This is a genomic window from Methanolobus chelungpuianus, from assembly GCF_024500045.1.
GTDB lineage: Archaea > Halobacteriota > Methanosarcinia > Methanosarcinales > Methanosarcinaceae > Methanolobus > Methanolobus chelungpuianus.
In genome coordinates, this window is sequence record NZ_JTEO01000004.1 from 623816 (window position 1) to 738601 (window position 114786).

Annotated in this window: 125 protein-coding genes, 1 tRNA gene and 1 pseudogene (2 of these 127 only partly in view); 64 read left to right on the forward strand and 63 right to left on the reverse strand. The window is 47.9% G+C overall.

Going from position 1 to position 114786, the window contains the following annotated elements:
- The 8 genes from PV02_RS07715 to PV02_RS07750 all read left to right on the forward strand — a co-directional run.
- On the forward strand, positions 1-80 hold the end of the coding sequence (locus tag PV02_RS07715; RefSeq protein WP_256622798.1) for a chemotaxis protein CheC. It extends 535 nt beyond the left edge of the window; only the last 80 of its 615 coding nucleotides appear in the window; its start codon lies beyond the left edge, outside the window; the stop codon is at positions 78-80.
- Positions 81-95: 15 nt separating this feature from the next.
- Positions 96-707, forward strand: a complete 612-nt coding sequence (locus PV02_RS07720) for a chemotaxis protein CheC (protein WP_256622799.1) — start codon at positions 96-98, stop codon at positions 705-707.
- 7 nt (positions 708-714) lie between these two features.
- A complete protein-coding gene (locus PV02_RS07725; protein ID WP_256622800.1) occupies positions 715-1188 on the forward strand; it encodes a chemotaxis protein CheD in 474 nt (157 codons plus the stop codon).
- A 55-nt stretch (positions 1189-1243) separates the two neighbouring features.
- Positions 1244-2467, forward strand: a complete 1224-nt coding sequence (locus PV02_RS07730) for a DUF3795 domain-containing protein (protein WP_256622801.1) — start codon at positions 1244-1246, stop codon at positions 2465-2467.
- Positions 2468-2497: 30 nt separating this feature from the next.
- Positions 2498-3121, forward strand: a complete 624-nt coding sequence (locus PV02_RS07735; RefSeq protein ID WP_256622802.1) for a chemotaxis protein CheC — start codon at positions 2498-2500, stop codon at positions 3119-3121.
- Between the two features lie 45 nt (positions 3122-3166).
- Positions 3167-3709: a hypothetical protein gene (locus PV02_RS07740; RefSeq protein WP_256622803.1), complete on the forward strand. Its 543-nt coding sequence runs from the start codon at positions 3167-3169 to the stop codon at positions 3707-3709.
- 121 nt (positions 3710-3830) lie between these two features.
- Complete coding sequence (locus tag PV02_RS07745) at positions 3831-4457, forward strand: hypothetical protein (protein ID WP_256622804.1); 627 nt, start codon at positions 3831-3833, stop codon at positions 4455-4457.
- Between the two features lie 10 nt (positions 4458-4467).
- The gene (locus PV02_RS07750; RefSeq protein ID WP_256622805.1) at positions 4468-5085 is read left to right on the forward strand and encodes a hypothetical protein; all 618 of its coding nucleotides are present in this window, start codon (positions 4468-4470) and stop codon (positions 5083-5085) included.
- An 81-nt stretch (positions 5086-5166) separates the two neighbouring features.
- Here the strand turns inward: PV02_RS07750 and PV02_RS07755 are convergent, their stop codons facing one another.
- A complete protein-coding gene (locus PV02_RS07755) occupies positions 5167-5325 on the reverse strand; it encodes a hypothetical protein (RefSeq protein ID WP_256622806.1) in 159 nt (52 codons plus the stop codon).
- Positions 5326-5429: 104 nt separating this feature from the next.
- On the opposite strand from PV02_RS07755, the gene PV02_RS07760 reads away from it, so the two are divergent.
- A complete protein-coding gene (locus tag PV02_RS07760) occupies positions 5430-6734 on the forward strand; it encodes a GntP family permease (protein WP_256622807.1) in 1305 nt (434 codons plus the stop codon).
- Between the two features lie 207 nt (positions 6735-6941).
- On the opposite strand, the gene PV02_RS13285 is transcribed toward PV02_RS07760, so the two are convergent.
- A complete protein-coding gene (locus tag PV02_RS13285) occupies positions 6942-8012 on the reverse strand; it encodes a PRC-barrel domain-containing protein (RefSeq protein ID WP_256622808.1) in 1071 nt (356 codons plus the stop codon).
- A 335-nt stretch (positions 8013-8347) separates the two neighbouring features.
- Between PV02_RS13285 and PV02_RS07770 the strand changes: the two genes are divergently transcribed.
- A complete protein-coding gene (locus PV02_RS07770; protein ID WP_256622809.1) occupies positions 8348-8536 on the forward strand; it encodes a DUF2795 domain-containing protein in 189 nt (62 codons plus the stop codon).
- A gap of 97 nt (positions 8537-8633) precedes the next feature.
- Here the strand turns inward: PV02_RS07770 and PV02_RS07775 are convergent, their stop codons facing one another.
- Positions 8634-9698: a PRC-barrel domain-containing protein gene (locus tag PV02_RS07775; protein ID WP_256622810.1), complete on the reverse strand. Its 1065-nt coding sequence runs from the start codon at positions 9696-9698 to the stop codon at positions 8634-8636.
- A 339-nt stretch (positions 9699-10037) separates the two neighbouring features.
- Between PV02_RS07775 and PV02_RS07780 the strand changes: the two genes are divergently transcribed.
- The 3 genes from PV02_RS07780 (at position 10038) to PV02_RS07790 (ending at position 11624) form a co-directional block, all read left to right on the forward strand.
- Positions 10038-10796, forward strand: coding sequence for a potassium channel family protein (locus tag PV02_RS07780; RefSeq protein WP_256622811.1), 759 nt, complete (start codon positions 10038-10040; stop codon positions 10794-10796).
- 124 nt (positions 10797-10920) lie between these two features.
- Positions 10921-11181 (forward strand): DUF2795 domain-containing protein, encoded by a 261-nt coding sequence (locus tag PV02_RS07785; RefSeq protein ID WP_256622812.1) that lies wholly within the window; start codon positions 10921-10923, stop codon positions 11179-11181.
- Between the two features lie 176 nt (positions 11182-11357).
- Positions 11358-11624, forward strand: coding sequence for a DUF2795 domain-containing protein (locus tag PV02_RS07790; RefSeq protein ID WP_256622813.1), 267 nt, complete (start codon positions 11358-11360; stop codon positions 11622-11624).
- Positions 11625-11928: 304 nt separating this feature from the next.
- On the opposite strand, the gene PV02_RS07795 is transcribed toward PV02_RS07790, so the two are convergent.
- From PV02_RS07795 to PV02_RS07875, 17 genes are all read right to left on the reverse strand, one after another.
- Positions 11929-12138, reverse strand: a complete 210-nt coding sequence (locus PV02_RS07795; RefSeq protein WP_256622814.1) for a DUF3784 domain-containing protein — start codon at positions 12136-12138, stop codon at positions 11929-11931.
- A gap of 63 nt (positions 12139-12201) precedes the next feature.
- On the reverse strand, positions 12202-12585 hold the full coding sequence (gene fpoO / locus PV02_RS07800; RefSeq protein WP_256622815.1) for a F420H2 dehydrogenase subunit FpoO: 384 nt from the start codon (positions 12583-12585) through the stop codon (positions 12202-12204).
- Entirely contained in the window at positions 12586-14037 is a 1452-nt protein-coding gene (gene fpoN, locus PV02_RS07805; protein ID WP_256622816.1) for a F(420)H(2) dehydrogenase subunit N, read from the reverse strand.
- A gap of 3 nt (positions 14038-14040) precedes the next feature.
- Positions 14041-15522 (reverse strand): F(420)H(2) dehydrogenase subunit M, encoded by a 1482-nt coding sequence (gene fpoM / locus PV02_RS07810; RefSeq protein WP_256622817.1) that lies wholly within the window; start codon positions 15520-15522, stop codon positions 14041-14043.
- A complete protein-coding gene (gene fpoL / locus PV02_RS07815) occupies positions 15522-17534 on the reverse strand; it encodes a F420H2 dehydrogenase subunit FpoL (RefSeq protein WP_256622818.1) in 2013 nt (670 codons plus the stop codon). Before fpoL ends, fpoM begins: the two co-directional genes overlap by 1 nt.
- 3 nt (positions 17535-17537) lie before the next feature.
- Positions 17538-17840, reverse strand: coding sequence for a F420H2 dehydrogenase subunit FpoK (fpoK, locus tag PV02_RS07820; protein WP_256622819.1), 303 nt, complete (start codon positions 17838-17840; stop codon positions 17538-17540).
- A complete protein-coding gene (gene fpoJ, locus PV02_RS07825; RefSeq protein ID WP_256622820.1) occupies positions 17837-18139 on the reverse strand; it encodes a F420H2 dehydrogenase subunit FpoJ in 303 nt (100 codons plus the stop codon). Before fpoJ ends, fpoK begins: the two co-directional genes overlap by 4 nt.
- On the reverse strand, positions 18129-18407 hold the full coding sequence (locus PV02_RS07830; protein ID WP_256622821.1) for an NADH-quinone oxidoreductase subunit J: 279 nt from the start codon (positions 18405-18407) through the stop codon (positions 18129-18131). The genes fpoJ and PV02_RS07830 overlap by 11 nt, the downstream gene beginning before the upstream one ends.
- Positions 18392-18835: a F420H2 dehydrogenase subunit FpoI gene (gene fpoI / locus PV02_RS07835; protein ID WP_256622822.1), complete on the reverse strand. Its 444-nt coding sequence runs from the start codon at positions 18833-18835 to the stop codon at positions 18392-18394. Before fpoI ends, PV02_RS07830 begins: the two co-directional genes overlap by 16 nt.
- A gap of 6 nt (positions 18836-18841) precedes the next feature.
- Positions 18842-19864 (reverse strand): F420H2 dehydrogenase subunit FpoH, encoded by a 1023-nt coding sequence (fpoH, locus tag PV02_RS07840; protein WP_256622823.1) that lies wholly within the window; start codon positions 19862-19864, stop codon positions 18842-18844.
- Between the two features lie 4 nt (positions 19865-19868).
- Complete coding sequence (gene fpoD, locus PV02_RS07845; protein WP_256623077.1) at positions 19869-20993, reverse strand: F420H2 dehydrogenase subunit FpoD; 1125 nt, start codon at positions 20991-20993, stop codon at positions 19869-19871.
- Positions 20994-21005: 12 nt separating this feature from the next.
- The gene (gene fpoC / locus PV02_RS07850) at positions 21006-21482 is read right to left on the reverse strand and encodes a F420H2 dehydrogenase subunit FpoC (RefSeq protein ID WP_256622824.1); all 477 of its coding nucleotides are present in this window, start codon (positions 21480-21482) and stop codon (positions 21006-21008) included.
- A 10-nt stretch (positions 21483-21492) separates the two neighbouring features.
- Positions 21493-21975, reverse strand: coding sequence for an NADH-quinone oxidoreductase subunit B (locus PV02_RS07855; protein WP_256623078.1), 483 nt, complete (start codon positions 21973-21975; stop codon positions 21493-21495).
- Between the two features lie 35 nt (positions 21976-22010).
- Positions 22011-22400, reverse strand: a complete 390-nt coding sequence (fpoA, locus tag PV02_RS07860) for a F420H2 dehydrogenase subunit FpoA (RefSeq protein WP_256622825.1) — start codon at positions 22398-22400, stop codon at positions 22011-22013.
- A gap of 373 nt (positions 22401-22773) precedes the next feature.
- Positions 22774-23280 (reverse strand): hypothetical protein, encoded by a 507-nt coding sequence (locus PV02_RS07865; RefSeq protein ID WP_256622826.1) that lies wholly within the window; start codon positions 23278-23280, stop codon positions 22774-22776.
- Between the two features lie 13 nt (positions 23281-23293).
- Positions 23294-23719, reverse strand: coding sequence for a DUF22 domain-containing protein (locus PV02_RS07870; RefSeq protein ID WP_256622827.1), 426 nt, complete (start codon positions 23717-23719; stop codon positions 23294-23296).
- Positions 23720-23793: 74 nt separating this feature from the next.
- The gene (locus tag PV02_RS07875) at positions 23794-24255 is read right to left on the reverse strand and encodes an Lrp/AsnC family transcriptional regulator (protein WP_256622828.1); all 462 of its coding nucleotides are present in this window, start codon (positions 24253-24255) and stop codon (positions 23794-23796) included.
- Positions 24256-24470: 215 nt separating this feature from the next.
- Here PV02_RS07875 and PV02_RS07880 point away from each other — a divergent pair, with 215 nt between their 5' ends.
- From PV02_RS07880 to PV02_RS07915, 8 genes are all read left to right on the forward strand, one after another.
- Positions 24471-24626, forward strand: coding sequence for a 4Fe-4S binding protein (locus PV02_RS07880; RefSeq protein ID WP_256622829.1), 156 nt, complete (start codon positions 24471-24473; stop codon positions 24624-24626).
- Position 24627: 1 nt separating this feature from the next.
- Entirely contained in the window at positions 24628-25923 is a 1296-nt protein-coding gene (locus tag PV02_RS07885) for a phytoene desaturase family protein (protein ID WP_256622830.1), read from the forward strand.
- 82 nt (positions 25924-26005) lie between these two features.
- Positions 26006-26992 carry a 7,8-didemethyl-8-hydroxy-5-deazariboflavin synthase subunit CofG gene (cofG, locus tag PV02_RS07890; protein ID WP_256622831.1) on the forward strand — a complete coding sequence of 329 codons (987 nt, stop codon included), beginning with the start codon at positions 26006-26008 and terminating at the stop codon, positions 26990-26992.
- A gap of 89 nt (positions 26993-27081) precedes the next feature.
- A complete protein-coding gene (gene cofH / locus PV02_RS07895; protein WP_256622832.1) occupies positions 27082-28200 on the forward strand; it encodes a 5-amino-6-(D-ribitylamino)uracil--L-tyrosine 4-hydroxyphenyl transferase CofH in 1119 nt (372 codons plus the stop codon).
- Positions 28197-29276 (forward strand): 5-amino-6-(D-ribitylamino)uracil--L-tyrosine 4-hydroxyphenyl transferase CofH, encoded by a 1080-nt coding sequence (gene cofH / locus PV02_RS07900; protein WP_425438354.1) that lies wholly within the window; start codon positions 28197-28199, stop codon positions 29274-29276. Before cofH (PV02_RS07895) ends, cofH (PV02_RS07900) begins: the two co-directional genes overlap by 4 nt.
- Positions 29273-29905: a 2-phospho-L-lactate guanylyltransferase gene (gene cofC / locus PV02_RS07905; RefSeq protein ID WP_256622834.1), complete on the forward strand. Its 633-nt coding sequence runs from the start codon at positions 29273-29275 to the stop codon at positions 29903-29905. The genes cofH (PV02_RS07900) and cofC overlap by 4 nt, the downstream gene beginning before the upstream one ends.
- A 120-nt stretch (positions 29906-30025) precedes the next feature.
- Complete coding sequence (locus tag PV02_RS13290) at positions 30026-30199, forward strand: 4Fe-4S binding protein (RefSeq protein ID WP_256622835.1); 174 nt, start codon at positions 30026-30028, stop codon at positions 30197-30199.
- Positions 30196-31410, forward strand: a complete 1215-nt coding sequence (locus tag PV02_RS07915; RefSeq protein ID WP_256622836.1) for an NAD(P)/FAD-dependent oxidoreductase — start codon at positions 30196-30198, stop codon at positions 31408-31410. The genes PV02_RS13290 and PV02_RS07915 overlap by 4 nt, the downstream gene beginning before the upstream one ends.
- 75 nt (positions 31411-31485) lie before the next feature.
- On the opposite strand, the gene PV02_RS07920 is transcribed toward PV02_RS07915, so the two are convergent.
- From PV02_RS07920 to PV02_RS07950, 7 genes are all read right to left on the reverse strand, one after another.
- Complete coding sequence (locus tag PV02_RS07920; RefSeq protein ID WP_256622837.1) at positions 31486-32919, reverse strand: TrkH family potassium uptake protein; 1434 nt, start codon at positions 32917-32919, stop codon at positions 31486-31488.
- Positions 32920-33039: 120 nt separating this feature from the next.
- Positions 33040-34473, reverse strand: coding sequence for a TrkH family potassium uptake protein (locus PV02_RS07925; protein WP_256622838.1), 1434 nt, complete (start codon positions 34471-34473; stop codon positions 33040-33042).
- A gap of 19 nt (positions 34474-34492) precedes the next feature.
- Complete coding sequence (gene trkA / locus PV02_RS07930) at positions 34493-35827, reverse strand: Trk system potassium transporter TrkA (protein WP_256622839.1); 1335 nt, start codon at positions 35825-35827, stop codon at positions 34493-34495.
- A gap of 117 nt (positions 35828-35944) precedes the next feature.
- A complete protein-coding gene (gene dnaJ / locus PV02_RS07935) occupies positions 35945-37111 on the reverse strand; it encodes a molecular chaperone DnaJ (RefSeq protein ID WP_256622840.1) in 1167 nt (388 codons plus the stop codon).
- Positions 37112-37197: 86 nt separating this feature from the next.
- Positions 37198-39057: a molecular chaperone DnaK gene (dnaK, locus tag PV02_RS07940; RefSeq protein WP_256622841.1), complete on the reverse strand. Its 1860-nt coding sequence runs from the start codon at positions 39055-39057 to the stop codon at positions 37198-37200.
- A gap of 76 nt (positions 39058-39133) precedes the next feature.
- The gene (gene grpE / locus PV02_RS07945; RefSeq protein ID WP_256622842.1) at positions 39134-39649 is read right to left on the reverse strand and encodes a nucleotide exchange factor GrpE; all 516 of its coding nucleotides are present in this window, start codon (positions 39647-39649) and stop codon (positions 39134-39136) included.
- Positions 39650-39789: 140 nt separating this feature from the next.
- Positions 39790-40218 (reverse strand): heat-shock protein, encoded by a 429-nt coding sequence (locus PV02_RS07950; protein WP_256622843.1) that lies wholly within the window; start codon positions 40216-40218, stop codon positions 39790-39792.
- A 109-nt stretch (positions 40219-40327) separates the two neighbouring features.
- On the opposite strand from PV02_RS07950, the gene PV02_RS07955 reads away from it, so the two are divergent.
- From PV02_RS07955 to PV02_RS07995, 9 genes are all read left to right on the forward strand, one after another.
- Positions 40328-41248, forward strand: a complete 921-nt coding sequence (locus PV02_RS07955; RefSeq protein WP_256622844.1) for an ATP-grasp domain-containing protein — start codon at positions 40328-40330, stop codon at positions 41246-41248.
- Positions 41245-42237, forward strand: coding sequence for a hydantoinase/oxoprolinase family protein (locus PV02_RS07960; protein ID WP_256622845.1), 993 nt, complete (start codon positions 41245-41247; stop codon positions 42235-42237). Before PV02_RS07955 ends, PV02_RS07960 begins: the two co-directional genes overlap by 4 nt.
- A 9-nt stretch (positions 42238-42246) precedes the next feature.
- Positions 42247-42888 (forward strand): amino acid kinase family protein, encoded by a 642-nt coding sequence (locus PV02_RS07965; RefSeq protein WP_256622846.1) that lies wholly within the window; start codon positions 42247-42249, stop codon positions 42886-42888.
- A gap of 89 nt (positions 42889-42977) precedes the next feature.
- Positions 42978-43145 (forward strand): zinc finger domain-containing protein, encoded by a 168-nt coding sequence (locus tag PV02_RS07970; protein ID WP_256622847.1) that lies wholly within the window; start codon positions 42978-42980, stop codon positions 43143-43145.
- Between the two features lie 10 nt (positions 43146-43155).
- Positions 43156-43425, forward strand: coding sequence for an elongation factor 1-beta (locus PV02_RS07975; RefSeq protein WP_256622848.1), 270 nt, complete (start codon positions 43156-43158; stop codon positions 43423-43425).
- Between the two features lie 47 nt (positions 43426-43472).
- A tRNA-Ala gene (locus tag PV02_RS07980) sits at positions 43473-43544 on the forward strand.
- Positions 43545-44068: 524 nt separating this feature from the next.
- The gene (locus PV02_RS07985) at positions 44069-44650 is read left to right on the forward strand and encodes a hypothetical protein (protein ID WP_256622849.1); all 582 of its coding nucleotides are present in this window, start codon (positions 44069-44071) and stop codon (positions 44648-44650) included.
- A 217-nt stretch (positions 44651-44867) separates the two neighbouring features.
- Positions 44868-45284: a hypothetical protein gene (locus tag PV02_RS07990; RefSeq protein WP_256622850.1), complete on the forward strand. Its 417-nt coding sequence runs from the start codon at positions 44868-44870 to the stop codon at positions 45282-45284.
- Positions 45285-45289: 5 nt separating this feature from the next.
- Positions 45290-46171 (forward strand): hypothetical protein, encoded by an 882-nt coding sequence (locus PV02_RS07995; protein WP_256622851.1) that lies wholly within the window; start codon positions 45290-45292, stop codon positions 46169-46171.
- Between the two features lie 285 nt (positions 46172-46456).
- Here the strand turns inward: PV02_RS07995 and PV02_RS08000 are convergent, their stop codons facing one another.
- From PV02_RS08000 to PV02_RS08040, 9 genes are all read right to left on the reverse strand, one after another.
- Positions 46457-47173 carry a M48 family metallopeptidase gene (locus tag PV02_RS08000; protein ID WP_256622852.1) on the reverse strand — a complete coding sequence of 239 codons (717 nt, stop codon included), beginning with the start codon at positions 47171-47173 and terminating at the stop codon, positions 46457-46459.
- Positions 47173-50301 carry a type I restriction endonuclease subunit R gene (locus PV02_RS08005; RefSeq protein ID WP_256622853.1) on the reverse strand — a complete coding sequence of 1043 codons (3129 nt, stop codon included), beginning with the start codon at positions 50299-50301 and terminating at the stop codon, positions 47173-47175. The genes PV02_RS08000 and PV02_RS08005 overlap by 1 nt, the downstream gene beginning before the upstream one ends.
- A gap of 241 nt (positions 50302-50542) precedes the next feature.
- On the reverse strand, positions 50543-51790 hold the full coding sequence (locus tag PV02_RS08010; protein WP_256622854.1) for a restriction endonuclease subunit S: 1248 nt from the start codon (positions 51788-51790) through the stop codon (positions 50543-50545).
- Positions 51787-53115, reverse strand: a complete 1329-nt coding sequence (locus tag PV02_RS08015; protein WP_256622855.1) for a restriction endonuclease subunit S — start codon at positions 53113-53115, stop codon at positions 51787-51789. The genes PV02_RS08010 and PV02_RS08015 overlap by 4 nt, the downstream gene beginning before the upstream one ends.
- Positions 53105-54271 carry a PDDEXK nuclease domain-containing protein gene (locus tag PV02_RS08020; RefSeq protein WP_256622856.1) on the reverse strand — a complete coding sequence of 389 codons (1167 nt, stop codon included), beginning with the start codon at positions 54269-54271 and terminating at the stop codon, positions 53105-53107. Before PV02_RS08020 ends, PV02_RS08015 begins: the two co-directional genes overlap by 11 nt.
- A complete protein-coding gene (locus PV02_RS08025; RefSeq protein ID WP_256622857.1) occupies positions 54268-56664 on the reverse strand; it encodes a type I restriction-modification system subunit M in 2397 nt (798 codons plus the stop codon). The genes PV02_RS08020 and PV02_RS08025 overlap by 4 nt, the downstream gene beginning before the upstream one ends.
- A 959-nt stretch (positions 56665-57623) precedes the next feature.
- Positions 57624-60095, reverse strand: coding sequence for a phage NrS-1 polymerase family protein (locus PV02_RS08030; protein ID WP_256622858.1), 2472 nt, complete (start codon positions 60093-60095; stop codon positions 57624-57626).
- 6 nt (positions 60096-60101) lie between these two features.
- Complete coding sequence (locus PV02_RS08035; protein WP_256622859.1) at positions 60102-60374, reverse strand: hypothetical protein; 273 nt, start codon at positions 60372-60374, stop codon at positions 60102-60104.
- A 210-nt stretch (positions 60375-60584) separates the two neighbouring features.
- The gene (locus PV02_RS08040) at positions 60585-60728 is read right to left on the reverse strand and encodes a hypothetical protein (RefSeq protein WP_256622860.1); all 144 of its coding nucleotides are present in this window, start codon (positions 60726-60728) and stop codon (positions 60585-60587) included.
- Positions 60729-61173: 445 nt separating this feature from the next.
- On the opposite strand from PV02_RS08040, the gene PV02_RS08045 reads away from it, so the two are divergent.
- On the forward strand, positions 61174-61674 hold the full coding sequence (locus PV02_RS08045; protein WP_256622861.1) for a hypothetical protein: 501 nt from the start codon (positions 61174-61176) through the stop codon (positions 61672-61674).
- A gap of 31 nt (positions 61675-61705) precedes the next feature.
- Here the strand turns inward: PV02_RS08045 and PV02_RS08050 are convergent, their stop codons facing one another.
- A complete protein-coding gene (locus PV02_RS08050) occupies positions 61706-62902 on the reverse strand; it encodes a tyrosine-type recombinase/integrase (protein WP_256622862.1) in 1197 nt (398 codons plus the stop codon).
- A gap of 81 nt (positions 62903-62983) precedes the next feature.
- Complete coding sequence (locus tag PV02_RS08055) at positions 62984-63469, reverse strand: hypothetical protein (protein WP_256622863.1); 486 nt, start codon at positions 63467-63469, stop codon at positions 62984-62986.
- 808 nt (positions 63470-64277) lie between these two features.
- Here PV02_RS08055 and PV02_RS08060 point away from each other — a divergent pair.
- The 3 genes from PV02_RS08060 to PV02_RS08070 all read left to right on the forward strand — a co-directional run bounded on the left by PV02_RS08060 (position 64278) and on the right by PV02_RS08070 (position 67123).
- Entirely contained in the window at positions 64278-65378 is a 1101-nt protein-coding gene (locus PV02_RS08060) for a hypothetical protein (protein WP_256622864.1), read from the forward strand.
- Between the two features lie 339 nt (positions 65379-65717).
- On the forward strand, positions 65718-66488 hold the full coding sequence (locus tag PV02_RS08065) for an aminoglycoside phosphotransferase family protein (RefSeq protein ID WP_305891147.1): 771 nt from the start codon (positions 65718-65720) through the stop codon (positions 66486-66488).
- Positions 66467-67123, forward strand: a complete 657-nt coding sequence (locus PV02_RS08070; protein WP_256622865.1) for an HAD family hydrolase — start codon at positions 66467-66469, stop codon at positions 67121-67123. The genes PV02_RS08065 and PV02_RS08070 overlap by 22 nt, the downstream gene beginning before the upstream one ends.
- Before the next feature lie 25 nt (positions 67124-67148).
- On the opposite strand, the gene PV02_RS08075 is transcribed toward PV02_RS08070, so the two are convergent.
- Positions 67149-68081 (reverse strand): mechanosensitive ion channel domain-containing protein, encoded by a 933-nt coding sequence (locus tag PV02_RS08075; protein WP_256622866.1) that lies wholly within the window; start codon positions 68079-68081, stop codon positions 67149-67151.
- Positions 68082-68318: 237 nt separating this feature from the next.
- Complete coding sequence (locus tag PV02_RS13345; RefSeq protein ID WP_425438348.1) at positions 68319-68615, reverse strand: CxxC-x17-CxxC domain-containing protein; 297 nt, start codon at positions 68613-68615, stop codon at positions 68319-68321.
- Between the two features lie 476 nt (positions 68616-69091).
- On the opposite strand from PV02_RS13345, the gene PV02_RS08085 reads away from it, so the two are divergent.
- Positions 69092-69907, forward strand: a complete 816-nt coding sequence (locus PV02_RS08085; RefSeq protein WP_256622867.1) for a uroporphyrinogen-III synthase — start codon at positions 69092-69094, stop codon at positions 69905-69907.
- Between the two features lie 122 nt (positions 69908-70029).
- Here PV02_RS08085 and PV02_RS08090 read toward each other — a convergent pair whose 3' ends face one another.
- Positions 70030-71007 (reverse strand): arsenic resistance protein, encoded by a 978-nt coding sequence (locus tag PV02_RS08090; protein WP_256622868.1) that lies wholly within the window; start codon positions 71005-71007, stop codon positions 70030-70032.
- A gap of 192 nt (positions 71008-71199) precedes the next feature.
- Here PV02_RS08090 and PV02_RS08095 point away from each other — a divergent pair, with 192 nt between their 5' ends.
- The 5 genes and pseudogenes from PV02_RS08095 to PV02_RS13350 form a co-directional block, all read left to right on the forward strand.
- On the forward strand, positions 71200-71886 hold the full coding sequence (locus PV02_RS08095) for a DUF1538 domain-containing protein (protein WP_256622869.1): 687 nt from the start codon (positions 71200-71202) through the stop codon (positions 71884-71886).
- 23 nt (positions 71887-71909) lie between these two features.
- Complete coding sequence (locus PV02_RS08100; RefSeq protein ID WP_256623081.1) at positions 71910-72617, forward strand: DUF1538 domain-containing protein; 708 nt, start codon at positions 71910-71912, stop codon at positions 72615-72617.
- Positions 72610-72981: a P-II family nitrogen regulator gene (locus tag PV02_RS08105; RefSeq protein ID WP_256623082.1), complete on the forward strand. Its 372-nt coding sequence runs from the start codon at positions 72610-72612 to the stop codon at positions 72979-72981. The genes PV02_RS08100 and PV02_RS08105 overlap by 8 nt, the downstream gene beginning before the upstream one ends.
- 153 nt (positions 72982-73134) lie before the next feature.
- The gene (locus PV02_RS08110) at positions 73135-75153 is read left to right on the forward strand and encodes a monovalent cation:proton antiporter family protein (protein ID WP_256622870.1); all 2019 of its coding nucleotides are present in this window, start codon (positions 73135-73137) and stop codon (positions 75151-75153) included.
- A 93-nt stretch (positions 75154-75246) separates the two neighbouring features.
- Positions 75247-75297, forward strand: a pseudogene (locus PV02_RS13350) (hypothetical protein); the annotation flags it as partial.
- A gap of 126 nt (positions 75298-75423) precedes the next feature.
- Here the strand turns inward: PV02_RS13350 and PV02_RS08115 are convergent.
- On the reverse strand, positions 75424-75582 hold the full coding sequence (locus PV02_RS08115; RefSeq protein WP_256622871.1) for a hypothetical protein: 159 nt from the start codon (positions 75580-75582) through the stop codon (positions 75424-75426).
- Between the two features lie 127 nt (positions 75583-75709).
- Between PV02_RS08115 and PV02_RS08120 the strand changes: the two genes are divergently transcribed.
- Positions 75710-76042: a cupin domain-containing protein gene (locus PV02_RS08120; protein ID WP_256622872.1), complete on the forward strand. Its 333-nt coding sequence runs from the start codon at positions 75710-75712 to the stop codon at positions 76040-76042.
- Positions 76043-76104: 62 nt separating this feature from the next.
- Here PV02_RS08120 and PV02_RS08125 read toward each other — a convergent pair whose 3' ends face one another.
- The 4 genes from PV02_RS08125 to PV02_RS08140 all read right to left on the reverse strand — a co-directional run bounded on the left by PV02_RS08125 (position 76105) and on the right by PV02_RS08140 (position 78703).
- Positions 76105-76257 (reverse strand): DUF1328 domain-containing protein, encoded by a 153-nt coding sequence (locus PV02_RS08125; RefSeq protein WP_256622873.1) that lies wholly within the window; start codon positions 76255-76257, stop codon positions 76105-76107.
- A 105-nt stretch (positions 76258-76362) separates the two neighbouring features.
- Entirely contained in the window at positions 76363-77151 is a 789-nt protein-coding gene (locus tag PV02_RS08130) for a DUF1638 domain-containing protein (protein WP_256622874.1), read from the reverse strand.
- Positions 77152-77271: 120 nt separating this feature from the next.
- Positions 77272-78063 (reverse strand): ABC transporter permease, encoded by a 792-nt coding sequence (locus tag PV02_RS08135; RefSeq protein ID WP_256622875.1) that lies wholly within the window; start codon positions 78061-78063, stop codon positions 77272-77274.
- Entirely contained in the window at positions 78050-78703 is a 654-nt protein-coding gene (locus PV02_RS08140) for an ABC transporter ATP-binding protein (RefSeq protein WP_256622876.1), read from the reverse strand. Before PV02_RS08140 ends, PV02_RS08135 begins: the two co-directional genes overlap by 14 nt.
- Before the next feature lie 206 nt (positions 78704-78909).
- On the opposite strand from PV02_RS08140, the gene PV02_RS08145 reads away from it, so the two are divergent.
- The gene (locus tag PV02_RS08145) at positions 78910-79419 is read left to right on the forward strand and encodes a peroxiredoxin (RefSeq protein WP_256622877.1); all 510 of its coding nucleotides are present in this window, start codon (positions 78910-78912) and stop codon (positions 79417-79419) included.
- 169 nt (positions 79420-79588) lie between these two features.
- Here PV02_RS08145 and PV02_RS08150 read toward each other — a convergent pair whose 3' ends face one another.
- The 13 genes from PV02_RS08150 to PV02_RS08210 form a co-directional block, all read right to left on the reverse strand.
- Complete coding sequence (locus PV02_RS08150; protein WP_256622878.1) at positions 79589-80206, reverse strand: V-type ATP synthase subunit D; 618 nt, start codon at positions 80204-80206, stop codon at positions 79589-79591.
- Between the two features lie 16 nt (positions 80207-80222).
- Complete coding sequence (locus tag PV02_RS08155) at positions 80223-81602, reverse strand: ATP synthase subunit B (protein ID WP_256622879.1); 1380 nt, start codon at positions 81600-81602, stop codon at positions 80223-80225.
- A 2-nt stretch (positions 81603-81604) separates the two neighbouring features.
- On the reverse strand, positions 81605-83341 hold the full coding sequence (locus tag PV02_RS08160; RefSeq protein WP_256622880.1) for an ATP synthase subunit A: 1737 nt from the start codon (positions 83339-83341) through the stop codon (positions 81605-81607).
- Complete coding sequence (locus PV02_RS08165; protein ID WP_256622881.1) at positions 83332-83631, reverse strand: V-type ATP synthase subunit F; 300 nt, start codon at positions 83629-83631, stop codon at positions 83332-83334. Before PV02_RS08165 ends, PV02_RS08160 begins: the two co-directional genes overlap by 10 nt.
- Entirely contained in the window at positions 83631-84698 is a 1068-nt protein-coding gene (locus PV02_RS08170; RefSeq protein ID WP_256622882.1) for a V-type ATP synthase subunit C, read from the reverse strand. Before PV02_RS08170 ends, PV02_RS08165 begins: the two co-directional genes overlap by 1 nt.
- Before the next feature lie 7 nt (positions 84699-84705).
- Positions 84706-85257, reverse strand: coding sequence for a V-type ATP synthase subunit E (locus PV02_RS08175; RefSeq protein WP_256622883.1), 552 nt, complete (start codon positions 85255-85257; stop codon positions 84706-84708).
- A 52-nt stretch (positions 85258-85309) separates the two neighbouring features.
- Positions 85310-85546, reverse strand: coding sequence for a V-type ATP synthase subunit K (locus PV02_RS08180; RefSeq protein ID WP_256622884.1), 237 nt, complete (start codon positions 85544-85546; stop codon positions 85310-85312).
- Position 85547: 1 nt separating this feature from the next.
- Entirely contained in the window at positions 85548-87497 is a 1950-nt protein-coding gene (locus PV02_RS08185; RefSeq protein ID WP_256622885.1) for a V-type ATP synthase subunit I, read from the reverse strand.
- Positions 87490-87816, reverse strand: a complete 327-nt coding sequence (ahaH, locus tag PV02_RS08190; RefSeq protein ID WP_256622886.1) for an ATP synthase archaeal subunit H — start codon at positions 87814-87816, stop codon at positions 87490-87492. The genes PV02_RS08185 and ahaH overlap by 8 nt, the downstream gene beginning before the upstream one ends.
- A gap of 238 nt (positions 87817-88054) precedes the next feature.
- On the reverse strand, positions 88055-89245 hold the full coding sequence (locus tag PV02_RS08195; RefSeq protein ID WP_256622887.1) for a radical SAM/SPASM domain-containing protein: 1191 nt from the start codon (positions 89243-89245) through the stop codon (positions 88055-88057).
- Between the two features lie 37 nt (positions 89246-89282).
- Positions 89283-90161 carry a polyprenyl synthetase family protein gene (locus tag PV02_RS08200; protein WP_256623083.1) on the reverse strand — a complete coding sequence of 293 codons (879 nt, stop codon included), beginning with the start codon at positions 90159-90161 and terminating at the stop codon, positions 89283-89285.
- Positions 90162-90180: 19 nt separating this feature from the next.
- Positions 90181-90561, reverse strand: a complete 381-nt coding sequence (locus PV02_RS08205; RefSeq protein ID WP_256622888.1) for a cytochrome c maturation protein CcmE domain-containing protein — start codon at positions 90559-90561, stop codon at positions 90181-90183.
- A gap of 21 nt (positions 90562-90582) precedes the next feature.
- Positions 90583-90690, reverse strand: coding sequence for a hypothetical protein (locus PV02_RS08210; protein ID WP_256622889.1), 108 nt, complete (start codon positions 90688-90690; stop codon positions 90583-90585).
- 201 nt (positions 90691-90891) lie between these two features.
- Here PV02_RS08210 and ahbD point away from each other — a divergent pair, with 201 nt between their 5' ends.
- From ahbD to PV02_RS08260, 10 genes are read left to right on the forward strand one after another with little or no spacing between them, the layout of a single operon-like run.
- Positions 90892-91947 (forward strand): heme b synthase, encoded by a 1056-nt coding sequence (gene ahbD, locus PV02_RS08215; protein WP_256622890.1) that lies wholly within the window; start codon positions 90892-90894, stop codon positions 91945-91947.
- 5 nt (positions 91948-91952) lie between these two features.
- Positions 91953-92408, forward strand: a complete 456-nt coding sequence (gene ahbA / locus PV02_RS08220; RefSeq protein WP_256622891.1) for a siroheme decarboxylase subunit alpha — start codon at positions 91953-91955, stop codon at positions 92406-92408.
- A 29-nt stretch (positions 92409-92437) separates the two neighbouring features.
- Positions 92438-92896 (forward strand): siroheme decarboxylase subunit beta, encoded by a 459-nt coding sequence (ahbB, locus tag PV02_RS08225; RefSeq protein WP_256622892.1) that lies wholly within the window; start codon positions 92438-92440, stop codon positions 92894-92896.
- Between the two features lie 59 nt (positions 92897-92955).
- Positions 92956-93630 carry a precorrin-2 dehydrogenase/sirohydrochlorin ferrochelatase family protein gene (locus PV02_RS08230; RefSeq protein ID WP_256622893.1) on the forward strand — a complete coding sequence of 225 codons (675 nt, stop codon included), beginning with the start codon at positions 92956-92958 and terminating at the stop codon, positions 93628-93630.
- Between the two features lie 57 nt (positions 93631-93687).
- Entirely contained in the window at positions 93688-94986 is a 1299-nt protein-coding gene (gene hemA, locus PV02_RS08235) for a glutamyl-tRNA reductase (RefSeq protein ID WP_256622894.1), read from the forward strand.
- On the forward strand, positions 94965-95939 hold the full coding sequence (gene hemB, locus PV02_RS08240; RefSeq protein WP_256622895.1) for a porphobilinogen synthase: 975 nt from the start codon (positions 94965-94967) through the stop codon (positions 95937-95939). The genes hemA and hemB overlap by 22 nt, the downstream gene beginning before the upstream one ends.
- 15 nt (positions 95940-95954) lie before the next feature.
- The gene (gene hemL, locus PV02_RS08245) at positions 95955-97220 is read left to right on the forward strand and encodes a glutamate-1-semialdehyde 2,1-aminomutase (RefSeq protein ID WP_256622896.1); all 1266 of its coding nucleotides are present in this window, start codon (positions 95955-95957) and stop codon (positions 97218-97220) included.
- A gap of 13 nt (positions 97221-97233) precedes the next feature.
- Positions 97234-98154, forward strand: coding sequence for a hydroxymethylbilane synthase (gene hemC, locus PV02_RS08250; protein ID WP_256622897.1), 921 nt, complete (start codon positions 97234-97236; stop codon positions 98152-98154).
- Between the two features lie 28 nt (positions 98155-98182).
- Complete coding sequence (locus PV02_RS08255) at positions 98183-99085, forward strand: dihydroorotate dehydrogenase (RefSeq protein WP_256623084.1); 903 nt, start codon at positions 98183-98185, stop codon at positions 99083-99085.
- Entirely contained in the window at positions 99085-99864 is a 780-nt protein-coding gene (locus tag PV02_RS08260; RefSeq protein ID WP_256622898.1) for a dihydroorotate dehydrogenase electron transfer subunit, read from the forward strand. Before PV02_RS08255 ends, PV02_RS08260 begins: the two co-directional genes overlap by 1 nt.
- Before the next feature lie 64 nt (positions 99865-99928).
- Here PV02_RS08260 and PV02_RS08265 read toward each other — a convergent pair whose 3' ends face one another.
- Positions 99929-100165 carry a FeoA family protein gene (locus PV02_RS08265; RefSeq protein ID WP_256622899.1) on the reverse strand — a complete coding sequence of 79 codons (237 nt, stop codon included), beginning with the start codon at positions 100163-100165 and terminating at the stop codon, positions 99929-99931.
- 196 nt (positions 100166-100361) lie between these two features.
- Between PV02_RS08265 and PV02_RS08270 the strand changes: the two genes are divergently transcribed.
- Both PV02_RS08270 and PV02_RS08275 read left to right on the forward strand, forming a co-directional pair.
- Complete coding sequence (locus tag PV02_RS08270) at positions 100362-101585, forward strand: peptidase U32 family protein (protein ID WP_256622900.1); 1224 nt, start codon at positions 100362-100364, stop codon at positions 101583-101585.
- Between the two features lie 215 nt (positions 101586-101800).
- On the forward strand, positions 101801-102247 hold the full coding sequence (locus tag PV02_RS08275; protein WP_256622901.1) for a nucleoside deaminase: 447 nt from the start codon (positions 101801-101803) through the stop codon (positions 102245-102247).
- Positions 102248-102254: 7 nt separating this feature from the next.
- Here the strand turns inward: PV02_RS08275 and PV02_RS08280 are convergent, their stop codons facing one another.
- Positions 102255-103736, reverse strand: a complete 1482-nt coding sequence (locus PV02_RS08280; RefSeq protein WP_256622902.1) for a response regulator — start codon at positions 103734-103736, stop codon at positions 102255-102257.
- A 450-nt stretch (positions 103737-104186) separates the two neighbouring features.
- On the opposite strand from PV02_RS08280, the gene PV02_RS08285 reads away from it, so the two are divergent.
- Positions 104187-105275, forward strand: a complete 1089-nt coding sequence (locus PV02_RS08285) for a C39 family peptidase (RefSeq protein ID WP_256622903.1) — start codon at positions 104187-104189, stop codon at positions 105273-105275.
- Positions 105276-105411: 136 nt separating this feature from the next.
- Complete coding sequence (locus PV02_RS08290) at positions 105412-105678, forward strand: SemiSWEET transporter (protein WP_256622904.1); 267 nt, start codon at positions 105412-105414, stop codon at positions 105676-105678.
- A gap of 68 nt (positions 105679-105746) precedes the next feature.
- Here PV02_RS08290 and PV02_RS08295 read toward each other — a convergent pair whose 3' ends face one another.
- Positions 105747-105977 carry a ferredoxin gene (locus PV02_RS08295; RefSeq protein WP_256622905.1) on the reverse strand — a complete coding sequence of 77 codons (231 nt, stop codon included), beginning with the start codon at positions 105975-105977 and terminating at the stop codon, positions 105747-105749.
- A 519-nt stretch (positions 105978-106496) separates the two neighbouring features.
- On the opposite strand from PV02_RS08295, the gene PV02_RS08300 reads away from it, so the two are divergent.
- Together PV02_RS08300 and PV02_RS08305 are read left to right on the forward strand one after the other, a co-directional pair.
- Positions 106497-106706: a hypothetical protein gene (locus PV02_RS08300; RefSeq protein WP_256622906.1), complete on the forward strand. Its 210-nt coding sequence runs from the start codon at positions 106497-106499 to the stop codon at positions 106704-106706.
- A gap of 74 nt (positions 106707-106780) precedes the next feature.
- Positions 106781-107410, forward strand: a complete 630-nt coding sequence (locus PV02_RS08305; protein ID WP_256622907.1) for a cupredoxin domain-containing protein — start codon at positions 106781-106783, stop codon at positions 107408-107410.
- A gap of 142 nt (positions 107411-107552) precedes the next feature.
- Here the strand turns inward: PV02_RS08305 and PV02_RS08310 are convergent, their stop codons facing one another.
- Positions 107553-108737 (reverse strand): FprA family A-type flavoprotein, encoded by a 1185-nt coding sequence (locus PV02_RS08310; protein WP_256622908.1) that lies wholly within the window; start codon positions 108735-108737, stop codon positions 107553-107555.
- A 901-nt stretch (positions 108738-109638) separates the two neighbouring features.
- Here PV02_RS08310 and PV02_RS08315 point away from each other — a divergent pair.
- The 6 genes from PV02_RS08315 to PV02_RS08340 form a co-directional block, all read left to right on the forward strand.
- Positions 109639-110463, forward strand: a complete 825-nt coding sequence (locus PV02_RS08315) for a spore germination protein GerW family protein (protein ID WP_256622909.1) — start codon at positions 109639-109641, stop codon at positions 110461-110463.
- A 164-nt stretch (positions 110464-110627) separates the two neighbouring features.
- Positions 110628-111689, forward strand: a complete 1062-nt coding sequence (locus PV02_RS08320) for a hypothetical protein (protein WP_256622910.1) — start codon at positions 110628-110630, stop codon at positions 111687-111689.
- 198 nt (positions 111690-111887) lie between these two features.
- Positions 111888-112316, forward strand: coding sequence for a hemerythrin domain-containing protein (locus tag PV02_RS08325; RefSeq protein WP_256622911.1), 429 nt, complete (start codon positions 111888-111890; stop codon positions 112314-112316).
- Positions 112317-112504: 188 nt separating this feature from the next.
- Positions 112505-113353 (forward strand): helix-turn-helix transcriptional regulator, encoded by an 849-nt coding sequence (locus PV02_RS13295; RefSeq protein ID WP_256622912.1) that lies wholly within the window; start codon positions 112505-112507, stop codon positions 113351-113353.
- A 236-nt stretch (positions 113354-113589) separates the two neighbouring features.
- The gene (locus PV02_RS08335) at positions 113590-114222 is read left to right on the forward strand and encodes a hypothetical protein (protein WP_256622913.1); all 633 of its coding nucleotides are present in this window, start codon (positions 113590-113592) and stop codon (positions 114220-114222) included.
- Positions 114223-114416: 194 nt separating this feature from the next.
- On the forward strand, positions 114417-114786 hold the start of the coding sequence (locus tag PV02_RS08340; RefSeq protein WP_256622914.1) for a helix-turn-helix transcriptional regulator. Its footprint extends 449 nt past the window's final position; only the first 370 of its 819 coding nucleotides appear in the window; the start codon lies at positions 114417-114419; its stop codon lies beyond the right edge, outside the window.

Here is a 114786-nt window from a genome sequence, read left to right on the forward strand (position 1 = left end):
GGATGGAGGGAATCCTGCTCACCCTGTTCGATCCGGAATCCATGGACAGGATACTCTTGAGGATCAACGAGATGGTTTGACAACAGAGGTGGAAAATGAAAATAATACTTGACCAATTCTATTACGATGCACTCAATGAGATCGGCAACATAGGCATGGGAAATGCTACGACAGCTCTTTCCCGGCTGGTTGGCAAGAAGATCAAGGTCAGTGCATCCGAGCTTACATCCCTTGCGCCTGAATACATTTCCGGACACCCGGACAACAGCAAGTCTGCGGTCACAGTCAAGATAATAGGTGACCTCAACGGCGGTTTCATACTGATGCTGAACAGGAGGCATTCAGAAACACTGTCAGAGATGCTGCTTGCACGCACGGAGTACGAGAATGACAGCTACATGAAGAATTCAGTGGCTATTGAAGTTGCAAACATCCTGGCAGGCACCTACTGCACAGCTCTCTCCAGGTTCCTTGATATTTCCGTGACGCCCTCACTGCCTGTTCTGGTTGAAGGGAGCCCGGATGATGTGCTGAATAAGTGCGGGAAGTACCTCAACGGGAAAGTGGACCATATCATGGGACTGACCGCCCTGTTCGAGATAGAGGCTGAGGATGAGTACCACAGCCTGAGCGGTGATATATACATGCTCCTGGACGCCGCTTCCATGAGAGTGATCATTGACAGGATAAACCGGATGCGTACCTGATACAATCATGATAGTCGTAGGAATGGCAGACAGCGCAGTAGCAAGAAAACCCGTTAAGATCTCGACCCTGGGGCTGGGTTCGTGCGTAGGTGTTGCCATGTACGATAAAACAAGCTGTATCGGCGGAATGGTCCATATAATGCTTCCAAGTGTTGAGAATGCAAGGTCCAAGGATAACCCTGCAAAGTTTGCCGATACGGGCATACCATACCTCCTGGAGTGCATGGTGGAAGAGGGTGCTGCAAGAAAAGCCGTCAAAGCCAAGATCGCAGGAGGAGCGAGGATGTTCTCCTTCAGCTCTAACGCCCAGCTCAATATCGGCGAGAGGAATGTAAGTGCGACCAGGGAGGCACTGAAGAAGCTAAGGGTCCCGCTTGTTGCAGAAGATACGGGTGAGAACTACGGGCGTACAATAATCCTGGATACGGAGAACGGAGAGCTGACAGTAAAAAGTGCCCTCAAAGGCCAAAAAATATATTAGTTATTAAATATAAATACTCAGAAGGAGACTGACAAGGATCGAAGGTGCAAGGAACATGTTAACCCCGGATATAACTCTCATTTACATCATATTCATCTCTGTTTCGCTCTCAGCAGGGATAGCAGCCATTTACTTCTGGGTGAAGGTCTATTACGAGACAAAGAAAGGGTCCATAGCATGGCTGCTGCTTGCACTCACAGCGATCTTCCTCATAACCACGTCTATTTTCCCTTCCGTGGCGGTCAGTGTTCCCGACCCAACCGTTTCAGAGACGATCCTTATCTATCTCGGCTTCTGGAGCGCGGTCTACACAAGTATATTTGCTGCAGCAGGTTTCATGATGTATACTGCCTTCAGGACCATTCCCCGTGAGAAACTGGGAGATTTCCTGCTTGAGGGTATGGTCTTCCAGAAAAACGAGATTCTGAAGTCCGCTTGTGCAAAGAAATGCTCCCTCTGTGAAAAACATGAGAGCGAGGAGTGCCCGGGATGCGTGACTAAGAACAAGCATGCTGAGGAGAGATGCCTGATATATGAATGTGTGGTTGACAAGGGCATGACCTCATGCATGGACTGCGACGTGATGGATACATGTAGCAGGTATGAGAGGGAGATTGAAAAGTGTCCCATGAATGACAGGGTGGGAGCCTTTGCAGAGTTCGAGCAGACCGCAAAACTGTTCAGGAGATCCACTCTACTTGAATATACGCCCCATATGAGATACGAGGATGCTGTCATCGAGATATGCCTGAGGCTCTATGGTGAGATGGTCAATACCGTACTTGTATCCACCCAGCCAAGGACAGCCCTCTACAGGGAAAAACTTGCCGACCTCATAGATGTGGGGGCAATGAAGTTCATAGAAATATCCCCTACCGGAAAGACAGTTTCCGAAGATAGCGGGATAGTCAGGCTGCCTGTCAGTGAGCTGGATAAGTTCTTCGACCTTACAAGCAAACTGCCTAAGGACTGTGCCATCATATTCGAGCCTCTCACACACCTGATAGTGAGTGAAGGGGAAGTGGAAATATATGACTTCGTATCACGGATGGCAGAGAGAGCCAGTGTCAGCGAGCTCCTGCTTATAGGCCTCTTGAACAAGCCTGCCCATGACGAGAAGACCGTTTCGAGGTTTGAGGGCCTTTTCCTCAACATTGCCGATGTCGTGCAGTCAAGGATACGTATTGTAAAAGGCGGCAGGGAAGAGTATGTGCGGTTCTATGTGGGCGAGAAGTTCTACATGGAGCAGACCGAAGAAAGTCAGAGAGCAATGCAGTGAGCCTGAAGAAAGATAGGGAGGATGCGTTATATGGACACATTGAACAGTTTCGTGACCGATGCTCTCAAGGAGATCGGAAGCATAGGAATGGGAAACGCCACAACCTCTCTTTCAAGGCTTCTCGGTCGCAATGTAAGGCTCAACCTTTCCGATGTGGGCATGCTGCAGCAGGAAAAGGTCGCCATGATCATCCCGGATTCTATAACGATGGCAGGCGTGATGTTGCGTATCGAAGGGGATCTCAGGGGTGTTGCCCTGCTCCTTTTTGAGTTCAGCAATGCCGTGCTGCTGAGCAGCCTGATGCTGAATGATCCGGAGCAGGCCGGTGATCCTGCGATGCATGAGTCCGCACTTGCCGAATTGGGAAACATCATTACAGGTTCCTACTTGGGTGCAATCACATCTTTCCTTGATATAGGGGTGCTTCATGATGTTCCGGAGATAAGTATAGGACCGGTGATGGATATTCTGAAGAGGGCTTCATCGCTCATAGAGAACGAACCTGAAGAACTGCTGAACATTGAAACGATGTTCATGGTGCATAATGCCGGTGACGGGAAGGGGCTCAATACCATTTACGGGGATATGTTCCTCCTGCTTGACCCGGCTTCCCTGGATAAGCTCAGGGAATCTATCGGAAAGATGCTTGCCTGAATGAACGGAACAGGCAGCCGGAACTAACACTATAACTGATCCCTCATGACGAACCTATGGATAAGACATCTTGAGAAAGCGGCTCCCGAAGAACAGGAGCGTGGAGCATCTTTTGTGAATATGCTGCATTCCCTGAGCAGAACCAGCGGGACCGTAAGAAGGAAACTGAATATAGAGAGGCATCCTCAAGGGAGGAACGGACTGGCCTCAGGCGTGAGCGCAAGCTTAAGTGCAGCATGTGCTGAGGAACGGCCCCATAAGACCGAGGCCACTGGACCGGTAGATGAAAGTCGGCCATCACCAGGCTGGTGCGCAGCTGAGCAGGATCGACGCACGGAGCTATGCAAATGGACTGCAAGAAGCCAGCATGGATATGAAGCAGGTGCTGATGTCCCTGAAGAGGATTACGTGCAGTTGCTAAGGCTGGAAAGCGGAGATCTCATGCTCAGGTATAATGTCACCGGGGAAGAAGTTTTCGAGACAGTGGTGACCTCGCCTGAGGAAGCTGAAAGCCTGATCCTGGAGGACAATATGACTACCGCCAGCCTCTATCCTGAAAACCCCGAGTTCCAGTGGTCAAAAAAATAAGCTTATTTTAATATAATCTTGTCAATTCAATAGCAAAGAATAAAAACTATCAGTACAATTAATATATAAATATAGTATATTTAGATCAAATGGTGCTAGACGCATAAGGAGAACCATAGTCATGATGGACATTGCAATATATTCTCTTGTTGATGATATGGTCAGCAAAGCTGGGACGGAAGGTGTTGTAGAATACTGGCTCCGTGTAGGTGAGAGCTATGCAGAAAGGATGGGAAAGGAAGCCTACGTAGGCTGGCCCGCCTTTAACGTGGCTATGAAAGAGGGGAGGACGTCCCTTACAGTGGAAGGAGAGGTTAACGTGCTGACCGATCTTGCCATTATTGACAGGGACGGAGATGTTATTGGATACGTCTACGCACTGAAGACATGTCCCATGGCACCGACCATGAGAAGATATATCTCCAGGATCGGCCCCATCCCCGATTCGGACACCGATGTTGCCGACAGTTATAATAACCGTATCAGGGATTCTGCTGTCTCTAATTATTGCATCACCCACCAGAGATTCAGGGAGATAGCGGCCAATAACATCACAGTTGCAAAGCAGGCGCTTGAATGCCTCCAGCTTGCGAACAAGGGCATGACCGGCGACGTGAAGATGGTTCCCGAGAACCTTGCGAGAATAAACGTGGACGAGCGCCACATCAAAAGTATCCTGCGCAGTGCGTCCTGCGTGTTCGCTCTTATCGTGAAGGGAAAGAGTGCAGGCGAGGAGATAGTTGAATAAAGGTGATAACATGGCAGAGAATATCGAATCCAATCCTTTCGTTGATGTTTCCGTCTTCCTCTTCTTTGAGGACATCTCAGATAAGCAGGGAGTGGAAGGCTTTACAAATTACATGGTCGGCCAGGCCGAATCACTTGCCAAGTCCGTGCCTGAGGAAGAATACGAGACATGGGACGACTTCGCAAACGCCGTCTCCAACGGAGAGTCTGTGTTCTCATCCTTCGAGAGTATCAGGCAGATAAGCAAGTATGGTTTTGTGACAAACATCTGTCCCTTCTCCAAGGCGATCAGGGAATACATCAAGCGTATAGGCAATTTCAATCCTGTCCACATGGAAGCCACTGACCATTACAACCATACGATACAGCCATCTGCTGCCCACAGCGCATGCATGATGCACCAGACCTACAGGAAAGAGGTTGCCAAGAGGATAAAGATAGCCGGCAAGCCTCTGCAGTATGCCCAGATCGGCGCCAAGGCATACACAGGTGATATCGCACTGCCTCCGGAGTCATGGAAGAAGGTGTTACTTGAAAAAGCGGGCATTTCCGAGACCCAGGGTTTCATGGAGATGAGAGAGAACAGCTGCCTGTATCTCCTGTACGTCGAAGAGAGAAATCCTCGCTAAAGATCTTAGGGACTGGCTATAAGTTCTGTGTAGTACTTAAAGCCCGTCCTGGAAACTAATCTGCTTCTGGTTTTTGTTATTTCACTTGTGCGGATTCTTATCCCTATTCTTATCCTTACTGCGCGCCGGGATACGCATGCTTTCCTGATCATGATAACCGCTGGCAGGCGTGCCTGCCAGCCAGGCGAATGAAACGATGGATGCGATTTCCACAGGCAGGAGCATCGGCTTATTCTGCACATTATAGGGGTCAAGTACTTTTTTACATTCACCCCGGCCTATCTAAAAACCTTTAAGGAGCCAGCTGGTTTAAATAAGATTGCGTTGATTAGATTAAATGGGGTATGATGGGGCCAATAACTATCTTCGTAGTAGCTTTGATTTTTATTCTGATACTTACCGCACGCTTAAGAATACATCCTTTCCTGAGCCTGATAGGCGGCTCTATGCTGGTCGGGCTTCTGGCAGGCGAGACAGAAGGAACTATGGAGGCTATCGCAGCCGGAATGAGCAGTATCTTTGCGGAATTCGCCATTGTGGTCACTGCGGGAAGTATAATCGGAGTGATCCTCCAGAGGAGCGGTGCCACTTCTATCATAGCTGACGATATCATCAGGATATTCAAAAAGCCGGTACTGGCTCTCTTCCTCCTGGGATTCATGTTCGCAGTGCCTATGATGTGCCTGATACTGGCATTCATAATCTTTCTCCCGGTGGCCAAGGATCTCAGTGAGAAGCTCAAGCTTAAAAAAGGTGTAACAGAAGGTGCTCTTGCACTGGGCACAATGGTCTCTTTCGGCCTGATATATCCTTCACCCGGTATCTATGCCTTCGTAAGGGATGTTGGCCTTAGCACTGAGATAAGTGCATTAAGGGTAATGGTCACAGGTGTGATTATTGCCGTGTTCGTATCCCTTGTAGGATACCTGTACATCATGAAGGTCTTCAGCATGAAGAACAGGGAGGACTATTTCAGGTACACGGCCCCGGAAAGGGACCCTGCTGTGACGCAAGTCCTCCCCACCAGGGTTGCATGTTATGCACCTATTATTATACCGACGATACTTATCCTTATGCGCATAACCACGCATGCAGACATCTTCTATTTCATAGGTAATCCAGGCATGGCGCTCATGTCCGGGGCTGTGGTCGCCATGGTCCTGCCCACCAGGAAGTTCTCTTCTGCGGATGTAAGGGCATGGGTCGAGAAAGGCATAAGGCGGAGCGGTCTTGTAATGCTGGATATATGCGGCGGCGGAGCCCTCGGGGCAACCCTGGCACTTGCAGGTGTCGGCGAGGCGCTTGGCGATATGCTGATCACTTCAAGCATACCTGCGCTCTTTATCCCGTTCCTTATCGGAGCTGCTATCCAGACCGTGCAGGGTTCAAGGATGGTAACGCTCTTCGTTGCTTCGGCACTGGTCGTGCCTATAATGCCACAACTGGGTCTGCCTGCGGAGATAGTGCTCTTTTCCATGGCTTCCGGGACCTTCCTGATATCGCATTTCAACGATCCTTTCTTCTGGATACTGGGCGATCTTGCGGATATGGAGACTCCCGAGATATTGAAAACATACACCATGGGCGGCATCGTGATGGGGCTTAGCAGCATGGCAATTACCAGTATCATCTACTTTGCCTTCTACTGAAAAATGCGGGAGAGAATGTTCTCCTGCATCATTATTCAAAGGAAAGGCATATCCCGCTTTTCCTTAAGTCCATGACTCCGCATCTTTGTGGTTACTATTTGCGAATCACTTTGAAGACACGCGGACTGCTTAAAAGATATGGTAAAAAAGGATGGTAAAAAAAGTGCGGGATAGAGAGAACCCCGCAGTTGCCGTAAGAGTAGCTGTTTATCTCCTGCCGTGAACAGTTCTGTACTTGTCCTTGAAAGCAAGGTATTCCTGTGCGATCTCTCCTGCCCTCTGGTCGCTCAGAACCTGTCTGGAAGCCGGGAACATTTCTTTCTCTTCTTCCTCTACATGGTGCCTCACATTCTCCTGCAGGACCTTAAGCTTGGATGTCCACATCTCATCCTTCTCACTCATTGTATCCAATTCTGATAATAATATCTTGGCCACGTGGTGCTCCTGGTAGCCTTCCATGGTGATATCGTGGGTCCTGTTCTCGCCCTTGAGCACCGGGTACAGGAGTTCTTCCTCGCCATTGAGATGTGCGCCAAGTTCATCCTTGATCTGCATGAAGGTGTCCCTTGAACCGTTCCTTATAGCCTCGTCGAACAGGCTCAGTACCCTGTCATGCTCGTCCTTGAGTATCTGATAGATCTGCCTGCCACTTGCAGGAGCTGCTGCGATTACAGTGGTACCTTCCCCTCTCATAGTTGTCCTTTCAGCGGCTATAGGGGCAGTAGTATCGGCACCTATGATCTCTCCCCGACTCGTTGCAGCCATTGTTTCTTCAGCACCCATGGTCACAGGCTCACGCTCTTCATCGCGTATCCTGGTTTCAGGCTCATGTCTCCAGGCTCTCTCATATTCATTACCTGACATGACAACAGGTTCCTCAAGGGACCGCATCCTTCTCTCCTCTACCTCACCTCTCCTCAGTGACGGCTGCTCATAGCCGTAATAATCATAGATGCTGGTGACGTACTCACGGTGAGCTTCGTCTGTGGTACCTGGCCAGCGGTCCTTGTCAAAGCCGGGTGCATTCTCAAGCCTTTCCTTGTCGACGTTCAGAATGAAGTTGTGCGAGCCGGGATCCTTGTGGATTGCCTGCCAGGGCACTCCGAAATACTTGTCCCCAAGGCCTAGGAATCCTCCGAAGGATAATACGACATATGATACGGACCCGTCCTCCAGATCGATCATTATGTCCTTTATGCTTCCAAGATCTTCACCTTTTTCGTTTACAACCTTATCCCCTTCAATTGTACTGGCAGATAGTACTTCTGGTACAGCCACTAATAACACTCCCTTTTAATTTCGATATGAGGCACTCTGTTTTACCTCACCTAAGTTATATGGGGCCCGAGTTTATATAAGAATTGTGAAACCCAGTATCGGGAGATTGTTCACGAGGATTCTTCCCTTTGCCGGGCGCAGCAGGTGGATCAATTGTGCCATTGCTTTGGTCTGGCAGAAAAGTAAAACAGATATGAATAATACATCGCAAATATAAATTCAATCTCATTTTAACTATTTTACGTTGACTTTTTTATTTAAGTACATTTTTATAATAGTACTCCCCCAAAGGAGTATGGGGGTAAATACCGCCAAACCAAGGGGAGGTGAGATATGTGAAAAGCAATGTCGCAGCTGTACAGGAAGCTTTAAAGGGCATTGACTACCCAAAAGAGAAGAAGGAAGTCATTGAGTATGCCAAAGACCATAAGGCTTCCAAGGATGTCATGTCAGATCTGGAGAATATTTCAGACCGTAAATATCAGACAGCAGCAGATTTGAGCAAAGAGTTCTCAGGAAAGTAAGTTCGATGGGAACTAAGAAGAGATGATGCCGGCCTATAACGGCCGGCTTTCAAAAACATAAAAATTCAAAGCAATAAAAATTTGAGGGTATATTTTGTCATACCCTGTAATGGTCCTTGAATTCCAGGTACTTCTGCGCTATCTCCTTTGATTCGCTTGTACTTATTTCACGCTGTGCATCAGGGAACATGTGCATTTCCTCTTCTTCGACGTGATGTCTCACATTCTCCTGCAGGACCTTGAGCTTAGGTATCCACATATCGCTTCTCTCATCCATGACCTCAAGTTCCGAGAGCAGAAGTTTGGCTATATGGTGTTCCTGATAGCCTTCCATGGCAATATCATGTGTCACGTTCCTGTCCCTGAGCATCGGATAAAGGACTTCTTCTTCCCCGCTCATGTGAGAGTAGAGTTCAGACCTGATCTGCATGAAAGTGTCTTTCGAACCACTGTTTATCGCTTCGTCGAACAGGCCCAGTACCCTGTCGTGCTCGCTTGACAATATGCTATAGATATCGTCACGTGCCTCGGACCTCACTTCTCTCGCACTTACCTGGCGTGTCTCTGCACTGGCCTCGGCAGCACATTCCTGCATATCGCGGGCACGGATCTCTTCCTCCGTGGTCCTTCTTCTGGGATACTTCAGTGTCCTTCCACCTGGCTCTTCAAGATCAGGGTTTCCAAACTCCGTGAGTGTCCTTCCTCTCTCGGTAATGCCGCCAAGGCCCTCAATGGTAGTACCTGCCGGCTCCTCAAGCGACCTGTCCCTCGTTCCCAGCGCCTCTCCGTATATGCGTGCCTTGTAGGGGCATTCATATCCGTAGTAATCATAGACATTCATTACGTAGTCGTTGTACGACTCACCGGCTTCTGTGCCGGGCCAGTGGTCCTTATCAAACCCCGGAGCATTCTCAAGCCTTTCTTTATTAACATTAAGAATAAAAGCGTGCTCGTCAGGTTTCTTCCTCATGGCTTCAAGAGGGACGCCAAAAAGCTTATTTCCCATACCCAGGAAGCCGCCAAAAGACAACACAACATAAGCAACGGTGCCTGTCTGCATATCTATCATTACGTCTTTTATATCTCCAAGCTTATCGCCCGTTTCGTTTACTACCTTATCTCCTTCCATAGCACTAGTTGACAACATCTCTGGCACAGCCACAGTTATCACTCCCCTTCAATATTCAATATGAGGCAATGTAATGCCTACCCCATGTTATATGGGACCGGAGCTTATTTAAGTATTGCGAAATACGAGAACTGAAGAAAGAACACATCCTACATATTGATTTTATTTAGAAACAGCCTGCTCATTCCATCGGACCTTTCCTGATGATACCCTTGCAAGACTTTTAAGTTATTTATTTATGTCAGCATGTACAATGAAAATCAGAGTGATGTTTGATCGCGCTATTTTCACGCCGTCAACTCACATCTGACAGAAAGCCCTTTCCGGCATGATCTGCAGCAGCCCGCATTCCTGAAAGATCGGGAACTTTATATGGATAAAGAACAATCGAACAGGGAAAGAGAACACATACTTTCCGAGATCAATGAAACATTGGACACTCCTCTTATATTCCTGTCCATGGTCTGGCTGGTTCTTATTATAATGGACCTGCTTTACGGTCTTCCCGCTTTTCTGCAAACTTTGAGCACTGTTATATGGGCGGTATTTGTAATTGATTTTATCATAGAGCTGTACATTGCTCCCCATCGCAGGGTTTATTTAAAGGCCAACTGGCTGGTGGCATTATCATTATTGTTGCCTCCGTTGCGTATTCTCAGACTGTTCCGGGCATCACGGATCGTAAAAGCTGTCCGGGTAGGCAAATCTTTTAATCTTGCCCGGCTGCTCTCATCCTTCAACCGCAGCCTGAGGGTGGTAAGGAACACCATGAAAAGAAGAGGGCTTGGCTACGTGATGGCCCTTACAACTATCATAACCCTGCTTGGCGCAGCAGGCATGTACAGTTTTGAGTATCCGCACTTTGACTCCTATGGAGATGCCCTCTGGTGGACCAGCATGATCATGACGACAATAGGCAGTCAGTACTGGCCTGTCACCAGTGAAGGACGCATACTGACTTTCCTGCTGGCATTATATGCTTTTGCCATTTTCGGGTATATAACTGCAGCACTTGCAAGCATCCTTGTGGGAAAGGACAAGGAATCACAATCCGGCGAGATATATGAATTGCATAGAGACATACAAGAACTCTCCGATAAAATGGATCATATCCTGAAAAAAGAGGACTAATAAATGATATCCCGATTTCATCGAATGTGAGTTGTTAAAGCCCATTCACGCATTATTTATATGCACTATAACATAGGATTCATGGGGTTTGAAAGGAATACCCTTAGAATCGGGGAGGAGAATAATGAGAAGCAATGCAGCTGCTATACAGGCAGCACTGGAAAATATGAACTATCCCAAAAGGAAAGAAGAGATCCTGGACTATGCTAAGAGCCACAATCTCTCGGAGGATATGATGGCAGACCTGCAGGAGATCTCGGACAGGATATATGATAATCCGCTTGAAATAAGAAATGAGTTCGAGGAAGGCAGGCAGTCAGGGGCAGTAAGGGAATCTGTCAAAGAGAACGAGGGCCATTCAAGGGATGAAAGGGGAACAAGGTAGATCGGTCAGTAGTAGGATTGTTTGAACTTATTGTGGTGAGGTTTGCAAAGAGCAAAGGCCGGACAGCAGATTTATGCAATCTGCATTATTTTTTCTTGCAAATCTAATTTAAGTATTTATTTATATGGCACCTCACATAATATTAAATGGCAATTCCTATACAGGGGGAGTGAAATTTGAGAAGTAATGCAACCGCAATACAGGAAGCACTATTAGGAATGGAATATCCCAGATCAAAAAAGGATATTCTCGACTATGCAAGAAGTCACAACGCCTCGGAGAACATAGTTTCTGACCTGCAGGACATCCCTGACAGACAATACGAAAGTCCGGCAGATATCCGGAAAGTCTTTGGTGAACGCAGGGAAGCAGAGATGCCTGAAAGGATCAATGAGGATATTGAGAAGATAGACAGGGATATGGAGAGCTGGAAAAGGCAATAGTCCTGGAAGTAATCTGGATGTTTCCTATTAAGAAAATACATAATCCTGTTATCATTCCAGGATTATGTAATACCTGTTTTAATCTGATCTCTTTTTAATCTGACCCCTATTTCCCTGTTCATGATAATGCTGCCCTTCTCCGGCAGGATTTCCTCTTTCGAAGGGGACCGGGGCTCAGCCGGGAATTACACTTTTCCGGATACCCTGCTCAATACTTCCTGGACAGTGCATCTGTGATAAGGGAACCGCACAGGACAACCAGTATAAAGAGCCAGATCGCATACCTGATATCCATAAAATGCATTCAGAGAGCTATCATTATTGACAGAATGCCTGCGGTTATCATGAAGGCGCCTATGGGTCTTGACAGGCCATGCCTGTCCTTTGCATTTTCCACATTAAAACCAGCTATTAATCCCATTTCCTTTTTTACCCGGACCAAGTATCCGATGAGTATAAAGAACGCTCCGATGGAAACAAATATCACCGACAGTGCCACAGACGTGTTTTCCATGGTTTCCGGCATGAAGGATAAGAAAAAAAGCCGAAACCGGCATGACGCCGGTCTCATATCTGTTTAGTGGACTGTGTGTCCGCGTGTTATGTGCTCGTGCGAGTGCTCAGCCTTGTCGCGGTCCCATTCTCCTTTGGCATCAGATATGGAATTAAGGCACCTGCTACAGAGATAGACAGTGTCCTTCTCCTCGCCCTGGGAGAAGGACGGCCTGCTGATGTGCACGCCATAGAGACGCTCGATGGAGCTGCAGAGCTGGCATGTGCCGGCAGTACCGCATGAACCGGTCCTGGTCTGCTCCTCTTTTGTCCTTATCGCTGCACTGACACATAGTTCGCAAAGTCCCTGCCACATGCCCTGCGGATAGGAGTGGGCGTACTTTGGTTTGTACACCTTTACAGGTACAAGTGTCGGAAGGGCTATTCCGCAAAGATCGCAATCTGCCATTTACATTCCTCCTGCAAGCAATACTTTTGCAGCTTCCATTGCCCAGTAGATGAAGGGCTCGGGCCAGAAGCCTATCGCAAGCACACCGGCAACAGCCACAACAAGGGCGAGGGTGTATGGGAGAGGCTCTGATACCTTTTTTCCTTCGGTGGGCAGGAAGTACATATACTTCACTATCTTGGCATAGTAGTACAGAGAAAGGGCACTGTTAAGTATGGCGATGACTGCAAGCCACGCGAATCCTGCCTGGATGGTCGAGGAGAACAGTACGAACTTGCTCATGTAACCTGCTGTGAGCGGTATGCCTGCCAGCGCAAAAACGAAGACCGTCATGGAGAGCGCAGTGATCGGCATCCTTCTGCCAAGACCCCTGAAGTTATCAATATGGTCCGGGTTCTGTGCATCCTTGTTCTCTGAAAGCACCATGTAGACGACTGCAGCTGTTACTATGAAAGCTCCGGCCTTCATGAAGCCATGGGAGAGAGCATAGAGTATGCCACCGCCAAGTGCCATTGGTGTCAGGACCACGAATGCCATTGTGATGTAGCCTGCCTGTGCAAGGGAGGAGTATGCGAGCATTCTCTTCACGCTTGTCTGGGAGAGGGCTGCTGCGTTACCTACGGTCATGGTTATCACAGCAAGGATCGCGAATGCGATCTGCCACTCTACCTTAAGGGCTATCAGGGCGACAATGAACACCTTGAAAGCTGCCACGATACCCATCTTCTTGGAGCCCGCTGCAAGCAGGGAGGAGACGAGTGAAGGTGAACCCTGGTAGGTGTCAGGTGCCCACATGTGGAAGGGCACAAGGGCTATCTTGAAGCCGAAACCTGCGATAAGGAGCACCACGGCCAGAATCCCGATAGGACTTGCTGCGAGTGCTGCTGCGCCGGCTGCGATGCCAGGGATGCTGGTTGTCCCGGTTACACCGTAGAGGAAGGTTATACCGAAGAGCATCAGTGCAGCCGAGAGGGAACCTATAAGGAAGTACTTTATTGATGCCTCAAGGGACTGCGCGTTGTTCTTCTCGAATCCGGAGAGCGCATATGTGGATATACTTGCAAGCTCGAATGCCACGAAGAGCACCATGAGGTCGTTGGCAGATGCCACGAACATCATTCCGATGGTGGCAAAGATAGCCAGTACATAGAACTCCTCGGTATTCTTGCTGCCTTCAGTGTACTTGACGGCTGCTATGGAAAAGAGCAGGGCCACTACAAGGAACACTATCTTGAAGAACTGCGAGAGCGCGTCAACGGATAAAGTGTCATAGAAGGCCAGTGCGTTTGTTCCAAGGCTTGCCACTGTGAAGTATAGTGCTATAAGGATGCCGAGGCTTGCAAGGTATCCCAGCACTTTCTTGGATTCAACCGGAAGGAACAGGCCTATGAGCAATACAGCCAAGCCTGTGACAACCATCGTTATTTCAGGTGCGAAGAGCATCAGATCCATGTCTCACACCCCCATGCCGGCCATAAGGCCGACCAGATATTCTGAATTCGTCAACATCATATCAAGCACCGGGCTTGGATTGAGTCCGAAGTATACTATCAGGATGGCAATGAGACCCATTGCGAAGGTCTGGTAGCCATTGATATCGACAACGTTGCCCAGTTTCTCTTTGTATACGCCAAACATCGACCTCTGGAGAGCCCACAGGTGATATGCTCCGGTTATGACTATTGCCATCAGTGCGATCACAACGTAACCCTGCAGGTTCACGAAGCTGCCTGAAAGGACGGAGAACTCGGCGATAAAGCCTGTAAGTCCCGGAAGTCCCAATGAGGCCATGAATGCCAGCACCATGATGACGGCCAGCTTGGGCATTCTCTGTGCAAGGCCTCCAAGCTCGTTCATTATCCTGGTGCCTGTGGCGTTATTGATGACACCGCATGCCATGAACATTATGCTCATGATCAGTCCGTGGGAGAACTGCTGGAACATAGCGCCTGACACTGAGAGTGATACAAGGCCTGCTGCACCGAGGGTTACGTAACCCATGTGGCTCAGGCTTGAGTATGCAACCATTCTCTTCATGTCCTGCTGCGCGAGGGCAAGGAAAGCACCGTAGAGAACACTGACCGCACCGAGAGCTCCCATTATAGTGATCATCAGGTTGGGTGATGCAGTGAATGGAAGCAGCGGGAGCATTATCTTGAATATGCCGTATCCTCCGATCTTAAGCAATACGAAGAGCACGCTGCCTGCGGTAGGTGCCTCGGTATACGCATCAGGGAGCCAGGAGTGGAACGGGAACACCGGCAGCTTGACTATGAAACCGAACAGCAGTGCAAGGAATATGAGATCCCTTGTCATTCCTGATCCCACGAACTGGAACTGGGAAAGCAGGTACGGAATGTTAAGGCTCGGGGTTCCGGTGTTGCTCCAGGCTGCAAAGTACAGGCCGAATATGCCCAGCAGCATTACGAGGGATGCCACGTGGGTGTATATGAAGAACTTGATGGATGCGTAGTGCTTCTTCGGACCACCCCACATGCTCACCATGAAGAAGAGCGGTATGAGGGTCAGTTCCCAGAATACATAGAACAGGAAGAAGTCCAGTGCGCAGAACACACCAAGTACGGCACCCTGGGTGATCAGTATCAGTGAGTAGAACCTGTTGGGTGCATGCTTTTCGTCATTCCATGTGAACAGAATGAGGAGCGGTATGACTATTGCATTGAGGAGTATCAACGGAAGTGATATCCCATCGATACCCAGGTTGTAAGATATGCCAAGGGTGGGGACCCATGTGTACATTTCCTCAAACTGAGTTGCGGCTGACGTACTGTCGAACATGAAGTACGTGTATATTGTGAGCAGCAGGACAGCCACACTGGAAACCAGTGCAAGCGCCCTTGCCTGTGCTCTTGTTCTTGTGAGTAGTGTCAATACTGCGAATATCAGAGGTATCAGCACTATCATTGATAATAACATCAGAGTACCTCCCTGACAACTGCTATTAATATTACCAGGAGGCTTACTCCTGTAATTACGATCATTGCGTAGTTCTGTACAACGCCCGTCTGGAAATGGCGCAGGGCATCTCCCGTATCGAGGGAAATGTTGCCGATCCAGTCCACTGTCCAGTCAAAGCCCCTGTCAACGGCACGGCCTGCAAACGCAAGACCCTCGTAGACTACCTTTATTGAAAGGAAGTTAGTGAGGATAGCATTCTGGTAGTACCTGTTGTAGAGAAGCTTGTATACGGGATTGTTCCTTGAGACCAGCTTATCCATGTTAACGACCCTCATGCCGTATACAAGATAGGCTATGAGCAGGCCTGCAACTCCTACGATGACAGGCATCCAAAGTATCAGGAGAGGCTCCTCACCTGCGTGTGCTGCAAGGTGGTACCCTCCCAGCTCTGCAAGTGCGTGGATGTCCATGTGGACGAAGTTATTAACGAAGGTCTCACTGACGAACCCGTTGAACCTTTCCACTGTAAGTGCACCGAAGACCAAAGCAAGGACTGCAAGTATGGAGAGTGGGATCGTCATGGATGCATGGGCTTCATGTCCACCGTAGGCAGTGCGTGGCTTGCCGAAGAATGTCATGAAGATTAGCCTGAAGATATAGATGGATGTCAGCAGGGCTGCTGCAATTGAAAGCACGTATGGGAACCATCCTCCGCCATTCTCACCGAAGAGGTATGCCGCCTCTATGATCGCGTCCTTGCTGATGAAACCGCTGAACCCGATGGAGGTGCCCGGTATACCGATACCTGCAAGCGCCAGGGCTGCGATGATCATAGTGGCTGCCGTTATCGGCATCACCTTTGCAACACCGCCGAGCTGCCTCATGTCGTGGGTGCCGACTGCGTGGATCACACTGCCTGCACACAGGAAGAGCAGGGCCTTGAAGAATGCGTGGTTGATGAGATGGAACATTGAGATGCCGACCGCCTCAGCGCCTATGGCTGCACCCACACCAAGCCCCAGCATCATGTAACCGAGCTGGCTGATGGTGGAATATGCAAGCACACGCTTGAGGTCGTTCATCACGATACCCATGGTTGCTGCGAAGATCGCTGTGAATGCACCAAGGTAGGCTACCGCCATGAGTGAGTCAGGGGCTGCTATGAACATCGGGAATGTCCTTGCCACCAGGTAGACACCGGCTGTAACCATCGTTGCCGCATGGATGAGAGCGGAAACCGTTGTCGGACCTTCCATTGCATCCGGAAGCCACACATGCAGCGGGAACTGGCCTGACTTACCAACCGCACCACCGAAGAACAGCAATGTTATCAGGGTAAGGTGGTTGACCTGGAAACCAAGGACCGGTGTGCTCATTGCAGTAAGCTGCGGTATCTGGGCGAAGATCTGATCGAACTTCAGTATGAATACACCGTCAGGGATTGCGCCGTTATACAGCCTGAACAGGTCTGCGAACAGTACAACAATACCTGCAAGGAACATCACGTCACCAATCCTGGTGGTCAGGAAAGCCTTCTTTGCTGCACTTGCTGCTGCAGGCTTCTGGTACCAGAACCCGATGAGCAGGTATGAGCACAGGCCCACAAGCTCCCATGAGATGAAGAGCTGCAGGATGTTGTCTGAGATGATGAGGCTCAGCATTGAAGCAGTGAACAGTGCAGTCTCTGCAAAGTACCTGTACTGGGCCCTGTCATGTGACATGTAGCCTGTGGAGTAGATGTGGATCAGCAAACTGACGAATGTCACCATTGTCAGCATCACCGCAGCAAGCGGGTCCACAAGTATTCCCAGGTTGAGCATTGCAAACCAGCTGACTGACTGGTTGATGACCTGCTCGGGATTCCGGAGCAGGCCCAGTGTGATCAATAGGGAGATAACGAACGATGTAGCAATTGCTATAATAGGTATTATTGCACCGCCGTTTGGCAGTTTCTTCCCGAGGAAGAATGTAAGCACAAAGGCCAGTGCGGGTAAGAGTGGTATTAGGAACGCATAATCGCCTACTGCCATTTTTTACCACCTCAGTACATTTATTTTATCAAGATCGATCATATCCTTCATTCTGAAGATGGACATCAGTATGGCAAACCCTATTGCAGCCTCTGCAGCAGCCAGTGCGATAACGTACAGGGTGAATACCTGCCCTGTAAGGTTCCCGTGGTAGCTTGAGAAGGCAACAAGGTTGATGTTTGCGGAGTTCAACATAAGCTCCACGCACATCAGCATCCTGACTCCGTTACGCTGTGTCATGAAGCCGAAAAGGCCTATTGTGAATATGACAGCAGCAAGTCCTATATAAAGTTCAACAGGTATCATCTGCCTGCCTCCCCTTTTGCGATATAGATAGCGCCCACCATTGCTGAGAGCAGCACGATGGAGAGTATCTCGAAGGGCACTACGAACTCCGTGAATATCAGAAGCCCGATACCCTTGATGTTACTCTGGTCATCAAGGTTCTGTGGCAACTGGTCGATCGCAGGCCAGCTGGTCCCGATGACCGATACCAGTACAATAGCTAGGAACAGAAGCGCAATGACCATTCCCAGTATACGCGGTCTGAAGAACCTGTATACAGAGGTGATGATCTGCATTATGGTAAACTGTTTATTCAGCATCTGAACCAAACTCCTTTTTCGTGAGCATGACGGCGAACAGTATCAGTACTCCGATAGCTCCTATGTAAACCAGCACCTGGACGACACCCAGGAACTGTGCGTTCAGCAGGACGTATAGGCCTGCGACTACGAACATTGTGAATACCAGTGACAGTGCTGCCCTTACAACGTCCTTTGCCGTCACTACGAACAGTGCGAACATGATGGATGCAAGAGCCATGATTATAAAGACAGCCAGCTGCAGTAATGTGCCTATTGAGGTGTCCATCTGCTCACCTCCTTGCCTGCCTCTTTCTCAGCACGGATGTCAACCTCTCTAGCCAGCATATCGGGTGTGAAGAGGAGATCACAGTGATCATAGCGGATTATACCTGTAAGGTAAACCTTGCTGCTCGACAATGCCTCATGAGGGCACTGGTCTATACACAGGCCACAGAAAAGGCAGTGGCCGATATCTATTGAAGGGAACCATCTCTTCTTGTCGCTGGTGGGACTGACCCTGGCCTTCACTATCTTGATAGCATTGTTTGGGCAGGTGTTGGCACAGATCCCGCAGCCGATACATTTGCTCTTATCAAGCTTCTGCAACCCTCTGAACCTGTCCGAGAGCCTTGTGGGCACTTCGGGACACATCCTGGTTACCGAGGGACCGAAATAGATGTTCTTGACAGCTCTTATTACATTCTTGATAACCATTTTTTATCACCCCAGCAGACCCAGTGCGATTACCCAGCCAAGGTTAAGGAGGGCTAAGGGGAGGAGCTTTTTCCAGCTGATGTCCACTACCTGGTCTATCCTGAATCTTGGGACGGACCACCTGAGCATGATAATGAACAGCATCACCAGGACCACCTTCAGCAGGAAGAAGACCGTTGGCAGGACTATTCCGAGTATATTGTTGGATGTCAGTACAGCAGGCAGGTTCCAGCCACCAAGGAAAAGCAGCACAACGAGCATTGAACCCAGGATCAGGTGGATGTATTCTGCGAAGAAACCGAGACCGAACCTCATACCCGTATATTCGGTGATCCATCCTGCGATCAGTTCTTCCTCAGACTCGTTCTGGTCGAAGGGGAGACGTCCCATATCAGCCATAAGCGCAATGAAGAACACGATAAATCCGATAGGTTGCTTGAAAATGAACCACAGCGGGCTCTGAGCCTGTGCAATTTCCACAATGTTCAGTGAACCTGCCATGATGGCGACACTGACGATAGTAAGACCCAGAGGAACTTCATATCCGATCATACGTGCAAAGTTCCTGAAGGCACCAAGAAGGGAATACTTATTGTTGGCACTGTATGCCACCATGAAGATACCGATGATCGAAACAGCTGACACGGCTTCTATGTACAGGATGCTGATGTCCATGTCGGTGGCAGCTATGGGGTAAGTATCGCCGTTGATGATAATGGCACCAAAAGGAATAGCAACAAGCATAAGGAAAACTGAACCCATCATCATGATAGGTGCTGCGACGAACAGTAAGCGGTCAGCGTTCTTGGGTATGATGTCCTCTTTCGTGAACAGCTTGATCGCATCTGCCACCAGCTGGAGCAGTCCGTGAGGACCTGTCCTCATCGGCCCGTATCTCTGCTGGATATCTGCAGAAAGCTTACGCTCGAACCATACGGCTGCCATCGCACCAAGGAATATGGCACTCATGAGGCAGATACCGAGGATACCTCTTACAAGAGGATTGAATAGGATTTCCGGCAATTCCATTTTATCACCTGTCAACCTCACTGGTACATGTGTCCATACTTCCGGCAATTGCTACAATATCAGCAACTCTTACACCCTTGATGAGAGGAGGCAGTCCCTGCAATGTGGGATATACAGGACCTCTGATCTTCACGCGGTAAGGCTTGTCAGAACCATCGGATACCATATAGAATCCCATTTCACCTCTTGGGTCCTCAACGCGGTGGAACACCTCTCCTGCAGGCACTCTCATAATAGGGCTCCTGCGTCCGTAGGGTGTTCCTTCGGGGAACAGAGGTCCCTGCGGTATCTGGTCCAGACACTGCTCTATAATATACATGCTTTCGCGCATCTCGTCAAGACGAACCTGCACTCTTGCGTACACGTCGCCCTCTTTGCGGGTGCAGACCTTGAAGTCCAGGTCAGGATAGGCAAGGTAAGGCTCATCCCGGCGGATATCGAAAGCAACTCCCGTTGCCCTCAAAGGCGGCCCGGAAACCCCGATGTCCTTTGCCACTTCGGGGGTCAGCACGCCGATGCCCACGGTCCTTGACCTGTAGATCTCATCGGAACTGAACAGCTCCTCATAAGTATTAATGGCCTTTCTGAGGTTACCAAAGACATATTTTACGTCATCCTTGAACCCTTCGGGCAGGTCATCCTTCACACCGCCAAAGCGCAGGAAACTATGTGTTATACGAGCCCCGGTGACAGAGTCCATAAGGCTCATCACATCTTCCCTGTCCCTGATAGTGTACATGAACATGCTCACAAAGCCCACGAAGGATGCATATTCACCCATGCCCAGCAGGTGGCTCTGTATCCTGGAAAGCTCTTCCATGATCACGCGGATGTACTGCGCCCTCTCAGGCACTTCTATGCCCGCTAGTTTCTCAACGCAGCCCACGTATGCCTCCTCGTTGGTCAGCGCTGCAAGGTAGCATATCCTGTCCACGATGGTTATGCCCTGCAGGTATGTCTTGCTCTCAAGTATCTTCTCGATCCCTTTATGGATCCAGCCCATCTCGACCTCGGAGTCCACAACGGTCTCACCCCTCAGTTTTGCATTCAGCCTGAAAGGCCCCGGCATCATGGGGTGCTGTGGTCCGAGGTGCACTATCATTTCAGAAGGTCCTACTTTTTCGTCCAGCATAATAAATCCTCACACCAGGTTTTTAGCGGTCTTGTTGGGGAAGCCTTTATAGTCCTTCCTGAGAGGCCATTCCCCGAGCATATCTTCCGGGAGAACAAGCGGCCGCAGGTCCGGATGGTTAAGGTACTTCACACCAAGCAGTTCGTATGTCTCTCTCTCATACCAGTTCGCATTCCAGTATACAGACACAACAGACTCGATCTCAGGATTATCCCTTGGAAGAAGAGCCTTAAGAGTGAGTACTACAGGGTGGTCGTATGAACCGATTACGTACACGACCTCTATCTCGTTCCTGCCCGGATAATCAACACCGAACTCACAGCACAGGTGCCCGAAGGACAGGTTTTCCTTGAGATACTTACATACATCCTTTACGTTCTCTGGCTTCACTTTCGCAAAGATCCTTATCTTGGATCCTACCTTCGTATCATAAATTGCGTCCGGGAACTGGGTGGAAAGTGAATCTATCATAGTATTAGCATCCATTTAAGTCACCTCAATACTCCGTACCCCTGTCCTGTTTGGCTTCGATCTTTTTCTGCAGCTCAAAGAATCCCTGGATAAGTGCTTCACACCTTGGAGGACAGCCCGGGACAAAAACATCCACAGGGAATATCTCATCCACATTCTGGTGGGTGCTGTAGGATTCATAGAAAGGACCGCCGCTGATCGCACAGTCGCCGAAGGCTATGACCCACTTTGGTGAAGGCATCTGTTCCCATATCCTCTTCAATGCAGGCAGGTACTTCTTCGTAACATATCCACTGATGATAAGCACGTCCGCATGCCTGGGAGAGTTCCTTGGAATGATCCCGAAGCGGTCCGTATCATAGTGTGCCATGCCGGTGGAAAGCAGTTCCACACCGCAGCATCCCATTGCGTTCACAGTGAACCACAGAGAGTTCTTTCTGCCCCAGTTGAGAACATCCTGGACCTTTGTCTTTTTCAGGAAGTCACTGATAGCATTGCTGTCGGTCATTATGACGCCGGGGATCTCCTCGTAATCAGTTTGCTCTACTGCCACTTAAGAGCCTCCTTCTTTAACAGGTACACGTAACCAAACAATACAACAAAGATAAAGATCAGCATTTCAACGGTTGCTATCTCAGTGATCCCGTGACCCTGGAATACCATGGCCCACGGATAGAGGAACAGTACTTCTATATCGAATAGCACAAAAGCAATGGCATAAAGATAATATTCGACATTGAACTGTATCCTTGCATCTCCGATAGGAACGGAACCAGCCTCGTAGGTGTCGTATTTTGAGACCCCTCTGCTCCTTGGACTTAATGTCTTGACAAGGAACATGGTCAGAGGAGGCATCAAAAGTGCCACAACAAGGATGATTGCAACCGGTATGTAACTGTATATAATGTTACTTATATCGATTATTCCTGACATAACGATTCTCCTGATGGTTATAACGTAGACAAATTATAGGTATAAAACACCTTCCGTGTGATTTTTTTCGTATGCGCGCGTTCACAACTTTATGGAATAAAACATATCTTTTGATATATTTTTCAATAGAGCGAATTGACTACTACTTGATAATAATTCATCATATTTAAATTGTGGCAATTCAGGTTCCAGTGATTCAATATCAGCACTCTGGAAAAGGAAGTCCTTCCACATAAAAACATCGTCTTCTCTATTAAAAGATACGGACCTGTGACAGAAAATACAACCGATAAAGTAAATATGACAGATAAGTTAAATCTGATCAACGGAAGGGATGAGCCTTCCGCCGCAAAAGTGTTCAGCCGGAGCCTTCTCAGACCTGTTTCGGCGAGTAGTATTTCTTAATGACCGTATCACAGTTAGAACAGGAAACCACAAGCCACTCGCCCAGATTATGCTGAGCGTATTTTTCGAATATGGAAGAGCCACATGTGGGACATACGTAGTATTCCTTGAAGTAGTAATGATAGAATTCGGGTGTTCCGGCAAGCCAGTCAAGGACCTTCTGCATATGCTCGAAATAACGCTGCTTTGAAGAGTTTCCGGAACTGCTCTGTATGGCATTCGAGACCTTCTCGCTCACACGTGTTGTGTGCTGGCCTGATTTTTGTGTGAGTTTCTTATAGTCTGAAATATACCTCGTTGTCCGGTCAAGATACTTAAGATAGCCTTCGTGGGCCTTTGGCTCGCTCTTCCATATGGTTCGTACAAAGTACTCCCCCATGATATCTTCCATGAGGTCGGCGCATGTAGTGCATATATTGTAACCTTCATACTGCCGTGTGTCCTGCGGGTTACCGCATATCAGACATGTGTCCATAGGTCACAACTCCTTAAACCTCATGTACTTCCCGGGGTGTTATGGCCTCACGGGTGAACATTATAGGGAATATATTGAGCACTGCCAGCAGGTCGCCCTTCTTCACCTGCCCTGTCTCCTGGCCCAGGACGTATGCGTAGTTGATCACGCGTTCATTGTCAACCGGCTTTGCACCGCCCTTTGCACCCACCTTAATAAGGGAAACAAATGCATGATGCGTAAAAGTACAGGGCATGGCCACTGTGTCAGGCTCCAGATATATTTCCCTGACACTCACTTTTCTGAACTCTCCGGCGCGGATGTCTGTGTCTTCGTCGCAGATTACCATCTCCCACCTGGCACGCGTGGCAACTGTGAATTCGTATGGTGCTGCTCTGACATTCTTGCAGACAAGTTCACCGTTATCCCTGCATACTACCCGGACCACTTCTTCTTTCATTCGATCACCAAAATGAAAGTACTATATCTATCTATATATAAGTTCCGAATAACTATCATGAATAATCATGATATCTACAAAGGGGGGTTCCTTTTGCGTATAGAAAGAGAGCTTTCCTTGTGACACTTTGTGGTCAGGATGCTGTATGATTTCTTTATGCCGTCCACTGCGGCGATTGGATTGAGTACGTCCTCTTTCAGGGTATGCACATCAAATGTCTGCACTTTCAAAAGCAGGTCATAAGGCTCAAGCAGTTCATATATCTCAAGCACATCCTCGATAGCTTTGAGGCTTTCTATCACGCTGGTCCTTTTCGTCGGCTCTATGTTTATCCCTATAAAGGTCGTGATATTGAATCCTACAACAGCCGGGTCTACCCTGATCGTGAACTCCTTGATGATACCTGAGCTGTGAAGCTTATCTATCCTTTTGTGCACAGTGGATGTAGCCACGCCAAGCTCATTTGCTATTAGAGTGCTGTGCATCCTGCAATTCTCGGAGAGACGTTCCAATATAGCGATATCTACCTCATCCATACAGATAAATATGCAATGTTAATAATATATTTTTCTGTTTTTAACCCTTTCCGGAAACAAATTAAGGGATCAACTCCCAAATATTTCATTATGGTTGTCCAAATGACACAAAATATGAGGGGCTATGTTCTCCGTCGGACAGGAGAACCAGCAGTAATGACAATAACACTTTTTATTATTGAGTTCTTTAATAACACAAAAAACGGTGAAAGACCATGAGAGTGAACGAAAACTGCGTAGGATGCGGCCAATGTGCTTCTTTTTGTAGATTTGACGCCATTGAGGTGAGAGGCAGGGCGAGTATGAACGGAAATTGTGTAGAGTGCGGTATTTGCACCGCTTACTGCCCTGTTAAGGCAATAGAGGGATAAGATGAAGGCAATTGTAATAGGCGCCGGGCTTGGCGGTCTGTTGAGCGCAGCCAGGCTCTCAGGAGAAGGATGGGAAGTAGAAGTGTTCGAACGGCTCCCCTTTATAGGGGGCAGGTTCACAAACATACCTTACCATGGATTCCAGCTGTCCACAGGTGCGCTGCACATGATACCTCACGGCCCTTCCGGCCCTCTTGCAAGGCTTCTCAGGGATGTCGGAGCAGATGTCGAGATAGTCCGCTCGAAACCAACCGCAGTTATCCGGGTGCCCCGGAAGAAAGGGGACCGGGACTACAAGTTCGGCCACAAGGATATCCTTTTTCAGGATTTCAAGGTGCCATTCTCCCTGGTGAACCGCCTTAAGCTTGTCTACTACATAATAAGCACCAGGAAGAACCCGCCTAAGGGAATCTCGTTTGCTCAATGGTGTACGGACCACATTGACCAGGACTGGACACACAGGATATCAGACTCGTTCTTTGGCTGGGCCCTGAGCCTCAGGGCGGCGGATGTGCCAGTAGAGGAGGCGTTCGAGATAATAGAGAACCTCTATCGCTACGGAGGATCGGGCGTGCCTATGGGAGGATGCAAGGGTGTGACAGATGCTCTTGTCAAAGTGATAAATTCCAACGGGGGCGTGATACATACCTCGTCGGAAGTGACATCCATAGCCGCAGGAGCAGCCGATGCTACAAAAGCCGGCAGTGTCATCGTTTGCGGCACTGAGCATGCGGCAGACATCATCATAAGTGACATTGGACATGAGTCCACTGCCACTCTGCTGCAAGGCTTTGAGGCCGACAGAAAGCTTCAGGATTATACACGCACAGCCGGCGAACTGAAACCCTCTGCCGGTATTAAGATATGCCTTTCATCGGATAAGCCACTCATCGGACATGGGGGTGTCATGCTCACACCGTATGCAAAGAGAGTGAATGGCATTAACGAGGTCACCAATATCGATCCGGGTCTTGCGCCTTCCGGAAAGCACCTGACCATGTCCCACCAGTGTGTCCGCTGGGAAGACCTTGACAAACTGGATAAAGAGATAGAACTTGGCCTGGAGGACCTCAGGGACATATTTGCCGGAAAGGATTATGAGGTGCTGCTCATCCAGTCATACTCCGACGGCTGGCCTGTAAACAGATCCCCTTCCGGAGCTGACCTGAAGAACAGGACACCAGTTTCCAACCTGTTCATTGTAGGGGATGGGGCAAAAGGCAGGGGAGGCATAGAAGTAGAAGGTGTGGCCCTTGGCGTGGAGCACACCATGAAGGAGATACTGGGAGGAAAGTGAACAGAGCCACAGTATACTCCCGGTACGGAAGAAGAACATTCAATTAAACTTATGTATATGTTATTGTATTCATTGATTAACGATGCCTGAATTCATAACTTTTTGTCGTAACGTCTTCATACCTGTCACCAATATCTGCAGGAATGAGTGCGGATACTGCACCTTCAGACGTAGTCCGGATGACCCGGCAGCCCGGCTGATGACCGGAGAGGAGATCGTCCCCTTACTTACCGAAGGTAAGGAAGCAGGGTGTACGGAGGCACTTTTCACATTCGGTGAATATGCCGAGGAAGTGCCGGGATACAAGGATCTGCTTGAGGGGATCGGATATTCTTCTACCGTAGAATATGTTTCCGACCTTTGCAGGATTGCCATAGAGATCGGGCTCCTGCCGCATACCAACGCAGGGCTTCTCAATTACACGGAACTTGAGACCCTTAAGCCATTGAATGCCAGCATGGGCCTTATGCTCGAGACCACGGCTGATCTTGATGCACATGCCGGCAGCCCCGGTAAAAGACCCTCGGCAAGGCTCAAGACCATGAGCTACGCAGGAGAGCTTCAGATCCCTTTCACTACAGGCATACTTGTCGGGATCGGAGAAACACTGGATGACAGGATTAATTCCCTCCAGTCCATTGCAGAACTGCATGAGAAGTACGGACATATCCAGGAAGTCATAATCCAGAACTTTATGCCAAAGCCCGATACACCAATGGCAGACTGCCTCCCTCCCACCGATGAAGAGATGATGCAGACCGTACTGATTGCAGGCGAGATACTTCCGCAGGATGTCACGATACAGGTCGCACCCAATCTCATCGATCCCTATGTTCTGATACAGTGTGGGGCAGGCGACCTTGGAGGCATATCCCCGACAACCATCGACTGGATCAACCCGGAGGCAAACTGGCCTGACCTTGAAAGGCTGAAGCAGATGGTAAGGGGTATTCCGATACGGGAAAGACTCCCGATATATCCGGAATACATAAGGAAGGGCTGGTACAGCGAACAGCTGAAGGATCTCATCCTCTCTGTCGCGGATGAGGAAGGATACCGGAAAGTTTGAAATGCTACGGCATTGTATAGTGGGGATAATTCCAATGGGATAAGCCCGGAAGAAGAGGTCTGCCTGAACACAACATACCGGAGAATTTCATGAAACCGACTATCAGTGACGATGTAATTGAGAATGCCCTGGAGGGAAGAACTACTAAGGAAGAAGCACTCTCCCTGCTGCAGGCGCATCCGTTCGAACTCTTTGAACTTGCCGACAGGTTACGTTACGAAACAGTCGGGGATGTTGTCACCTATATTGTGAACCGCAACATCAATTTCACAAACAGATGCATTGGCAACTGCGGATTCTGCGCCTTCAAGGATAATTCCGGCTATATCCTCAGTACCGATCAGATACTTGAAAAGGTGGAGGAGGCTGACAGGCTCGGGGCAACCGAGGTATGCATCCAGGGAGGCCTGCTGCCTGATGTGGATCTGGATTTTTACATCAATATCATTGAGTCGGTGAAGGAAGCGTTCCCTCACATAAGTACTCATGCCTTTTCTCCCATGGAGGTCTACCACGCATCAAGAAAGAGCGACATGGAAGTCGATGATGCATTGCTTGCTTTGAAAAAGGCGGGCCTTGACTCCATGCCGGGAACGGCAGCAGAGATACTTTCCGACAGGGTACGGAAGCTGATATGTCCCGGCAAACTGAACACCGCAGAATGGGCCGACGTGATCACAAAAGCCCACAGGACCGGCATACCCACCACAGCCACCATGATGTACGGTCACATCGAGACCATGGAGGAAAGGATAGAGCATATGATGCTTATCAGGGAGATACAGAAAGAAACAGGCGGCTTTACAGAGTTCGTGCCCCTGCCTTTCATGCCCTATAACAATAAGGTCGGCGAACAGATGCTGAGATCCGGGAAGTATGTCACCCCTGGCATGGAAGACCTGAAGATGTATGCCCTTGCCAGGATAATCCTCAACACCCATGTAAGGAATATCCAGTCCAGCTGGGTGAAGCTCGGAAAGAAACTGTCTCAGGTTGCATTGTACTGCGGGGCCAACGATCTTGGAGGAACCCTTATGGAAGAGAAGATATCCCGTTCTGCAGGTGCCACCAACGGAGAGTTCATGTCCGCACAGGAACTTGAATGGTTCATCAGGACGGCAGGAAGGCAGCCAAAGCAGAGGAACACGGTCTATACCAAGGTGTTCGATGCAGCCACCCCGGGAAAAGTGAATATAAGGATGGCATGAGGATCTTGCTTCCCGACCATATCATTGAGAATGCCCGCAGCGGAGATATAGGGTATGAAGATGCCCTGGGGCTGCTGGATGCAAATCCCTTCGATCTCTTCAGCCTTGCAAACGACATCCGCTATGATGCTGTAGGCGACACTGTCAGCTATGTGGTCAACAGGAACATCTACCTTACTAACCACTGCATCGGAACCTGCGGTTTCTGTGCTTTCAAGCAGAGCAAGGGCTATGTGCTTTCCAGGGAGGAAGTGCTCAGGGAAGTGAAACTGGCAGATGATGCCGGAGCCGCCGAGGTATGCGTGCAGGGCGGATATAATCCTGATCTCACACTCGATTATTATCTGGATATCTTCGAGGCTATCAGGTCCGAGTATCCCGGGATGAACATCCACGGCCTCTCACCCATGGAAGTATCCTATTCCGCAGCCCGGGCGGGAGTGCCCGTGGAAGAAGCGCTGACGCTCCTGAAGGAGAGCGGACTCGGAACACTTACAGGTACCTCGGCAGAGATCCTTGTGGACAGGGTGCGCAATATAATATGCCCTGACAAGGTCAGCACAGCTGAATGGACCAGTATCATCACAACTGCTCACGGGGTTGGGCTGCGCACCAACTCGACAATTATGTTCGGCCATGTTGAAAGCATAAGGGAAAGGCTTGAACATATATTCCTTATACGTGATATCCAGAAGCAGACGGGCGGATTCACCGAGTTCATACCCATGCCTTTCATGCCCTATAACAACAGGATAGGGGAAAGCATGATGGAAAGAGGCCAGTACATGACCGGCGGTATTGAAGATATCCGGCTGTTAGCCCTTGCAAGGATCATACTTAACACTCACATCGATAATATACAGGCACCCTGGGTGAAGCTGGGCAAGAAGCTTGCACAGGTTGCGTTATTCAGCGGCGCCAACGATCTTGGAGGAACGCTCATGGAAGATCACATCACCACCGCTTCGGGAGGCAGCAACGGGGAATACACCCCTGCAGGCGAGCTGGAGTGGATCATCCGGGAGAGCGGCAGGATACCAAAAAGAAGGAACGCCGTTTATGAGGAATGCAGATGAAAGCACTCATCCCTTACAAAAAACAGAACGCTAAATCACGACTCTCTCCTGCGCTTTCCCTCCGTGAACGGGAGCACTTTGTTGAACTCATGCTCAGGGACGTGGTGGGAAGCCTTCGGAAGGCAGGTGTCAACAGCATTGATGTCCTGACAACACCAAGCAATGGTGTCCCAAGTGATCTGGGAGTGAACATACTTCTCAGCGAGCACGACCTCAATGAGGCCATCAACCAGTATCTTGAGTCTGTCAGCGAACCCGTGCTCATTATAATGGCAGACCTGCCAATGGTGCTTCCCAGGCATATCAGCGAGATAGTTGCCGTAGAGAAGGACCTGGTCATAGTTCCCGGGAAAGGAGGGGGGACCAATGTGCTCTTCATAAGGAATCCGGGAAGTTTTCATGTTCGTTACTATGATTCCAGTTTTCTCAATCACTGCAGGATAGCGGAGGAAATGAGACAGTCCGTCCATGTATACGATTCCTTCCTGCTGAGCACCGATATTGATGAGCCCCATGACCTTATAGAAGTGATGCTGCACGGGCACGGCCTGTCAAAGGCATACGTTGACAGTAAGTTTGGTATGGAAGGCAATGGCAGGTCAAGGGCCAGGCTTGAACTCCTTCAGTAATGTAAAGTATTTGTAACCCTTCCGCCATATAGGATAACCTCATGCCATTCCCGGTTCTATGCCGTGGGACTATAGACTTCCTCACTACAGATAAAACGTTGTTAATACAGGTGATAATAAGTGGCCATCAAGGTGAATAAATTCAAATGCGGATACTGTGGTGCATGCGTAGGTGTGTGCCCTCCCGGTGCGCTTGAATTGGTCGAGACTTGGATCGAAGCGGATGAGAAGTGCACAAGTTGCGGGATATGCGCCAAGATCTGCCCGGTGGGAGCCATTGAGGTGTCCAGATGAAAGACCATTATGATGTCATTGTGGTCGGTGCAGGTCCTGCCGGATCCATTGCTGCCAAGACCGCAGCGATGAAAGGCCTCAGTGTGCTTATGATAGAGAAACGCCAGGAGATAGGGGACCCTGTCAGGTGTGCAGAGGGAGTGAGCAAGGTATGGCTGCGCAAGCATATTGAGCCTGACCACCGCTGGATATGCGCCGATGTCAAGGGATCACGTATCTTCTCACCTGATGGCACCATGATCGAGATGGCAGAGGAAATAGCCGGCGGAGAGGTCGGTTACGTCCTGGAACGTAAGATATTTGACCGTGCGCTTGCATACGAAAGTGCAAAAGCAGGCGCAGAGGTAATGGTCAAGACCAGGGCGACAGGACTCCTAACAGAGAACGGGTTCGTCAGGGGTGTCAGGCTGATGCACCTGGGAGAAGAAAAGGAAGTTCGTTCAAGACTGGTTATCGGCGCAGACGGTGTCGAATCAAAGGTAGGCAGGTGGGCTGGCATTGATACTTCGATCAAGCCTGCTGATCTCGAGACGTGCGCCCAGTTTCTCATGAGCGGGACAGGCATTGACCAGGACTACTGCTATTTCTACCTGGGCAATGAGATAGCCCCATGTGGGTACATATGGATATTCCCGAAGGGAGAGGACCTTGCCAATGTAGGCATAGGCATACTTGGTAACAAGTCCGGTAAGAAACATGCAGTTGACTACCTGAAGGATTTCGTGGGACAAAAGTTCCCCGATGCAAAGATACTTGAGATCGATGTCGGAGGAGTGCCTGTCAGTGGCAGTATAGAAAGGACCATTGCAAATGGCCTTATGCTGGTGGGAGATGCGGCAAGACAGTCTGACCCGATCACGGGCGGAGGGATAATAAACGCCATGGAAGCAGGCAAGATCGCAGGCGAGGTTGCATACGAGGCCATTTCCAGGAACGATGTCTCAACATCGATGCTGGAGCTCTATGAGAAAAGATGGCGCCAGACAATAGGTATGGAGATCGATAACAGCCTGATCGTTAAAGATGCTTTCATCAGTTTTACGGATAAGGAGATCAACTCCCTGGCGCACTCTCTGGAAGGCGTCAATTTCTCCAGCATGAGTCTCATTGACCTCCTATATGCCCTTTTCAAGGCAAACAAAAAGCTTCTCTGGGACCTGAGAGTACTTTTCAAGAACGTGGTCAAACACGAGCTGGACTTTGAGCGCTGACCGGCAGGAAACTGCCGATCACATTTTGTTTCCGGTCTATTTTTCTTCAGCTACTTCCACTGAAACAGCTGTAGCTCAGTCTTTCCAGAACTCGGGTGTCAGCATCACTATCACAGTGAACACTTCAAGCCTGCCTATCCACATGTTGGCTATCAGGAGAAGCTTGCCAAGGAAAGGGACAACATCAAAGTTAGCCATCGGGCCCACAGCATTGAAGCCGGGACCGATGTTACCCAGTGTTGCAATGGATGCAGTGATGGAGCTTATCAGGTCCATGCCCATCAGGGCAAGTATTCCTGTAGATATGGCAAATATCATCATGTAGATGACAACAAAGGAAACGATGGACTGCATGATTTCCTCAGGCACAGCTTTGCTATTATACTTCACAGGCTTTATCGCCTTGGGATGCAGCGCCTTGAACAGCACGTTCTTTCCGTACTTTAATAAAAGAAGTATCCTGACAGCTTTTACTCCGCCGGCTGTGGACCCCGCGGAACCTCCTATGAACATGACGGCCAGCAATACGATCCTTGCAGAGTCGCTCCATATATCAAAATCTGCGGAAGCATAACCTGTGGTAGTTGTGATAGAGACGACCTGGAAAACCGCATATCTGAAAGCTGTCTCAACTGTCTGCCCCATATCCTTCCAGAGGGAGAATGTCAGCACCAGGGTCGCCAGCAGGATAATGACAGTATAGAACTTGAACTCCTCATCCTTTATGAAACTGTTACGGTCAACATACAGCACACGGTAATGCAGTGCAAAGTTGGCTCCTGCAATGAACATAAAGACCACTATGATCCCTTCTATGAGGGGATCGTTGAATCCTGCTATGCCTGGTCCGTAAGGTGAGAAGCCGCCTGTCGACATTGTTGTAAAAGTGTGTGTTATAGCATCGTAGTATGACATGCCTGCAAGCCTCAGTGCAACTGCCTGCACAACAGAAATGAACACATAGACGGTCCAGAGTATCCTCGCAGTTCCTCTTATACGCGGCTTCAGCTTGTCCTCGGTGGGGCCCGGTGCTTCTGCGCGGAACAACTGCCTTCCTGCAACCCCGAGTTTGGGGAGGATAGCAATGAAGATCATGATGATGCCCATGCCGCCGAGCCACTGCGTCATGCAACGCCAGAAAAGTATGCTCCTGGAGTGGGATTCTATATCCTGCATGATCGTTGCTCCGGTGGTCGTAAAACCGGACATTGATTCAAAAAGAGCGTTAACAGGACTTATGCCATCCAGCACATAAGGGATAGAACCGAAGACGGCCACCGACAGCCAGCCTAAAGCTACTATGGCAAAACCTTCCTTGATCTTCCATTCGCCCTGTGCACTATATTTCCTGGAGAGCACCAGGCCGAGAGTACCCGTAATGACCACTGCTGCCGCGAAAGGCACAGGTGAATCACCATAGTAGAATGCCACAAACAGGGGGATCAGCATCAAAAGAGCAAGAAAGGTGAGAAGTTCTCCCAGTACGTTATAGATCACAGCATAGTTCACGTGTTGCACTCCAAAGTCGAATCAGACACTACATGCCAGACTAGTATAAAAAGCAATCTTTGCCTTCTCATGCTCTTATTGAGCATAAATAACAGAAATTGCCGAAAAAGTATATGTGGATCAGTCACTCCAGAATTCGGGAAGCAACAACACGAATACTGTGAACAGTTCCAGTCTTCCAAACAACATGTTCCCTATCAGCATCACTTTACTAAAAGCAGGGATCACGTCAAAATTGCCCCAGGGTCCTACAACATTCAAACCCGGGCCGATGTTCCCTATCGTTGCAAAAGATGCTGTAAGGGATGTTATAATATCCATTCCCTGAATGGCCAGCACGGATGCAGTGAAAAAGGCCAGCAACAGATATAATCCCAAGAATGAGACAATAGACTGTAATATGCTTTCGGGTACAGCTTTTTTATTGAACGTTATCGGTTTAACGGATTTGGGATGAACTAACCGGAATAACTCCCTGATACTGAATTTTACAAACAGGAGAGATCGGACTACCTTCACACCACCTGCAGCCGAACCCGAACAGCCGCCAACAAACATTGAGGCAATTATGATGAACTTTGCTGAATCGGACCAGAGGTTGAAATCAGCAGTTGCAAAGCCGGTAGCAGTGGATATTGATACGATCTGAAATACTCCGTATCTGAAAGCTCCAAAAATATCCGGATATGAATCCCTCCAGAGGATCAATGAGATAATGAGTGTCAGGCAAACTACTACAAGCGCATATATCCTGAACTCTTCATCATTTATCAGGCTTTTGCGATCTGAGTAGAATGTCCTGTAGTGCAGAGCAAAACTCGCCCCTGCAATAAACATAAAGAAAGTGATGATCCCTTCTACCAGGGGACTGTTAAAGGTAGCGATGCTATCGCCGTACGGCGAGAAACCTCCACATCCCATAGTGGAAAATGTATGGGTCAATGCATCATATAGGGAAAGGCCGGCAATCAGTAATGCCATTACCTCAAGGAAAGAGATAACCAGATAGACGGACCATAGTATTTTCGCAGTCCCCCTGATCCTTGGCTTGATCTTGTCCTCGAACGGACCCGGTGCTTCTGCGCGGAACAACTGCCTTCCTGCAACTCCAAGCTTAGGCAGGATGGCTATAACAAGGACAATGATTCCCATGCCTCCTACCCATTGGGTCATGCTGCGCCAGAAGAGCAGGCTTTTTGAATACGCCTCAATGTCAACCAGGATAGTGGCTCCCGTTGAAGTGAAACCGGACATTGTTTCAAAGAGTGCGTTAATAACTGTTACCCCTTCAAACAGGAAAGGAATCGAACCAAAAATTGCAGCGGAAAGCCATCCCAGGACAACTATGAGAAAACCTTCCCTGATCTTCCATTCACTTTCGGTTTTCCATATACGGGAAAGTGCAATGCCGGATGCGACTGTAATCACTATGGATGTCGCAAAAGGCAATAATGGCTCTCCATAATATAAAGCTACAACTAGGGGAAATACCATTATAAGCCCGAGAAAACGAAGCAGATTTCCCAATACATTGAAGACTATAGCGTAATTCAAACAAACGGCTCCTGAAGGATTATTTGAACAGACTCTCGACCTCATTATGTACGGACTGCAGGGCAAACACAACTACCCTGTCGCCTTCCTCAATTACATACTCGCCGCGGGGGACGACTGTATTCCCCTTGTGTACGACCATGCTTACAATAGCACCCGGCGGGAACTTCACGTTCTTCAGGGGCTTGCCGACTATCTTTGATTTCCTTGAGGTTGTGTATTCTATGATCTCGGCCTTCTCGCCTTCTATGGTCGTGACAGACTCAATCCCCTTCCCAAAGGTCAGCTTGAGGATCTCGCTGACAGTAGCCTGCCTGGGACTGACTGCGCTGTCCACGCCCACCATCTCGAACAGGGATACATAATCTGACCGGTCAGCCCTGGCTATGACCTTCTTGCCTCCCAGATGCTTTGCAAGCAGGGCACAGAGGAGGTTCTTTTCATCACTGTTGGTTACAGCAATGACGACATCCATGTCAGCAACACCTTCCTCCTTCAGGAGGTTTATATCGGTACCATCGCCGTTGAGAACCAGGACGCCATGCAATTCCTCGGCTATATGCTCGGACCTCTCCCTGTCCGCCTCGATTACCTTGATGTCGAATTCTCCGTTCGAGATCACTCTGGCAAGATAGAAGCCAACTATACCCCCGCCTATTATCATGACCTTACTGCGTTTCCCTGTCTTTTCACCGAACATGTCGCGGACTTCTTTGATGGAAGCCGGCTTGCCGATGACTACTATATGGTCATTCTTCTGTATCGTATCTTTACCATGGGGGATGATCACGTCGGAGTCACGGAAGAGTGCACTGACTATGCAGCAGTTGGCCAGGTTCAGTTCCTGCAGTTCTTTACCTACAAGCTCGCTGCTGTCCGAGACTGCAAACTCCATCATCTCGACCTTTCCCTCTGCGAAATACTCCGCGCCTATGGCGTACGGGATGGAAAGGATTTCCGCTATTTCAGAAGCCAGCGTCAGCTCAGGGCATATCATGGTATCAATGCCTATCTTTGTGCGTTTTGCCACCGGTTTATCGATATAGTCAGGATTGCTTACCCTTGCAACGGTCTTGAGCCTCTCCTTGTCCTTTGCCACCAGTTTTGACGCCATGCAGGCGACAATGTTCACTTCATCGGAACCTGTCACTGCTGCAAGGAGATCCGCATTATCCAGGGTTTTGCTGAGAATGGACACATTGGCGCCGTTACCCTGGATCACCTGTACGTCAAGCTCATCTGCACGATGGCAAGCTTCCTCACTCTGATCTATTATAATAATGTCATTTGAATGATGAAGTGCCTTGGCAATATGGTAGCCGACCTCGCCGGCACCGATAATAACAATCTTCATAAAATTCCTTCTTATTTATTTATTGGTAAAGATGAACGTAAAGAAGGCTTATTAAGAGTAGTGCCTTTTAAAACTTACCATCGGACAGTAAAAAAGAAAAAGGATGCAGGAGATTGTTCACGTATCAAAGGCTTCCTTAACCTTATCGAAGATGCCTTTTCCGCCTTTAGGGTTCTTTGACTTCCCGCTCTCCTCCGGCAGATCCAGCTTCCGCAGAAGATTCTTCTGCTCCTCGGTAAGGTTTGTGGGGGTCCTTACAACAACTCTCACAAGCTGATCGCCCTGGCCGCGCCCGTGCAGGTATGGCATGCCTTTTCCTTTGAGCCGCAGGATTGAATGTGTCTGGGTGCCTGGTTTGACGTTCATCTTCACGTTGCCATGAAGTGTGGGTACCATTACATCGGCTCCCAGTGCCGCCTGGGTAAAGGTCAGTGGCAGCTCGTAGAGTATGTCATCTCCCGCACGCTCGAACATTCTATGAGGTTCCACATGGAGGACCACATACAGGTCTCCAGGAGGAGCTCCCGGACTTCCCTGCTCGCCTTCTCCGCTGATCTTCAGCCTTAATCCCGTATCTGCGCCCTTGGGCACCTTGACCGATATCTTACGTACTTTCTTCTGCTTGCCGGTACCCCTGCATGCAGGGCAAGGCTCCTCGATTATCTCGCCGGTGCCTCTGCATACGTTACAGGTGCTTGTGGACATGAAGCGTCCAAAGGGCGTGTCACGGGCATGGGTGACCTGTCCTGTCCCATGACAGTTGGTACATGTCTTTGGACTGGTGCCGGGCTTAGCGCCGGTCCCGCTACAGGTATCACATATCTCCGCCCTGGGTACATTGATGGTGGTTTCCACTCCCTGTGCTGCCTGTTCCAGTGTTATGTTAAGGTCATAGCGTAGGTCCGATCCCCGCACAGGTCCGCGGCGCTGCTGCTGTCCGCCGAATCCTCCCCCAAAACCTCCGAAGCCGCCGCCGAATATGCTCCCAAGAATGTCGCCCAGATCCTCGAAACCTCTGAAATCGGCATTCCTGAATATGTCTTCCTGGCTGTAACGGCTGTCGATACCTGCATGGCCGAAGCGGTCGTACTGCTCCCTCTTCTCGGTATCGGAAAGCACTGCATAGGCTTCAGATATTTCCTTGAACTTCTCTTCAGCACCGGGTTCCTTATTCTTGTCAGGGTGATACTTCATCGCAAGCTTCCGATACTCTTTTTTGATCTCAGCTTCCGTTGACTCTTTCGATACACCAAGTATCTCGTAATAATCGCGTGTAGTGGACATAAATGATTCCTGTGGGTTACCTAGGCTGAATAAACATAAAAAAGTAAGGTACTGTGCCTGAGTACCTTACGTAAAGCTGTTCGGGATTACTTTTTGTCCTCATCGACCACTTCATAGTCTGCATCCACGATGTTCTCGTCGGATGAGCCTGATGAAGCTGAACCTGCGCCACCTTCACTTGAAGCGGCAGCTGCTGCTTCTTCCTGAGCCTTCTTGTACATTGCTGCAGAGATATCATATACCGCAGTCTGGAGTGCCTCGGTCCTGGACTTGATACCTTCGATGTTATCTCCTTCGAGTTCCTTCTTCAGGTCACCGATGGCGGATTCAACCTTGGATTTCTGCTCAGCAGTGGCAACATCCCCTGCTTCCTTGATGGCTTTCTCAGCTGCATTTATCAGGGATTCGGCATTGTTCTTGACCTCTACCTCTTCCTTGCGCTTCTTATCTTCCTCTGCGTGAAGTTCCGCATCCTTGACCATCCTGTCGATCTCATCCTCGGAAAGTCCTCCGGGCTTCTGGATGGATATGGACTGCTTCTTACCGGTGCCAAGGTCCTTTGCAGTGACATGCAGGATACCGTTCGCGTCTATGTCAAAGGTGACCTCGATCTGTGGCATGCCCCTCGGAGCTGGCGGAATGCCGTCAAGCATGAACCTTCCCAGCGTCTTGTTCGCAGAAGCGATACCTCTCTCGCCCTGAAGCACATGGATCTCCACAGAGGGCTGGCTATCTGCAGCTGTTGAGAATACCTGACTCTTCTTTGTGGGGATGGTTGTGTTCCTTTCGATAAGAGGCGTTGCAACACCTCCGAGGGTCTCGATACCCAGGGTGAGCGGAGTGACATCCAGAAGCAACACATCGTGGATCTCCCCGCCAAGGACTCCTGCCTGCACTGCAGCACCTACTGCAACAGCTTCGTCAGGGTTGATGTTCTTGTATGGGTCCTTGCCTGTTACCTTGCGGACAAGCTCGGTAACTGCAGGTATCCTTGTGGAACCACCTATCAGAAGCACCTTCTCAATGTCTTTCGGCTTGAGCTTTGCATCATCCATCGCCCTGTTCACAGACACAAGCGTCTTGTCAAGCAGGTCGCCTATCATCTTCTCGAACTGGGCCCTTGTAAGGTCCATATCTATGTGCTTTGGCTGGCCGTTGGAGTCCGCTGTGATGAACGGCAGGTTGATGTTGGTGGATGTGACACTGGACAGCTCGATCTTGGCTTTCTCCGCCGCATCCTTCAGGCGCTGCAGTGCTGCCTTGTCCTTTGAAAGATCGATGCCTTCGTTCTTCTTGAATTCGTTAACGATATGGTTGACTATCCTCTGGTCGAAGTCATCTCCTCCGAGGTGCGTGTCACCGCTTGTGGACAGCACTTCGAATACGCCCTCTCCCAGTTCAAGGATGGATACGTCGAATGTACCTCCTCCAAGGTCATACACCAGTATCTTGTGTTCCCCTGACTCCTTGTCTATCCCGTAGGCAAGGGCTGCAGCAGTAGGCTCGTTGATGATCCTCTTTACGTTAAAGCCTGCAATGGCCCCGGCATCCTTTGTGGCCTGCCTCTGGGAGTCGTCAAAGTAAGCAGGCACAGTGATAACCACATCATTGATGGTCTCACCCAGGTATGCCTCTGCATCATCCTTGAGCTTGCGCAAGATCATTGCGGAGATTTCCTGCGGAGTGTAGTCCTTGCCGTTGAGCGTGACCTTGTAGTTTGCCTCTCCCATGTGTCTCTTGATGGAGCTCACACTGTTCTCGGAGTTAGTTATGAGCTGCCTCTTTGCAACCTGGCCTACCAGTTTTTCTCCCTTCTTGGAAAACGCAACTACTGAAGGTGTTGTCCTTCCCCCTTCGGCGTTTGGAATAACTGTAGGTTCTCCACCCTCGATCACAGCCATGCATGAATTTGTAGTTCCCAGATCGATTCCCAAAATCTTTCCCATGATTATACCTCTTTTCGGTTACTTATAATACAGTTATGTTCTTCTTTTATTTGACAGCACTCTTTGCAAAGGAGGGTCATTCTCCCCCGGTCTCCGGTTTCTTCGAGACTGCTACCATGGCCGGCCTGATGACTTTTGAGTGCAGGTAATATCCCGGCTTACATACTTCCACGACAGTATTCTCCTCGTGCTCCGGATGCTCAACGTGCATGATAGCCTCATGAAGATGAGGGTCGAACGCAGCACCATGGCACTCTATCCTCTGGAGGCCTTCCTTCTCAAGGATAGAAGCAAACTGCCTGAACACCATATCCACACCCTTTACGACGGATTCAATATTGTCGGTCTGTTTTGCAGATGCTATTGCACGCTCGAAGTTGTCATATACTTCAAGCAACTCTGTGATGATCTGTTCAACTGCGAACTTGCGGTACTCTTCCTTTTCCCGGATGCTTCGTTTCCTGAAATTATCAAATTCTGCGGTGAGCCGCAGTAATTTATCACGAAGCTGTGCAGTTTCATCCTCCTGCTGGGTTTCAGCATTTGTTGCCTCTGAATCCAGGTCATCACATTTCTCAGATCCTTTATCCATCTCGATATCTCCACTGATTGATGCGCAATTATGCGCATTTGGTTTAATCATTGTTTGAAGTTCTATAAATAGCTTTCCCATCTTGAGAAGGTTTTGTCAACAATAACCCAATGATCCCTCTAAAAGATATGATGTAAAAGTTAATAAGATGACTGCAACTTATGTTGCAATAGCCGTATTATGAACATGCTCGCAACCATGCAAACGGCAAGTGCCGACAGGATCTGTTCCCACCAGAGTGCCCGGATGCCGCCGTTCAGTGCATATGTCACTCCTGTGAAAAAGGCCGTGGCCACGAAAGTGGCAATGAAGGATGCGATGGCGCCTCCGACCATGGAGCCGATATAGTCTGCACCGCGGCTTTCAAAAAACACGGAGCCTGCAATAAAAACTACTGCAAAGATGAGCAGAATGACAGCCGTCGGGACAGGCGTGGTGTCACTTGACGCAGCAACGTTGGATGCCATATTCATAATGCCAAGTGCCACACTTATCATGAAGAGGGCCATTACAGTTGAAACTGCCAGTGCCTGAACAAAAGGGTTATCAGCATTCAATTCCATTTTCATTCCTTGTCGGGTATTCACGTGATACTATATATTTATTTTTAATATACAATTAGGCTAACAGCAATAAACAATAGTAAATGATATATCAAATAATGCACTTGCATTCAACATGAAGATACTGCTGGCCGAATATGCAGTCGGGATCGGACTTGAAGGAACACTGCTGAAGGAAGGAGGAGCCATGCTGAGGACACTTGTGGACAGTTTCTCCAGGCTTGGCCATGAGGTGACATATCTTTCCGCAGGCCCCCTACTCCTGAGAGGCCGGGCAGTCAGCTCCTCTGCGGACAACTTCCAGGAAGTACTGGAAAGGGAATCATCTCATGCAGATGCCGGCCTGGTGATCGGTCCTGATGAACTGCTTGCAGAGCTTTCAGCTGTGGTCGAGGAGAACACTACAAACCTTGGATGTTCCTCAAGATCGGCAAGACTCTGTGCTGATAAGCTGGAGTGCACCAGGACATTGCAGTCCCACTCTGTCAGTGTTCCCCGTATATTGGAATGTGGGGTTGCAACCGCATGCGTGATCAAACCCAGATTCGGCTGTGCATCTGAAGGCGTCAGGGTAGCATCTTCCAGCGATACGGAAGAGGGCTTCATCGCTACCGAATACATTGAAGGGGAGCACCTCAGCGTCAGTATGATATGCGGCACCGGCTCTCTTCCACTCAGCGTAAATAAACAGCACATTGAGATTGATCGCAACAGGCCTGGATCACCTGTGACGTACAAAGGCAATATCGTGCCTTACAGGACTGGCCATGAGAAGGAGTTATTCGATGTTGCAGCCAGAACTGCAAAAGTCCTGGGATGCAATGGTTATATCGGAGTAGACATAGTATATGGTAAAGGACCGTATGTTGTTGATGTGAACCCCCGGCCCACCACCGCTGTTTACGGACTGGCCAGGACACTCAGGACCGAGATCGGAGAGCTCCTCCTGAAGAACATTTCAGGAGAGCTGCCTGATGCTGTGGTCACTGAAGGGGAGTTCTCGTTCACGAAAGATGACTTTGAGGACATTGTATGAAAACAATCGGGATAGATATTGGCGGCGCGAATACAAAGATCGCTTCTGCCGATGGTGAGATCATTGAACTGCATTATATACCCCTCTGGAAGGACACAAGACTTCCCGAAGCACTGGAAGAGATAGCCGAGAAACACCAGCCCGACAGGGTGAGTGTTGTCATGACGGGAGAACTTGCCGACTGCTTCGAGGACAAGATGGCAGGAATAAAGTTCATCATGGAATCAGTAGATCAGGCCTTTGAGTGCGAGGTCCGCTACATTGACAGTAACGGTGAATTCTATGATGGCTCCGGAGACCTGCGCAAGCTGGCAGCTGCCAACTGGGCGGCCTCGGCCAAGCTCATCGGCTCGGAGATAGGGGATTGCATCTTCGTGGACGTGGGAAGCACTACCAGCGACATCATCCCGATAAAGGGCGGAAAACATACAGCCGGCCTGACGGACTTCTCAAGGCTCATCCGAAGCGAACTGGTCTATGCAGGGGTGCTGAGGACGAACCTGGCATATCTTGCAGACAGCCTGGACCTGGCGGCCGGGAAGTGCCGGGTATCCTCGGAGCTTTTCGCAACCACAGCCGATGTGTATCTTTTATTGGGAGACATATCAGAGGAACTGTACACCTGCGAGACTGCCGATGGTGCAGGAAAGAGCAAGACCGATGCAATGAGAAGGATCGCACGTGTGGTCTGCGCCGACCTGTCAGAGATATCTCCCGACGAGATATACCGCATAGCAGAGCAGGTGAAGGATATGCAGGTAACCCTGCTGAGCGATGCGATCGCAGAGGTTGCAGAGAAGAACGAGCTTTCCACCATAGTGTCGGCAGGCCTTGGGGAGTTCCTCATCCGTGCAGCTGCAAAGAGGCTTGGCTTTGAATGTATCTCTGTTGCACAACGCTGGGGAGAGGAAATATCAAAGGTGTTCCCGGCATATGCGGCTGCAAAGATGTTCGAGGCCGACGTTTTAACAGGAAAGGACAAGGAATAAGGAAGGAACATGAGGATCGTGGTGAAGCTCGGGGGCAGCCTCATGGATGACTCCCTGCCGGTAATAAAAGCGCTGCAGGCAAGGTTCGGAGCATGCAACGATAAGGAGTGCACATCAATTCTCGTGATACCGGGAGGAGGTATCTTTGCTAATGCTGTCCGTTCCGCCAGTGAGAAACATAGGATAAGCGATGAAGCAGCTCACTGGATGGCCATACTTGCAATGGAACAGTATGGGTATTATATCCATGACAAGACCGGGATTGATATTACCGGGTCACTTGATGGCATTCCCTACGGTGTGAGGATGTTACTTCCATACAGGATACTGAGGGAGAGGGATGAGCTCCCGCATTCATGGGATGTAACCGCAGATACCATCGCCGCCTGGATAGCCAGACAGTTCGGAGCCCCGCTCTTTGTGAAGGTCACTGATGTGGACGGGATCTACGCCGAGGATGTGGTGCAGCAGTTCCTGACAGCTGATGAGGTCATGAAGATGGGCGCTACCTGCGTGGACAGGGCTTTACCTCTGTTCCTGAAGGAGAACAATATGGACTGCCTTATAGTGAACGGCCTTCACCCTGAAAGGGTAATTGATGCCGTTCTCGGAAAAGATGTAGTGGGGACTTACATCAAGGGGAATATTTAAATTATATACTGCGTATGTACTGAAATCATCGACATGCTGAATTTTTCAGTATTATATTGATCAGATATCACGCTTAAAGGAGAGTTTAAATGGTAAACAAAGTTGAGAACTGTACTTCCTGCAACAAGAGGCTTGTAGAAGCCGGATTTGCACGCTTCCCATGCCCTGTATGCGGCAGGGAACTTGGAAGATGTGAGAGCTGCAGACAGCAGAGCAACCCGTACACCTGCCCGAAATGCGGCTTTGTAGGCCCGTGAGGTGGACTGAATGGGAGATGTAGCAGCAACCATAAGGATCATGCCGGTTTCCGTAGAGACCGACCTCAATGATCTCAAAGAGAGGCTCGTAGCAGCCTTGCCTGAGGGTTCACAGTTCGGTACCTCCAAGGAAGAACCCATTGCCTTTGGCCTGAAGGCCATTATAATGGTAGTGCTTGTAGGCGACCTTGAAGGCGGCACCGAGCAGGTCGAAGAGGCCCTTGCAGCTGTCGAAGGCGTTGAGAGCGTAACGGTCACCGAAGTCGGCAGACCTGTTTAAGCCTCTTTTTTTACCTTTTTTAACCACTACTCATTCCGACCAGATCTGGGCTTGTAGATCAGGGGTAGATCGTTACGTTCGCAACGTAAAGGCCGCGGGTTCAAATCCCGCCGAGTCCACTAAAATAGTTTAGATAGTCCTAGTTTGATGGTGTTTTCAGTTAATTTAGAACAATAGTAAAGATAATCTCCTCGAGATATATAGACAATGAATCCCCATGACTCGTAAATTACCTTCCGTAGTCTTATTTTAACATTATAGTATGATATCTCAAAAAACGAGAACATTCTCTATATGATAATGCTCTGACAATAATATCAAAGATTTAGTGTACTTTATCTTCTCTATCAGAAAAACTTCGGCCTCTACAGGATAGAAGTAACCCTTTTCTGAATATTATAAGGCCAAGGGAAAAGTGCATTTTCTGAAAGGAGGATTATTACCTAATATTGAAGCTTCATTTAAAATATTAAACGTTTAATCAATAGATAATACAATAAGACTAATATATTTAATATTGCATAATATATGTAGATTCTCTTGGAGAAAATGACAAACAGATTAAAATACAACTTAAAAGTTAAAGAAAAAAGTGTAGTAATTCTTGTGGTGTTATTGTTATGGTGGATGTATATATATGCTGATGAAGTTAGCAATATTTGAAGATGTCAGCTTAGAAGATGATATTAAAAAATGTTGCAAGAAGAATAATACTCTTTATATTCCACTCATGAATAATCTTTTTGGCTTGCTAGCAGAGAGTTCTAATTTATCCTATGGATCTGAAGATTCAAGTCACGAAAATGAAACTAATGTTACAGAGTTTGTAGAAACATATAAGTGTACGCTTAAATCACTCGAAGCAAGAAAATCATTTTTTACTTCTAGACCAAAAGTAGTCTATAATGGTAAGATATTAGACAATAGATTTTTCAGAAATATCATTTCTTACTGTCAAGAAAAAAAAATGGATTTTTACTATGCGATAATACGCGATTCTACAGGTGATGAAGACAGATTTAATGAGATAGATCAGGTTAAATCCTATTTCGCTGAAAATGAAAGAGCGATTTTCATACGGGTGGGATTTTGTATAGATGGAGAAACTCTCATCTTTTCTAGACGTGGCTATATAAACTATTCAGGTGATCTTCAGAGTTTCAATAATAAAAAAGAAGAACTCCTTACAATGCTAAAAACGGGACTTGAGAACAATCATGATTAAGTCAATCATTGAGTCTCTAAGTGATTTCTTGACTTTGTTAGTGGTTGTTTGGGGTGTCGTGTCTTTTGTCGATGATATCTCAGATATGAGTCCCCTAATCACAAAATATGAGTATTTAATAAAGATGATACTGTCTTTGATTTTTGTTATAATAGTAATGTATAACTCAATTGTAAAAAATGCATTTTTAATTCAATATCGAATTCCAAGTAAGCCTATGTCTCTCGATTTATCTAAAAGGGTATTCGAAAATCAGGAAACTATAGAGTTAACAATTAGTAAAGAAAAAGAGAATAGCATATGGCTTCGGTTTCTTGGATTCATTGGATTTGATACATTCTTAAAATGGGAATATCCCATCGGAACCAATATTGATATGGAAAGAGATTATACGGAATTCAAGAAAGTTGAATCTGAGGATAAGTTACAAAGCAAAGTAGCTCAAGCAAAAATAAAGCTAACTGGTAGAAGACAATTAACATTAAATACTTTTCTGGAATCTAATACAAGTTTTGTTGGGAAAGACTTTTTACACCTAAAAATATATATCGGACCTAAGTCTAAATATCTTCGATGCATAATAAAGTTTGAATTGTGCAAACAGTCAATTGAAATATTACCATATAACGGATGATTCTAATGACTTCTATAGCAGATATAATTCCATTATGGAGCAAAGGTATAAACTTTAAAGCATATTCTATTGACAAAAACTTAGAATACGATCAAATTGAGAAAACATTAAAGCAGTTTAATGGAAATTTGAAGGAACAAAAAGAAGGTTGGCTCACAGACTATCCATATATCAACGATGGGAAAACGATATCTTTTGTGTACACACGTTTTGTAAATGATTCAAAGGCATCTCGTGTAGTTAATTATAACGTGCAAGTTCCAGATTCCGTGGGATGCTATTTTTATAAAGACAAAAAGATACTCATTGTTTCAACTGCAAGCGATTCCAAGATAAATGGGTTAGTAAGAAAAAAAATGTTTTCTGCAATTAATATTCTTGCAGAACCAAAATCTGTAGAATATTCAACCGATTTTCTTTTCTGGCTTGCATATAAACATGATATTGAAGGAATGAAGATTACCAATCACTTGAAAGTTGAAAGTGTAAAGGCTATATCAAGTGAGTTTGAAAAAACGAATCTAAGTGGCGCTGTAAGCTCAAACAGTAATGTTACTGATCATATTCAAGCTCAAATTATGCTTGCAATTTATGGTTTTGTAAATGGTGCAGAAGTAACATTTAACCATAAAGATGCTAAGTATTCTTTTAAGATTTCTGCAGACGGCAGGATAAGTGCTGGAATTCCTTCTACAGTTGAAAACAAAGAAGATAAGGCACAATTTGCTTTAATGATTCATAGCATCTTACAAGAGACCTATAAGATATATGAAATGGATAAAGACTCAGTTAAATGGGAAGAAAAGAAGAAACATTATCGATGCAATAAACTTGACAAATGTTCCAAGAGCATCCAAGACTTTAAGAAGCAAATGATGAACAACTAACAGTACATATAAATAATAATGAATTATGGGTCGATTGCTGGTTTTGCATTGTATATATAAGACTAATCTGGCTATGTCAGCAGGATATGGCTTGGTTATGTCTTTACGTATCTTCCGCAGTCCTACGGGCAGTTTATCCAAGTATTGGCCCTATTAAGTTCACAGCAGGGACACATTTAATTTTTCTTCCCATATAACCAGTTACCAGTCTCTAGTTTCTGTACCAATTCCAAAGACGGAGTTTTAATAGTTAGCTTGTCAAGCCAAGATATATTTTCAAACGTATCAGTAAATCCAGTTCACATGGCTAACTGGCAACTGATTTAACTTGTTCTTATAAAACTGCCATTTCGGCATGAATCTGTCCATGAGAACGATAAAGTTTGAGTTATGTGTTGGTTCCAGAAGATGAGATAACTCGTGCACTACAATATATTCTAGACATTCAGATGGCTTCTTAGCAAGTTCTGTGTTAAGTAAAATATTACCTGCCTTAGGATTACAGCTTCCCCACTTTGTTTTCATCCTTCTTATGAGTAAACGTTCCACTTTAATGCCCATTAGCTTCTCCCATTTGGCGATCAAGGGCAATGCAGCTTTCCTGAGTTGTTCCCGATACCATGCATCGATAACTTCCTGTTTCTTGTTCTCATCAGCTCCGGGACGTACTCTTAAAATCATCTTTTTGTGCTTCAACTCAACAGATGGTGCTTCATCTACTTCAAGAACCTCAAGCAGGTAACGTTTCCCCCATACATAATGACTCTCACGGTCTAGATACTCGCGTGGAGTTTCTCGCTCCTGTTCCTGGAGCTTTTTCTGTTGCTGTTTTATCCATCCAAGTTTAGAAATTGCAAAGATGCGAATTTTGTCTATGTCCATCCTTAAAGGAGCAGATATTCTGACTTTTCCAGTGGGTGGGTAAACACTTAGGTGTATGTTCTTAATATCCTTGAAGACTACGTCTGCTGTAATCTCTCCCAGTTGGATCTGAGTGACCATCAGTATTCCTTCTGCGCTTTGATTATAAGGAAGATACGCTCCACTTCATCCGTATTTTGCAGGATTTCATACAAAGCTTGCTTAATGGTCCTTTCCCGCGGTTCCACACCTCGCCAATCATCTGACCTGACACTTCTCACAGTTTCATCGATCTTTATTGCAAGATCAAGAACAAAGTCTTCTGAAGATGCATATGCTGAGATCCCTTCTGCCAAGATAGCAGAGTTTTCCCTGAAGGGCTGCAGATTATTATAGAGCGCACGCAGTGCAGGGCTTGCCTTGAGCTGCTGGGGTGTGTTATCCTCATGTCCTGCCTCGACTTTCTTTACAAGCTCGGCAATCTGCCGCAGGTATTCTTCATACTCTATCGCTTTGGCCTTCCTGGCTGCTATTATCTCGTCCAAGAGAGCTGACATCTTCTCATAGAAGGCAGGGTCGTTCAGGTGTTCCTTAATTATCCTGCTGCGGACATTGTTCTCAATGGTCTCTGCGATGGCATTTTTGTTTCCTTTCAGTCCGTTTAGCTGGGTATCGATGGCTTTGTTGATGCCACTTTTTACAATAAGCTCAAGGAGCGGGATAGTGTCAAAGGATGAGACTTTCCTGGGCTCGGCTGCCTCTATGTAAGTGTCGATGAGATGACGCATATCAGCCTCGTAGGCTTTCAGGTCGAGTGTTTCGCCACTGGCACGGCGTATTATCTCACGGATGTTCAGGTAATAGTCTATCTGTTGTCTTATGCGGGCTATACCTGCTTCACTGTACCCGGCAGACTCCAGTTCGTCAGAAATGTTGGCGAAGGCACGGACCAGTGAGGCTGTGGCCTTGTAGAGGGCTGCACGCTGTGTCTCACGTTCCTGCAGGTCAGTTGGTATCTCAGTGTTGCCGCAGAAGTAATGAATGTGCTCGAGCTCGCCTTTTGGTGGTTCTACAGGCTCGCATAACAGGAAAAGTTCCTCCAGCGCATTATCAAGACGTTCCCTGCCTTTCTTGAGGCGATCCTGCATTAAAACCTCTGGATTGGCACCGCCTGCGCTGTGGTCCAGTTCGGAAGAGTAAACCTGAAGGGCTCCTGTGCCCTTGTCGTTGACAAGGTTCTTGAAAAGGTCCTTGTAGTCCACGATGTAGCCAAAGTCCTTGTCCTCGCCGTCAAGCCGGTTAGTGCGGCAGATCGCCTGGAAAAGCCCATGATCCCTCATTGACTTGTCAATATAGAGATAGGTGCATGGTGGTGCATCAAAGCCGGTGAGGAGTTTGTCTACCACGATAAGCAACTTCATGTTTGCCGGTTCCTTGGTAAACAGGGCTTTTGCCCTCTCTTCGTAGGTCTCGGTCTTTGTCATGCTTGGCGCGGTATCGATGTCCTTGAGAAGCTCTGTATAGGTGTTGTAGAGGAACTGTTTCTCGGTCTCGGTGTTGGCACCGGTATCCTCTTTTGTCACATCCTGTGTCTGTGGGTTGTAGGATGTCACCACGGCACATCTGCCTTTAAAAAGTGTTTTCTGGAACAGGGAGAAGTACTTGCAGGCCTCATAGATGCTTGATGCCACAAGTATGGCATTGCCACGTTCGCTGGACAGGCGAGGCTTTACATTGAAATCAAATATTATGTCGCTCACCACTCGGTCCATTCGGGAGCGTGAGCTGAGCACCTTCTGCATGGTACCCCAGTGATTCTTCAGCTCATCCTTCTGCCAATCATTAAGGCCCTTTGTCTTTGCCTCGAACCATGCGTCGATTTTCTCCCCTGAGCCAAGGCGCTGGTCGATATCGCGCGCTTCGTAGACTAGGTCAAGCACTACCTTGTCCTCTACAGCCTCGCAGAACTTGTAGGTGTGGATGTAGCCGCCGAAGACTTCCAGGCTTGTCTGCTTGTCCTTCTTGAGCAGCGGTGTGCCGGTGAAGCCTATGAAGACTGCATTAGGCATTATCGCCTTCATGGTTGTGTTCAGTTTTCCACTCTGGGTACGATGGCATTCATCCACGAAGATGAAGACCTCTCCCACAGTTTTGCTTGGCTGTGCCTTCAGGTCCCTGATGAAAGCATCGAAATCATCAACTCCCTTACGACCGAACTTGTGGACCAGGGAGCATATCAGGCGTGGTGTTGCCTGGCCGAGCAGGTTCAGAAGCTCCTGGCCACTGGTGGTGCGCCTGATCTTCTCGCCGGCTTCCCTGAACACTCCCTCGATCTGCTTGTCCAGTTCATCGCGATCTGTGACAATGACAACCCTAGCGTTGGGATTGTTTTCCAATATCCATTTAGCCAGAAGTACCATGACAATACTTTTACCACTGCCCTGGGTGTGCCAGATTATACCGCTCTTGTGCTGCCTTACATGCCTCTGTGCAGCCTTGACACCGAAATACTGGTGCACCCTGGGCAGTTTCTTGACACCGCCATCAAAGAGCACGAAGTCATACATCAGCTCGATGAGCCGGTCCTTACGGCACATCTTCAACAGGTATTTGTCGAGCTTGAACCGGCTGTCGTCCTCCTCGTCTTCTTTCCATTTGAGGAAGTACTTCTCAGGTGTGCCGATCGTGCCGTATCTTAAGCCCTCGGAATCGTTGCCTGCAAAGATGAACTGTACGGTACTGAAGAACCATTCGTTGAACTCAGGCTTCTGGTTGGAGATATTCTGCCTGATGCCATCTCCGATACTCACCCTGCTGTTCTTCAGCTCCAGCACCCCTACTGCAATACCGTTAACATAGAGCACGATATCAGGCCGACGCTCGTGATTGCCCCGTAGCGTGACCTCCTCGGCAATTGCGAAGTCGTTCTTCTCCGGCTCCTGCCAGTTAATGAGCTGAACACTCTCTGTACATTCATCCACCTCAGTCTTCACAGGCACACCATAGCGCAGCAGGTTGTAGATAGCCTGGTTATTGCCGTAAAGACTCCGGCTGTGATTGTCAGCTTCTGTGCGCACGCGGTACAGTGCCATACCGATCTGCTTTTTGGTGTAGCCGTTCTTTTCCAGCCATGTGCCGAGCAGTCCTTCCTCGATGTTGCTGTTGTTGTCGCGGTCGGTCCAGTCCCCAAGGTAACGATAGTTAAGTTCGTCCCGGAAAAGGGAAACGATGCGGTTCTGGGTGACTCGTTCAGGCTGGCCGATTTTCATTACTGTGCCTCCAATGCTAAGAAATCAGGTTTTGCCCGGATCATGGACATCATCCTGTCTCTGGTAGTAATTGGGATAGTATTTGGGGTAGCGATTGGGACAGTACTGCCCCAATCAAGAAAGGTTGTACGCATATGGGCAGGATTTGCCTGGAACGTCAGCATGAAACCTGCCATCCAAAAATCATATTCTAGAGGCTGTATGCTACAGCATTCTATCCATTCAACCTGCTGATTCTCTTTCATACCAATCGAATCCTCCCTGTAAGCAGCTCCCGCATCATTCCCTGCTTCACCCTGCGGCTCTTTTCAAGTTTCTCTTCCAGCGCGGCGATCTCCGCATCCATGTCTGAAAGGACGGTGGCTATGCGAACCTGGTTATCCATTGATGGTAGCAGTACTGGATAATTTCCCACAGCGGCTTGTGATAGTCCAAAAAATGTAGTTCCGGATTTACTTTCCTCGACGAAACTTTTGAACCGCTGAGAGCACAATTGATAATACAAATACTTCGGATTGTAGCTATCTTTGATTGGACGGAAAAGAAGCAAATGGCTGTTAAGTGAGGCTTTGTGTGGGTAGGGAATTGTGTCGATGTAAAGAACTTTGCCGATTGTGCCGTCTTTAGTCATGAGCACATCAGAAGGTCTTAGTTGAATATCACTTGCAATTTCATAGCGGGATTCAGAAACGTGATACACGTCGTTCCACCTAATTGCTCCGTCTTTGAAGTTCATACCTGTGATTAAGAATGGATCTTCTTCATTGGTAGTGAACTCTATTTGCTTCAATCCCTGCCATCCAATTCGTCCTTTCAAGGAGGACACTTCTCGTAGCAATCGTATGATATCTCCTTGCTTTGGACGGAGTAACTCCTGCATAGCACCCTGCTTGATCTGGAGTTTCTTGGCGATTAGCTGCTCCAGTGATTCGATAAGTGTACCAGCATCGGTTAGTGCTTGGGCAATGGCTTCTTGTTCAGCCACAGGCGGAACTGGAATCTGTATTGAATTACAATTATTTTTATTTAAGTAAGAAACAGATGTTTTGGTTGCCAAACCTTCAATCTGGAATCTTTGTGCTGGAATGACATTCAATAGGAATGATGCATTTATTTGTGAAGTAGGGATAAAAGCATGTAACTGTTGATTAATCACAATTTCATTAGTAGTAATTGCTGTAATGCCAAGCTCTCCAGCACATGACATCAAAACCGAACCACTTGGAACAACTTTTGAGCCTATAGATCGTGCCTCATCTCTCGAAATACATAAACCTATTCTAGAACTAGTTACGTTTCTTCCATTATCCAAATCAGGTATCGTAATCCAAGGTATTTCACCATCGAAATTTCGCGGTTTATTACGCCCAGGAACTATGAAATCACAAACTTCTCCAACTCTTCTTACAGTCCAATCCTTTGGTATGACTCCAATCTCAGTCTGCTTATATCCCTGGGGGATACTCTCGGTAACACATTCTGCACTCATACTAATCGAATCTTCCCTACGAGTAGCTCCTGCATCATACCCTGTTTGATACTACGGCTCTTTTCGAGTTCCTCCTCAAGCATGGTAATCTCAGCATCCATATCAGAGAGAATACATGCTATTGCTTCTTGTTCTGCAAGAGTGGATGGCAATGGCAATAGTATCTTTCCAAGAGTTTTCGCACCGATATTCGGCGGATCTGTTCCTGCCATTGCTTCATTCATAGCCTCAACAAAACGGGACATCTGCAATTCATAGTAAATAAAATTCAAATTAGCGGTATGTTTAGTAACTATTTTTGCTACTCGTTGGTTGAGTAAGCATGGTAAGTCATTACTAGTCAGTTTTGCAATTTTTAGCTCACCATCTAAAATGGGACGAGTAAGAGCCATAACTACATCGCCTTTTTGAAGCAAATAAGATTGGTACTCTCTAATGTAGGATGAAGGTAAAAAAGAGATTTCATTCCACATTATCTTTCTTTTGCCAACATTAGCTATTTTCAACCAGCGAACTCCATTTGGCACTGTAGCCTCACTTTTAAAAGCATTTCCACCAAAATAAGTAACAACTACAGCAGATTCTACACATTCCCAATCTTCTGGGACGAGTCCCAATTCTGTCTGCTTGTATCCCCTTTTAATCTCAAATCCCGGCAGCCGCCTCTTCCCCGTCAGCAACTCCTGCATAGCACCCTGCTTAATCTGGCGTTTCTTGGCGATGAGCTGTTCCAGTGATTCGATGAGGGCATCAGCATCGCTTAGTGCTTGGGCGATGGCTTCTTGTTCGGCTATGGCTGGTGGAAGTGGAACTGTGAAATGAAGCATGTCTCCAACATTCAAATGTTTCATTGTCGTTCCAGTTTCAATTAGCTTTAGACGAGAGCGGCCGGGTTTACTGTTGAGGTAATAAGAAATGAATGCTGAAAATGATTTTCTTTTGTCAAACCTTGAAATGATTAGTGCATGACAATTTGAACCTGCTAACGATTCTGGGACGATTGTGGTCAGCCCCACGTCTCCAGTCTGCACAGTGAGCAAATCACCGCCTTTTAAACATGATTTCATGTGTGCGTTGTGAAAATCTTCAGTCACAAACTTTATTCCGTGAAAGTTAAACGAATTCTCTTCCACATTGTAGCCTTGGATGTAGAGAATTCCATTATCATTACTTGCATAATGTGTCGTAGCAGTTCCAACAAAACCATTAGTCATTAGTACTGTCAGACTGCCAAGAGTAGGAGTTTGCCAATCCTCCGGTATCACTCCCATCTCAGTCTGCTTGTATCCGGCCGGGATGCTCTCAGCAACGCATTCAGAGGTCATGTGTACTTGCCTCCAATTCTTTCTCTATCTTCTCCAGCTGCGCCTTCAATTCCGCCTTGGACGGAAGGTAGAGCTGGTATTTAGGGGCGAAGATGTTAGCTTCTTTTGGCAGGGTCAGTTCGACCAGTGCATCGTTCTTACGGCGGCAGAGGATAATGCCGATGGTGGGGAGTTCGTCGGCGGTCTTAACATGGCGGTCAAAGTAGTTCACATACATCTGCATCTGGCCAAGGTCCTGGTGGGTGAGCTTGTCACGCTTCAGGTCAATAAGCACGTAGCAGCGCAGGAGCCGGTTGTAGAAAACAAGGTCTACGTAGAAGTGGTCATTGTCGAAGGTAAAGCGCTTCTGTCGGCCCTCGAAAAGGAAGCCTTTGCCAAGCTCCAGCAGGAAAGTTTCCAGCCTGTCGATGATAGCAGATTCCAGGTCGTTCTCTGACCAGTAGGGTCGCTCCTCAAGACCAAGGAATTCAAGGACCAGAGGATTCTTGATCAGGTCCACCGCCTTCTCAACCACAAGCCCCTGTTCTGCGAGCCTGCGTATCTCTTCCTTGTTGCGGCTCAGAGCCAGCCGTTCGTAAAGCGAACTTGAGATCTGCCGCTCCAGTTCCCGCACGCTCCAGTGGTTCTGCGTGGCCTCTATCTCATAGAAACGGCGCTCATTATTATTCTCAATAGTCATCAGAGTCACATAATGTGACCAGCCAAGAGAGAAGCGCTTAAGCAACTCCATCATAACATTCTGCCATGAATCTGCTTTCAAAACAGTCCACTCAGATATCGCAGACGGTGTCTGCGATATTGGCAGCAATCCTTCAGACAGGAGTTTTGCATCTTCTATTCCGAATTCCGCAGACATTGTCTGCGAAATCTTTCTCTGCATCAGGTAGAACTTCCGGCATTGTTCAAGAGTTCTGACAGAAAAGCCTCGCCCTAGTTGTTCTCCTAGTTCGTCGGACAACTGCTTCATGAGGCCAGCACCATATTCTGCCCTGTCCCCTCCGTTTTGCTCATACTCTACTATATACCATCCAAAAAGCCAGTTGCGTATCACCAGATGTATATCCACGGAGCGCCCCGCACGCCGCTGCATCTCCTGATGCGTCTGCATACAGAGATTGACCAGTTGCTTGAAGCCGTAGTCATTACCTTCGCTCATATCTTGAATCCCATCCTCTCCAGGTGTCCTTTTACTTTAGCCTCCAGCTCAGCCACACGCTCGGTCATCTGTGGCAGCGGAGTTTCATACCTCTCTGACAGCTCTTTCACACGCTGAGTCAGAGACTGGCTAATTCGATCCATCTCTCCGTGGACAGCAGCATCCAATGCAGAGAGCCATTTATCATCAACTACCAGCGACTTGATCTCGTCCTCTGAGAGCCTAGGATACTGTGAATAGGCTTTTGCATCGAGGGCTGCCTCTGCATCCTTGACCTTCTTTCTCAGGTCTGCCTCATCGTTGGCTAGTTTCAGCCATTCATTAAGCACTGCAGCTTCATCCTTAGCCTCCCGGTCACCTTTGATCTCCTTCAGGCGGGCGCTGACACTTGCCTTGTTCACCTTGTCGAGTTCAGAAAAGGCACCTTCTTCCCCGCCTTGCTCCTCTTCCAGTTCAGTCCTGCTGGCAGTAACACTTTCCAGTTCGGCTGTGAGCCGGTCGATTTCCTCCTGCTCTTTAGAAAAATAACGGGCCACGATAAGCTCCTTGGGAACAAGGTCGCATGTCCAGCCCTTGTCCTTCTCCTTGCCCTTCTTGTCCTTCTCGATGATGCGGTAGGTCTGGGCCTTCCAGCCATCGGCGGAGATCATATAGCAGTCATCCTGCATGGTCTCAGCCCAATAGTCCATCAGGTGCTGATACACATCATAGTGGTTGATCAGCGGCTTACCTGTGTAATGTGCCAGCAGGCCCTCAGAAAGTTCAGCTATGATCTCCTTGGGATGGTTTTCAGCTTTCAACTGCTTCAGCATGGCAGAGAATCTTTCACGCCACTGGGCAAAGTGTACATTCATCCCGGCAATGAAGGCAGCAAACTCCGGGTGTTCATATATCGTGGATTTGATAGCAGACTTATCCACAGTAAGTTCTAGGTATCCAGGCCGCATATCCCTGAACAGAGCCACACGAAGGTGCGGGCAGACATCCCAGTAACGCTTGAGAGCATCGATATCAGCACAGGGGATACCTCCATGCAAGTGGCCTTCGATGTCCTGCAGGTCCTCAGCCTGCTGACTGTCAATGTAACGCGGGAGGTTAAGATTGAACTCATTCTTCTCGATCTCCTCAAGGCTTACCATACGTGAATATTTAGGGACTTCAGTCTGTTTTGTGAAAACATCCACGATCTTATGTATATCCTGGGAACGCAGGCGGTTCTTGGGTCCGTCCTTCATGAAACCGGCACTTGCATCTATCATGAAGATTCCCTTGCGGTTGTGTGCATTCTCCTTGTCAATGACAATAATACAAGCAGGGATACCAGTACCATAGAAGAGGTTCGCAGGAAGGCCTATAATACCCTTGATGTATCCCTTGCGCACCAGCGCGCGCCGGATGTCAGCCTCAGCGTTACCACGGAACAACACACCGTGCGGCAGGATACAGGCACCTTTACCCGTACTCTTAAGTGAGCGAACAATGTGGAGCAGGTAGGCATAATCTCCCTGCTTGGCAGGAGGGACTCCGAAAGGCTTGAAACGCTCATGCTCGTCCTTAAGCGGATCAAGTCCCGTACTCCACCGCTTGTCACTGAAGGGAGGATTTGCCACGACATAATCAAAGGTCTTGAGCGTCTCTCCGTCCTTGAACTTCGGGTCAGCCAGCGTATTCCCCTGAACTATAAGTGCTTCAGGGTTGTTGTGCAGAATCATGTTCATTCTGGCCAGACCGGATGTGGCAGAGTCTTTCTCCTGTCCATAAAGGGTGATCTTTGTCCTTGCCTCATCTGCGACCTTCAAGAGCAACGAGCCTGAACCACATGTCGGATCATAGGCTGTGGTGGAGCTTGTAGTCTCTGCCTGACGGATACCAAGGATCTGTGCTATAATACGGCTAACCTCAGCAGGCGTGTAGAACTGCCCTTTGCTCTTGCCGCTCTCCGTTGCAAAGTGCCGCATAAGGTACTCGTAGGCATCTCCAAGGATATCATCGCCTTCTGCGCGGTTCTTCGAGAAGTCAAGTGCCGGGTTCTCAAAGATCGATATGAGATTGGTAAGCCTGTCAACCTGCTCCTTACCACTGCCAAGCTTATTGGTGTCGTTAAAGTCCGGCATGTCGGAAAGTTTGTTGGCACTGACCAGAGGGCCTATTATCTTCTTGTTGATCTGATCGCCGATATCCGGCTTGCCCTTGAGTGCAACCATGTCCTTGAAGCTTGAACCTGTTGGAATGGTAATGGGTGCGTAGGGCTGACCAGCGTATTTGTCACTGACGTACTTAATGAAAAGCAGCACAAGCACGTAGTCCTTGTACTGGCTGGCGTCCATACCGCCGCGCAGTTCGTCACAACTGGACCAGAGGGAAGAATAAAGTTCGGATTTTTTCAGGGCCATTTTACGTCACCCGTAAATGCAATTTGAAGTGGCTTATTGAACGCGAAATTGAACTAGTAAACGAGATTTGTTTTACTTTACTATTCATTAGTGATTTTCATCCTTTTCCGTGTTTAGTAATAGCCAATTACAGTGGAAAGTAATAAGTGTGTTCTTTTTACTTAGAATATTATATTCTCTTTCTAAAAACTATATAGGGTGTTAATAAACTCTACGATTTTTTGCTATTGCCCTCCTATAAGGTGAAAGTTCAAGCAGTAAGCCCTTTGTTTTCTTCAGAAACAACTTTCGTAGACTCATTAGAACAAGGCATAAACCTATTAAAGTACTCTCGATAACACTTATCGCACCGGTGCACTACATGCCCGTCAGTCAATAGTGACTGATTAGATGCAGTATTGGAGCCACAACCTGCACATTGAGTGTCCAACTTCTCTTGAGCTAATTGACAATGTTGGAAGTGTGGTATATCTAAATCTAGTTTTATCTGTGTATAATAACAATTGATGAACTCATTTAAAACCTATTTTGTAGTCACTTAGTGAGTTAAGTGTTATACTGAACAAATAACATGTGTAAACAGGTTTTCAATTTTATTTACTTAATCAGTGATGAGAGAAGGAGAATTTTTGAACAATCTAGACTAATTTGACAGAAAATACCGTATTATTGCCGCATTATTTCCAAATTACTGATGAATTATTGACGAATTATTGACGAATATCTCTTGACAATAAATGAAAGCATCAAGCTCATTCCAGTAAATTCCTTGGAATGAGCATAAGCAAATCTGAGAGTGCTTGTTTCGGGAATTCAGGCTATAATATTGTACAGACTCTTATCATTATAGCACTATCACTTATCCAGTTAAGTGGAACTGCCACTTTTGAAGATAGTGCATCCTCTGAATTTGACATTCTAACTATTGATGGGTAACATCAAGTCATCGTACCTCTAACTCATTTGAAAACATTTTCTTGTAGATTAGTGTCACCTTGGCACCTAATGTCACCGAGCTGATATCTTGTCAAGGTGACAGGAGAAGCGCTAGCATCCTCCTCGGTACATGGAGGTGTCACCTTCTCTCTAGAAGACAAGGAAATATCTACTGGTGATAAGGTATTATCTCTTTTATCGTCTACTACTATACTATTTTCTATATTATGGAGATATGGATTAGTAATGTGGTCTTCAATTATCGTTTCATCTATCACCTTTTCAGATGTGATACCCTGGTGATAACTGGGTGATAGAGTGTCATTGTATGCCTTGTCAAAATCTTCAAAGAACTTAGACAAACAATTTTGTAGATTATTCATATCAATGACAGCAAACTTAGCATACTTGTTAAAGTCCTCAGTACCATAATAGAGATAGGAGTTTAATTTTTGCCTCTCGTCTTCATCAATTTTTTTATCTGTGTTTTCCCAGTTGATTTGGACTTTGCTTGTCAGACCGGACTTCCCATCCTTACCGTGCAAAATATTACGTACTGCAGTTTTTCCTACGCCAAAGTGCTTGACTAGTTGAGCAATAGTGACACTTGCAGGATATTGCGTATTTTTTGTTGGATACCTGACTTTGTTATTTTGCTCTATGAAATATTGTAAATATTCAAGCTCCTTTCGTGTTAACTGTGTAGCATTGCTGTCAGCTGACATTGAATATATAGAGATGGCTCTTTCAAAGTCTTCAAGTGTAGCAAAATAAACGCCGTTCTTTTCCTCTCGCTGGAAGACTTTATAGAGGCAACATGACCTAATCATATCTAGGAATTTTTTTATGTTCCGCAGTTTGGTCTTATCTGCCAGCTTAATTGCCTTTGCATAAGGGATAAGAATCTCGTAGTCTTTAGCTGATAAGATGTCGTAAATGCATCTACATACCTGCACATCAAAATCACTATAGTCAAATCGGCAGACCTCGGAGTCAAGTATGAAATCGGCCACTTTCTCAAGATGGTTAAAATCATTTTTGGTATCAAGTAGTACAAAGCGGTCTGCCATCTGGTCATCGTTGATACCGTTAACACTATTAATAAAAAAAACTTGTCTTTCTGGTGCTTCTAGATCCATGCTCTTACCATTGATCACGGTACCGTGTTTGATTCTCTCTTGGAAGTTTGAAGTTATCTTCTTGATGGTGTTTACTTGATCCTCATTTGAGTCGTCGTCATCAAGAATATTAATCCTCCTAGGAGTTGCCTTCTTATCATAATACATTTTCTTAGCTGACATTGAGCTATTTAAAATGAAACGTGGAGGTAACAGATGAATACATTTATCAAAAGCATCACTCTTCCCTGTACCTTTGTCTCCTGATATCTTTACATGCAGGCCCCGTGTATTCGAGATAAACATACTTGCTGCAGCAAGTAAACAACTCCATATAATAGACTCGTCTCCAAGATGGCGCTTTCCAAATGTATCTCGGATGAACTGTGCAGGATCTCCTTTGTAAAGAATGTCATATGCTGTTTTTAAAACTTCCTGGGGATAAGCTTTGATAATATCCTCTATTATCAATTGCTCAGTAACATGATCTCTTTTCTCTGTTACTGGTGTGTACTTTTCTGTCAGGCCATCTATGGCCTTCTTGATGGTGTTCTTTAGGTAAGTAGGATGTGTATCCCACTTACTACGATCAAGACTTGACATCCTCATGAGTCTCTCAACTTGACTTTCGTCCTGTGTGTAAAAAGAGATGTAGTTAGCAATACCCAGATCCGCTTCGCTTGCAGACGGATACGTACTTGTAGAGCCTTCCCACAAAGGTTTAAACTTATCTGCTATTGCAGACCCAAATAACAACGAAAGTATCTCATTGTCTTCCATAGAGGGACTTTCACTAATTACACTCTGTGGAAACTTGTTTAGATTATCTTTTGGTTTGTCGATTTTATCATAGATGGCTTTAAGAGCTTCAACAGGTGCATAGTTAATGGTTTTTGGTGTCTCCGGAAGGTGTTGTCCTGTCATTACAAAGAAACGTCCTTGGTCATACATCTCTCTGGGACCAGATCTGCAACGATTGTTACTGGGTTTCTTGCCTTTACAGATTACATGTGCACCCTTTCCACTCTGGGAAACCTCAGCATAGCTTTCTAAAAGGAGAATCTCCTGATAAATATCTTCATCAAATTCCCCTGTCTCCTGGTTTCTTACGTTGTCCCAGTCAATACCTACATAGTCATCGTCGCAAGAAAAAACAAATCCAATGCCATGATACAAACCCGTATCCAGAGCTTTAATGCATGCATCAAAGGTGGACCAAGTTGTTGGTTTGTCTGTCGAGGCCTCGAAATTATCGACAGTATAAGGAACCTTTCGGGGCTTATTTTCCCCTTTCTTTGAAATCAACTTCCACATTACCCACTGGTCATGCTCCTTCATCTCTTGTGGTATGCCGTCAATATTAGGGAGAAAATCCACTTCACATCACTCCCCAGCAACTATACGTTTGGCCAAGTCTACAAATATCAGGAGTGTAGGGTTTGTAGCCTTTATCAAGTCATAAATTCGATCATCCATTGAAGCATATTCACGTATAATTGGGTGACTTCTAAGATACTGCAAGTCATCCACTTTTGGAAAAGTATTAGTCTTGTGGCTTATGCTTGCATCCGAATTTTCCTCAACAGATGTTATTTTTTGACAGTCTTTTGACAACATTTCTGGGGTTTTACTTACGTCTGTTTGCGAGTAATTCATGTGTGACTCCTAAAGCCACGGGCCCAAAAATCAAAGAATGTGTTCAAAACCCTTTTATCTCAGTCAAACGTATACTTTATCTGTAAAGCGAGCAAATCGCTTTACGTACTAGTAAGGAAAGTATAAGTGAATGAGAAAAGTTCGATTTTTCTCGTTCTTGAGTCATGCTCCGGTATTGGCCGTATCGGAGTGTGGCTTATCGACTTTTAATCAGTTAGATAATTCCTCCATAGAGGGTATATACTGTTCAACAACAGCCCACTGTTTCATTCCATTTTCTTCCGCAAGCTGTTTTATGACTTCGTGTGTTGATCTTTTAACCAACATCTGAGTAAACTTTCCCTTATCGTACATTCCGCACCTCGTACAAATAGACTAATAATATACAATTTATACAAATCAATTTGTTTAGATATCCTCATACCGTTTTTATAGTTTACTTATGGAATCCGATGCTATCCAATGGTGATGTTCTTAGACCTTATAGGTACAATACCACTGTTATACTAATCCATAGGAGTTTTCAGCTTATATACTTTTCCTCTAATAATCCGGCGCTCGCTATCGAAATCTGTCAATTGTTTTATGAGTTTTAGCAGCGGGCGCTCTGTAGACAATTTTGTGTTACATTCCTCTAAAAGAGTCTACTTCCATGTCGAAAAATATCTCTCTATACAGACTACTTTAAGCTATAACTTGACAAGTTCTATATGTCAAAAAAGGCTAGTTTTTAAAAGTTATGACTAAATTTTGAATCAACACTCTTATATGCTAAGAATAATCCTTCTAGAAAGAGCATATGAGCGTTTTAGAACAATATCATTCTTATTTCAAAAAAGTATGGGATTTAAAAATAGACCTAATTAAATTAGAACATACGTTGGTTAATAATGCAGTAGCCTTATCCAGTTACAATTGTTCTAATTATATAAAGCACCTGACAATAACTCATTTTGAGATAATATCTGAATACACTACACTAGTCAATGAGTACTTTGATGCTTACAAAAAGTCAATTGAAGTCAGCAGAGAGATGTTATCTTTACTTAATGAAGTATTTGCATTTACATCTAGCCATCATGATTACTTAATGCAATGTGAAAAGTTTGATTACCCTCGCTTCATAGAAATGTGTAAATATCAAAGAGATTCAGCTTCTGATTTTTTATTGACTATTAGCTTACCTGCATCAAATCACAGAAATTTCTTTAAACTTGAACAAGAAGAAGAAGGAAAAATATTCAATCTTGAAGATTTCCTTAAAGATATAGAAGATTCGGAAAATAACCCTCTACTTTAATTGCCTGTTTTTGTAACTTTTAGGTTATCGCTCAGCGTTTGAGTTCCGCCAGCATTTGACGAGCTTTATTATTCTGCAAAACCAACTGCAATATATCAGGTAATTTTGCCTCATATTTCCCTATCTCATCAAGTGCCTGACGATCAAGGACAAGGGAGCATTGTGAACAGAATCTATCATCTGGCTTGAGTACATTACTGCACCTAGGACACTTTTTAAGAGTCACGTGACGCTTATCTTCGGTCTTAAGACCACACTTCTCGAAGATGCGGTCATTAATCTCTTGGTCTGTAAAATTACCATATATCTTGAACATCTGTGAGGATCCTTTGGACCATCCGGCCCGGTGCTTTATTTCCTGCTCGTTGTAGCCGTCCAGGATCCAGTGAGTAATCGCAAGGTGCCTGAAGCTGTGAGGGTTCACCCTCTTCTTAATGCCTGCCTTAGCCCCAATATCCACAATTGTCTTCCTCATGGACTTGTAGCTTAATGGTTCCATGTTCTTGTCCCTTGTAACCCACAGAGGGGCTTCCGGATCGTCCTTGAGGGGATGTATGGCCAACCATTGGTTAAGGTATCCTGTAGACCATGTGATGGGGATACCCTTGGCCGGTGTGGTCTTCTTTGACTTTGATGTCTTGGAGATGTAGATTATAGCCCCATATTGGTTGAACTCGACATTCTTTATCCTGCAGGACGCCAAGGCACCTATACGCATGCCAGAGTCAGCCAGGACAGCAATAACGGCCTTATCTCGGGGGTGCCTGCACGCCTCCAGGAGGGTGTCAAATTCCTTCTGTGTGAGGAGATCAGAGGGTTGTACAGGGGAATCTTCCTTGTTAAGCTTGAGGTCTCTTACCCACTTGGGAGGTTCGTCATTATGCATCCATCTCATGAGCTTCTTGATGAGCTTCTTGTAGTTCCACAGGCTTCCTGCAGAGAGCTTCTTAACGTCCTCCACATAGAACAGCAGTCTCTCAAGGTCTTCATGGTCGAAGTCCTGAAGGGGCTTGTCATAGCCTATTGTCTTAAGAGTCTGGTACATCCGTGTGGTATAGTTTACATACCAAGTAACTGTATTCTTGGCGAGGCCTTCCCTCCGGAGAGCTCTAAAAAAGGCTTCAAGCTTCTCCCGGTCTGCAGGCTCGATCTCTGCCCGGTTAAACCTATCCATGGCATGCTCAAAAGCATTGTCCAGACTGTGAATATCATCTACATTGCGAGTCATCACTGTCTAAATAGGAGTGCTAGGAATATCAACTTTTGGAGAATAGACCCGCCGAGTCCACTTGGAATATACTCAACCAGCCTAGGTCTTTTTCTTCTTGTATCCGATTCCCTCGTCCCATAGATGGCGCGTTAATAAGCTGTGGAAAGTTGGATAAGTGAAATATTCCGTGGTGGCAAACTCACTGTCATGCCATATAAGATAATCTTTCAATACTTTCAGATCCTTTTCCATCCTATCGGTCGCCTGCCATTTGCCACCTGAATCTTCCATGCCAGGATGTTTTGAAATCTCCTGGTCATGTTTCAATGTACTTGCGGTTGTATAGCTTGCGTGAGCTAGCTCACGCACCCACTTATAATCGACTTCCCTTACCAGTTGCTCCAGATACTCGATGTATTCCTCTTTGCTCATATCCCGGAGATGCTCATTATAGAAAGAGTGCTGGAATTCAACAGACCCTTCGTCGTAAAAGATCCCATTCACACCCTCAGTGTTCGCAACGGCATACCTCGCCAGTTCTCTGGGGGACTGGCCGGGGGGTTCCTTGCTTACTCTCTTCTTCAAAAACTCATCCTCCATGAGTGATTGCAGAAATAAGGATTATAAAAGATACACAAATTTAATGTGCTGACAATCTGATCAAAGCTCTAACGATGCATGAACATATTTATACTGAACTAAATAAGTTCCTAAGGTAGGACGAGACACCCTCTGTCACCACGCTTCAGGTGCCTCTTCCCTGCGAACCAGGATATTCCCCAACTTCCCGGCAACTTCTACTGTTGATAACCCGCGCGTTACTCCCGCGCCCACAATTAAAACTTAAGACTTCCTGTTACTTAACTTAATCCCAGCTTAATGAAAGAAGTGGTGATAATTTATTACCACAAATTGTTTTATAACGATCTTGTTCTGGCAGGGTCTTACAACTGCAATATGCACTTAGTTTAGGCGGTCTGCACAAATATGGATCTTCTCACAGTTTCCTCGGCCCTGAGAGTTTATTGTAAAATGTGGGAGAGTGCTGGAAACACACCAATCTGATCACTCTTCTGCCTTGTTTATAAATTCCGTTCTGAACTGATGATGTGCAAGGGTATCTCTAAAAGGGTGAATATTCCCAATGATTGATTTTCTATTCATGTGCAATCGGTGTCCATAATCCGGCTTACTTTGCTCTTTATATTAACAATGTATAATTTCTCGTGTACTCTGTAAATAGGTAATATTATTATGATGACTATTATTATATACAAAACTATAGATAATTTTAAATATTATAATAATAGCTCCTTTAATAATAAGAGAAAGGATGGTGCGGGATATCCGGATCATCCCCGATAAAAGTAACAATTATTAAAGGTGATAAATGATGGCAAACCTGAAAAACACATGCACGCTGGCGGCCATATTCATCATAGCCATGTCAGCTCTTGTTTCAGCAAATGAGATGAACGACGAAAACCAGATAATGATTTCCGGATCAATGGAAAATGCGACCAGGATCTTTCCGACTGTCGTGAAGACGCTCTACGCAGGGCAGCATATTGAGGTAGGCACTGTAACCGTATCCAGTGACGTTGACAACCTTACTATAAAGTATGAGACTACTGATAACTGGACCCTGAAGAATACCCATCTTCATATAGCAACATCCTATGAGAACATTCCGAAAACAGACAGTTACAACCCAATACCAGGCCAGTTCGACTACCAGGGTGAGAACCTCCCTTGCGGAACAACGAACGTTACCTATGTGATCCCCATAAGCAATGAGAACATCACTCTCTTCATTGCAGCCCACGCAGACGTATCAAAGATCAACGATAAGGAAGCAGATAAGAAGGACAGAGATAAGGAAGATAATAAAGACAAGGAAGAGAAGAGCGATGAAGGAGCCTGGGCTGAGGGAATAGAATTCCCCGGAAACAACTGGGCTACATACTTCACCTATGACATAGCCGAGTTCATCGAAGAAGAAAAAGAGGAGGATAACCCTGTAGATGAGGAAGAGGACGAATCCGGAAGCGAAGGAGAGGATGAGTCAGAAGATGAGGGAGAAAATGAGTCCGGAAGTGAAGGAGAGGATGAATCAGAAGGCGAGGAGGAAGACCAGTCCGGAATTGATGAAGAGGATGGGTCAGAAGATGAGGAAGGGGACAACTCTGCAGGTAATCCGGAAGAAGAAAACAAAGCTGACAATACAAAGAAGTCCGGCGGTTCATCAGGCTCAGGCAGGATGGTATCTATAACACCTTCCGCAAGCAGTGAGAATGACAATGCGTACATGAACTTTGATGTTCAGGAAGAGCAGCCTCCGATGGTGAGCATGCCGGAGCCGGTATATGAGGACGAGGATCAGGGAACCCTGGCTGCCATTATGGAAAAGGGTGGTAACTTCCTGTGGATAATCATAGCCCTCCTCCTTAGCGGAATATGGATAATGTCCGGCTACGGGCTTACCTTCCATTAAATTCATGGCTGACAGCCTGGCTTTGCCAGGCAATCCTTTTTTGCATCCAAACTATGTCTTTCATCTGCCCCTGCTATATGAACATCAGGATAACATCCCGGGCACGATGAAACTAATATACATATGTAAACATACTATGGAGCAAAAGTTCAGAGGTGGGCAGGAATTTCTCAATATCATGCATGTACGCTTTTTCCGGGGGATGCCTTCAGGGAGTGGCTCATAGAGGTCCTTGGGGACCGGATAAGTAATAAAGACTGCAAGGTCGATGTTTTCAGGTATGCGTCTGCATCGCATACTGTGTGCAGGTACAGGTTCCGGGGAGAGCACTACAGTGTGATGGCAAAATTCTTCGCAGAGCCGGCTGGTGAACTGAGGAACTATGACGCGCACAGGGCAATGCTGAAAGAGTATGAGAACCTGCAGAAAGCAGGCCAATTCGTCAGTGTATCAAGGCCTCTTGCCGTGCGTGCTGATTATAACTGCGTGCTGATCACCGAATATATCAGGGGTAATAACCTCCTATGGTATTTTAAGCATCGTGAGCAACTATATGATGTCCTGACATCAGTTGCGCTCATGTATCGCAGGCTCCATGACAGCACACGGACATATTATGATAAAGAGCGGGAGTTTGCAAACTTCCATCATATACTGGACCAGCACGCACTGGACCATCGTAAGAGGGAGCACTTCAACCGCCTGCTGGGAATGTGGTGGTACAGCCCTTTCATTGACAGGGACTGCGGCTGTATGATACACAGGGATGCCTCGCCACTTAACTATATTATCCGGGAAGGAAAACCGTACATGCTTGATATGGAGAGCTGCTGGCACAACGCAAATAACATAAGGGATGTGGGAACGCTGTGTGCAGAGCTGAAGAACTATTTCCAGCTGAACTGCGGGTCGGGGATGAAGGCCGAGCCCTATATCGGGCACCTTCTCTGGCAATACAGCAGGAACGAAGAGGAATTCCGCAGAATAAGCAAAACCCTGCCGTTCTTCATGAGCATAGGCCTGCTCAGGACTGCCAGACTGTACAGGCACACAGCATACTATGAGTATCTTACCAGGGAGGCTCTCGAGTGTTTGAAAGCTATAGAGTGAAGGGACTTATTTTTGACTGCTACCACACCATCGTGGACATCAAGACGGATGAAAGTGATTACTACACCTATGATACTGTAAGCAAATGGCTCCAATACCAGGGAGTGATGATCGACCCCCGGAGGCTGAAGGGCGAATATCATGCCCTGGCAAAGGAAACGGTGGAAGCCTCCGGGGAAGAACACGCCGAGATCAGGGTCGAGGAGATATTTGAGAGGATCTGCAGGGATAACTCTGTCTGGGATATCGATGAGCACAAACTTGGGATCGAGACCTCGAAGGTGTTCCGTTCGGCTTCATTACGGAAGATCGGGGTCTTCCCGGAGAGCCTGAAGATAATCGAAGAGAGCCCCTCTTTGATAAAGTGCATGCTTTCCAACGGGCAGCGCGTATTCTCCGAACTGGAATTGCGTTTCCTGGGACTCTACGACCTCTTTGATATCATTATCTTCTCCTCGGATGTCAGGTACAAGAAGCCCAACCCGAAGATATACAGGCTTGCACTTGAAAAGATGCAGCTTGAACCCTGGGAAGTGATCTTCATAGGGGACACGCCGGAGAACGACATTATAGCTCCGCAGGAGATGGGAATGCAGGCCATGCATATCCAGGATGCATGGAAGCTGCTGCCCTGAGAACGGATGTCTGTTCATCTAAGCTTCAATAAGCGCCTGGAGACCTGACCGTTATATCCATGGTAGCCGAAGCGATGGTTATCCTGTCGTCCTTCTGGAGGTCCTCAAGTATCAGGCGGCTAAGCCTGTCATGGATATACCTCCTCTGTCTTGCCAGGGTTATATATCTTATAGAGAGGTCTATCCAGTTGTCGGTCATCCTGAGGTAGATAGCAGGAACCTGCGTATACTCCGAAAGATAATATTTCTTGCTCAGCCCGGATATCTGCTCCTGTGCTGCAAGGGTCACTCCCAGGGTTTCCTCCCTGACTATGCCCATTATTCTTTCATGGGCACCCTTCCAGTCGCTGTGGTAGGTGATTGGGAGGATTATCTCGTCCCATATGAAGGGATTATCCTTACTGTAGTTGTTTATCACGCTGTCCAGGACCACACTGTTCGGAATGGTGGATATCCTTCCCGTGGGCTGGTCTGCATTGACCCATTCCTTCAGTTCAAAGAGCGTGGTATTCAGGATTCCAATATCGATTATATCGCCCATCTTTGAGTTGATCTCTATCCTGTCACCTACCCTGTAGGTCCCCGTTGTGAAAATTATCAACCCGCCCATGAGGTTCTTGAAGAAATCCTGTAAGGCAACGGTCACACCGGCAGCTATCAGTCCGTATGAAACAAGCAGGACCTGTGTATCTTCCACCCACACACGGATAGACACCAGCAGGAGGAGAACGACATATAATATGGAAACTATCCTGCTGAATTCGAATCTGGTCTTGTCATCCTTGATCTTCTTAGCTATCCGGTATTCCAGAACCACTTTGAAGAAAAGGTGTATTACCGTGAGCCATAGAAGTGTGGAGTATATCCTGAACAGGAAAAAGCTTCTATGCTCAACAGCCAGAAGCCATGCTGTAACGGTCAGCAGCAGGAGAGAGAAAACAACGATGAGATGTTTCATTGGTATATTTTTGGGAAGGATTCAAATAAATACCTTTTTGATTTGCTAATAACTATATTAAAAGTCTCGCGTAAACACAGTCCGCTTTATATGAGGAGGTTGTGAGTCTATAAGGTCAAAAGCAAGGAATGATCCGAAAGAATGATCCGCTATGGACCGGAGTAAGAAAATGAGGCAACGGTATGCTGAACATACCGGCCCGATATAAATAAGAACTAATTCAGGGAATTAATCTGCTTAATATCTCTTTGGAGGTCTGTGGTTCTGGTAGCATTCCCTGCAGTATACGGGCCTGTCACCTGAGGGCACGAAGGGCACCTGTGTTTCCTGGCCGCAGTCTGCACAGGTTGCAGGGTGCATCTCCCTCGGACCGCTTGGCCTGAAGCCGCCACTTCCGCCCCTGTCGTTCCTTGGACCGCTTGGCCTGAAGCCACCGCTTCCGCCTCTGTCGTTCCTGTCGCCCCTGTCATTCCTTGGACCGCTTGATCTGAAGCCACCGTTTCCGCCGCTGCCGCCTCTCTTATCGTTTCTCATGTTTGATTTCCTTTGTGTTGTATTTATGTGTAACTTCCTATGCGGAAGAGAGAACCTTCGCATGACTCGTTCAATCTGATCTTTGTATCTCTTATCCTACCTGACACCAAATCATCATTCTTAAGAGACAGCATGGATTTACCCCTGGCTCCTGAACTGTGATATGTGAACAGACCTAGCTGAGACGGAAACATTTATCCTGCAATCGATACGATATTCTCTTTTATTGTCTGCAATTAACCTAAAAGAAGTAATAGAACGGAATCATCCCTTTTCTTAACCCATCAAGTAAGTTAACTGTAAGTTAGAAATGCTCTTGCAGATATAAATCATTTACCGTCGTCCGGGAGTTATAAACGGGATCAAAGCAGATGATTTAAGTCTTTGAAGGAGCATAGGGTATTAAAAGCTGTACAGACGTCTGTAATTGCTCTTTAGCAGTTAATTTGAAAAAGGGAAAGAGGATTCTTACTATCATGGCACCTGAAACGAGTAAACCTGTGATCGCGGTCATGCGGCCTGAAATGTATCTGGGGACATCTGTGGGACTTGCACAGTCAGCAGGATTTGGCACTCTTGCAGTCCCCCTGGCAGAGCTCAGCAACATAAAGGATAGTGTATTCGACGGCTTTTTCTCACGTGTTATGAAAGGTGAGACCGACTGCGTGATATTTGCAGGCCCGGGAGAAATAGAGTATACCCTGAGGAAGATACCTTATCCTATCAGGCCCCAATTCATTGAAGCGCTGAACCAGAGGTATGTAGTGGCTGTCAATACTGAGACCAGGGAGTCACTTGAACAGGAGAATGTAAAGGTGCAGGGTATGCCCGAAATTTACAATACTGAGGAAGTTGCCTTTTACATGCAGGACTATGCAGATGAAGCTGTCATAGATGTGGTATATGGCACGCCGGACTCCAATAAGTTCACTGACAGCCTTCGTGATTTCGGCGCTACGGTTTTCGAGACAAGGGTTTACAACCTGATCGATCCGGACAGGGAGGAGCAGGTGCAATTCATCAGGACGGCAATGGAAGGCAATATCGATGTGTTTGCTTTTACGGACCCGATAACAGTGCACAATTTCTTTGACCACGCCAGACGCCAGGGTCTTGACAGGGATGCAGCACAGGTACTCAACAACTCAATTACTGCCGCAATCGGTGAATCAACGGCGTACACGCTGAAGCTGTACAAAGTAAAACCTAAGGTAACGCCTGAGAATTTCACATTCGAAGAACTGCTTCAAGCATCCATGAAGGCTTACAGGGATAAAAAAGGCAGCAATTGAGAACAGGGTGTAAGCAGTGGCGTGACCCGTGGAACGATGACTACTGCCATCAGGGAAAGCAGGGATGGATAAGAAGCCTCAGGTTTTTGGCCGGCTTTAAGTTCCAAACAAAAATATCGTTTTCATGCAGCCTCATCTTCACCACCCCATCTCTTCCTGATCCGGAGCAATGCATGAGATATAACTCCCAGCACAGGCAGCTCTATCAAAGGACCGATCACCAATGCCAGTGCTATCAATGGCTCCTCCGGGAAAGCCGTGAGTGCGATCGCCAGCACTATTGGTGAATTACGCGCAAGGGTTGTCAGATTCAGGCTTGCAGTATCCTCATATGAGAAAAGCAGTTTCCTTCCGATGACTTGTCCCACGATGAACACTATCGTGAAGAACAGCAGTACCGGAGGTATCAGTTTCAACAGCACCAGCGGGTTACGGACCAGGTATTCTCCCTGGGAAGCGAACATGGATATGATAGCAAGGTTCAGGAAAGAGAACTGCAGGTGGCCAAGCTTCGGGAAGACCTTTTCCTCAAGCCAGTACTCTCCTTTCATTCCCGGCAGGACCGCTTTTGATACAAGGGACAGGAAGAAGGGAATAAAGAGCACAAGGACCACACTCTCCAGTAGGGTTAAAGGGTTGATCGCTGCAATGGTTCCGGCGAATATGAGTAAGTAAACAGGCAGCAGTATCAGCTGGAGGATAAGGTTCATAGGAAGGATGGATGCAGAGAGCGGTACATTGCCCCGCGAGAGACCCGTAAAAAGCAGGTACCAGTCAGTGCAGGGAGTGACCATGAGCATGATGAACCCTATCCAGAGAGCAGGCACGTCCCTCAGGAACAGGAACCCAAGGACAAAGGCCAGCAGAGGATTGAATATGAAGTTCACGGCCCCGCTGACAGCAGCGAACCTCCAGTTCCTGAAGGAATCTCTCAGATGACCGAGAGGGACCTGCAAGAATATCCCGTACAGCATCACCATCAGGAAAGGAACTATGAAAAATGCTGCATGATCCTTGAAAAAAGGAACCTGCCCGAGGATGAGCCCTACGAAGACTGATAATAGTATGAATAAAGACTGGTATTTTTCAATTGAGCCCATGATAGTTCTTCTTTACAGATGGATTTATACTATTAGATATCTTTCTATTCTCATCGCGTTAAAATTATTCAATAACAACAGGCATCCATATTATGCCAGTAGTGACAAGGCTCTTATAGTAGTGTTCTAATCATCTGTTAGAATTGCTTTTTATATCGGTTGTATTCTCAGGAGCAGGGAGGACACTCTACCATGATACAGGACTTCAAGGAGACATTCAGGGAGGTATTGCAGGCTGTGCTGCCACTCACTGCAGCCGTGCTCCTGATTATGCTGGTCATTGGACTTAACTCCGGGATATTCATTTCCTTCTTCACAGGAACTATACTGGTAATTGCAGGCATGGTCCTTTTCCTGATGGGAGTGAAACTGGGTATGCTGCCTATCGGTGAGTCTATCGGCTCGGAACTGCCAAAACACAATTCGCTGCTATTCATTGTAGGAGTTGCCTTTGCGCTGTCGTTCATAGTTACCATCGCCGAACCTGATGTAAGAGTGCTGAGCACGATGATCGATTCGGTATCCGAGAATGGTATCTCCCGCAATACACTAATACTCTCCATCGCCCTTGGTGTGGGTTTCTTCGTATCGGTCTCCATGCTCAGGATAGTCTACGGAGTGCCTATAAAGTACCTGCTGACAGTGGGTTACCTGCTGGTCATAATTTTGTCCTTCTTCACAAAACCAGAGTACCTTGCCATAGCCTATGATGCCGGAGGTGTGACTACCGGTCCCATGACCGTGCCTGTGATCCTGGCGCTGGGCATAGGCGTAGTATCTGTGCTGGGAGAGAAATCGGAGCTTTCCGAAGGTTTCGGTCTTATAGGACTCGCATCCATAGGCCCGATAATAAGTATAATGTTGATGGGAGTGTTTTAACCTTGAGCGGCGCAGAGCAGGGATTGCTGGATATCTTTTGGGAGGTTCTGCAGGCATTACTGCCTCTTGTGATGTTTTTCATAATATTCCAATTACTTTACCTGAAATTCCCTTCCTCGCAGCTGGTGAAGCTAGCCCTGGGAATATCGATGACAGCCCTTGGGATGATATTGTTCCTTTATGGGGTGTATAACGGTTTCTTCCCTGTTGGAACGGAGATCGGGAACTATTTCGGGACAATGGAACATAAGTGGATAATGATACCTGTGGGCTTCTTCCTTGGTTTCCTTGCAACCTTTGCAGAGCCTGCAGTAAGGGTGCTGTGCTATCAGATAGAGAAATCTTCCAGCGGCTACATAAGATCTAAACTGATGCTTTACACGCTGTCCCTTAGTGTGGCGGTATTCGTTTCCATCGGGATGGCCAAACTTGTGTATGGGATCCCTTTCCTTTACATAATTGTACCCGGCTATCTTCTTGCTATATCGCTGATGTGGCTTTCGGATAAGGATTTCATAGCAATTGCCTTTGATGCGGGAGGAGTGGCTACAGGACCTATGGCTGTCACCTTTCTCATGTCCATGGCTGTCGGCGTGGCATCAGCCCAGGATGGCAGGAATGCTGTTACCGACGGTTTCGGGATGATAGCACTGATAGCGCTTGCACCCATCATCTTTGTAATGCTTTTAGGCGTATATATACGGTATATCGGAGGTAAGAATGATGTATGATGAGAATGACTTGGTCCTGATAGTGACTATAGTGAAAAAGGGATGGGGCGATAAGGTAGTGAAAGCGTCCAAGAAGGCAGGTGCCAGGGGCGGTACGATAATATTCGGGCGCGGTACGGGAGTCAATGAGAATAAGAGCCTCCTTGGGATGCTGATCGAACCCGAGAAGGAGGTAGTGTTCACTATTGCAGAGGCTATAAGTGCTGACAATATAATAGAGAACATCAGCCAGGATGTGGGCCTCGATAAACCGGGACAGGGATTGGGGTTCGTGGTCCCTCTTGAAAGAGTGTTCGGGACAGCCCAGATCTTATGCGACCTGCACCAGCACTGTGAATCCGTCACTAAGGAAGATAAGGAATAGTTCTGAGACGAATCCGTATAATGCAAAGCTCCCTCCCCCGGGCAAGCTCAAACAACTAATGAGTCCTAATAAATATTCGATGACAGCAGACACCTTTACTACAAAACCTTTTTTAGTATTAAACCAATTCACCCAAGATAGAGGGGTTACAAAATGGACCTGACATTATTCACTGACATTGAGATCATTTTCGGCTTATCGATCTTCATACTCCTGCTATTCCACAGGCTCAGGCTCTCGCCGGTCCTAGGCTTCCTTGTTACGGGAATGGTAGCCGGGCCTCATGTGCTTGGTATAATCCGTGATGTGGAGCAGGTAGAGATACTCGCGGAGATAGGAATAATCCTGTTGTTGTTCACGATAGGCGTCGAGATGTCCATCAAGGAACTCTGGGATATAAAACGATTCGTGCTGCTGGGAGGAGGACTGCAGGTCATAGTCACCTCAGTGCTTGTGTACTACGTCGCCCTTACCATGGGATACAGTTCCAGCACTGCGCTGTTTCTGGGATTCCTCGTATCGCTTAGCAGTACGGCCATTGTACTTAAGCTGCTTCAGGAAAAAGGGGAGATGTATACGCCCTATGGCAAGATATCCCTTGGGATACTCATATTCCAGGACATCGTTATCGTACCCATGATACTGCTGACCCCGATACTCGCAGGTGTCCCTTCCACATCGGGAGATAGTGCCACTTCTTTCCTGATAAAGGGGCTCGGCATTATGCTGATGGTCATTGTGAGTGCAAGATGGGTAATGCCTTCCCTGCTGTTCCAGATAGTCAAGACCCGGAACAGGGAACTGTTCCTTGTGACCATCATATTCGTCGTGTTCGGGACGGCATGGCTCACATCCAATGCCGGTCTCTCGCTCGCTCTGGGAGCTTTCCTGGCAGGCCTTATAATATCGGAATCCGAGTACAGCCATCAGGCCATCGGTAACATGATGCCCTTCAAGGATGTGTTCATGAGCTTCTTTTTCGTATCTATCGGCATGCTGATGGATGTAAGCTTCTTCCTGGAGAACATTGTCATCCTTCTTGCGCTGGCAAGTGTTGTCATATTCCTGAAATCATTTGCAGCCGGGGCTGTTACTTTCATAATGGGGTATCCACTGAGAACAACGCTCATTACAGGTATGGCACTCTCACAGGTGGGGGAGTTCTCCTTCGTGCTTTCCAGCTTCGGACGGGAATATGGCCTCCTCGATGAGAGACTTTACCAGAGCTTCCTTGCAGTCTCCATTGTCACTATGGCAGCCACTCCCTTTGTGATGACATCATCTCATCGCATATCACATAACATACTGAAGAGAACAAATAATAGGATACTCATCAACGGCCTCTCTTCAAGAAATACGGAACCGGATAAAGTAGATGAAGAGATGCATGACCACCTTATCATCATTGGTTACGGATTTAACGGCAAGACCGTGTCCAACGCTGCAAAGACGGCAGGCATACCCTATGTAATTATCGAGACAAATCCCGAGACAGTACGTACTGAGAGACAGCATGGGGAAAGGATACACTATGGTGATGCAACCCATGAGACTGTCCTTGATTCAGCGAATATTAAGTCTGCCAGGGTCCTGGTCGTGGGAATCTCTGACTTTATAGCCACCAGGACTCTTATCAATACTGCAAAGAGGATGAACCCTGATATCTACATAATCGCCAGGACACGGTACATGAACGAGATAAAGGCATTGAAGAGCATGGGTGCCGATGAAGTTATTCCAGAGGAGTACGAGACCTCAGTGGAGATATTCAGCCGCCTTCTTAAGAAATATCTTGTGCCGGAAGAAGAGATATACAGGTTCACCAGGGAAATAAGAGCAAACGGTTATTCCATGCTGCGCCAGCACTCAATGGAAGGTAATGAGAACATATTCAATCTGAAGGATGAACTCCCGGGAGTGGAAGTCACATCCTTTAAACTAAGGGATGACTGCAGTTTCCATGGAAAGACGCTGACGGAACTGAACCTGAGAAAGAAGTACGGGATAACTGTGCTGGCTATAAAGAGAGGGAAAAGCATGATAGCAAATCCCACAGGAGATGTAGAGTTGCTGTCTGCCGATACCTGTATAGTGCTCGGGAAGCCTGAAGGACTGTATCAGTTAAGAATGCTGATGGATGGGAATACATCTTCCGAAGAATGCCCTCTCTGATAGGGGCAAAGTTGGTCGTGCGGACGTCAGCGCTGTCGATCGCGGTCCCTGCCAGGAGCCTTGTGCGTCACCTACATCCGGCTCTTTGAGTGCATGAACGAGCACGGGCTGGAACTGGCAGGCCCATCAAGGGCATTGTACCTCAACGATCCTCAAGAGGTCGCAGAGGAGGAGCCCATGAGCGAGATACAACTTCCCGTAAAATGGGCGAAGATACTGTCAGAGAATATTCTTTCCCTGACAGTTTTAATTCTGAATCAACCGGAGCACCTATTCCCATTTATGGGCGTGCAGTTCATCATATTTCCAGAATGCCCAGTCATCTACCAGCTCATCTTCCGGAAGGTCCTTCATGAACTTTGGCAGGATGCCGATTGTGTTTCTGATGTCGTCTACTGTTTCTTTATAGGCTTCGTTATATACTCCCATATATGATACCCCAAATTGGGTATTTACTTACTGCCTTATAAATATGATCATTGGCCCACAGGCACTTAGTGCTCAGCGGTGGTGGCTGAGAGAAAAATAAATAAATTATGAAGCCGACCAGTCACTCATGTTCAGCAGGCATGATGAAAACAGCTATATTGAAGTCCTTCCCGGCATCCGGATGAAAACCACGGTTCATGGTGACAGGACCCTGATGACCGAGTTTGCCATGAAGAAAGGAAGCATACTTCCCGAGCATGACCACCCGCATGAGCAGACCGGATATCTCATTTCAGGACATATATGCCTGTCAATCGGTAACGAGACGTTTGAAGTGAATGCAGGCGATTCATGGAACATTCCCGGCAAAGTCCCTCACAGCGCCCGGATAGTCGAGGACTCTGTTGCAATTGAAGTGTTCTCTCCGCGCAGAGAGGAATACATACAAAAAAGAGAATAAAAGAGAACTTGAGAAATCTTAAAAATAGGTTTTTTCCCTGCGGGTATCGTTGCAGAAGCCCGTTACAGGAAGAAACTTACTATTGCCAGTATTATGAAGATTATCACAAGCCACTTTGCAATCTCCATGGAAAATCCAGCAACTCCCCTCGCTCCCAATATATAGGCAACGATTGCCAATATCAGGAATATAACAGCTAATTCTATCAAAGCCATTTCATATTACCCCCTATAAAATTACAACCTCACTTCTAAGATTAGCCCGAGAGTATTTAAAAGTTAGTATTATAGAGCTATAATCAAAAATATAAATACCAAATATCAGTGTATGACATCAGCACATAGTTTCCTGTAACATTCCTTTATCAGCGCAGGGCTTGCAGTCATCTCAATGATGTTGAATTCGAAAAGACGTGCGAACTCCTCCACCATTGCATTGAAGTCTTTTTCATAGTACAGTCCTGTATCCATCCTGGCAACGTTCTTGTATCCGGCATAGTCGAAGACGAACTTGGACATCTTTATATCATCAGGGTTCTGGGTCAGGCCCGCCGATACCACCATCTCACGCCAGTGCGCTGCCCACATGGGGGTCATGAAGAAAGTGCCTATTCCCCTGGAGCCGGTCAGTTTGGCAAGATATGCGGCCCTGCCGCCAAGCACGGCACCTATGCAATCGTCCACAACTGTGCCGTTATCCTCTTTCAGTATGCGGACAACACAAGGACTTGAGCTGAAGTCCTGTTCCACCTTTCCGAGGACATTGCCACAGAGACCATAAAAAAGAAGGATCCCGTCCGAATGTCCTGACAACTCTTCGACCTTTTCATATACAACCTTTTTCAGGTTGGCAGGAACAGCATGCAGAGCCAGCTCCAGCATGTATACGACCAGGGTCAGCCCGTCCTCACCGCCATCTTCAGACCTGGCAGGAAGGGCCGGGAGTAGAAGCAGATCATAATTACAACCGGCAGCTTCAAGCTTGCCTGCAAGTCCGGAGCAGTCCTCGTTATCCACAATGACGACTTTCCGGATACAGGGGTCACTTTCGATAATGTGGGTGATCTCATCCTCGAACATCCTGCAGGCAATGAAACTCAGTACTGTCATTATAGATACTCCTTATTACTTGACCAATTAATGAAAAGTGAACTCCGACGTATATATAATAATGCCATTGACTATGATAATGGTATCTTCAGAGGCTGGATTAAGGATGTTGCACAGCCTTCATTCAACTTTGAGCATGTCCTTCCTGAAAATGCCGTAATCGTCAAAACCCCGGTGCATCATAATAAGGATACCGAGGAGTACGTTCACCAATGTGGTCACGTAGATCGCGACCATGATAGCGATCTGGTACTCAATGGCGATCAATGGGCTTGAGCCACCTATTATCTGACCTGTCATCATCCCGGGAAGGAAAACGATGCCTACTGTTGCCATGTTTGCGAGGGTTGGCCGAAGCGCATTCCTCAGGCTCTTTCTCAGGTACGGTTTGAGCGCCTCATGCTTTTCAGCACCATGGGACAGGCTGAAAAGGTAGCGATTCTCGTTCCTCTGTATCTGGTCACAAAAATCACTTATCCCTACGATGCTGGCCCGGAGGGAATTGCCTACGACCATCCCTGCCACAGGGATGAAGTAACGTGCCTCAAAGAGATCGTTCAGACCGATCACAAGCCCATTGAAATAGAGGAGGATCCCTATGTTCGTGACCGCAAAAGAGATAATAAGCGGCAGGATCAGGGAGCCATACTTGAGCTGCACGCTCCTGAGGACCGTATAGGATGCAACAGCCGCCATGATCATTACCCAGAGGATGTTAAGCAAAGAACTGTTGAGCTCAAAGACAAATGTGAGGAAGAATCCCACAAAGACAAGCTGGACGGTCATCCTGAGGGTGCTCTCAATGGTAGGGCCTGTGAGCCTGAGTTTCAGGTGATAGCTGACGATGATGGGGATCAGCAACAGGAGAAAACAGAAGACCATTCCCGCGAGGGATATGTCAACTGCAGTCATTGACACCCTCCTGCATCCTTTCAAGGTCGATGACCCTTACACCTTCACGCTCCCATTCGGAGTCGTGGGATATTACAAGAACTGTCCGGGAAGGATCACTGACAAACATATCCACTACCTTTTTCTTCAGCCCGGCGTCAAGGTCGGATGTTATCTCGTCCAGCAGGAAGATGTCCTTCCGTGTGAGCAGGGATATGATGATCGCTATGCGTTGCTTCTCTCCGCCTGACAGGTTCTCGAACCTCTTATCAAGGACATCTTCCCGCAGGGAAAGTTCCGACATCAAAAGGCGCAGTCTATCCGGATCGAGCTTCCCTTTGTTCTCATTATAGGAAAACACCTCATCCAGCATTTCCTTCACCCTCCCTTCCCCTATATCACTGTCCTGGGAGATGTGTGCTATCCTCTTCCTGATGTCCCACGCAAGCCCTGCATCAAGCGGACGGCCGTCGAAATAGATAGCACCCGAAGAAGGTTTCCTGAAACCCATCAGAAGCCTGAAAAGGGTTGTCTTGCCAATGCCCGAGCGCCCTTTAATGAGCACTTTTTCCCCTCTGCAAAGAGACATGTCAAAACCCGAAAGGATACTCCTGTCTCCCGCAGTGACACAGACCTTTTCCATCCTTATCAGTTCTTCCATTATGATGCAAATCCTGAGTTGAATCGGTTCTAAGAATGACAGAACATTCAGTATTGGCTTAGATATAAATGTCTCCTTCCACCTCCTTTTACTTCTTTCACCCGTACAGCTACAGTGCATCTGCCGACATCGCATTCCTTATACACCGGGAGAGCCTTCACCACAATAGGTTCTGCTCTGAGATTGAGTACAAAGGAGTGAAGAAAATGACAAACATCACAATATCCGAAGGCCAGTCCGCTCCCTCTTTCTGCCTCCCCGACCACGCCGGCAACACCGTGTGCCTGGAAGACTTCCGCGGCAAGTGGCTGGTCCTATATTTCTACCCCCGCGACAATACAGCCGGCTGCACCCGCGAGGCCCATGAGTTCTCCTCCCTGAAAGACGATTTTGCTGCCGAGGATGCCTCGATCCTGGGAGTCAGCAAGGACGGTGTGAAGTCGCACCAGAACTTCATCCGGAAACAGGAACTCACAATAACACTGCTCTCAGACGAGGACACCGGCGTACACCGGCAGTACGGCGTCTGGAGAACAAAGAAGAATTATGGCAGGGAGTATATGGGCACCGTGAGGAGTACTTTCCTGATCGACCCTGAAGGCGTGGTGGTGAAGGTGTGGGATAATGTGAGGACGGCGGAGCACGCGGGAGAGGTGCTTATTCAATTGAAGAAGATAAAGGAAAGTAAATTCCTGGCCGAGCCAGTATTTAAATAGGTATCAAATGCCGCACTTTGGTATAAATAATAATATAGCCCAGCACAAGCATCATCAGGGAAATAAGCCATGCCCACCTGATGATCCTGGCAAGGTTCTCAGGTCGGGACAGTCTTATAAAAAAGCGATCGACCAGGTTTGGGCGATCATTGGGTGAGTTCATAAGGGGTTATCCTTTGATCCTCTTCAGCCTGAAGGTGTTTTCCCTTTCCATCTCCTCGAGACGGAGCCTGATGAAGTTCATTGCTTCTTGGAGCTCGGGGATCACCTTGAACTCGAGAGCGTTGACACGCCTCTTTGTCTTCTCGATATCATCGAGAAGCTTCTTCATGGTGGTCTCGATCTCCGCTGCAAGGATGATCTTCTCAACAAGGATCTCGTATGAATCTGCTGCCTCATCCGTATAGGAACTGGTACCGACGATACCGTATCCACGCTCATCGAGTGCTTTGTGGACACTGGATGACTCGATCTTGGGAACGACGACACCCATGATATTGCGGCTTTCCAGCTCGATCTCCGGCTTGCCCTGAAGGGCAAAGGAGGTGGATTTGACGGTGATCACACCGTCAACAGCTTCTGCGATGGCTATCCTGCGGGAAGCTACTTCATAGGCGGCATCCAGCTCGGTCCTGACGTCCTTGGCCTTGCCGAGTATCTCGAAGAACTCAAGGATAAGTCCGTCCCTCTTCATCTTGAGCAGCTTGTGGCCGCTCTGTGAGAGCTTGATCTTCTTCTTGAGCTCGATAAGTTCGGACCGGGTTGGTTTCACATCTTTTACGCCCATGTAGGATCACCTGTCTTTACTTGCTCTTGTGAGCGGGGTGGTACTTCTGGATGTACTTGTTGTCCACTCTTGTGAGCAGGGCTTCCGGAAGTTCTGCAAGGATGCTCCAGGAGACGTTCAGGGTATCCTCGATAGTCCTGTCCTCATCCCTTCCCTGGCGAACGAACCTGTCCTCAAAGAGGTCCGCGAACTCAAGGATCTTCTGGTCCCTCTCGGAGAGAGCTTCCTTACCTACGATGGCAACGAGACCCCTGAGGTCACGGCCTTCTGCGTAGGCTGCATACATCTGGTCAGAGACTGCCTTGTGGTCATCCCTGGTCTTGCCTGCACCAATGCCTGAGTTCATCAGACGGGAGAGTGAAGGCAGCACGTTGATAGGTGGATAGATACCCTTTCTGTGCAGTTCCCTTGAGACCACGATCTGTCCTTCGGTAATGTAACCTGACAGGTCAGGGATCGGGTGGGTGATATCGTCACCGGGCATGGTAAGGATCGAGAACTGTGTGACTGACCCCTTCCTACCCTTGATGACACCTGCGCGCTCGTAGAGCGATGCAAGGTCGGTGTACATGTAACCAGGGTAACCACGCCTTCCGGGAACCTCTTCACGGGCCGCACCCATCTGACGCAGTGCCTCACAGTAGTTGGTGATATCGGTAAGGATGACCAGTACGTGCATGTCATGCTCGTATGCAAGGTACTCGGCTGCGGTGAGTGCCATCCTTGGTGTGATGAGACGCTCGACTGCAGGGTCGTCTGCGAGGTTGAGGAACACCACTGCTCTCTCAAGTGCACCGGTCTTCTCGAAGTCCTCCATGAAGTACTGTGCTTCCTCACTGGTGATACCCATTGCAGCGAACACTACCGCGAAGTCCTCGGTGGAGCCGGGAACCTTTGCCTGACGTGCGATCTGCAGTGCGATCTCGTTGTGGGGGAGGCCTGATCCGGAGAAGATAGGCAGCTTCTGGCCACGTACAAGGGTGTTGGTACCGTCGATGGTTGAGATGCCTGTCTGGATGAACTCCTCAGGTGGCATCCTTGAATAAGGGTTCATTGATGCACCGTTAACGTCTACCCTGTCCTCTGGGATGATGCGCGGTCCGCCGTCCAGTGGCTCACCGGATCCGGAAAGGATACGGCCGAGCATGTCCTTGGAAACCGGGAGCTTGATGGTCTCGCCTGTGAAGACTACACCGGATTCCTCGTTGAGTCCGCCGGTACCTTCGAATACCTGGACTGCTACCATGTCAGCGGAAGTATCAAGGACCTGTCCTCTTTTGGTGGTCCCGTCCGGAAGGTTGATAGTAACCAGTTCATTGTAACCTACAGGTTCGGTCTTCTCAAGGAAGACCAGTGGTCCTGAGATCTCTGTGATTGTCTTATATTCCTTGGTCATTTTTACTTACCTCCAAGCTGCGCGAATTCCTTATCCATCTTGGTAAGGACAGCGTCAAGTGCACCCTGGAAGTTCTCTTCGAACTTTACCTTCGCAAGTTCATCCTTTGACTCGAGGGACAGGATGTCCTTCATCGGGACGCCTGCTTCAAGTGCAGCTGTTGCCATCTCACCGTACTTGGAGATTGCTTTCAGTAACTTGTACTGCTTGTCGAAGGGGCAGTATGTGTCCACAGGGTGGAAAGCGTTCTGCTGCAGGAAGTATTCCCTGAGCATACGGCAGATCTCGAGCACAAGCTGCTGGTTTTCAGGCAGAGCGTCGGAACCGACCAGCTGCACGATCTCCTGGAGTTCTGCTTCCTGCTGGAGAAGGTCCATTGCATTGTCCCTGAGGGTTACCCAGTCGGGTGCCACATTCTCACCGAACCAGTCGGAGAGTCCCTGTGTGTACAGGCTGTAACTCGTCAGCCAGTTAATGGACGGGAAGTGCCTCCTCTGTGCAAGCTTTGCATCCAGGGCCCAGAAAACCTTCACGATACGAAGGGTGTTCTGTGTGACAGGCTCGGAAAAGTCTCCGCCGGGCGGTGATACTGCACCGATAACGGTGATAGAGCCTTCCTGACCTTCGAGAGTGCGTACGTATCCTGCTCTCTCATAGAACTCGGAAAGTCTTGCTGACAGGTATGCAGGGTAACCTTCCTCACCAGGCATCTCTTCAAGCCTTGATGAGATCTCTCTCATTGCCTCTGCCCACCTGGAAGTGGAGTCTGCCATGAGTGACACATCGTATCCCATGTCACGGTAGTATTCCGCAATGGTTATACCTGTATAAACAGAAGCCTCACGGGCTGCCACAGGCATGTTTGAGGTGTTGGCGATAAGCACTGTACGTTCCATGAGCGGGCGTCCTGTCTTTGGGTCCTGGAGCTCGGGGAACTCGTTAAGCACATCGGCCATCTCGTTTCCACGTTCGCCGCATCCGATGTAGACCACAATGTCAGTGTCACTCCACTTTGCAAGCTGCTGCTGGGTAACTGTCTTACCGGAGCCGAAGGGACCGGGGATAGCTGCAGTACCGCCCTTTGCAACCGGGAACAGACCGTCAAGGATCCTCTGACCGGTAATAAGGGGCCTGTTCGGCATAAGCTTCTTGCCTACAGGACGTGGCTTCCTGACAGGCCACTTCTGCATCATTGACATCTGCGTGCCGTTCTCAAGAACACATATAATTTCATCGACCTTGAATTTGCCTGCCTTGATCTCGGAGATAGTTCCCGAGATTGTTGGTGGGACCATGATCTTGTGCTCGATATTCTCGGTTTCCTGCACAAGACCAATTACATCTCCGCCCTTTACGGAATCACCCTTCTTTGCAGTTGGCCTGAACTCCCACACTTTCTCGCGGCTGAGTCCGTTTGCAGTGACTCCTCTCTGGATGAAGTCACCCATCTTTTCCTGCAGGACCATCAAAGGTCTCTGGATACCGTCATAAATACTTTCCAATAATCCGGGGCCAAGTTCTACTGAGAGGGACATGCCAGTGTTCACTACAGGCTCTCCCGGCCTGATACCGGCTGTATCCTCGTATACCTGGACAGTGGCCTTGTCACCTTCTATCCTGATCACTTCACCCATTAATCCTTCGTGACCAACCTGGACCACATCGTACATTTTAGGCTTGATGCCCCTGATAGTGACGACAGGACCTGCCACGCGATAAATTTCACCTTTCATTTCCACAGATCAACACCTACCGATTGTTTTATTTTTTCCCTTAGGTTCGAACTTTGCGCACTACCTCCAAGAGTCACAATTGTTGGCTCAACAGAGTCATTGATAGTGTTTCTTAGCATCTCCGGTAGTTTATTGAGATCATCGCCATGCATTACAAGAATACCTACTTCCTCATCCTCAAGTATCCTGTGCACGGCAGCTTCAAGTTCGCCATCATTAACTTCATATATTTTTCTGACACCTGCGAGCCTGAACCCTGTCACGAACTCGCTGCGCCCAACCACTGCTAATTCCATCAGATCACCAACTGTTCCCTGATAATTTCATCACTGAGGTTGGCCTCTTTGCCACGTACTATTATCCGCAGGTTGTTTACCTCATTCTGCTTGGTTAGCATGTAGTCCATGATTGGTACTATTGAGAGTGGATAAACATGTGAGAAGCTTGCTGCAGATTTAAGCCTGTATTTCTTGAGGCGTGTCTCAACATCGATCAGTGATTGCATACCCGGGTTCACTATGTCGGATATTTCCTTCCAGTATGAGTACTTGTCAAGTTCCTCGATGAACTCTCCAAAGGGTAGTGGCATCAACCTCTGTATATCCTTCTGCCCGATCTCAAGACCTCCCTCGATCATCAGATTCATCATCTGGGGGTCGGTGATCCCGGCCTTCTTCAGGCGGAAAAGGATCATTAGGTTCTTTATGTCAATGCCTGCCCTGATGAACTTGGCAAACAGTTTGCGGTCTTTGGATTTAGAACCGCCTGCTACTGCAAAGAGTCCTGCATAGTACAACTTATCGAGCTGATTCTCTATATCCGAAAGGTTGGTACCGTCATAGTTCTTGATTATAGGATAATATTCGGTACCCTCAAATGCAGATATGACATCTTCCGTTTCCTTTCCGGCCAGGCCTGAGAGGAAAGTGTAGGTAAGAGTGCCTCCGGCAACGAGAGCCTCCAGAATCTCTTCAGTTGAAGCCCTGCAGTATTTGCCTCGGAGTATAGTCTTGACGTTCCAGATATCGTATTCCTTGAGGTATTCCGCAATAAGGAAGTTTACCTCCCCTTCGGAGATGTTCAGGAGTTTCCTAAAGGTAACAGACAGATTCCTGTTCAGTGCGTGTTCAATAAGGTCCACACCGTCATACTTCATTGCCAGTTCATCGACATCCTCCTTGTACCCGGACTCGCCTATGAACCTGGTGATCTCATCGATACTCATGTTCATGAGTCTCGGGTAGGTCTCTTTTGGCAAGAGCTTACTCTTCATTGCACGAACACGTGATACCGTGTATGCGTAGTTGGTATGGCCTTTTGCATCTGAACTGGAACCACGCTTAAATTTCTGCAACAGCCGCATTTAGAAATCACCCGAATAGAATATCAGATGTTTGCTTCAACAACTGCTCGCTTACACTTCTAAGGATGACATCGTAGGTATAATCCAGCCTTACAGTCCCATCTTCATTCTCGATGACAACTCCACCGAGACAGTCGATGTTACCAGCATACTCAAGAGAGGTCAGTTCCCTGACAAGTTTCTCTGAAGCTGCATTGGAGTATATCCTTTTACCGCTGGCTTCGTTTTTCTCAATTATGGATTTCAGAAGCTCTCTATTCTTTTCTTGAGAAAATGCGGCTATGGATTTTTCAGCCCTGGCATATACATCTTCTAGCAATTCCTTACGTGCATTGAGCAGTGTGCGCTTTACTTCAAGATTCGCGCTGGAGGTCTCTTGCTGTCTCATTTTACGGATATCATCCTCTGCCTTTGCAAGACGTTCACCTACGATCTTTTTCGCATTCTGCCTGGCATCATTAAGTATCAGTGAAGCCTCTGCATCAGCCTCGCGATTCAATCTGGCTACTTCCGCCTGCGCAGCATCCATGATATCTTTAACAACAATTTCAAGTCCCATGCTCATTCACCTTCAAAATAAATTTAAGAGCAAAGTGCGCTCTTAAACTATCTTATAGAGACAATAGTGCGACTACCAGGCCGAAGATAACGATCGTTTCTGGGATAACAGTCAGGATAAGTCCCTTACCGAAAAGAGCTTCATTCTCGGCCATTGCGCCTACTGCTGCAGTACCGATGTCCTTCTCTGCAATTGCGGATGCAAGACCGGTAAGTCCTACTGCAAGTGCTGCTCCTATTGCTTTCAGTCCCTCTGGGCTCATTGTTGTTACTACTGCTTCTGTTGCCATTTTATTTTTCCTCCGTGTATTTTCTTATGTATCCGAATGGATCGTATTTGCGTCCCCCACCTTCGTAGAATTTACCGAAGAACTCTACATACTGTAACCTGAGTGCATGTAATCCGGGGGCTATTATACTCAGGGCAGTGTTCAAAGCGTGTCCGAATAGGAACACTACAATCGCAAAGATAGTCATCACACCAATTGGTGATCCGGGCTGCCACATCATCTCAAAGGCGATAAGGTTGACAGTTGAGGCAATATAGATGGATGACAATCCGACAGCTATTATACGAGTATAGGACAGAGAATTGCTCAGAAGGGACGGCAACTCTACCGGACCCTTTACTCCTTCTCCTTTTACAAGCATGGCTACACCTACAAGGAACACAATGGCCCCTATGATTATCGGTAGCATATCGAGGTAACCAAGCACTGCGAGGAGGATGCCAAGCTCTACAACTATCCAGCTGCCTTTCTCGAAGATAGCTGCAGAAATACCGTGTTTCCTCTTCTCATTGATGAAACCCACCACATACCCGAGGTTAAGGTGGATCAGACCAACAAAAACAGTCGCCACGATGAATGTCATTACAAGGTGAGTCCTGTGCAGGGGGAAACCGATCATTTCACCAGCGGCAAAGGGACTTACAAACAATTCCAGGGTTTCAAATCCGGGTATCAGGCCTGGCTCAATACCGTGTTCCCCGTGGTAGCTTGCAAGAGGGAAACCAAGGAACTCGCCATATAATATACCAAAGAACAATGTCGATATCTGACAGTAGATAAGAATGTTCATCAGGGGCTTGACTGCATCCGTTGAAACAACCTTTTTGATGATAAGTGCACCTATCAGCAGGATAAGGGCGTAACCAATGTCACCAAGGATCATTCCGTACAGGAGTGGGAATGTTATGAATATCAATGCTGAAGGGTCAAGTTCCTTGTAGGTCGGACGCCCGTAAAGATTCATGATCTCCTGCAGGGGAGACACGATCTTGGGATTGTCGTATTCAATAGGGACCTTCTTGATATCAGGCTTTGTGATCTCCTGGGAGGAGACAAATGCACGTCCGTTTGTCGCTGCATTGACAGTGCGCTCAAGCTCTGCATATTGATCCGTAGGGAGCCATCCGTCAATAATGAAAGAACTTTCCGTGGTTGCGATCCTTAGGGGTGCTTCCGCCTTTTCGATCTCTATGGACAATACCTCGTTGCTTGCAAGAATCAGATCGCTGTATTTGAGCTTCAGGGCCTCGATCTCAGTATCGATTGCCTGTATCTTTTTGCTGATATCAGCTTCTCTGTTCTCGAGGTCCACCAGCAGTGAAGAAGGGGAACCGGTCATATCGGGAATCTTCGATTCCCTGAAAGAGGTACCTGCGAGCACTTCAGCAATCTGCGGTGCCTTTTCCCGGACAACAAAGAGAACTATTGCGCCAGACTTCTGATCATAGAACAGCTCATAAGAAGAAGTTATTCTGGCTATATCAGGCTCAACGTTTTCTTTTACGTGACCTGCAAATACAACTAGGTTTTCGTATCCGCGATAAAGCTCAAGATCCAGGCCAAGATTAGTAAAAGGAAGGATTTCTTTCTTAGAAGAGCCTATGTCCTTAAGCTCAGCTTCCAGCGCATGCTTGTTCTCAACAAGCACTTCCAGTTCCTGGTCCAGTGTGTCAAGGCAGCTGTCAAGCTGGGAGCAGACCGTAGCAGGATTCTGCTTTGCAACTGCAACGTCCTTTACACCAAGCAGGCTTGCAATAGATCGTATCTTGACGAGTCTTTTTGAAACTTCGCTTCCTTTCTCGAACGGCTTGCCTATCTTAAGATCAGAGCCATCCTCATTAAAATCTTCTATGTGGAACAGATTAGCTTTATGCAGAGCATCGACCGTTTCTTCAAGGATGTTCTTATGGCCAACTATAACGGCTCGACTCATCTGTTTTGGCTTAAGCATGTACTGCCCTCTCAAATTCAGTCAGTAACATGTCAACTGCTTTATCAACTTTGGAAGATGCCTTCTTTGCGATTGCTTCTGCCTCGCTTCTGCCTGTCCTGACGATCTCCTCCTTCTCTGCAGAGAGTGTCTCTTCAGCGGATTTGATCGCATTCTGTGCAGATCGATGGGCATCGGCTTCCGCCTGCTTCAGGATCTCCCTGGCTTCTGCACGTGCACTGGTGATACGGTCCTGTTTACTCTTTGCACCGTTTTCAACCATTTTCCGTGCATTGCCTTCTGCGTCTTTTATTTCAGACAAGATTTTCTCTTTGGCCATGCTAATCCTCGTGATGATTGATTATAATTATCCCGAATAATTCACTCCCTCTAGTGTTAAATGGGATATAAAGGTTTCGTAGACGTGATTCATAAATAGGTAATGATCTTTCATTACAGAGGGAGGGCGAAAAACACCAGCTGTGGCATTATTCGCAAAACTTGCCTCATCCCTCTGCAAGCATAAGGACAGCAGTTTCATGTTTCCTATTGTTTTATATAGGGGATCCTGCAGGAGATCAGTCCTTTTGCAGGTCCACTCTCAGGGGAAGCCGTTCACCCTCAGGTATGGTGTGAATATACTTTTCCCTGAACTGGGGATTACGCATCATGCAATAGTCCGCAGATGACCTGTATGCTGTATGCTTTCCCATGCGTTCCCATATGACTCCAAGATCCTCTTCGCGGATATTCCCGAAGGAAAGGGGTGTATAGGCACAGGGGAGGACATCGCCGCCTGCAGTGGCATGCATCCAGCGCCTTCCTGCAAAGCACCCGAACTGGTCAGGTCCCAGGAAATAAGGAAAAGCAGTAACCCTTGGTCCTTCGGGCTTCCGGTTGGCGGACTTCTGGAAATCGGCCAGGCGCTTCACGTCTTTCTCACCGATGACCTCATCCTCGTGTTCCAGCCAGCGCCCCACGGCCACGATCTCATACACGGACATTTCGTGCATGCCCATGTCGGCAGCAAACTGGTAGAAGCCATCAAGATCATCTATGTTGTGAGGCGATACCACAACAAAGAGGTCGGCAAGGATGCCTGCGGAGAGCACGTTCTTCACGCCGTTCACAGTATCCCGGAAAGCTCCTTCGCGTCCTCTCACCCGGTCATGTTCCTTCTCGTCAGGGCTGTCAAGGCTCATGTGTGCAGCAAAAAGTCCTGCTCTTTTCAATTCGGCTGCCTTCTGCTCGTTCATGGAAAAGCCGGATGTGAAGCAGGCTGCTACAGCACGGCTCTTGTCCACGGCATCGACCATCCTGGCCAGATCCTTGCGCAGCATTGTCTCTCCGCCATCAAATGAAATATAATAAGTTCCAAGATCAAGAGCCCTGTTAACCGCACCATTGATCTCATCGATCGTCAGTTCAGGGTCTGCAACGATGCCTGCAGCACCGCAGTGTATGCAGTTGTTCGGACATCTGCCTGTGATGCCGATGGAAAATTGATCCGGCACTCTCTTCTTTAGAATGGAGGCAACCTGTGCACTGATCATCCTGTTGAACACCTCTCCGGGCATGGGAGGGACCCAGGTGGAGAAGGTTATGCTCTCTTCCTCGGACAGGATCGGCTTTTCTTCCTGAAATATGCTGTTTATGCGTTTAATTATGGGTTTTGCCACTGCAGACAGGGGCCCTTCGGTGTCAAGTACGACCTTACCATCTTCAGTGTTTGCATTGACTTTTATTACTGACTTATCATATACTCTCATGGATACACCTGGCATATAAAAAGGATTTAAAAGGCGTTCAGCCTGTCCCGAGGACGCTTTCGGGCAGCATGTCTACTGTGATCAGGTTGGTTACCAGGAGGAGCTTGTCCTTTGCAACAGAATCACTGAAGTTATCCAGTATCCCCTTTGCCTTATTGACATGGATGAGAACCTCCCTGACCGTAAGAATCACCGCCTCTTCGCGACCGAAGCTTCTTTCGTAAAGCAGTGGCAGAGTGACGGATTCAAAGTTTGACTGCTTATCCTCAAGCCTGTTCAGATATTCAAGCAGGTCATCCACTATCTGGTATGCGTTGCCGACGCTTTCGCCGAATGACCTGAACATCATTGCCTTTTCCCTGTCGGCGCCCGCAACATAGGCACCGATGGCAGCACTTGCAGCAAAAAGGGAAGCCGTCTTCTTGCTTATGCATTCATAGTAGTTCTGCCTGCCAAATTCCGTCCCGTTACTGGAAATATCAATGGTCTCACCCTCGGCCATATACATGCCGGCTCTGCCGAACTCAAGCACTGAATCCGTACCGTAGGAAGATATCAGGGATATGGCTTTCGATATAAGGAAATCGCCGCACAGTATGGCTGCAGGAACACCGTATTTCTTATGGGCCGATTCGACACCCCTGCGAATAATGCCGTCATCAAGTACATCATCGTGTATGAGGGATGCAGAGTGAATGAGCTCGATGGCAAGAGCCGCATTGACGCTTTTGTCGCGGTGGCCTCCGCATATCTCAGTGCATAGCATCAGTATGATCGGCCGGATACTTTTGCCACCGGAGCTACAGACATGCAGCAGCATCTTCTTCATTTTCGAGCCGTCATCCATGCAGGCAACCAGACCGTCCATTGAAGCCTTTATCAGCCGGTATTCTTCAAGGTTCTCTATTTCCATCATAACGTCCCGTTTTCTGGTGTCACTCACTATACTTTGAAGGGCATCCCATAACTATCTTATTAGCCTCGATCCTGCTTTCGGATACCATCCTGCCGCTGACTGTCAGGCCTGCGCCCTCTGCCAGGTTTGCAGGAAGGACGCCGGTGTAGACCACCTCTACCTCGTATGCCTCATCCTCCGGATCCTCCAGCATGAACGAGATACCTGATGTCGAGACATCAAGAGTGCCATTCTTCACAGTACCCATTGTATTTACGTTGTGACCCACATACTTATCCGGGTCTTCCAGCAGTTCTGAGACCAGCAGATATCCCTGCGAAAAGTCCACGTTCCACAGACCTGCAATACCTACGACGGCAATAAAGGCAATTGCAAGCATGGTCTTGTGTTTTTTATCCATTTGAGCACCTATAGTATCCGACTATTCGTTCATGTTCCTGTGCTTCTTGACCAGGGAAGTACGGGTACGTATAAGGTGAAGGATATATGCAGCCAGAACGACCCAGGCAGATGCAAGTGCAAGATTCAAGGCGTTAATACATGTTCACCTCTATATTACTTTTGATACAATATAACTCTACTAAGATGATTACCGACAAGAATAAACAGCCTGCTGCAGCTTTGCATGGCTTGGACATTATTGTACCGATGACTAATTATTAATATGGGTGCGGACTAGTATAGCCCCATCCTATATAAGCAGAGTGGAACTTTCATCGAAACATATAAAATGATCAACATGGCCAGACCTCCAAGACTCATAGCATGGGAAACCACTGCAGGCTGCAACCTGTCCTGCAGGCACTGCCGGGGATCATCGACATCCCAGAAACCAGCGGGCGAGCTTAGTACCAAGGAAGCTATGCGCTTCATTGATGAGATATCCGGTATGGGTAAGCCCATATTGATACTCAGTGGCGGTGAGCCTCTTGTCAGGGACGACATATATGAACTTGCCACATATGCAAACGGAAAAGGTCTCCCTGTCGCACTCGCGACCAACGGGACCCTTGTTACTCCTGAGGTGGCCTCAAGCCTGAAAGAAGTGGGTATCAGGAGGATCAGTGTGAGCCTTGATGGTGCAAGCCCTGGAACGCATGATGATTTCAGATGCATGCCCGGGGCCTTTGAAGGGGCAATGCGTGGAATCGACGCCATCAGGGAGGCAGGCATCAGCTTCCAGATCAATACAACTGTCACTAAGCGCAACCTTGCGGAAATACCAGCTATCCTCGAAATGGCAACTGAGATCGGGGCCGAGGCGCTGCACATCTTCCTGCTGGTTCCCACAGGCAGGGGCAAGGAGCTCGAGGATGAGGAAATACCTCCGGTCGAGTATGAAAGAGTGCTCAACTGGTTCTATGACCAGCAGAAAACTGCGCAGATACAGCTCAAAGCGACCTGCGCTCCCCATTACTTCAGGATAATGCGCCAGCGTGCCAAAAAAGAAGGCGTCGAGATAAATGTCAAAACGCACGGATACGAAGCCATGACAAAAGGATGTCTCGGAGGCACCGGGTTCTGCTTTGTATCAAGTATCGGGGAGGTCTATCCCTGCGGATACCTGCCTGCACTTGCCGGCAACATAAAAGATCAGTCTTTCAGCGATATATGGGAGAGCTCCCGGGTCTTCAACGACCTCCGGGATCCCTCAAGGCTGAAAGGGAAGTGCGGGGACTGCGAATACAATAAGGTGTGTGCAGGATGCCGGGCACGCGCCTATGCAGCCACAGGAGATTACCTGGCTGAGGAACCCTACTGCATATACACACCCAAAAGACAGTGATCCCAATGATATACCTTGATGAAACGGACAAAAAGATACTCAACACCATACAACATGAGTTTCCACTTGACACTCATCCATTCCTTAAACTGGGGGAGGGGCTGGAGATCAGCGAAGAAGAGATCCTCACTCGTCTCAGGAGGCTGCAGGAGGAAGGAGCGGTCCGGAAAATAGGCCCGGTCATCAACCGTAACCGGGTGGGAGGCACCAGTACCCTTGTAGCGGTGAAGGTACCCGAGGAAATGATCGACAAGGTCGCAGATTACATCGATGAGTATGCAGAGGTATCCCATAACTACCTCCGTCCGGACATATACAATGTGTGGTTCACGCTGTCTGCATCCGATGAGGAGAGGATACAGGAGATCCTCCGGGAGCTCAGCCAGAAGACGGGTCTTGAGTTTGTCAACCTGCCTACGGTACGATTGTTCAAGATAGGCGTCAGGTTCAATATCAGATGAAAACAGGTCAAAGTTATCAGGTAAAAGATATGGATGCAACCGATGAAATGATACTGAAGGCCACCCAGGATGGCATACCGCTCACAGGATCACCTTTCAGGCATATCGCAGAAAAGCTGGGGCTCACTGAGGAAGAGGTAGTGGAAAGGATACGCCTGATGAAAGAAAAGGGGATAATAAGACGATTTGGCGCATCTATCGGACACAGGGACATAGGTATTGTGGCCAATGCCATGTGTGTCTGGAATGTCCCTGATGGAATGGTGGAGGATATAGGGAGGATAATGGCCTCCTTCCCCGAGGTAACCCACTGCTACGAAAGACCACGGCATCCAGGATGGGACTACAACCTCTTTACAATGGTCCATTCCTATACAAGGAACGATTGTGAAGAAGTGGCTGCAAGGATCTCGCAGTCCACCGGCATACAGGATTACAGACTCCTGTTCAGCGAGCGCGAGTTCAAGAAGACTGGTGTCCGCCTCTGAACTGTCGCAACGTTTAACTAAGTTCCGGTTCAAGGCAAATGAAATCCGGAGAGAACCGCATGGCACAAGAAAACTGCTTTCTTCCACTGCTGATAGATATGTCCGGCCGCAGGATAGTCATCTTCGGCGGCGGTTCCGTGGGCGAACGCAAAGCGCAACTGTTTTCCAGATATGCAGACGTAACGGTCATCAGCAGGGATTTCACTCCCTGCATCCGCCAGATGCACTCAGCAGGCGATCTTTCACTTGTGGAGGCTGATGCCGGAGGACTTAGTGCTGCCCGGCTGGACAAGTTCCTTGAAGATGCATTCCTTGTCATACCTGCAACCAGTGACAGGGCTGTCAATGAACGTATCACATCTGCTGCAAGGAGGAAGAACATACTCTCAAACCAGGTCGATGCTGTCGGGGATGTCACGGTTCCCTCGATCATAAAAAAGGGCGACCTTACCATCAGCATATCGACTTCCGGCTCAAGTCCTGCGTTTTCGAGATTTGTCCGGCAAAGGATCGAAGAGGTCATAACCCCTCAGTTCTCAGACATGATAAGGGTCCAGGAAAACCTCCGGACATACCTTAAAGAGAATGTGCCCGGGCAGAAGGACAGGAAGGAAATGCTCTGGCAGGTACTGGAAAGCAGCGAGGTATGGGAAGCTCTCCAGGTGTCCTACGAAAAAGGGTATAATGTAGCACTTGGTATTATAAGTGAAAAAATAAACGGGAAAGTCCGATAACATGTCTGGTCATAAAAAGTTTTCAGCATTGAGAAAGAACATGCGTGGTGAGTCCCAATGACTGAGATATCCAGCATGGTCATCACCCATTCCAGGGCAAGCGTGGAAGAGATGGAAGAGGTATGGGACGGGGACCTTGAGAATATCCTAAGGGACATATATTCCAATGAACTCGTTCATGAATGTGCAGTCCTTAAGACATGCAACCGGATTGAGATGTACGTTGTCTCCAATAAGGGCAGCAGCGTAATGTTCCAGTTTGCAAAGAAGCTGGGGCTTTCATCCAATATCATCGACTTCTACGACCACGAGGAATCCATTATGCATCTGCTGAGACTCTCTTCCGGCCTTGAGTCGATGATTATCGGCGAGGACCAGATACTTGGTCAGATAAAGGATCTCTACCAGGTTGCAAAGAACCTCGGCACTACGGGGAGGACTCTGGACACGGCATTCAGTAAAGCTATCCAGGTAGGTAAGAGGGTCAGGACGGAGACAGACATCAACAGGGGAGCCCTCTCGATCGCATCTGCTGCTGTCGACCTGGCAGAGGATACGGTAGGCGACCTCAAGAACAAGATGGTGCTTGTGATCGGTACCGGGGAAATGGGAACCCTTGTCACGAGGGCTCTCTCTCACAGGGAGATCGAGCTGATGTATATCGCTAACCGTACCTATGCCGCAGCAAAGAAGCTTGCTGACGATATGGGAGGTCACGCAGTGCACTTTGACCAGATAGAAGAGAACCTGAAGAAAGCCGACGTTGTCATCTGTGCCACCGGTGCGCCTCACTTTGTGCTCAGGCACGAGCAGGTGAAAAAGGCAATGGAATCCCGGGAGAAAGCACTCCTCCTTATCGATATTGCAAACCCCCGGGACATAGAGCCCAGCATCGGCACGATCCCGCTGGTCACACTATATAATATAGATAACCTGCGTGTCATCAATGAGAAGAATCTGGAGATGAGGATGGAGGAGGCCAAGAAGGCCCAGGCCATCATTGACGAGGAGTTCGGCCTTCTGATAAGGCAATACAAGCGCCAGAGAGCCGATCATATCATTTCGGGGATGTATGCCCAGTACTACCGGGTACGCAGCCAGGAAAAGGAACGTGCCCTGACAAAGCTTGGCGCATATCACACGATAGGGGATATAGAGCAGAAGATAATCGATGATATGACCAATTCCATTGTCAACAAGATACTCTCGGAGCCAACGAAGGCCCTGAGGGATGCAGCAGAATTATGTGATGACCAGATGCTGGATATGGCCTTCAGGCTGTTCAACGTAGATAGATGCAACGAGAAAAAGAGAATAAAAGGAGAGTTGCCGCCATGTTCCCGGAAATCAGAATGAGGAGATTAAGAAACGGAAGAATTAGAGATCTTGTGAGGGAAACCTCGCTCTCGGCAGATAACCTCATCTACCCCATGTTCGTGGATGAGACCATAAGCACGGTCCAGAGTACAGCATCAATGCCCGGCGTGGACAGGCTTCCCCTGGACAGGGTCGCCGATGATGCAAAGGAAGCTGCAGACCTGGGGATACCGGCCCTTATACTCTTTGGCATACCTGCACACAAGGATGCACAGGGAAGCTCTGCCTGGGGGGATGAGGATATAGTCCAGCAGGCTGTCCGCGAGATCAAAGAAGAGCTCGGCAGGGATATGCTGGTAATTACCGATGTCTGCCTCTGCGAGTATACGGACCATGGACACTGCGGCATGGTGGATATGGAAAAGGGGGAAGTGCTGAACGATCAGACCCTTCCCCTGCTTGGCAGGACCGCAGTGAGCCATGCAAAGGCCGGCGCAGACATGGTGGCACCTTCAGGAATGATGGACGGGATGATAGGGGCCATAAGGTCGGCACTTGACGAGAACGGTTTAAGGGATATTCCCATTATGTCCTATGCCGCAAAGTACTCTTCTGCATTCTACGGCCCCTTCAGGGATGTTGCAGAATCCGGCTGCTGTTTCGGTGACAGGTCTACCTACCAGATGGACCCTGCCAACTCCGATGAGGCTATGAGGGAAGTGGAACTGGATATCATGGAAGGCGCCGATATAATTATGGTCAAACCGGCACTCCCGTACCTTGACATCATATACCGTGTCAAGAATGAGTTCAAGATGCCCACCGCTGCATACAACGTCAGCGGGGAATATGCCATGATCAAGGCGGCCGCACAGAACGGCTGGCTGGACGAGAAGAAGGTGATGTACGAGTCCCTGCTTTCAATAAAGAGGGCAGGAGCCGATATGATACTGACCTATTTCGCAAAAGATATGGCGCGGATGCTTAAATGAGCAAATGGTGATCCAATGTCCTTAGACAAATCAAGAGAATTATACAAGAAAGCAAGGACCCTCCTTCCGGGAGGGGTCAGCAGTCCTGTCAGGGCCATCAAGCCCTATCCCTTCTATACCGAATCAGCCTCCGGCTCAAAGATCAAGGATATAGACGGGAACGAGTATATCGATTACTGCCTGGCATACGGTCCCAACATCCTGGGCCATGCACACCCCCGGCTAAAGGCGGCCATCATAGCCCAGCTTGAGAAGGGCTGGCTTTACGGTACGCCTACGGAGCTTGAGGTCCGCCTTGCAGAGAGAATAGCAGGCATATACCCGAGCATTGACATGCTTCGGTTCGTGTCCACAGGTACCGAGGCCACCATGAGCGCACTGCGTGCTGCCAGGGGGTTCACTGGCAGGAACAAGTTCATCAAAATAGAGGGCGGTTTCCATGGGGCCCACGATGCGGCCCTCGTGCAGGCAGGATCTGGCGCCACGACCCTCGGCAAACCGGACTCCCTTGGAGTTCCTGCTGATTTTACAAAGCATACGCTGCAAGTGCCATTCAATGATATCGAGGCACTGACCGACGTGATCGAGAGGAACAAGGAAGATGTGGCTGCACTTATAATGGAGCCTGTGCTCGGCAATATCGGACCAGTGCTTCCTGAGGGTGATTACCTCCGTGATGTGCGCGAGGTCACAGAGGAGAACGACGTTGTACTCATATTCGATGAGGTCATCACAGGTTTCAGGCTCGCCATGGGAGGCGCACAGGAATACTACGGTGTCACCCCGGATATGACCACCCTTGGCAAGATAATCGGTGGTGGTTTACCGATCGGTGTTTTCGGTGGGAAGAGGGAGATCATAGAGATGATAGCACCCTCCGGGGGCGTGTACCAGGCAGGCACCTTCAGCGGCTCCCCTGCCTCGGTTGCAACCGGACTGGCTGTACTGGACGTGCTTGAGGAGGAGGATGTACACAGGAGACTGAATGCCACCGGAGACATGTTCAGGGGCAGGCTCATGGAAATAGTAGCTGACCTTGGACTGGATTACAGCGTATGTGGCATATCATCGATGTTCAAGATCTTCTTCGGTGACAGGCCGCTGAACTACAGTGAAGTGCTCAGGTGCGACAAGGAAGGATACCTTGGATTCTTCTTCAGGATGCTGGACAGCGGCGTATTCCTGCCGCCCTCGCAGTTCGAGACAAATTTCCTGTCCACCGCCCATAGCGAAGAGGATATCGAGAGAACCCTTGCAGCATATGAGGCAAACTTAAAATGAACCGGAGAAATACATGATAATAGGAACCCGCGGAAGTGACCTCGCCCTCGCACAGGCAACGACCATCGAGCGCATGCTGGCTGAGAGAGGCGTCAAAACCAGCAGGAAAATAATAAAGACCACAGGCGACACCTTCACGGATCGTCCATTACACGAGGTTGCAGGCGTGGGCGCCTTTGTCAGGGAGCTTGATGACAGGATGCTGGAAGGGGATGTGGACATCGCGGTGCATTCCATGAAGGATATGCCCACGGTCAGGCCGGAAAGGCTTTCAACATCAGCAGTCATCAAACGGGATTCGCCCTGCGATGTGCTCCTTACCATAGACGGCTCGAAACTGGAAGAGCTTCCCGAGAATGCCATCATAGGGACCACCTCCATGCGCAGGCGCGCACAGCTACTTCGCTACCGCCCCGACCTTGAGGTGCACGACCTGCGGGGCAATATCAACACCAGGATAAGAAAGCTGGAGGAAGGACAGTATGATGGTATCCTCCTGGCTGAAGCGGGCCTGCAGCGTATGAACTGGGACCTGGACGTGCAACGTCTTGACCCCAAGCATTTCTGTCCCTCGGCCAACCAGGGCACCATTGCTGTAGTGACGCTCGCCGGAAGCGAGGCAGAGAAGGTGACCTCAGCACTGGATGACCGAAGGACCAGAATAGAGACTGCAGTGGAGCGCATAGTAGTGACCCCTGTGGAGGGCGGATGTACCGCACCTGTAGGCTCCTTTACCCACTTCATCAATGACAGTGAATTACATGTGCTGGCAGAAGTGCTCTCTCTTGACGGTACAGAGCAGGTGCGTATCGATGAGGTGATTCCCGCGGAGAACTACGAAGAACATGCCCGGAAACTCGGCATGGAACTGGTGGAACTGGGCGGGAAAGAGCTTGTGCAGAGGGCAGTCTGCCAGCTCGGCAAGAGAGTCTGAGCAAATACAGGAACTAATACTCGATAACATGATAGAGATCACAGGACTTAAGCTCAGGAACCCTGCCATACTGGCGGCGGGTATCATGGGCACTACGGGTGTGTCCCTTGCACGTATTGCCTGGGAGGGCGCCGGCGCGGTGGTCACGAAATCCATCGGACCGGAGCCTAAGGCGGGCCACAGTAACCCAAGTATGATAAATCTTGGATATGGATTCCTGAACGCCATGGGACTCCCGAATCCCTCATACCCGGATTTCTCAGGGGAGCTGGAGATAGCAAAAAGGGAATCGGAGGTCCCGGTAATTGCCAGCATCTTCGGCGGGAACGCACATGAGTTCGCTGTTGTCGCTGACGGCCTTATTGATGCGGGACCCGATGCCTTCGAGCTTAATGTCAGCTGCCCCCATGCACAGGGCTATGGCGCCTCCATTGGCTGTGATGCATGCGCCGTGGAGGAGATAGCAGCTGCTGTGTGCGACGTTACGGAACTGCCGGTATGGGTCAAGCTCACACCCAATGTAACGGACATCGTATCCATAGGCAAGGCCGCCCAGAGAGGAGGCGCTGATGCCATAGTAGCCATCAACACCGTGCGCGGGATGGCCATCGATATACACAGCGGGTATCCGGTACTGGGTAACAGGTTCGGCGGCCTGTCCGGAAAAGCAGTTAAGCCGGTTGCCATCAAGTGCGTGTACGACCTCTACGCTGCCCTCGACATACCTGTTATAGGTGTTGGCGGCATATCCTCATGGGAGGATGCCGTGGAAATGATGATGGCAGGTGCCTCTGCCGTACAGATAGGCTCTGCGGTCTACGACGGACCCGAGGTGTTCCGGAATGTTGCCGATGGTATTGAGGATTTCATATCCTCCGGCGGATACAAGGACATCGGGGATATTGTCGGGCTTGCCCACAGGAGGACATAATGTACCCGATAGATGTAACAATAACGAGGATCGTACAGGAATCTCCCTCCAACAGGACCTTCTTCTTTGACAGGAGCTTCGATGAGGCTCTTCCGGGCCAGTTCGTCATGGTGTGGATCAGGGGCGTTGATGAGATCCCCATGACCCTCTCCTACAAGAATGCCATCACGGTCCAGAAGGTTGGGGATGCGACAGCTAAACTCTTTGAGATGAAGGAAGGGGACCATCTGGGCATACGCGGACCCTTTGGCAGGGGTTTCACATTGCCTTCCCGGGATGACAATATACTCATTGTGGCCGGCGGCGTTGGAACTGCGGCAGTTGCCATGCTTGCGGAACATGCCATGTCCCAGGGCACATGCATTACCACCATCATGGGTGCAAGGAATGCGGATGAACTGCTCTTCACTGACAGGCTCACAGCCTGCAAGGAACTCCACATGACGACGGATGACGGTTCAGCTCATCGCTGCGGCTTTGTCACCGACGTGCTGTGTGAGATAGATGCCTCCCAATATGACCGGATATACACGTGCGGGCCTGAGATGATGATGAAGCGCGTGTTCGATATCCTCCAGGAGCAGGACGCCCTTGCCAGAACCGAGTTCAGTCTGCACAGGTATTTCAAGTGCGGCATAGGGGTGTGCGGTGCTTGCTGCATGGATAATGACGGGCTGAGGGTATGCAGGGACGGTCCGGTGTTCAGTGGCATGCAGCTTATCGGCTCAGAGTTCGGGAAATACATGAGAGGAGCGAGCGGGAACAGGAAAAAGGTCTAAACGGCAAAGGATCTCCTCCTCACCATCCTGGTCCGATATCAAAGCCTGAATTAAAAAAGATGAATCACTGGGTGCATTCCTGCACCATTATCTTTGAGGCCATGCCTTTGCCAAGCGCATAGTTGCAGCCGTTAAGATCCACAATAAGGGCACCCATATTATCTTTCTTGACCCTGAGGAATGAATTCTCTATAAAGCCCATGGATTTCAGGCGGTTCACAAGGGAACGACCTGCATTGATCGATATGATCTTACTGACCTTGCCTTCGGGCATCATTGCCAGCGGCATGATTGGAGCCATATTCTACCTCTCTTAGTCCTTGATGTCTGTTTGTCAGGTTGGCATGTCTTAATAGGCATACCTAATATTAATCGACACTGCGATATAGTGTTTAATGGTATATATAAGTTGTCGGCAGCTAAGAAAACTTGACAAGATGACAAATCCACTTGAGCAGATGACAAACGATATAAGCCATGCCCCCGCTTAAGCAAACATGCCTGAGGCCAATGAAAAAGTAAGCACCCCGGAACTGGTAATGGGAGTCCGTAACCCGGCATCCCTTGGAGCCTGCAAGGAAGATGCCGATGCAGTCTATTTTTCCCTGGACCGGCTCAGCCTCAGGTCAAGAGCAAAGGAGATCACAACAGAGAATCTGGCAGACTTTGTGGGACAGATACATGAGTGTGGCCTGAAGGGCTACCTTGCGGTCAATTCCGTCATTTATCCCCGGGACCTGCAGGAGCTTAACAAGGTGATGGAAGCTGCGGCATCTGCATGTGTCGATGCTGTCATAGCCTGGGACCCCGCTGCCATTATGCAGGCGGTGCAGAACGACCTGGATCTGCACATCTCCACACAGGCTAATGTGTCAAGCCATCAGAGCGCAGAGTTCTACAGATCCCTAGGAGCAAGCAGGGTCGTGCTTGCAAGAGAGTTGAGCCTGGAGCAGATAAAGGAGATCAGGGCCAATACGGACATGGAACTGGAGGTCTTCGTCCACGGGGCCATGTGCCAGTCAATATCCGGCAGATGCTACCTGTCGGCACACCTGCTGGGCAGATCCGGGAACTGCGGGGAGTGCAGTCAGCCATGTAGATGGGAATGGTCACTGTATTCCGACAGGAATGAGAAGGTGAGCCTTGAAGGAAAGTACCTTCTCAGTGCAAAGGACCTCTGCATGATAGAACATATACCTGAACTGATCGAAGCCGGTGTCGATGCCTTCAAGGTGGAGGGACGGCTGCGTGATCCCGGATATACCTCCGCGGTCTCAAAGTGCTACAGGAAAGCCATTGACGCTTACATCGACGGTACTTATACCCCCGAGGCTGCCGGTCTGCTGAAAGGGGAGATGGGACTGCAGTATAATCGCGGTTTTTCAACAGGTTTCTATTTTGGCGATCCCGGCTCAGAGGGATTGGCCCTGGACCAGGCCATGAATGCCTCTCCTGTAAAAAAGCAGGCTGTAGGTATAGTGACAAACTTTTTCCCGAAGAAGAATGCCGCGTCTGTTAGGCTCCTGGAGGGAGGACTGGACCTGGGGGATGCGATCGTTATTGAAGGCAGTACTACCTATATTGAACAGAAGGTATCATCTCTGACAGTTGAAGGGGAAGACGTCCTCTCTGCAGAAAAAGGCCAGGAAGCAGGGCTTGCGGTAGCGGGCAAAGTACGGAGGAATGACCGCGTGTTCAGGATATCCAGTAAATCTTCTTAACCTCATCCGGTCAGCAGCAGTCACAGGGGTCAGCCGCATCAGCGATAGTATGGGCGTTGAGACAAGGAAGGATATAGCATCATGAGAGGGCCTGCCTGTATTTTTCGACAGGTCGCTGGCCATCAGGAAGTTGCGAACAGGTCTAACTTGAGAGATATATAATATAAGAGTTCACTATATGATATAGTGACCACTATGTGGTAACAATCCATATCATGGAGGAAAGAGCAGTGGATAAGTTCATGCAATCTGCTATTGAAGAAGCAAGGAAAGGACTTGCAGAGGGAGGTATTCCCATCGGTTCGGTGCTTGTGAAGGATGGAGAGATCGTTGGCAGGGGTCACAACATGAGAGTGCAGGAGGGCGACCCCATGGCACATGCAGAGATATCCTGCCTGAAGAATGCGGGGAGGATTGGCAGTTACAAGGATACTGTCCTTTATTCCACATTGATGCCCTGCTATCTTTGTGCAGGCGCAGCCGTGCAGTTTGGTATCAGGAAGGTGATAGTGGGAGAATCAGAGAATTTCCACGGTGCTCCGGAGTTCATGAGGGAGCATGGCATAGAAGTTCTGGACCTGGGCCTTGAAGAGTGCAAGGAGATGATGGGCAGATTCATCAGGGACAGGCCTGAGCTGTGGTATGAGGACATCGGTAAGTAAAATCTCATTAGGCTTTTTTGAAGGTTGCCCAGAATATGCTGCCTACACCGGCAGGACCATCCTCTACACCCACCCTGCCCCCGTGAAGGTCAACAACTCTCTTGGCTATTGCAAGACCAAGACCGGTACCTTTGACACTTTTTCTTTTTTGCGTGAGCCGTTTAAAGCGGTCAAACACAAGCTCTTTATCAGTAGTGGATATGCCGTCGCCGAAGTCCCGGACATTCACTTTCCACTCCGTGCCTATATCCCCAACTTCGATAACAATGCTGCTATTGGCAGGTCCGTATTTGATGGCATTGGAGATGTAATTGGTGAAAACCCCTTCCGCCAGGGGATTCACCCTTGCCGGGTAGTGATCATTGATCCTTATATCCATCGTTATGTTCCTTTCAGCCAGCAGGGTCGCGAAACTGTCTGCAGCATCCCTGATTATGGGTCCAAGATCAAGGACCCTGAACTCAAGGTTGTCGGTATCCTCGAGCCTTGCAAAGTGGGCCGTAGACTCGATCATATTAATGAGCCGTGAAATATTATCATCTATGATCCTGAGCTTGCGGACCTTGTCACTATTGTCCTCGGCCTGTAAAAGCATGCCGGCAAACCCTTTAGCAATCCCTGCAGGATTCATGAGGTCATGCGCCATTATGTCGATGAAGAGGTCTTTCAGGTCGTTAGAGTATTTAAGGTTATGAGCATACTGCTTCAATTGCTTTTCAGCTTCCTTCCTAAGTGTGATGTCCTCTCCCGAACTGAGAACACCCAGAGAGTTACCATCCTTGTCCAGAATAGGCTTGCTACACCATGAAACGATTCTTTCTTCCCCGTTTTCAGTTATCAGGGGGCCTTCATAATATAATTCTGCCCCGCTCTCAAGATCCATTGCTTTGAGATGGTGTTGCCTGGCCTCATGTCCTGAGGACTGCGGTACAAAGGTATCAAACCAGCTGAGCTCCATAATATCCGACTCCTCGCAGCCGAGTATGTCCATAGCCCTCCTGTTGACAAGAGTTACCCGCTGATCCCGGTCGAGTGCGAGCATCATAACCCCGGCAATATCCAGGTAGTTCTGTGCCTGGTCCCTTTCATAGATCACTTTGTCGTGCAATGACTTGATCCTCAGCAGGGACGTCACCCTCATCCTCAGTTCCAGCCTGTCCACCGGCTTGGTGAGAAAATCGTCTGCATGGCATTCAACACCTTTAAGGCGGTCCTCTCTTGAAGAAAGCGCGGTCACCAGGACTACCGGGATGAAGTGGGTTTCAGAGGACTTCTTGATCTGCTCACATACCTTGTACCCGTCAAGCCCAGGCATCATCACATCCAGCAGAACAAGGTCCGGTCTTTCCTCCACAACCAGCCGCAGGGCCTCAGAACCGCAGTATGCGGGAATAATGTCATACTCCGCAGTAAGATAAGCCTGGAGCAGTTCTACATTCATCGGCTCATCATCCACTATAAGTATCCGGGGTCTGGGAGATGGGGACATATGCTGTTTTTTTAAGGTGCCTTCCGTTCTAAAGAACACTCTGTCTTGGGAAATCAAACTGTATGGAACTTAATAGTTATTATAGATATCTCAAAAAATAAAGCCAATTATTAAATTAAGATGGAATATATAAAAATTGATGACGCAAGTCTTTCAACAGGAGAACGGCAGGAAGGCTATGATGGCCGGGAGATGCAAGCTCACTCATCATTATCACAATAAGCATATCGCAAAGAGGAGGCACTTTTATATATTTAGGGGAGAATGCATTGATTGGCCGTAGTGCAAGAGTGATACTGTACCTCTGTCATCGGACAGAAGCCTTCTGAAGGCACGGCAAGAATATCTAGCGGAGTATGAGCGGACCGGGGGGTCCATGTCATTATTCGAAGAAACAGTGTGTCATTAGTAGCGAAAGCTGTCTTTATCCTGTTGCTGGTGTCGTTCAATATGGCATCAACAGACTATGCCGGCGTACCTGCCACATATACGAGTGACAACAGTACAGGGACGCATAGGATCATCCTGCCTGTGCCTTACCATAACCAGGGGGATACAAGCTGGTGCCTCTACTATTGCCTTGCAATGATGGCAGATTATAACAACAGGCATATAGAGCCGTGGATGATAGCGTCGCATTTCAGCTCCGGTAACAACGAAACTTTTTCAGGCCAATACAACCCTTTCGACCATTCGCTTGAGGATCACATGGAAGAGAACTATTCTCTCGTTATCAGAAAAAGGGTATGGGGTAACAGTCTAAAACAAGTGGATGCCGAAAGTCTTAACTCTGTGATAAAGAGTAACATTGACCGGGGTCAGCCTGTCCTCATGGCCTTCCAGTACAATACCCCGGAAGGCACAAAGGCGGGACATGCAATTCTTGCAGTGGGTTATGATGATAGTTCCATCTACATCAGCGACCCCAGCGGAGCCCTTACCGTGGATGTCTTTGGAAAGGGTGGGAAATACATTGCCGTACCCATAAGCTGGGAAGAGTTCAATGAACAGCTGGCGGGAAATGTAAGACCCTCCAACATGGCGTTCACCATAGAGGTACTTGACAGCGCGCCAGCCAGTACACCTGCCGGGTCGGTGTATCTGGCAGATTACAGTGATCACGGATATAGCTACCTTAGTTTTGTGAACAGGACGGACAGCATGGATATCGGCCTGCTGCGTCTTGACGGCAGCAGGAGAGGATACTATATTGCCCGTGCATCGGATGTATCCAGCTACCGGGAGCCCACTTTGAACGACAGCATGTGTGTCTTCTTTACTGTAGCTAACCCGTTTCCGGAAGAAAAGACTTATGTTGTTGTGAACGAGCTGATCCGGAAGGATACAGGGGACAGCATGAAAAACTTCCGTTGCCTTATGGAAATGGAGGCCCCTGCATATGGCATGGCTTCAAAGGGAGTGAACTATTCTAACCAGCTCGGCGCTGTCAGCCCGGGAGCTTATTCCGTTGTGGTGACCCTTCTTGACAGTGAGATGCAGGAGATTGCCTCAACATCCGTCGATATTAACATTTCCTGAAAGAAGTTTCAATTTTAGAGGAGTCAAGCCGGGTGAGACGGACTGCACTGCATGCATGTGGAGTCCACCCATAACCTTTAATCTTCAAAGCCGATATACAGCCGGAAAGCAACAGAATCGCGCCGAAATGGATATTATGATAGGTTACATCGCAGGTACACTCACTACCATAGCTTTTGCTCCTCAGCTCATCAAAGCCCTTAAGACAAAATCCACAAAGGACATATCCTTAATGATGCTGTTATGCTCCACAACAGGCATGACCTTCTGGCTGGTCCACGGACTCGTCATCAATGATTACGCGCTGATAATCGCAAACAGCATTTCAGTTATACTGGCATCTGCTTTGCTCTTCTATAAGATCAAAAAGGACTACTTCAGAAAGCAAACAGATATAATCTGACAATTAAGCAATAAAAGAAATAAATTCCGGGTAACTCCCGGCTGAAATGTGGCATGGCGGAGGGAATATTAACCGTCATCCCCGATCGCATCTACCGGACAGCTTGCCATAGCTTCATCACTGGCAGCTTTCTCCTCATCATTTTCCGGTTGCTTGTGAACATATGCATGTGTTCCGTCATCGGTCATTTTGAAATTTGAAGGCGATGTATCAACACACACTTCGCACGCAATACATTCTTCATCCACATAATACGGACCCGGGATATTTTCGGGCACTTTAATATTCTTATCAGCCATTGTTCCACTCCCTAACTAATAATGTCGTGAAATAGTACCACCCCTAAGGAATAAGTCCTTTTCGATAACAATGTTTTCTCGGAAATGTGCAATGTAGAAGGAAGTATCTTGTAATCAGATATGTCCGGGGCTGGTAGGGTAAAATCGGGAAAGTTGTGCGAATATATTTCTCCTTTTTGTCATAATTATCCGAAATAATAATACCAAAATATGCAACTTATGAATAAAAAGACTTATAACTTACAATTACCATACACCTATGGTAAGGGGGTATTAATGCGAAGAGCATTAAACGATGTGCAACACTGATAGGTATATTTCCCATCGGGTGCACGGCTAGGGGGGCAACGATGTAAATGAAGATTACATGTGGGAGTAGAGGCAAACAAGCAGTCATGTGAGATATCTTTACACATCTGATTGCTCACAAATACTACTTTCACTGAAACAGAAAGCCTATTCAGCTCATCTGCAACATGAGATCAGATGACATTACACATAACAAACGGGGGTTAATTTATGCGAAGAAGTATAGTAATATCACTTGCCATCCTTTTGGCTGTGTTTTTCGCGATAGGCTGCACAGATACAGGGAGTGAAGAGAGGACAGACGATAAAGGGAGCGAAGGGGAAGTAAACGATACAGAGGTTGTGCCTGTCATAGAAGACGAGGAATCAATTGATGCTCAGGCAGTCAATCAGGACGGTACAGCCAGTGAAGAAGGATAATCTATATCGAATAATCTTTTTTCATCGGAAATCAGGATAATAAGATCTCATATTAAATAAATGGGGGTTAATTTATGCGAAAAGGAATAGTAATATCACTTGCTGTGCTACTGGTTGTGTTTTTCGCGATCGGTTGTACAGATACAGGAACTGAAGATGAGACAAATGACACGGTCGTTGTACCTCCTACTGACAACGAAACAACGGATCAGCAGGAGGAGCCTGTAACGGATGATCAGGCCCAGGAGGATCAGGACGTAGTCGATACCACTGAAGTGACTGTTAACGAGGACGGTTTCAGTCCGGAAACTATCAGAGTCATGACAGGAGATACCGTGACCTGGACAAATACAGGCCAGGAAAATGCTACAGTTACATCTGATGATGACTTCTTCGACTCAGGCATACTCGGCCCGGGAGAGACATTCAGCTACACGTTCGATGTAGCCGGAACCTTTGACTACGGTTCGGAGGAAGACTTCCTGACTTCAGGCACCGTGATCGTGGAGCCTGGAGAGGAGGAGAATGCAGGCACAATGAACGATAATCAGACCGTCACCACTGTTCCGGCAGGCAATGGAACCAATGTGACTGCTGAGGACAGGGGTTTTAATACTACCGGTGAGGGAGATATCGTAGTAGAGAGCGATCAGCCAACTACTACCACCATCACGCCGGATGAGGAAGAGAACGATACTCTCTGAATCTGAAAAGATGGTAATATAGGAGGAGGTGTGATGTATCCTCCTACTATTCTATTTGCTTTTTCCCGATCCTGCTTTAAGCGGATACAATCCATAAAAAGAGTTGTTTTTATATTTCTTTCTGTTTTTCTGTTTTTCAATCTCACCCGGAGGACCTTATTTTAGCTGCAAGTTCCTTCCCCAGACTGGCAATGTTGGCAAAGTCCTCATCCGAGGCAGGGCCGTTTATTTCTATCGCGCCCACCACCTCTATCTTTGTTGGCTTGAGCATTTCCGATAGCTGCCTGACAGCACCTCCTCCCCAGCCGTAGGAACTGAGCGCTGCCCCATACCGGAGAGGCGGCTTGAGGATCTTAACAAGATGAGTGGCATAGACTGCAAGCGGATGCATCTCCCCAAGGACCGTGGGAGTTCCAAGCACGATAGCCCTGGAATCCACAAGCTCCCTGGCGATATCACCTATGTCGGAGTTGAGGAGGTTGAAATAGCTTATCTGTATCCCTTCGGACATCAGTGTTTCAGCCATGGCCTTGATCATCTTTTCAGTGGCACCCCACATGCTGGCATACACCAGTATGGCTTTCTCCTGGGTCTCCCCTGCAGTCCATATGCGATACATATCCAGTATCCTTTCAGGATTCCTGTATATAGGGCCATGGCTCGGGGCAATCATGCAGATATCCAGGCCGCTTATCCTCTCAAGGGCCTGCGCCCCCTTTCCTTTGAAGGGCATCATGATCTCACCGAAGTATCTTTTAGCTACCGGTATCAGGTTTTCGACTTCATCATCATAAAAACCGGCTGCTGTGTGCGCACCAAAGTAGTCGCATGGGAACAGGACCTTATTCTCCTCCACGTAGGTGAACATGGTCTCGGGCCAGTGCAGCCAGGGAGCTTCTATGAAATGCAGTGTCCTGCCACCAAGCTCCAGCGTATCGCCATCTTTTACAATCACCAGCCGCTGCTCGGGTATCTTGTAGAACACCTGTGCCATTCTGGCCCCTTTTCGGGTTGTTACGAGTTTTGCTTCGCTGGAAACATCCATCACGGCCTTAATGGCATTGGCGTGATCCGGCTCTGCATGGTTCATTATTACATAGTCCAGTACTTCCGCATCAGTGAGGCTGCGTAGCTTATCCAGGAGCTCGCCCTCGAATCCCGGGTTCACGCTGTCTATAAGCGCAGTTCCCCTGCTTCCTTTTATAAGGTAGGCATTGTAGCTGGTGCCATCAGGCAGCGGTATTAAAGCGTCGAACATGCGCCGGTTCCAGTCTTTTGAACCGACCCAGAAGATACTATCGGATATTTCCGGTGTATAACGTTCCATAATATTCGCTCCATTACTGCAAAACAGAACCAGGTTGTAGTAAGTGGCATTTTACAACTCTATATGGCTCCCTGTTCCGTCCCACATGTACATATTGGGAACAGGATACTTAAGTGATTTGTCAGAAGCATAAGGGCTGACAGATATTATCTGAATTGCAGCATAATATTGCACTCTTTTGAGCTTATGTCCCGTATAGAAGTAAGCAAAAATTAAAAGAGCTCATTAAATTAAGCAAAGGTATAATTAAATAAGATGGTTTGATAGTATTTCATATAGATCATGGCGCGGGGGAGCTTGATCTATATTATACCACAAACCATTATCTGCGGATGATGGATATGAACGGGCAACTCCGGATACATAGGATGTTGCTCCTGTGTTACTGAAACAAATAAGAAAGAGGGGATTAACTATGTGTTTTTGGGTTAGGTTCTGGGAAGACGAAAACAATAAGGTGCTGAGAGAAGTACCTGTGCACGCAGAAACAACAACAGAAGCTAAGGATATATTCCAGCATGATTTTCCTGGCGTAAGCCATTTCGAGCTAAGAATGCCTTAGAAAAAGACGGAGAACAATTGTGGTCCCCCTTTTATTTTATACTTCCTGTTGTATTGACTTCCTGTCGATTAACTGATTGGATAAGCCTGTGTAATGGTTTTGTCTTTACATTTCCCTTTGTATCCTAACGATCTCAAAAAAATGTTTCCTTCTTTTTTCATGCACTTCCGAACTTCCGCATTCATGTGGCACTCATGCGATCTATACTTCCTCCGGCAAATGTCCTTTTCTTGCAGGAGATACATTCATAATGAAATTATACAATTCAGATTCACTTTTAAACTAGAAGCCACATATATCACATATACACAAAAAGTGTAACGCAAAGGGGAGTATGAGATGGGATTAGAAGACCTCATGAGAGAGATCACCAAAGAGACTGAAAGTATCGTAGACACGAAAACACTTATAGGTGACCCAGTTACCTCCGCCGGGAAAACCGTGATGCCTATTATCAGAGTTTCTGCCGGTTTCGGAAGTGCCGGAGGGGAGCGTGACGGGCAGGCAGGCCAGATGGGATTCGCAGCCGGAGGCTACGCGGGAGTGAATATGGAGCCTATTGGCTTTGTTGTCATATCCAAGGACGATGTCCGCCTGCTGACAGTATCCGGAAGGCACACCTTCAGCCGGATAGTTGACATGGTGCCTGAAGTCGTGAGCAGGGTAAAGGAAGGCACCGAGGTGTCCGAAAGAGCGCCCGGGGGCGAAAGAACAGGCAGGAGCGAACGGTCCGAAGGAAGAAGAGAGGGCTTTGATGAAAGCCATCGGGAGTTCAGCAGCAGGTCCATGCCTGAAGGCGGAGCAGGCGGTGGCAGCCAGGCCATAGCAGGAAGAGCAGGGGCTGAAGTCCATCGTGATGAGGGCTCCACTGGCGAGAGAACATTTCCTGATGAGAGCCATAAGGAATTCAGCAGTCGGTCCATGCCTGAGGGTGGAGCCGGGGGAGGAAGCCAGGCCATTGCAGGAAGAGCAGGAGTAGAGAGCCGCTCAAGGGAAGGGGGTACGCAGGAAGGATCATTCCCTGATGAAAGCCACCGGGAGTTCAGCAGCAGATCCATGCCTGAAGGCGGAGCAGGCGGTGGCAGCCAGGCCACGGCTGGCAGGGCCGGAGCCGAGAGCAGCCGCTCCAGAAGAAGAGGTTCTTCCCGGGAAGAAGAATGCTGATCATGTGAATAACACTTGTTGCTGTGGCCAGTTCTGTTACTGGCCCACACAAACATCAGCATCTTTCAAGCAGATATCATGCAATATGCAGAGAATACTTCATACAACTTTGATAAGCTGAGTCGCTTCACTTAAGCGCACGCATCGAGAGAAGGAAGCATAAATTGACTGACAGTTTTGACATGCTTGTATTCTGGGCCGTGGTTATGGCCCGTTTCTTTTTACCGCTTGTTATTCCTCGGTACCCTCTTCCCGGTGTAGTGGCAGCCCTGATCCTGGACGGTGTTGACCAGACTATATTCCAGTTATTCACAAGCTTACCTCTGGAAGGTTACCAGAGTTATGACAAGGCCCTTGACATATACTATCTGACCATCACATATCTTTCAACGATGCGCAACTGGACCAACAGCTATGCTTTCAGAGTGGGCCGCTTTCTTTTCTACTACCGCCTTGTGGGAGTGGTAGCCTTCGAATTAACACAGGTGCGGGCATTGCTGCTTGTTTTCCCCAACACTTTTGAGTATTTCTTCATCTTTTACGAAGCCGTGCGCCTTAAGTGGGACCCGGCGTCCCTGACGCGGAGGCAGGTAATTGTTGTCACAGCCCTCATATGGATAGTCATCAAGCTGCCCCAGGAATACTGGATACATGTAGCTCAGCTGGACACTACGGACCTGATAAGAGCATACCCGCCAGCAGCACTCGTGCTTGCTGCCTGGGCGGCGATCCTGGTTATGATTTCACTCCATATGATCAGATCTTTCCCTCCTGCAAAGGAAGGACTTGCCATAGCTGCAGAGTCCATTCCTGCGGACACCTCTCTGAAAGAACACAGGGCCCGGCAGGAAAGCTTCTTTAACAGCGCCCTGAAGGAGAAGATAGTGTTTGTATCCCTCCTGGGCACAATTTTTGCAAATATGCTGCCCGGCGTAAGGGCCACCAGTCTCCAGATAGCCATAGCCACAGCATTCATAATCATTGTAAATACCGCACTGAGCCAGTGGCTTGCCCGGCGTGGGACGCACTGGAAGTCCATCATAAGGGAATTCATATTCATGGCATTTGCCAATCTCCTGACAGTACTGTTCTACATCTTCCTTCTGCGCAGCTATGAAGGTGCAATCAATCTTACAAACACGCTGTTCTTTATATTGCTGCTGACACTGAATGTGACACTCTATGACCGGTATCGGCAGGTGTACCGAGAGAGGCATCTGGTGTAACTCTTGCAGCTTTGAGATAATATAGTTATCAAGAGGAATGAATAGGGATAAATAGCAGTGTACTTAAACCTGTTAAAGGGAAGTGGACGGGTTCACAGGCGGGCGGACAGCCATCACTGGATGTGCAGTCATATCATTCGGTAACCTAGGCCTTAACCTGTGCAGCTCCTGCTATCCGTATTTCGAAGGGGGTATTTGATGGAAAAGATATATGATATACTGAAGCAAGAACATGAGAGGGTCATGCAATTGTTCGATGAAGCGATAAGCAGCAATTCAAAGGATGTTTTCATGCAGCTCAAGTCGGAACTGGATATCCACATGACAGGGGAGGAAAAACTGTATTATCCTCAGCTTGAGAACAAGAAAGAGGCCACCGAAGTGACTCTTGAGGGTTATGAAGAGCACCATGTTGCTAAAATGTTGCTCTCCGAGCTCGAGAAGACTCCTGCGGATGATAAAAGATGGCTTGCCAAGATGAAGGTCCTGAAAGAGACAGTCGAGCACCATGTAAAGGAAGAAGAATCGGAGATATTCGAGAAATCCCGAAGCGTGCTGAGCGACTCACAGGCAGAGGAGATCGCAAGCAAGTATATGGATTTCAAGCAGCAGGAACAAAAAAGTTGAAGCTGCAACGATGTTTTAAAGCAGGCAGATCTTGCTTGCTTTTTCTAATTTTGATACCGCCGTTCACATAAGAAAGCGAGTTATGCAGGGCTCTGCTCCGGGCCTGTTTTCATAGTTTATGTAAGAAGCATGAATTATATATCTGTTTTTAACTTTATGAAATATCCTAAATTATTTTAAATAGGCCTGTGACATATATCCACTGGGATTTCCAGGAAAATGCCTGGATCAACATGCCGGAAAATGTGATACTAATGATGGAGCTCTTGGATATTGTGTTCATGTCAGAGAAGAGAAAAGGAGTTCTTCTTTCCCTGTATACCGGCTCCAAGGAGATGCAGGCTCTTCTCAAGTCACTCCGGACAACCAGGCAGGCACTCCTTCCGCAAATCAGGATACTTGAGAACAGTTGTCTCGTATCCCACAATAAGGACACATACGAGCTGACAGCTATCGGCAGGCTGATCGCTGACAGGATGATACCTCTGTTAGGCACTATTAAAGTACTGGATGTTGATATCGATTACTGGGGCAGGCATAATATCGACTTTATCCCTCCCTATCTGATGAAACGACTGCAGGAACTTGGGGAATGTAGTGTGGTTGTGCCTTCACTGCAGGAAATGCATGAGTTTAACAGGGATGTGCACAACAGATCGCTGGAATCGGGATCCTTTTTTGAAGTGTCCTCCTCCTTCAAGTCAGACTTCCGGATGCTGTTCTCAGATCTGGCCCAAAGGGGAGTCAGGATGTCATTTATTATCTCTTCCGAGCTGATGGACTATCTTAAAAAAGAACGTTATGAAGACTTTAAGCAATATCTGGGGACAGATGGAACTGAGTTTTACCTGTACCCCAAAAGGATGCCTTTCATAACTTTTGTTCAGAACGATTTCTGCCTCCTGCTCGAGATGCTGACAAAGGAGGGGACCTGTGATAATACACAACTTGTCTGCTGTGACCCGGGTGCTCTTAACTGGGGGAGGGAGTTGTTCGAGCATTTCAGGCATAACTCCACACTCATAAGCGGGATATGATCCCAGAATAGTTAAAATGCATCTATAAGAAAGAGAAATGGGCCCGTTTGTGGAAATCCACTTACAGGGTCCACTGATAGGTGCCTGGCAGTTAGCAGTGGGGATTCAGTATGGAGAATCCAGTAACGGGGACCTCCTGCCAGCCACACTATGTAATACTTAATTTTTTAAGATAATTAAGATTATATATTATAGCGCCTATTTATTTTTGCAGTTAAAAACGTCCGGGTGGTAGCTTGAAAAGATGGCTTAAGACCACATACACCAAAGCTTTTTGCATTCTCTTATCTGTTCTGGTAGTTATACTTCTGGCAGGTCTTGTATACTCCGAGGAGTTCAGCGAGAGTGAACAGGCTAAGAACAAGCCAAGACTTAATGCATATAAGGTTTCCGGTTCGCCTGTCATACTCGTAGACAATCCATCGGCACGCAATCCCACATGGGAAGAGCTGATGGGGTTCCTGGAAGAAGATGATACCGATCGCATCCTGTATCAGCTCGATAGTTTCAATTGCATCGATTTTGCAGAACGGCTGCACAATAATGCCGAGCGCAGGGGCTTCAGGGCAGCTTATGTATCTGTCAGCTTTCATGACAGGCAGAACGGACATGCTATAAACGCCTTTGAAACAGCAGATAAGGGATTGGTCTTCATCGACTGTACAGGCGCCGAGAACCCGCTTGGGGAGCTGGATAGCAACGACAAGGTTGCCTATATATTGCCGGACCGGGAATACGGGTCGATCTCAATATATTATACCGACACCCCCGAGTATGAGTTCTACGAGCTGAGAAAGGATAAGCGTTTAAAGGGTTTCTTTAAAAGTATCGGCACGGTCAAAGGTACAAGGATATTCTGGGAAATGTGATCTTCAGGACATACGTCCTCGGATAGGGATTCACAGAAAGTTACTAAAATCCGGGCTTTATACTTTTTTATATTCATGAATAATAATCTATAGTCCTGTCTTTATTTAATTCATTATAAATACAATTGGCATATTCTCTATGTTGTTGGAGTGGAGAGTATTGAAATTACGATTACCTGAGAGGATGTACTGAGATGAGAAAAACGTTGGTTGATGTATTGTTCATGTCTGAAAAACGAAAGAATGTGCTATTATTGCTGCAGGAAGGTCCGAAGGAAACCCAGTCAATCCTTGATAAGCTAAAGACAACAAGGACTGCGTTGCTTCCCCAGATGAGAGTGCTTGAAGAATCTTTTCTTGTTGTTCATTATGATGATATCTACGCCCTCACAAAGATCGGGGAACTGATCGTTAATGAAATGAGGTCCCTGCTGGATACTGTTGATGTCCTGGATGTGGATATAGAATACTGGGGAACGCATAAGCTGGATTTTGTCCCTCCTCGCCTTCTGGCAAGGATAAATGAACTCGGAATATGCAGGGTGGTAAGTCCCTCCATCACAG

Bases quoted from the DNA above. Each gene is read 5' to 3' on its own strand.
- PV02_RS07720 (WP_256622799.1), top strand. From the start codon at position 96: ATGAAAATAATACTTGACCAATTCTATTACGATGCACTCAATGAGATC.
- PV02_RS07725 (WP_256622800.1), top strand. From the start codon at position 715: ATGATAGTCGTAGGAATGGCAGACAGCGCAGTAGCAAGAAAACCCGTT.
- PV02_RS07730 (WP_256622801.1), top strand. From the start codon at position 1,244: ATGTTAACCCCGGATATAACTCTCATTTACATCATATTCATCTCTGTT.
- PV02_RS07735 (WP_256622802.1), top strand. From the start codon at position 2,498: ATGGACACATTGAACAGTTTCGTGACCGATGCTCTCAAGGAGATCGGA.
- PV02_RS07740 (WP_256622803.1), top strand. From the start codon at position 3,167: ATGACGAACCTATGGATAAGACATCTTGAGAAAGCGGCTCCCGAAGAA.
- PV02_RS07745 (WP_256622804.1), top strand. From the start codon at position 3,831: ATGATGGACATTGCAATATATTCTCTTGTTGATGATATGGTCAGCAAA.
- PV02_RS07750 (WP_256622805.1), top strand. From the start codon at position 4,468: ATGGCAGAGAATATCGAATCCAATCCTTTCGTTGATGTTTCCGTCTTC.
- PV02_RS07760 (WP_256622807.1), top strand. From the start codon at position 5,430: ATGATGGGGCCAATAACTATCTTCGTAGTAGCTTTGATTTTTATTCTG.
- PV02_RS07780 (WP_256622811.1), top strand. From the start codon at position 10,038: ATGGATAAAGAACAATCGAACAGGGAAAGAGAACACATACTTTCCGAG.
- PV02_RS07785 (WP_256622812.1), top strand. From the start codon at position 10,921: ATGAGAAGCAATGCAGCTGCTATACAGGCAGCACTGGAAAATATGAAC.
- PV02_RS07795 (WP_256622814.1), bottom strand. From the start codon at position 12,138: ATGGAAAACACGTCTGTGGCACTGTCGGTGATATTTGTTTCCATCGGA.
- fpoO (WP_256622815.1), bottom strand. From the start codon at position 12,585: ATGGCAGATTGCGATCTTTGCGGAATAGCCCTTCCGACACTTGTACCT.
- fpoN (WP_256622816.1), bottom strand. From the start codon at position 14,037: ATGGATCTGATGCTCTTCGCACCTGAAATAACGATGGTTGTCACAGGC.
- fpoM (WP_256622817.1), bottom strand. From the start codon at position 15,522: ATGTTATTATCAATGATAGTGCTGATACCTCTGATATTCGCAGTATTG.
- fpoL (WP_256622818.1), bottom strand. From the start codon at position 17,534: ATGGCAGTAGGCGATTATGCGTTCCTAATACCACTCTTACCCGCACTG.
- fpoK (WP_256622819.1), bottom strand. From the start codon at position 17,840: ATGATACCTGTTGAACTTTATATAGGACTTGCTGCTGTCATATTCACA.
- fpoJ (WP_256622820.1), bottom strand. From the start codon at position 18,139: ATGCTGAATAAACAGTTTACCATAATGCAGATCATCACCTCTGTATAC.
- PV02_RS07830 (WP_256622821.1), bottom strand. From the start codon at position 18,407: ATGGACACCTCAATAGGCACATTACTGCAGCTGGCTGTCTTTATAATC.
- fpoI (WP_256622822.1), bottom strand. From the start codon at position 18,835: ATGGTTATCAAGAATGTAATAAGAGCTGTCAAGAACATCTATTTCGGT.
- fpoH (WP_256622823.1), bottom strand. From the start codon at position 19,864: ATGGAATTGCCGGAAATCCTATTCAATCCTCTTGTAAGAGGTATCCTC.
- fpoC (WP_256622824.1), bottom strand. From the start codon at position 21,482: ATGGATGCTAATACTATGATAGATTCACTTTCCACCCAGTTCCCGGAC.
- PV02_RS07855 (WP_256623078.1), bottom strand. From the start codon at position 21,975: ATGACCGACAGCAATGCTATCAGTGACTTCCTGAAAAAGACAAAGGTC.
- fpoA (WP_256622825.1), bottom strand. From the start codon at position 22,400: ATGTCAGGAATAATCGATATAAGTAACATTATATACAGTTACATACCG.
- PV02_RS07865 (WP_256622826.1), bottom strand. From the start codon at position 23,280: ATGGACACATGTCTGATATGCGGTAACCCGCAGGACACACGGCAGTAT.
- PV02_RS07870 (WP_256622827.1), bottom strand. From the start codon at position 23,719: ATGAAAGAAGAAGTGGTCCGGGTAGTATGCAGGGATAACGGTGAACTT.
- PV02_RS07875 (WP_256622828.1), bottom strand. From the start codon at position 24,255: ATGGATGAGGTAGATATCGCTATATTGGAACGTCTCTCCGAGAATTGC.
- PV02_RS07880 (WP_256622829.1), top strand. From the start codon at position 24,471: ATGAGAGTGAACGAAAACTGCGTAGGATGCGGCCAATGTGCTTCTTTT.
- PV02_RS07885 (WP_256622830.1), top strand. From the start codon at position 24,628: ATGAAGGCAATTGTAATAGGCGCCGGGCTTGGCGGTCTGTTGAGCGCA.
- cofG (WP_256622831.1), top strand. From the start codon at position 26,006: ATGCCTGAATTCATAACTTTTTGTCGTAACGTCTTCATACCTGTCACC.
- cofH (WP_256622832.1), top strand. From the start codon at position 27,082: ATGAAACCGACTATCAGTGACGATGTAATTGAGAATGCCCTGGAGGGA.
- cofH (WP_425438354.1), top strand. From the start codon at position 28,197: ATGAGGATCTTGCTTCCCGACCATATCATTGAGAATGCCCGCAGCGGA.
- cofC (WP_256622834.1), top strand. From the start codon at position 29,273: ATGAAAGCACTCATCCCTTACAAAAAACAGAACGCTAAATCACGACTC.
- PV02_RS07915 (WP_256622836.1), top strand. From the start codon at position 30,196: ATGAAAGACCATTATGATGTCATTGTGGTCGGTGCAGGTCCTGCCGGA.
- trkA (WP_256622839.1), bottom strand. From the start codon at position 35,827: ATGAAGATTGTTATTATCGGTGCCGGCGAGGTCGGCTACCATATTGCC.
- dnaJ (WP_256622840.1), bottom strand. From the start codon at position 37,111: ATGTCCACTACACGCGATTATTACGAGATACTTGGTGTATCGAAAGAG.
- dnaK (WP_256622841.1), bottom strand. From the start codon at position 39,057: ATGGGAAAGATTTTGGGAATCGATCTGGGAACTACAAATTCATGCATG.
- grpE (WP_256622842.1), bottom strand. From the start codon at position 39,649: ATGGATAAAGGATCTGAGAAATGTGATGACCTGGATTCAGAGGCAACA.
- PV02_RS07950 (WP_256622843.1), bottom strand. From the start codon at position 40,218: ATGAAAATGGAATTGAATGCTGATAACCCTTTTGTTCAGGCACTGGCA.
- PV02_RS07955 (WP_256622844.1), top strand. From the start codon at position 40,328: ATGAAGATACTGCTGGCCGAATATGCAGTCGGGATCGGACTTGAAGGA.
- PV02_RS07960 (WP_256622845.1), top strand. From the start codon at position 41,245: ATGAAAACAATCGGGATAGATATTGGCGGCGCGAATACAAAGATCGCT.
- PV02_RS07965 (WP_256622846.1), top strand. From the start codon at position 42,247: ATGAGGATCGTGGTGAAGCTCGGGGGCAGCCTCATGGATGACTCCCTG.
- PV02_RS07970 (WP_256622847.1), top strand. From the start codon at position 42,978: ATGGTAAACAAAGTTGAGAACTGTACTTCCTGCAACAAGAGGCTTGTA.
- PV02_RS07975 (WP_256622848.1), top strand. From the start codon at position 43,156: ATGGGAGATGTAGCAGCAACCATAAGGATCATGCCGGTTTCCGTAGAG.
- PV02_RS07985 (WP_256622849.1), top strand. From the start codon at position 44,069: ATGAAGTTAGCAATATTTGAAGATGTCAGCTTAGAAGATGATATTAAA.
- PV02_RS07990 (WP_256622850.1), top strand. From the start codon at position 44,868: ATGTCTCTCGATTTATCTAAAAGGGTATTCGAAAATCAGGAAACTATA.
- PV02_RS07995 (WP_256622851.1), top strand. From the start codon at position 45,290: ATGACTTCTATAGCAGATATAATTCCATTATGGAGCAAAGGTATAAAC.
- PV02_RS08000 (WP_256622852.1), bottom strand. From the start codon at position 47,173: ATGGTCACTCAGATCCAACTGGGAGAGATTACAGCAGACGTAGTCTTC.
- PV02_RS08005 (WP_256622853.1), bottom strand. From the start codon at position 50,301: ATGAAAATCGGCCAGCCTGAACGAGTCACCCAGAACCGCATCGTTTCC.
- PV02_RS08010 (WP_256622854.1), bottom strand. From the start codon at position 51,790: ATGAGTGCAGAATGTGTTACCGAGAGTATCCCCCAGGGATATAAGCAG.
- PV02_RS08015 (WP_256622855.1), bottom strand. From the start codon at position 53,115: ATGACCTCTGAATGCGTTGCTGAGAGCATCCCGGCCGGATACAAGCAG.
- PV02_RS08020 (WP_256622856.1), bottom strand. From the start codon at position 54,271: ATGAGCGAAGGTAATGACTACGGCTTCAAGCAACTGGTCAATCTCTGT.
- PV02_RS08025 (WP_256622857.1), bottom strand. From the start codon at position 56,664: ATGGCCCTGAAAAAATCCGAACTTTATTCTTCCCTCTGGTCCAGTTGT.
- PV02_RS08035 (WP_256622859.1), bottom strand. From the start codon at position 60,374: ATGAATTACTCGCAAACAGACGTAAGTAAAACCCCAGAAATGTTGTCA.
- PV02_RS08040 (WP_256622860.1), bottom strand. From the start codon at position 60,728: ATGTACGATAAGGGAAAGTTTACTCAGATGTTGGTTAAAAGATCAACA.
- PV02_RS08045 (WP_256622861.1), top strand. From the start codon at position 61,174: ATGAGCGTTTTAGAACAATATCATTCTTATTTCAAAAAAGTATGGGAT.
- PV02_RS08050 (WP_256622862.1), bottom strand. From the start codon at position 62,902: ATGACTCGCAATGTAGATGATATTCACAGTCTGGACAATGCTTTTGAG.
- PV02_RS08060 (WP_256622864.1), top strand. From the start codon at position 64,278: ATGGCAAACCTGAAAAACACATGCACGCTGGCGGCCATATTCATCATA.
- PV02_RS08065 (WP_305891147.1), top strand. From the start codon at position 65,718: ATGGCAAAATTCTTCGCAGAGCCGGCTGGTGAACTGAGGAACTATGAC.
- PV02_RS08075 (WP_256622866.1), bottom strand. From the start codon at position 68,081: ATGAAACATCTCATCGTTGTTTTCTCTCTCCTGCTGCTGACCGTTACA.
- PV02_RS13345 (WP_425438348.1), bottom strand. From the start codon at position 68,615: ATGAGAAACGATAAGAGAGGCGGCAGCGGCGGAAACGGTGGCTTCAGA.
- PV02_RS08085 (WP_256622867.1), top strand. From the start codon at position 69,092: ATGGCACCTGAAACGAGTAAACCTGTGATCGCGGTCATGCGGCCTGAA.
- PV02_RS08090 (WP_256622868.1), bottom strand. From the start codon at position 71,007: ATGGGCTCAATTGAAAAATACCAGTCTTTATTCATACTATTATCAGTC.
- PV02_RS08095 (WP_256622869.1), top strand. From the start codon at position 71,200: ATGATACAGGACTTCAAGGAGACATTCAGGGAGGTATTGCAGGCTGTG.
- PV02_RS08105 (WP_256623082.1), top strand. From the start codon at position 72,610: ATGTATGATGAGAATGACTTGGTCCTGATAGTGACTATAGTGAAAAAG.
- PV02_RS08110 (WP_256622870.1), top strand. From the start codon at position 73,135: ATGGACCTGACATTATTCACTGACATTGAGATCATTTTCGGCTTATCG.
- PV02_RS08115 (WP_256622871.1), bottom strand. From the start codon at position 75,582: ATGGGAGTATATAACGAAGCCTATAAAGAAACAGTAGACGACATCAGA.
- PV02_RS08120 (WP_256622872.1), top strand. From the start codon at position 75,710: ATGTTCAGCAGGCATGATGAAAACAGCTATATTGAAGTCCTTCCCGGC.
- PV02_RS08125 (WP_256622873.1), bottom strand. From the start codon at position 76,257: ATGGCTTTGATAGAATTAGCTGTTATATTCCTGATATTGGCAATCGTT.
- PV02_RS08130 (WP_256622874.1), bottom strand. From the start codon at position 77,151: ATGACAGTACTGAGTTTCATTGCCTGCAGGATGTTCGAGGATGAGATC.
- PV02_RS08135 (WP_256622875.1), bottom strand. From the start codon at position 78,063: ATGACTGCAGTTGACATATCCCTCGCGGGAATGGTCTTCTGTTTTCTC.
- PV02_RS08140 (WP_256622876.1), bottom strand. From the start codon at position 78,703: ATGGAAGAACTGATAAGGATGGAAAAGGTCTGTGTCACTGCGGGAGAC.
- PV02_RS08145 (WP_256622877.1), top strand. From the start codon at position 78,910: ATGACAAACATCACAATATCCGAAGGCCAGTCCGCTCCCTCTTTCTGC.
- PV02_RS08150 (WP_256622878.1), bottom strand. From the start codon at position 80,206: ATGGGCGTAAAAGATGTGAAACCAACCCGGTCCGAACTTATCGAGCTC.
- PV02_RS08155 (WP_256622879.1), bottom strand. From the start codon at position 81,602: ATGACCAAGGAATATAAGACAATCACAGAGATCTCAGGACCACTGGTC.
- PV02_RS08165 (WP_256622881.1), bottom strand. From the start codon at position 83,631: ATGGAATTAGCAGTGGTTGGGCGCAGCGAGTTCGTGACAGGGTTCAGG.
- PV02_RS08170 (WP_256622882.1), bottom strand. From the start codon at position 84,698: ATGCGGCTGTTGCAGAAATTTAAGCGTGGTTCCAGTTCAGATGCAAAA.
- PV02_RS08175 (WP_256622883.1), bottom strand. From the start codon at position 85,257: ATGGGACTTGAAATTGTTGTTAAAGATATCATGGATGCTGCGCAGGCG.
- PV02_RS08180 (WP_256622884.1), bottom strand. From the start codon at position 85,546: ATGGCAACAGAAGCAGTAGTAACAACAATGAGCCCAGAGGGACTGAAA.
- PV02_RS08185 (WP_256622885.1), bottom strand. From the start codon at position 87,497: ATGCTTAAGCCAAAACAGATGAGTCGAGCCGTTATAGTTGGCCATAAG.
- ahaH (WP_256622886.1), bottom strand. From the start codon at position 87,816: ATGGCCAAAGAGAAAATCTTGTCTGAAATAAAAGACGCAGAAGGCAAT.
- PV02_RS08195 (WP_256622887.1), bottom strand. From the start codon at position 89,245: ATGAGAGTATATGATAAGTCAGTAATAAAAGTCAATGCAAACACTGAA.
- PV02_RS08200 (WP_256623083.1), bottom strand. From the start codon at position 90,161: ATGATGGAAATAGAGAACCTTGAAGAATACCGGCTGATAAAGGCTTCA.
- PV02_RS08205 (WP_256622888.1), bottom strand. From the start codon at position 90,561: ATGGATAAAAAACACAAGACCATGCTTGCAATTGCCTTTATTGCCGTC.
- ahbD (WP_256622890.1), top strand. From the start codon at position 90,892: ATGATCAACATGGCCAGACCTCCAAGACTCATAGCATGGGAAACCACT.
- ahbA (WP_256622891.1), top strand. From the start codon at position 91,953: ATGATATACCTTGATGAAACGGACAAAAAGATACTCAACACCATACAA.
- ahbB (WP_256622892.1), top strand. From the start codon at position 92,438: ATGGATGCAACCGATGAAATGATACTGAAGGCCACCCAGGATGGCATA.
- PV02_RS08230 (WP_256622893.1), top strand. From the start codon at position 92,956: ATGGCACAAGAAAACTGCTTTCTTCCACTGCTGATAGATATGTCCGGC.
- hemA (WP_256622894.1), top strand. From the start codon at position 93,688: ATGACTGAGATATCCAGCATGGTCATCACCCATTCCAGGGCAAGCGTG.
- hemB (WP_256622895.1), top strand. From the start codon at position 94,965: ATGTTCCCGGAAATCAGAATGAGGAGATTAAGAAACGGAAGAATTAGA.
- hemL (WP_256622896.1), top strand. From the start codon at position 95,955: ATGTCCTTAGACAAATCAAGAGAATTATACAAGAAAGCAAGGACCCTC.
- hemC (WP_256622897.1), top strand. From the start codon at position 97,234: ATGATAATAGGAACCCGCGGAAGTGACCTCGCCCTCGCACAGGCAACG.
- PV02_RS08255 (WP_256623084.1), top strand. From the start codon at position 98,183: ATGATAGAGATCACAGGACTTAAGCTCAGGAACCCTGCCATACTGGCG.
- PV02_RS08260 (WP_256622898.1), top strand. From the start codon at position 99,085: ATGTACCCGATAGATGTAACAATAACGAGGATCGTACAGGAATCTCCC.
- PV02_RS08265 (WP_256622899.1), bottom strand. From the start codon at position 100,165: ATGGCTCCAATCATGCCGCTGGCAATGATGCCCGAAGGCAAGGTCAGT.
- PV02_RS08270 (WP_256622900.1), top strand. From the start codon at position 100,362: ATGCCTGAGGCCAATGAAAAAGTAAGCACCCCGGAACTGGTAATGGGA.
- PV02_RS08275 (WP_256622901.1), top strand. From the start codon at position 101,801: ATGGAGGAAAGAGCAGTGGATAAGTTCATGCAATCTGCTATTGAAGAA.
- PV02_RS08280 (WP_256622902.1), bottom strand. From the start codon at position 103,736: ATGTCCCCATCTCCCAGACCCCGGATACTTATAGTGGATGATGAGCCG.
- PV02_RS08285 (WP_256622903.1), top strand. From the start codon at position 104,187: ATGGCATCAACAGACTATGCCGGCGTACCTGCCACATATACGAGTGAC.
- PV02_RS08290 (WP_256622904.1), top strand. From the start codon at position 105,412: ATGATAGGTTACATCGCAGGTACACTCACTACCATAGCTTTTGCTCCT.
- PV02_RS08295 (WP_256622905.1), bottom strand. From the start codon at position 105,977: ATGGCTGATAAGAATATTAAAGTGCCCGAAAATATCCCGGGTCCGTAT.
- PV02_RS08300 (WP_256622906.1), top strand. From the start codon at position 106,497: ATGCGAAGAAGTATAGTAATATCACTTGCCATCCTTTTGGCTGTGTTT.
- PV02_RS08305 (WP_256622907.1), top strand. From the start codon at position 106,781: ATGCGAAAAGGAATAGTAATATCACTTGCTGTGCTACTGGTTGTGTTT.
- PV02_RS08310 (WP_256622908.1), bottom strand. From the start codon at position 108,737: ATGGAACGTTATACACCGGAAATATCCGATAGTATCTTCTGGGTCGGT.
- PV02_RS08315 (WP_256622909.1), top strand. From the start codon at position 109,639: ATGGGATTAGAAGACCTCATGAGAGAGATCACCAAAGAGACTGAAAGT.
- PV02_RS08325 (WP_256622911.1), top strand. From the start codon at position 111,888: ATGGAAAAGATATATGATATACTGAAGCAAGAACATGAGAGGGTCATG.